Source organism: Rheinheimera nanhaiensis E407-8 (assembly GCF_000296695.1).
In the GTDB taxonomy this organism is placed as follows: Bacteria; Pseudomonadota; Gammaproteobacteria; order Enterobacterales; family Alteromonadaceae; genus Alishewanella; species Alishewanella nanhaiensis.
The window spans coordinates 1-115,343 of record NZ_BAFK01000009.1; the positions used below are offsets into that span (position 1 = coordinate 1).

General features: G+C 53.2%; 98 protein-coding genes and 1 tRNA gene (1 of these 99 running past the window's edge). 41 read left to right on the forward strand and 58 right to left on the reverse strand.

Annotation, left to right across the window (positions count from 1 at the left end):
• The 6 genes from RNAN_RS08965 to RNAN_RS08990 all read right to left on the reverse strand — a co-directional run.
• The coding region (locus tag RNAN_RS08965; protein ID WP_040551938.1) for a symmetrical bis(5'-nucleosyl)-tetraphosphatase at nucleotides 1–713 on the reverse strand (713 nt) is incomplete at its 3' end.
• On the reverse strand, nucleotides 713–1,090 hold the full coding sequence (apaG, locus tag RNAN_RS08970) for a Co2+/Mg2+ efflux facilitator ApaG/CorD (RefSeq protein WP_008220971.1): 378 nt from the start codon (nucleotides 1,088–1,090) through the stop codon (nucleotides 713–715). The genes RNAN_RS08965 and apaG, both read right to left, overlap by 1 nt.
• A complete protein-coding gene (rsmA, locus tag RNAN_RS08975; protein WP_008220974.1) occupies nucleotides 1,087–1,899 on the reverse strand; it encodes a 16S rRNA (adenine(1518)-N(6)/adenine(1519)-N(6))-dimethyltransferase RsmA in 813 nt (270 codons plus the stop codon). Before rsmA ends, apaG begins: the two co-directional genes overlap by 4 nt.
• Complete coding sequence (gene pdxA / locus RNAN_RS08980) at nucleotides 1,892–2,887, reverse strand: 4-hydroxythreonine-4-phosphate dehydrogenase PdxA (protein WP_008220975.1); 996 nt, start codon at nucleotides 2,885–2,887, stop codon at nucleotides 1,892–1,894. The genes rsmA and pdxA overlap by 8 nt, the downstream gene beginning before the upstream one ends.
• The gene (surA, locus tag RNAN_RS08985; protein ID WP_008220978.1) at nucleotides 2,888–4,177 is read right to left on the reverse strand and encodes a peptidylprolyl isomerase SurA; all 1,290 of its coding nucleotides are present in this window, start codon (nucleotides 4,175–4,177) and stop codon (nucleotides 2,888–2,890) included.
• An 11-nt stretch (nucleotides 4,178–4,188) separates the two neighbouring features.
• A complete protein-coding gene (locus tag RNAN_RS08990; RefSeq protein WP_008220979.1) occupies nucleotides 4,189–6,447 on the reverse strand; it encodes an LPS-assembly protein LptD in 2,259 nt (752 codons plus the stop codon).
• Between the two features lie 160 nt (nucleotides 6,448–6,607).
• On the opposite strand from RNAN_RS08990, the gene djlA reads away from it, so the two are divergent.
• Nucleotides 6,608–7,417 carry a co-chaperone DjlA gene (djlA, locus tag RNAN_RS08995; protein WP_008220982.1) on the forward strand — a complete coding sequence of 270 codons (810 nt, stop codon included), beginning with the start codon at nucleotides 6,608–6,610 and terminating at the stop codon, nucleotides 7,415–7,417.
• Here the strand turns inward: djlA and RNAN_RS09000 are convergent.
• From RNAN_RS09000 to rapA, 5 genes are all read right to left on the reverse strand, one after another.
• Nucleotides 7,412–8,200: a DUF3530 family protein gene (locus tag RNAN_RS09000; RefSeq protein WP_008220984.1), complete on the reverse strand. Its 789-nt coding sequence runs from the start codon at nucleotides 8,198–8,200 to the stop codon at nucleotides 7,412–7,414. The two genes, djlA and RNAN_RS09000, sit on opposite strands and share 6 nt — an antisense overlap.
• Nucleotides 8,201–8,252: 52 nt before the next feature.
• Nucleotides 8,253–8,591, reverse strand: coding sequence for a hypothetical protein (locus RNAN_RS09005; RefSeq protein WP_008220986.1), 339 nt, complete (start codon nucleotides 8,589–8,591; stop codon nucleotides 8,253–8,255).
• A 212-nt stretch (nucleotides 8,592–8,803) separates the two neighbouring features.
• A complete protein-coding gene (locus tag RNAN_RS09010; protein ID WP_008220989.1) occupies nucleotides 8,804–9,886 on the reverse strand; it encodes an OmpA family protein in 1,083 nt (360 codons plus the stop codon).
• A gap of 181 nt (nucleotides 9,887–10,067) precedes the next feature.
• Nucleotides 10,068–10,724: a pseudouridine synthase gene (locus RNAN_RS09015; protein ID WP_008220991.1), complete on the reverse strand. Its 657-nt coding sequence runs from the start codon at nucleotides 10,722–10,724 to the stop codon at nucleotides 10,068–10,070.
• Nucleotides 10,724–13,627 carry an RNA polymerase-associated protein RapA gene (rapA, locus tag RNAN_RS09020; protein WP_008220993.1) on the reverse strand — a complete coding sequence of 968 codons (2,904 nt, stop codon included), beginning with the start codon at nucleotides 13,625–13,627 and terminating at the stop codon, nucleotides 10,724–10,726. The genes RNAN_RS09015 and rapA overlap by 1 nt, the downstream gene beginning before the upstream one ends.
• A 235-nt stretch (nucleotides 13,628–13,862) precedes the next feature.
• Between rapA and RNAN_RS09025 the strand changes: the two genes are divergently transcribed.
• Both RNAN_RS09025 and RNAN_RS09030 read left to right on the forward strand, forming a co-directional pair.
• Entirely contained in the window at nucleotides 13,863–15,254 is a 1,392-nt protein-coding gene (locus RNAN_RS09025) for a PhoH family protein (RefSeq protein WP_008220997.1), read from the forward strand.
• Nucleotides 15,255–15,346: 92 nt separating this feature from the next.
• A complete protein-coding gene (locus RNAN_RS09030) occupies nucleotides 15,347–16,411 on the forward strand; it encodes a hypothetical protein (RefSeq protein WP_008221000.1) in 1,065 nt (354 codons plus the stop codon).
• 3 nt (nucleotides 16,412–16,414) lie between these two features.
• Here the strand turns inward: RNAN_RS09030 and RNAN_RS09035 are convergent, their stop codons facing one another.
• Nucleotides 16,415–17,335: a hypothetical protein gene (locus RNAN_RS09035; protein ID WP_008221002.1), complete on the reverse strand. Its 921-nt coding sequence runs from the start codon at nucleotides 17,333–17,335 to the stop codon at nucleotides 16,415–16,417.
• On the reverse strand, nucleotides 17,332–17,988 hold the full coding sequence (locus tag RNAN_RS09040; RefSeq protein WP_008221004.1) for a choice-of-anchor H family protein: 657 nt from the start codon (nucleotides 17,986–17,988) through the stop codon (nucleotides 17,332–17,334). The genes RNAN_RS09035 and RNAN_RS09040 overlap by 4 nt, the downstream gene beginning before the upstream one ends.
• An 85-nt stretch (nucleotides 17,989–18,073) precedes the next feature.
• Between RNAN_RS09040 and RNAN_RS09045 the strand changes: the two genes are divergently transcribed.
• A complete protein-coding gene (locus RNAN_RS09045) occupies nucleotides 18,074–18,916 on the forward strand; it encodes an RluA family pseudouridine synthase (protein WP_008221006.1) in 843 nt (280 codons plus the stop codon).
• On the opposite strand, the gene RNAN_RS09050 is transcribed toward RNAN_RS09045, so the two are convergent.
• Both RNAN_RS09050 and RNAN_RS09055 read right to left on the reverse strand, forming a co-directional pair.
• Nucleotides 18,913–20,946 carry a tetratricopeptide repeat protein gene (locus tag RNAN_RS09050; RefSeq protein WP_008221008.1) on the reverse strand — a complete coding sequence of 678 codons (2,034 nt, stop codon included), beginning with the start codon at nucleotides 20,944–20,946 and terminating at the stop codon, nucleotides 18,913–18,915. The two genes, RNAN_RS09045 and RNAN_RS09050, sit on opposite strands and share 4 nt — an antisense overlap.
• A 40-nt stretch (nucleotides 20,947–20,986) precedes the next feature.
• Nucleotides 20,987–21,949, reverse strand: a complete 963-nt coding sequence (locus tag RNAN_RS09055; RefSeq protein ID WP_008221011.1) for a D-2-hydroxyacid dehydrogenase — start codon at nucleotides 21,947–21,949, stop codon at nucleotides 20,987–20,989.
• A gap of 128 nt (nucleotides 21,950–22,077) precedes the next feature.
• Here RNAN_RS09055 and RNAN_RS09060 point away from each other — a divergent pair, with 128 nt between their 5' ends.
• Nucleotides 22,078–22,305 carry a DUF2798 domain-containing protein gene (locus RNAN_RS09060; protein ID WP_008221014.1) on the forward strand — a complete coding sequence of 76 codons (228 nt, stop codon included), beginning with the start codon at nucleotides 22,078–22,080 and terminating at the stop codon, nucleotides 22,303–22,305.
• Here the strand turns inward: RNAN_RS09060 and RNAN_RS09065 are convergent.
• From RNAN_RS09065 to RNAN_RS09080, 4 genes are read right to left on the reverse strand one after another with little or no spacing between them, the layout of a single operon-like run.
• A complete protein-coding gene (locus RNAN_RS09065; protein ID WP_008221016.1) occupies nucleotides 22,302–22,727 on the reverse strand; it encodes a group I truncated hemoglobin in 426 nt (141 codons plus the stop codon). The genes RNAN_RS09060 and RNAN_RS09065 overlap by 4 nt on opposite strands.
• Nucleotides 22,727–23,569, reverse strand: coding sequence for a DUF3034 family protein (locus RNAN_RS09070; protein WP_008221018.1), 843 nt, complete (start codon nucleotides 23,567–23,569; stop codon nucleotides 22,727–22,729). Before RNAN_RS09070 ends, RNAN_RS09065 begins: the two co-directional genes overlap by 1 nt.
• Entirely contained in the window at nucleotides 23,566–25,896 is a 2,331-nt protein-coding gene (locus tag RNAN_RS09075; protein ID WP_008221019.1) for a putative bifunctional diguanylate cyclase/phosphodiesterase, read from the reverse strand. The genes RNAN_RS09070 and RNAN_RS09075 overlap by 4 nt, the downstream gene beginning before the upstream one ends.
• A 3-nt stretch (nucleotides 25,897–25,899) precedes the next feature.
• Entirely contained in the window at nucleotides 25,900–26,538 is a 639-nt protein-coding gene (locus RNAN_RS09080; protein WP_008221021.1) for a methylamine utilization protein, read from the reverse strand.
• Between the two features lie 102 nt (nucleotides 26,539–26,640).
• Here RNAN_RS09080 and RNAN_RS09085 point away from each other — a divergent pair, with 102 nt between their 5' ends.
• The 3 genes from RNAN_RS09085 (at nucleotide 26,641) to RNAN_RS09095 (ending at nucleotide 31,122) form a co-directional block, all read left to right on the forward strand.
• Nucleotides 26,641–28,920 carry a patatin-like phospholipase family protein gene (locus tag RNAN_RS09085; RefSeq protein ID WP_008221023.1) on the forward strand — a complete coding sequence of 760 codons (2,280 nt, stop codon included), beginning with the start codon at nucleotides 26,641–26,643 and terminating at the stop codon, nucleotides 28,918–28,920.
• Nucleotides 28,921–29,005: 85 nt separating this feature from the next.
• Nucleotides 29,006–29,947: an ABC transporter ATP-binding protein gene (locus RNAN_RS09090; protein WP_008221025.1), complete on the forward strand. Its 942-nt coding sequence runs from the start codon at nucleotides 29,006–29,008 to the stop codon at nucleotides 29,945–29,947.
• The gene (locus RNAN_RS09095; protein ID WP_008221028.1) at nucleotides 29,944–31,122 is read left to right on the forward strand and encodes an ABC transporter permease; all 1,179 of its coding nucleotides are present in this window, start codon (nucleotides 29,944–29,946) and stop codon (nucleotides 31,120–31,122) included. Before RNAN_RS09090 ends, RNAN_RS09095 begins: the two co-directional genes overlap by 4 nt.
• Before the next feature lie 36 nt (nucleotides 31,123–31,158).
• Here the strand turns inward: RNAN_RS09095 and RNAN_RS09100 are convergent, their stop codons facing one another.
• Nucleotides 31,159–32,340, reverse strand: a complete 1,182-nt coding sequence (locus RNAN_RS09100) for a transporter substrate-binding domain-containing protein (RefSeq protein ID WP_008221029.1) — start codon at nucleotides 32,338–32,340, stop codon at nucleotides 31,159–31,161.
• Nucleotides 32,341–32,481: 141 nt separating this feature from the next.
• Between RNAN_RS09100 and RNAN_RS09105 the strand changes: the two genes are divergently transcribed.
• Nucleotides 32,482–32,784 (forward strand): hypothetical protein, encoded by a 303-nt coding sequence (locus RNAN_RS09105; RefSeq protein ID WP_008221033.1) that lies wholly within the window; start codon nucleotides 32,482–32,484, stop codon nucleotides 32,782–32,784.
• Here RNAN_RS09105 and RNAN_RS09110 read toward each other — a convergent pair.
• Complete coding sequence (locus tag RNAN_RS09110; protein ID WP_008221034.1) at nucleotides 32,781–33,242, reverse strand: tellurite resistance TerB family protein; 462 nt, start codon at nucleotides 33,240–33,242, stop codon at nucleotides 32,781–32,783. The genes RNAN_RS09105 and RNAN_RS09110 overlap by 4 nt on opposite strands.
• A gap of 148 nt (nucleotides 33,243–33,390) precedes the next feature.
• On the opposite strand from RNAN_RS09110, the gene RNAN_RS09115 reads away from it, so the two are divergent.
• From RNAN_RS09115 to RNAN_RS09125, 3 genes are all read left to right on the forward strand, one after another.
• Entirely contained in the window at nucleotides 33,391–34,212 is an 822-nt protein-coding gene (locus RNAN_RS09115) for a M90 family metallopeptidase (protein ID WP_040551954.1), read from the forward strand.
• A gap of 99 nt (nucleotides 34,213–34,311) precedes the next feature.
• The gene (locus tag RNAN_RS09120) at nucleotides 34,312–35,373 is read left to right on the forward strand and encodes an efflux RND transporter periplasmic adaptor subunit (protein ID WP_008221040.1); all 1,062 of its coding nucleotides are present in this window, start codon (nucleotides 34,312–34,314) and stop codon (nucleotides 35,371–35,373) included.
• A 3-nt stretch (nucleotides 35,374–35,376) separates the two neighbouring features.
• On the forward strand, nucleotides 35,377–38,511 hold the full coding sequence (locus RNAN_RS09125) for an efflux RND transporter permease subunit (protein WP_008221044.1): 3,135 nt from the start codon (nucleotides 35,377–35,379) through the stop codon (nucleotides 38,509–38,511).
• Here the strand turns inward: RNAN_RS09125 and RNAN_RS09130 are convergent.
• The gene (locus RNAN_RS09130) at nucleotides 38,508–38,690 is read right to left on the reverse strand and encodes a hypothetical protein (protein WP_008221046.1); all 183 of its coding nucleotides are present in this window, start codon (nucleotides 38,688–38,690) and stop codon (nucleotides 38,508–38,510) included. The two genes, RNAN_RS09125 and RNAN_RS09130, sit on opposite strands and share 4 nt — an antisense overlap.
• A gap of 152 nt (nucleotides 38,691–38,842) precedes the next feature.
• Between RNAN_RS09130 and RNAN_RS09135 the strand changes: the two genes are divergently transcribed.
• From RNAN_RS09135 to RNAN_RS09150, 4 genes are all read left to right on the forward strand, one after another.
• Complete coding sequence (locus RNAN_RS09135; protein ID WP_040551955.1) at nucleotides 38,843–39,814, forward strand: calcium/sodium antiporter; 972 nt, start codon at nucleotides 38,843–38,845, stop codon at nucleotides 39,812–39,814.
• Between the two features lie 3 nt (nucleotides 39,815–39,817).
• Complete coding sequence (locus tag RNAN_RS09140) at nucleotides 39,818–42,028, forward strand: exonuclease domain-containing protein (RefSeq protein WP_008221050.1); 2,211 nt, start codon at nucleotides 39,818–39,820, stop codon at nucleotides 42,026–42,028.
• A gap of 277 nt (nucleotides 42,029–42,305) precedes the next feature.
• Complete coding sequence (locus RNAN_RS09145; protein WP_040551940.1) at nucleotides 42,306–42,923, forward strand: hypothetical protein; 618 nt, start codon at nucleotides 42,306–42,308, stop codon at nucleotides 42,921–42,923.
• 81 nt (nucleotides 42,924–43,004) lie between these two features.
• Nucleotides 43,005–44,081 (forward strand): hypothetical protein, encoded by a 1,077-nt coding sequence (locus RNAN_RS09150; protein WP_008221052.1) that lies wholly within the window; start codon nucleotides 43,005–43,007, stop codon nucleotides 44,079–44,081.
• Between the two features lie 391 nt (nucleotides 44,082–44,472).
• On the opposite strand, the gene RNAN_RS09155 is transcribed toward RNAN_RS09150, so the two are convergent.
• From RNAN_RS09155 to bla, 5 genes are all read right to left on the reverse strand, one after another.
• Nucleotides 44,473–44,871, reverse strand: coding sequence for a hypothetical protein (locus RNAN_RS09155; RefSeq protein ID WP_148275696.1), 399 nt, complete (start codon nucleotides 44,869–44,871; stop codon nucleotides 44,473–44,475).
• 35 nt (nucleotides 44,872–44,906) lie between these two features.
• Nucleotides 44,907–45,404 carry a hypothetical protein gene (locus RNAN_RS09160; protein WP_040551942.1) on the reverse strand — a complete coding sequence of 166 codons (498 nt, stop codon included), beginning with the start codon at nucleotides 45,402–45,404 and terminating at the stop codon, nucleotides 44,907–44,909.
• 137 nt (nucleotides 45,405–45,541) lie between these two features.
• Entirely contained in the window at nucleotides 45,542–45,670 is a 129-nt protein-coding gene (locus RNAN_RS18925; RefSeq protein ID WP_008221056.1) for a HepT-like ribonuclease domain-containing protein, read from the reverse strand.
• Nucleotides 45,671–45,714: 44 nt separating this feature from the next.
• Complete coding sequence (gene mntA / locus RNAN_RS09165) at nucleotides 45,715–46,113, reverse strand: type VII toxin-antitoxin system MntA family adenylyltransferase antitoxin (protein ID WP_008221057.1); 399 nt, start codon at nucleotides 46,111–46,113, stop codon at nucleotides 45,715–45,717.
• Between the two features lie 126 nt (nucleotides 46,114–46,239).
• On the reverse strand, nucleotides 46,240–47,169 hold the full coding sequence (bla, locus tag RNAN_RS09170) for a subclass B3 metallo-beta-lactamase (protein ID WP_008221058.1): 930 nt from the start codon (nucleotides 47,167–47,169) through the stop codon (nucleotides 46,240–46,242).
• Nucleotides 47,170–47,512: 343 nt separating this feature from the next.
• Here bla and RNAN_RS18680 point away from each other — a divergent pair, with 343 nt between their 5' ends.
• Nucleotides 47,513–48,154: a hypothetical protein gene (locus RNAN_RS18680; RefSeq protein WP_008221060.1), complete on the forward strand. Its 642-nt coding sequence runs from the start codon at nucleotides 47,513–47,515 to the stop codon at nucleotides 48,152–48,154.
• Nucleotides 48,155–48,444: 290 nt separating this feature from the next.
• On the opposite strand, the gene RNAN_RS09180 is transcribed toward RNAN_RS18680, so the two are convergent.
• Complete coding sequence (locus RNAN_RS09180) at nucleotides 48,445–49,731, reverse strand: glycerophosphodiester phosphodiesterase family protein (RefSeq protein WP_008221061.1); 1,287 nt, start codon at nucleotides 49,729–49,731, stop codon at nucleotides 48,445–48,447.
• Between the two features lie 242 nt (nucleotides 49,732–49,973).
• Here RNAN_RS09180 and mtgA point away from each other — a divergent pair, with 242 nt between their 5' ends.
• From mtgA to RNAN_RS09195, 3 genes are all read left to right on the forward strand, one after another.
• Nucleotides 49,974–50,663 (forward strand): monofunctional biosynthetic peptidoglycan transglycosylase, encoded by a 690-nt coding sequence (mtgA, locus tag RNAN_RS09185; protein WP_008221062.1) that lies wholly within the window; start codon nucleotides 49,974–49,976, stop codon nucleotides 50,661–50,663.
• A 27-nt stretch (nucleotides 50,664–50,690) separates the two neighbouring features.
• A complete protein-coding gene (locus RNAN_RS09190; RefSeq protein ID WP_008221064.1) occupies nucleotides 50,691–51,908 on the forward strand; it encodes a serine hydrolase domain-containing protein in 1,218 nt (405 codons plus the stop codon).
• A 288-nt stretch (nucleotides 51,909–52,196) separates the two neighbouring features.
• A complete protein-coding gene (locus RNAN_RS09195; protein ID WP_008221066.1) occupies nucleotides 52,197–52,616 on the forward strand; it encodes a GFA family protein in 420 nt (139 codons plus the stop codon).
• Nucleotides 52,617–52,663: 47 nt separating this feature from the next.
• Here the strand turns inward: RNAN_RS09195 and RNAN_RS09200 are convergent, their stop codons facing one another.
• Nucleotides 52,664–53,566 carry a LysR family transcriptional regulator gene (locus tag RNAN_RS09200; RefSeq protein WP_008221068.1) on the reverse strand — a complete coding sequence of 301 codons (903 nt, stop codon included), beginning with the start codon at nucleotides 53,564–53,566 and terminating at the stop codon, nucleotides 52,664–52,666.
• A gap of 275 nt (nucleotides 53,567–53,841) precedes the next feature.
• Between RNAN_RS09200 and RNAN_RS09205 the strand changes: the two genes are divergently transcribed.
• Together RNAN_RS09205 and RNAN_RS09210 are read left to right on the forward strand one after the other, a co-directional pair.
• A complete protein-coding gene (locus RNAN_RS09205) occupies nucleotides 53,842–54,810 on the forward strand; it encodes a DUF1852 domain-containing protein (RefSeq protein WP_040551943.1) in 969 nt (322 codons plus the stop codon).
• Complete coding sequence (locus RNAN_RS09210; protein WP_008221072.1) at nucleotides 54,807–55,838, forward strand: methionine synthase; 1,032 nt, start codon at nucleotides 54,807–54,809, stop codon at nucleotides 55,836–55,838. Before RNAN_RS09205 ends, RNAN_RS09210 begins: the two co-directional genes overlap by 4 nt.
• An 8-nt stretch (nucleotides 55,839–55,846) precedes the next feature.
• On the opposite strand, the gene RNAN_RS09215 is transcribed toward RNAN_RS09210, so the two are convergent.
• On the reverse strand, nucleotides 55,847–56,632 hold the full coding sequence (locus tag RNAN_RS09215; protein ID WP_008221074.1) for a putative hydro-lyase: 786 nt from the start codon (nucleotides 56,630–56,632) through the stop codon (nucleotides 55,847–55,849).
• A 169-nt stretch (nucleotides 56,633–56,801) separates the two neighbouring features.
• Here RNAN_RS09215 and chrA point away from each other — a divergent pair, with 169 nt between their 5' ends.
• On the forward strand, nucleotides 56,802–58,151 hold the full coding sequence (chrA, locus tag RNAN_RS09220; protein ID WP_008221077.1) for a chromate efflux transporter: 1,350 nt from the start codon (nucleotides 56,802–56,804) through the stop codon (nucleotides 58,149–58,151).
• Between the two features lie 15 nt (nucleotides 58,152–58,166).
• Here the strand turns inward: chrA and recG are convergent, their stop codons facing one another.
• From recG to RNAN_RS09255, 7 genes are all read right to left on the reverse strand, one after another.
• Nucleotides 58,167–60,242 carry an ATP-dependent DNA helicase RecG gene (gene recG / locus RNAN_RS09225; protein WP_008221079.1) on the reverse strand — a complete coding sequence of 692 codons (2,076 nt, stop codon included), beginning with the start codon at nucleotides 60,240–60,242 and terminating at the stop codon, nucleotides 58,167–58,169.
• Nucleotides 60,242–61,069, reverse strand: coding sequence for a substrate-binding periplasmic protein (locus tag RNAN_RS09230; protein ID WP_008221081.1), 828 nt, complete (start codon nucleotides 61,067–61,069; stop codon nucleotides 60,242–60,244). Before RNAN_RS09230 ends, recG begins: the two co-directional genes overlap by 1 nt.
• A gap of 5 nt (nucleotides 61,070–61,074) precedes the next feature.
• Entirely contained in the window at nucleotides 61,075–61,467 is a 393-nt protein-coding gene (locus tag RNAN_RS09235) for a RidA family protein (protein WP_008221083.1), read from the reverse strand.
• A gap of 5 nt (nucleotides 61,468–61,472) precedes the next feature.
• The gene (gene spoT, locus RNAN_RS09240) at nucleotides 61,473–63,596 is read right to left on the reverse strand and encodes a bifunctional GTP diphosphokinase/guanosine-3',5'-bis pyrophosphate 3'-pyrophosphohydrolase (RefSeq protein ID WP_008221084.1); all 2,124 of its coding nucleotides are present in this window, start codon (nucleotides 63,594–63,596) and stop codon (nucleotides 61,473–61,475) included.
• 126 nt (nucleotides 63,597–63,722) lie between these two features.
• Entirely contained in the window at nucleotides 63,723–63,998 is a 276-nt protein-coding gene (gene rpoZ, locus RNAN_RS09245) for a DNA-directed RNA polymerase subunit omega (protein ID WP_008221086.1), read from the reverse strand.
• 46 nt (nucleotides 63,999–64,044) lie between these two features.
• Nucleotides 64,045–64,677 carry a guanylate kinase gene (gene gmk / locus RNAN_RS09250; RefSeq protein ID WP_008221088.1) on the reverse strand — a complete coding sequence of 211 codons (633 nt, stop codon included), beginning with the start codon at nucleotides 64,675–64,677 and terminating at the stop codon, nucleotides 64,045–64,047.
• A gap of 211 nt (nucleotides 64,678–64,888) precedes the next feature.
• Complete coding sequence (locus tag RNAN_RS09255; RefSeq protein WP_008221090.1) at nucleotides 64,889–65,374, reverse strand: PaaI family thioesterase; 486 nt, start codon at nucleotides 65,372–65,374, stop codon at nucleotides 64,889–64,891.
• A gap of 173 nt (nucleotides 65,375–65,547) precedes the next feature.
• Here RNAN_RS09255 and RNAN_RS09260 point away from each other — a divergent pair, with 173 nt between their 5' ends.
• The 5 genes from RNAN_RS09260 to RNAN_RS09280 all read left to right on the forward strand — a co-directional run bounded on the left by RNAN_RS09260 (nucleotide 65,548) and on the right by RNAN_RS09280 (nucleotide 72,883).
• A complete protein-coding gene (locus RNAN_RS09260; RefSeq protein WP_008221093.1) occupies nucleotides 65,548–68,484 on the forward strand; it encodes a ligand-binding sensor domain-containing diguanylate cyclase in 2,937 nt (978 codons plus the stop codon).
• Between the two features lie 112 nt (nucleotides 68,485–68,596).
• Nucleotides 68,597–70,642, forward strand: a complete 2,046-nt coding sequence (locus RNAN_RS09265; protein WP_008221096.1) for a site-specific recombinase — start codon at nucleotides 68,597–68,599, stop codon at nucleotides 70,640–70,642.
• Nucleotides 70,643–70,726: 84 nt separating this feature from the next.
• Nucleotides 70,727–72,193: an aminoacyl-histidine dipeptidase gene (locus RNAN_RS09270; protein WP_040551959.1), complete on the forward strand. Its 1,467-nt coding sequence runs from the start codon at nucleotides 70,727–70,729 to the stop codon at nucleotides 72,191–72,193.
• A gap of 179 nt (nucleotides 72,194–72,372) precedes the next feature.
• Nucleotides 72,373–72,627 (forward strand): type II toxin-antitoxin system Phd/YefM family antitoxin, encoded by a 255-nt coding sequence (locus RNAN_RS09275; protein ID WP_008221100.1) that lies wholly within the window; start codon nucleotides 72,373–72,375, stop codon nucleotides 72,625–72,627.
• Nucleotides 72,620–72,883 carry a Txe/YoeB family addiction module toxin gene (locus tag RNAN_RS09280; RefSeq protein WP_008221102.1) on the forward strand — a complete coding sequence of 88 codons (264 nt, stop codon included), beginning with the start codon at nucleotides 72,620–72,622 and terminating at the stop codon, nucleotides 72,881–72,883. The genes RNAN_RS09275 and RNAN_RS09280 overlap by 8 nt, the downstream gene beginning before the upstream one ends.
• Before the next feature lie 165 nt (nucleotides 72,884–73,048).
• On the opposite strand, the gene RNAN_RS09285 is transcribed toward RNAN_RS09280, so the two are convergent.
• The 4 genes from RNAN_RS09285 to RNAN_RS09300 form a co-directional block, all read right to left on the reverse strand.
• On the reverse strand, nucleotides 73,049–73,972 hold the full coding sequence (locus tag RNAN_RS09285; protein ID WP_008221105.1) for a M14 family metallopeptidase: 924 nt from the start codon (nucleotides 73,970–73,972) through the stop codon (nucleotides 73,049–73,051).
• Between the two features lie 208 nt (nucleotides 73,973–74,180).
• Nucleotides 74,181–75,272 (reverse strand): glycosyltransferase family protein, encoded by a 1,092-nt coding sequence (locus RNAN_RS09290; protein ID WP_008221109.1) that lies wholly within the window; start codon nucleotides 75,270–75,272, stop codon nucleotides 74,181–74,183.
• 113 nt (nucleotides 75,273–75,385) lie between these two features.
• Nucleotides 75,386–76,945 carry an ATP-binding cassette domain-containing protein gene (locus tag RNAN_RS09295; protein WP_008221111.1) on the reverse strand — a complete coding sequence of 520 codons (1,560 nt, stop codon included), beginning with the start codon at nucleotides 76,943–76,945 and terminating at the stop codon, nucleotides 75,386–75,388.
• A 200-nt stretch (nucleotides 76,946–77,145) separates the two neighbouring features.
• Entirely contained in the window at nucleotides 77,146–79,515 is a 2,370-nt protein-coding gene (locus RNAN_RS09300) for a fatty acid cis/trans isomerase (RefSeq protein WP_008221113.1), read from the reverse strand.
• Between the two features lie 149 nt (nucleotides 79,516–79,664).
• Between RNAN_RS09300 and recC the strand changes: the two genes are divergently transcribed.
• Genes recC through RNAN_RS09320 form a run of 4 tightly spaced genes read left to right on the forward strand, consistent with a single transcriptional unit; the run spans nucleotide 79,665 to nucleotide 90,137 of the window.
• A complete protein-coding gene (gene recC / locus RNAN_RS09305; protein ID WP_008221118.1) occupies nucleotides 79,665–83,060 on the forward strand; it encodes an exodeoxyribonuclease V subunit gamma in 3,396 nt (1,131 codons plus the stop codon).
• Nucleotides 83,057–86,722: an exodeoxyribonuclease V subunit beta gene (gene recB / locus RNAN_RS09310; protein WP_008221120.1), complete on the forward strand. Its 3,666-nt coding sequence runs from the start codon at nucleotides 83,057–83,059 to the stop codon at nucleotides 86,720–86,722. Before recC ends, recB begins: the two co-directional genes overlap by 4 nt.
• Nucleotides 86,709–88,661, forward strand: a complete 1,953-nt coding sequence (recD, locus tag RNAN_RS09315; protein WP_008221122.1) for an exodeoxyribonuclease V subunit alpha — start codon at nucleotides 86,709–86,711, stop codon at nucleotides 88,659–88,661. The genes recB and recD overlap by 14 nt, the downstream gene beginning before the upstream one ends.
• Nucleotides 88,662–88,685: 24 nt before the next feature.
• Nucleotides 88,686–90,137, forward strand: a complete 1,452-nt coding sequence (locus tag RNAN_RS09320; RefSeq protein WP_008221124.1) for an NAD-dependent succinate-semialdehyde dehydrogenase — start codon at nucleotides 88,686–88,688, stop codon at nucleotides 90,135–90,137.
• A 69-nt stretch (nucleotides 90,138–90,206) separates the two neighbouring features.
• On the opposite strand, the gene RNAN_RS09325 is transcribed toward RNAN_RS09320, so the two are convergent.
• Together RNAN_RS09325 and RNAN_RS09330 are read right to left on the reverse strand one after the other, a co-directional pair.
• Nucleotides 90,207–91,127, reverse strand: coding sequence for a DMT family transporter (locus RNAN_RS09325; protein WP_008221127.1), 921 nt, complete (start codon nucleotides 91,125–91,127; stop codon nucleotides 90,207–90,209).
• Between the two features lie 94 nt (nucleotides 91,128–91,221).
• Entirely contained in the window at nucleotides 91,222–91,830 is a 609-nt protein-coding gene (locus RNAN_RS09330; RefSeq protein WP_008221129.1) for a TetR/AcrR family transcriptional regulator, read from the reverse strand.
• A gap of 295 nt (nucleotides 91,831–92,125) precedes the next feature.
• Between RNAN_RS09330 and RNAN_RS09335 the strand changes: the two genes are divergently transcribed.
• Genes RNAN_RS09335 through RNAN_RS09345 form a run of 3 tightly spaced genes read left to right on the forward strand, consistent with a single transcriptional unit; the run spans nucleotide 92,126 to nucleotide 97,983 of the window.
• A complete protein-coding gene (locus RNAN_RS09335) occupies nucleotides 92,126–93,394 on the forward strand; it encodes an efflux RND transporter periplasmic adaptor subunit (protein WP_008221132.1) in 1,269 nt (422 codons plus the stop codon).
• A 7-nt stretch (nucleotides 93,395–93,401) separates the two neighbouring features.
• A complete protein-coding gene (locus RNAN_RS09340) occupies nucleotides 93,402–96,608 on the forward strand; it encodes an efflux RND transporter permease subunit (RefSeq protein WP_193385551.1) in 3,207 nt (1,068 codons plus the stop codon).
• Nucleotides 96,601–97,983 (forward strand): efflux transporter outer membrane subunit, encoded by a 1,383-nt coding sequence (locus RNAN_RS09345; protein ID WP_008221137.1) that lies wholly within the window; start codon nucleotides 96,601–96,603, stop codon nucleotides 97,981–97,983. Before RNAN_RS09340 ends, RNAN_RS09345 begins: the two co-directional genes overlap by 8 nt.
• Before the next feature lie 146 nt (nucleotides 97,984–98,129).
• Here RNAN_RS09345 and RNAN_RS09350 read toward each other — a convergent pair whose 3' ends face one another.
• The 8 genes from RNAN_RS09350 to RNAN_RS09385 all read right to left on the reverse strand — a co-directional run bounded on the left by RNAN_RS09350 (nucleotide 98,130) and on the right by RNAN_RS09385 (nucleotide 103,590).
• Nucleotides 98,130–99,125, reverse strand: coding sequence for a hypothetical protein (locus RNAN_RS09350; protein WP_008221138.1), 996 nt, complete (start codon nucleotides 99,123–99,125; stop codon nucleotides 98,130–98,132).
• Nucleotides 99,126–99,223: 98 nt separating this feature from the next.
• Nucleotides 99,224–100,345 carry a PIN domain-containing protein gene (locus tag RNAN_RS09355; RefSeq protein ID WP_008221141.1) on the reverse strand — a complete coding sequence of 374 codons (1,122 nt, stop codon included), beginning with the start codon at nucleotides 100,343–100,345 and terminating at the stop codon, nucleotides 99,224–99,226.
• Between the two features lie 82 nt (nucleotides 100,346–100,427).
• Nucleotides 100,428–100,715 carry a hypothetical protein gene (locus RNAN_RS09360; RefSeq protein WP_040551944.1) on the reverse strand — a complete coding sequence of 96 codons (288 nt, stop codon included), beginning with the start codon at nucleotides 100,713–100,715 and terminating at the stop codon, nucleotides 100,428–100,430.
• Between the two features lie 307 nt (nucleotides 100,716–101,022).
• On the reverse strand, nucleotides 101,023–101,436 hold the full coding sequence (locus tag RNAN_RS09365) for a hypothetical protein (RefSeq protein ID WP_040551945.1): 414 nt from the start codon (nucleotides 101,434–101,436) through the stop codon (nucleotides 101,023–101,025).
• A 230-nt stretch (nucleotides 101,437–101,666) separates the two neighbouring features.
• Nucleotides 101,667–102,212 (reverse strand): helix-turn-helix transcriptional regulator, encoded by a 546-nt coding sequence (locus tag RNAN_RS09370; RefSeq protein ID WP_008221143.1) that lies wholly within the window; start codon nucleotides 102,210–102,212, stop codon nucleotides 101,667–101,669.
• A gap of 189 nt (nucleotides 102,213–102,401) precedes the next feature.
• A complete protein-coding gene (locus tag RNAN_RS09375; protein WP_008221144.1) occupies nucleotides 102,402–102,677 on the reverse strand; it encodes a Txe/YoeB family addiction module toxin in 276 nt (91 codons plus the stop codon).
• Nucleotides 102,658–102,927, reverse strand: coding sequence for a type II toxin-antitoxin system Phd/YefM family antitoxin (locus RNAN_RS09380; RefSeq protein ID WP_040551946.1), 270 nt, complete (start codon nucleotides 102,925–102,927; stop codon nucleotides 102,658–102,660). The genes RNAN_RS09375 and RNAN_RS09380 overlap by 20 nt, the downstream gene beginning before the upstream one ends.
• 210 nt (nucleotides 102,928–103,137) lie before the next feature.
• Nucleotides 103,138–103,590: an SRPBCC family protein gene (locus tag RNAN_RS09385; protein ID WP_008221151.1), complete on the reverse strand. Its 453-nt coding sequence runs from the start codon at nucleotides 103,588–103,590 to the stop codon at nucleotides 103,138–103,140.
• A gap of 112 nt (nucleotides 103,591–103,702) precedes the next feature.
• Between RNAN_RS09385 and RNAN_RS18685 the strand changes: the two genes are divergently transcribed.
• From RNAN_RS18685 to RNAN_RS09405, 4 genes are all read left to right on the forward strand, one after another.
• The gene (locus RNAN_RS18685; protein WP_081502283.1) at nucleotides 103,703–104,464 is read left to right on the forward strand and encodes a tetratricopeptide repeat protein; all 762 of its coding nucleotides are present in this window, start codon (nucleotides 103,703–103,705) and stop codon (nucleotides 104,462–104,464) included.
• 14 nt (nucleotides 104,465–104,478) lie between these two features.
• Nucleotides 104,479–105,258, forward strand: coding sequence for a hypothetical protein (locus RNAN_RS18690; protein ID WP_008221153.1), 780 nt, complete (start codon nucleotides 104,479–104,481; stop codon nucleotides 105,256–105,258).
• Nucleotides 105,258–105,740, forward strand: a complete 483-nt coding sequence (locus RNAN_RS09400; RefSeq protein ID WP_040551947.1) for a hypothetical protein — start codon at nucleotides 105,258–105,260, stop codon at nucleotides 105,738–105,740. Before RNAN_RS18690 ends, RNAN_RS09400 begins: the two co-directional genes overlap by 1 nt.
• A 299-nt stretch (nucleotides 105,741–106,039) precedes the next feature.
• Complete coding sequence (locus RNAN_RS09405; RefSeq protein WP_040551948.1) at nucleotides 106,040–106,663, forward strand: LysE family translocator; 624 nt, start codon at nucleotides 106,040–106,042, stop codon at nucleotides 106,661–106,663.
• A gap of 7 nt (nucleotides 106,664–106,670) precedes the next feature.
• Here RNAN_RS09405 and RNAN_RS09410 read toward each other — a convergent pair whose 3' ends face one another.
• From RNAN_RS09410 to rpsU, 6 genes are all read right to left on the reverse strand, one after another.
• The gene (locus RNAN_RS09410) at nucleotides 106,671–107,285 is read right to left on the reverse strand and encodes a DUF502 domain-containing protein (RefSeq protein ID WP_008221157.1); all 615 of its coding nucleotides are present in this window, start codon (nucleotides 107,283–107,285) and stop codon (nucleotides 106,671–106,673) included.
• Between the two features lie 28 nt (nucleotides 107,286–107,313).
• Nucleotides 107,314–108,312 carry a PAS domain-containing protein gene (locus tag RNAN_RS09415; protein ID WP_008221158.1) on the reverse strand — a complete coding sequence of 333 codons (999 nt, stop codon included), beginning with the start codon at nucleotides 108,310–108,312 and terminating at the stop codon, nucleotides 107,314–107,316.
• A 752-nt stretch (nucleotides 108,313–109,064) separates the two neighbouring features.
• Nucleotides 109,065–109,141, reverse strand: a tRNA-Ile gene (locus RNAN_RS09420).
• Between the two features lie 152 nt (nucleotides 109,142–109,293).
• Nucleotides 109,294–111,138 (reverse strand): RNA polymerase sigma factor RpoD, encoded by a 1,845-nt coding sequence (rpoD, locus tag RNAN_RS09425; protein ID WP_008221161.1) that lies wholly within the window; start codon nucleotides 111,136–111,138, stop codon nucleotides 109,294–109,296.
• A gap of 85 nt (nucleotides 111,139–111,223) precedes the next feature.
• Complete coding sequence (gene dnaG, locus RNAN_RS09430; protein ID WP_008221163.1) at nucleotides 111,224–112,978, reverse strand: DNA primase; 1,755 nt, start codon at nucleotides 112,976–112,978, stop codon at nucleotides 111,224–111,226.
• A gap of 153 nt (nucleotides 112,979–113,131) precedes the next feature.
• Entirely contained in the window at nucleotides 113,132–113,347 is a 216-nt protein-coding gene (rpsU, locus tag RNAN_RS09435; RefSeq protein WP_027671378.1) for a 30S ribosomal protein S21, read from the reverse strand.
• Between the two features lie 180 nt (nucleotides 113,348–113,527).
• Between rpsU and tsaD the strand changes: the two genes are divergently transcribed.
• Entirely contained in the window at nucleotides 113,528–114,541 is a 1,014-nt protein-coding gene (gene tsaD / locus RNAN_RS09440; protein WP_008221164.1) for a tRNA (adenosine(37)-N6)-threonylcarbamoyltransferase complex transferase subunit TsaD, read from the forward strand.
• A 26-nt stretch (nucleotides 114,542–114,567) separates the two neighbouring features.
• Here the strand turns inward: tsaD and plsY are convergent, their stop codons facing one another.
• Entirely contained in the window at nucleotides 114,568–115,173 is a 606-nt protein-coding gene (gene plsY, locus RNAN_RS09445) for a glycerol-3-phosphate 1-O-acyltransferase PlsY (RefSeq protein ID WP_008221167.1), read from the reverse strand.
• 138 nt (nucleotides 115,174–115,311) lie between these two features.
• Between plsY and folB the strand changes: the two genes are divergently transcribed.
• Nucleotides 115,312–115,343: the 5' end (the start) of a dihydroneopterin aldolase gene (gene folB / locus RNAN_RS09450; RefSeq protein ID WP_008221169.1), read on the forward strand. It continues 322 nt past the right edge of the window; 32 of the gene's 354 nt are visible here — the first part of the coding sequence; the start codon lies at nucleotides 115,312–115,314; its stop codon lies beyond the right edge, outside the window.

Consider the following 115,343-nt stretch of genomic DNA (forward strand, 5'->3'; position numbering starts at 1 on the left):
GGAATATTCGCCACCGGACTATAACCGTTTAATGCCGCCCAATGGCCGAAAAATAGCTCGGTGGCCAGCCGGTTGCGCCAGAATTCATACCAGGGCACTAATACTGTCTGGTTGCGTGGATGGCCCTTTTCTTTTAGCTCTAATGAGCCGTCCTGGCGGCAAAACCGCATGCGGGTGCAGGCATTAATGGTAAAGCGCCAACGTTGTGCCTGGCTATGTGCCTCGCTAAAGCGCTCGGGTTTGTTGCCATACATCACTTCAAGCAAAGGCAGCGGCGCTGTTTGTAACTGTTGTTGTACTTCGGTCGTCAATAACAGTGCTTGCGCCAGGCTCCACTCAGGCGCCAAACCGGCATGTACCAGGGTATGGCGTTTATCGCCGCTTTGGTGCAATAAAGGTTGCTGGCATAACCAATGGATCAGCTCATCACGCTGCGGGCTGGCAAACAGGCTTTGCAGTTTATCCTGCTCTTTTGCCTGGCTGATACCGTAGTGACAGGCAATTAAATGTAAGTCATGGTTGCCCAGTACCGTGACTGCCGTCTGGCCTAAGCTTTTAACAAATGCAAGGCACTCAAGCGACTGCGGGCCGCGGGCGACTAAGTCACCGCAGAACCATAGCTGGTCAGTGCTGTCATCAAAGCCGATGTGCTCTAACAAGCGCTGCAGCGCATCATAGCAGCCCTGCAAATCGCCGATAACATAGGTTGCCATCAGTTAAGAATATTAGGCATAGCCAGACGAAATAACGGAATGGCCGTCACAAAAGGCTGCTGACTGGCGTCAACCATTTCATAATGGCCCTGCATGGTGCCTACTGGTGTCTCCAGCACGGCGCCGCTGGTATAACGGTAACTGCTGCCGGGGGCCAGCGTGGGTTGCTCTCCTACCACACCATCGCCGGCCACTTCGGTTTGTTTGCCGTTGGCATCAGTAATCAGCCAGTAACGGCGTAACAGTTGCACTGTACTATCGCTATGATTGCTGATGGTGATGGTATAAGCAAACACATAGCGTTGTGCCGCCGGATCAGACTGGGCCGCGATGTAAAAGGTTTCTACCGCCACCGGTACGTTGTAATGTGAGCTCATGACAGGCTCTCTTGCTGATGTAACCAGGTAGCGACGGTCACAAAATCCTCTACACTAAGCTGCTCAGGTCTTAATGACGGGTTAAGCCCCAACTGCTCAAGCTGTTCGGCACTGGCAAAATTGCTAAAACCATTGCGGATGGTTTTACGCCGCTGATTAAAGGCTTCCAGACACACCCGGTTAAGCACTTCGGCCGGCACCTTGGCGCGCTCAGCGACAGGTTTGGGCAGCAGGCGCACAACGGCGGAGTCTACTTTGGGCGCGGGTTTAAAGGCGCCCGGGCCTACTTCAACGACCGGCATCGCCTGGCAGTAATACTGCGTCATTACACTTAAGCGGCCGAAAGCTTTGCTGCCGTGGCTGGCGGTCATACGATCAACCACTTCTTTTTGCAGCATAAAATGCATATTTTCAATTAAATCAGCGTACTGAAACAGGTGAAACAATAAGGGCGTCGAGATGTTGTACGGCAGATTACCGAACACTTTGAGCTTTTTGCCTTCGCGCAGCAAGGTGGTGAAGTCAAACTTCATTGCATCGGCCTGATGAATTGTCAGTTTGCTGGCCAGTTGCGGATGCTGGGTTAACCGCTCGGCCAGATCCCGATCCAGCTCTATCACCGTAAGGTGGCCGGCCAGCTCGGCGACCGGCTCGGTCAGGGCACCTAAGCCCGGACCAATCTCAACCAGGATATCGTCGCTTTTGGGCGCTATGGCTTTAACGATGCGGCCTATTATCGCAGGGTCATGCAAAAAATTCTGGCCAAAGCGCTTACGGGCGCGGTGGCCCTGGTGTACGTTGTCAGTCATGGGTGTTTGTCGTTTTAGTTGCCAGGCTAATCGCCTGGTTTAGGGCATGGAATAAACTACCGGCATCGGCTTTACCGCTGCCAGCCAACTCCAGCGCGGTGCCGTGGTCAACTGAAGTGCGAATAAGCGGCAAGCCCAGGCTGATATTGACCGAGCGGCCAAAGCCCATATGCTTAAGCACAGGCAAGCCCTGATCGTGGTACATCGCCAGGACCGCATCGGCGTCCTGCAGATATTTCGGCTGAAACAGGGTATCAGCCGGCAGCGGCCCCACCAGATCCATACCGCTGTCGCGCAGCTGTTGTAGTGTCGGGCTGATAATATCCAGCTCTTCACGGCCTAAATGGCCATCTTCACCGGCATGGGGATTGAGGCCACAGACATAGATACGAGGTTGTGCGATAGCAAATTTTTGCTGCAAGTCCTGATGCAGAATGGTCAGCACCTTCGTCAGCCTGTCAGCGGTAATGGCTTTAGCAACATAGGCCAGCGGAATATGGGTAGTCGCCAGTGCTACGCGCAGACCCTCAGTGGCCAGCATCATCACCACATAAGGGGTGTTAGATTGCTGAGCGAAAAATTCGGTATGGCCGCTAAAGGGAATGCCGGCTTTATTAATAATGCCTTTGTGCACCGGCCCGGTCACAATGGCATCGAACTCACCACTGATACACTTTTCTCCGGCAAAGGTCAGTGTATCAATAACATAACGGCCGTTAGCCGCATTTAAACTGCCGGCGACGGCGGGCTCTGCCAGGCTGAAATCCGCCAGCGTCAGGCTGCCGGCGCGCTGCGGCCGCGGTAAGCTGTTGGCATCATAAGGCGTTAATTGCAGCGGCAGGCCCAGCTGTGCGGCCCGCTCGCTAAGCAGTTGGCCACTGGCACACACCACCAGCTCGGCCGGCCAGTCTTGCTGCGCCAGCTTAATCACCAGATCCGGGCCTATGCCGGCCGGCTCACCGGGCGTTATGCCGATACGCAATGTCATTTAGTTCTCCGCTAGCACTTCAATGTGCGCTTCAGCGCGCAGTTCACGCTGGAAGTTAGTAGCCTCTTCATTGTAGCGACGGTTGAAAATCATCCGGTAAACCTGCTCGCGCTTTTTATCAGCGGTGGCATCTACCGTGCGTTTGTCCAGCACCTGGGCAATGTGCCAGCCATGCTCGGTGCGAAACGGCTCGCTGATTTCATCAATGGCCAGCCGGTTTAACGTATCGCGAAAGGCGGGCACGAAAACACCTGGCTCACTCCAGCCCAGCTCACCACCGTTCAGCTTTGAACCCGGATCTTCTGAGTGTTGTTTTGCCAGTTCAGCAAAATCCGCCTCACCAGCACGTACTTTGGCGGCAAAGTCGGCCAGCATAGTGCGGGCCCGCTCTTCACTGAGAATAATCGACGGTTTAATCAGAATATGGCGCGATTTGACTTCATTGATGGCCGCCACATTTTCGCCACGAATGTCGAAAATGGTCAAAATATGAAAGCCGGCGCCTGAGCGCAGTGGGCCAATCAAGTCAGTTTTTTTGCGGCCGCGGATCGCTTCAGAGAACAGGGTTGGCATTTCATTGATATTCATCCAACCCAAATCACCGCCTTCCAGTGCATTAGCACCTGAAGATGAGGCAATAGCAATGCGTTTAAAGTCACTGCCATCGCGCAAAAGCTGCATCACTTTGTCGGCCCGCTCTTTGGCATCGTTGATATCTTCAGTGGTAGCCTGGCTTGGAATGGCAATTAAAATGTGGCCGATGTTATATTGCTCGTTGCTGGCGCCTTGCTCTTCCATCAGCTTTATCACGCTGTCAATTTCTTGCGGGCTGATATAAATGCGGCGCTGCACGTTAGCCCGCATCACTTCGCCGGTAATCATCTCTTCACGCAGCCGCTCTCGAAAACGCTCATAGTCACCTTCTTCTGCCACCACTTGTTGGCGAAACGCTTCCAGCGACAGATTCTCGCCCTGGGCGATATTACGGATAGTGTCGTCCAGCTGAGCATCGCTGATTTGCAGGCCCATCCGTTCGGCCATTTGCAGCTGCAGACTGTTCAGAATTAACCGCTCCATTGCCTGGGTGCGCAGCGCCGCGTCTGAAGGGAGGGTTTGACCCTGAGCTTTAGCGTTGCGCTTTACCCGCTCGACAATGTCGTTGACATCACTTTGCAATATCACACCGTTATCCACTATGGCGGCGACACTGTCGATTTCACGCTCAGCTGCCAGGCTGGCAAAGCTGGCACAACACAACAAGGTTGTGGCGACGAGTTGAGATAACTTCATAAATTCCTACATCAATTAGTTAATAAATAAGGCCGACGGTAGCTGAAAATACCATTAGACAGCATGTCGGTAACACCAAAACCAGCACGGTCGCCAAAGCCTTTTAACACAAACTGCACGCCGATACTGGTGTCCAGGCCGCTGGCCTGACTAAAATTGTCCAGTGGCAATTCAAGGTCGGTCAGGATCTGCCGTTTTGCTACCAGCCGCACAGCCCAACAGCATGACTCATACTGTAAGCCAATAGTGGCATCTATCATACGATGATTTGTTACATCACGATAGTAACTGCCAACCAGCTGCCAGTTGTCGGCAATGGCGGTGGTACCCAGTATACCCAACTGCTGAATTTCCAGTCCTGAGACTGCCCGGCTGTATCTATGGTTCAACTGGAATAAACTTTTGTCGCTGGCTCTGTAATCCAGCGCTGCACTGCTTTTCATCAGTTGGTCGTTGTCGATATCGTATTGCAGCGCGCTGCTAAAGTACCATTTTTCAAACCAGTGCCAGATAAGCTCAGACGCTAACATTGACTCGGCGGAGCTGATGTCATCTGCGCTTGCTGTGGCACTGTCCGGCGTCTGCAGAAAAAAGATCTGGCCCAGGCTAAAGCGGAACAGCTCATTGTCGGCACTGTCGTAAAAGCGGTTGGTCCAGCCAACGGTTAGCTGATTGGCTTCGTTAATACGGTCTATACCCGAGTAACGGTTAGTGCGGAACAAGCCATGAAAGTCGTCCTGCAAACGGGCACTGTCATACAGGCCTATGTCAGTTTGATCGCGATAAGGAATATACAGATACTGAATTTGTGGCTCAAAGGTTTGCAGTGCGTTCTCGCCAAACCAGTCGTACTCGCGCTCTAAATTCAGCCGCGAGTACAGCCGGACCTTGGGCACAGCGCGGCTGACTGAGCTGACAACGTCGGTCTGTTGCTCGGCTGCTGTTTGCTGATAATAGGTATACAGCATACTGGTTTCTGCCGTTAGCTCAAAGGCGGGCGTAATAAAGGGCAGTGTCAGCGTGGGCTCGAGGTGCAAACGGTCGGCATCGGTAATGGCAGCGGTACTGTTGCGAAAGTGGGCGTACTGTGCCTGCCAGGAAAAATCCAGCCAGGAGGTGAGCGCTATTGGGGTCGCTGAGGTCAGGCTTAATTCTGGCAAGGCACTGTACGCCTTGTTGTAATTACCTAAAATTTCAAAGCCTTGTAATCTTAACTGTGAATGGACCTGGTCGCCATAAAAACTGAGTGCGGCCTCACGCAGGAGTTGGGTATCGCTTTGGTTTGAATAATCTGAACCCAGCTCGGTCAGGTAGGCATCATCACTGACATCGGTGAAATCGACATAACCCCGCCACTGCGGCGTAAAGTCACTGACATGGCTGAGGTGGCCCAGATAACGGGCACCGAAATTATCGGCTTTTTCGTTATCGGCGTTCAGGTACTCCAGCTGCACATTACCCTGATGTTGCTCGGTTAAATAGCGAAACTCAGATTTAAACTGGGCGCCGCGTTTACTCATGTAGCGTGGGGTCAGGGTCAGATCGTAGTTTTCGGCCAGATTGAGGTAGTAGGGCAGCTCAAAATCGACACCTAATTTTTGTGAGCTGCCAAATTTAGGCAGTAATACGCCGCTGCGGCGCGCTTCGTTGACCGGAAACGTAACATAGGGCAGGTACAACACCGGCACATCTTTAATTTTAAATACGGCATTGCGGGCTTCGCCCCAGCCTTCATCGGCTTCAATATTGATCGAGCTGGCATGTAATGCCCAGCTGTTATCCTGCTCTGGACAGGTGGTAAATAAGGCCTCATTCAGCCGGATGGCATCTTCGCTGGCGATAAGTGCTGTGGCGTAACCGCGGCCGGCCTGGTCGACAAAACGATAACGGGCATCGTCCAGCCGGGCGCTGTTTTGTTGTAAATTGGCGCTGAACAGCCGGCCGCTAACCTGCAGTGTCTGGTTAAAGTACTCAATACCGCCATCGGCCTGCATCAGTTGACTAAGGCTGCTGTAACGGGCGCTTGGTGCAAGCAGCAGCGTGTCTTTGTAGCTTATTTCTACATTACCGTTAAAGCTGGCTTGCTGGTTGTCGCTTAAATCGACCTGATCAGAGGCTATGCGTACCGATGGATCGGCTGGGTTTACCTGCGCTAACGCCGCCGGACGCTGCAGTGGCTGATAACACATGGCTGGCGGGATCTCTGCATAAGCCAGTGTGCTGGTTGTGACAACCGGAAGAAAAAAAACCACAGCTAACCCATGCTTCATGCAGCTACTCTTGCCTTACTTTAGTTCTAACAGCGATATGCCTACAGCGGACTGGCTATGATAAATCAATTTTAGAAATCCTGCTAATCCGATATAGTAGCGCCTTCAATACTGCCCTCCGGCGTAGGGTGCATCTGGCGACAAGCATAAGGACAGTAAAGTGTGGGGCAAAATTCTTGGTGCCTTATTCGGTCTGGCATTACTTAAATTACCCGGGTTACTGCTGGGCCTGTTGATCGGCCATTGGTTTGACCGAACCTTTAAACAACAATTTGAGCGCCACGGCGGCTTTAACGGGCTGTTCAGTGACAATGCTGACGAACAGAGTTTGTTTCGTTATACCACCTTTGCCACTATGGGGCATATTGCTAAAGCGACGGGCGTGGTGACCAGTGCGCATATTCAGCAAGCCACGCAGTTTATGCAGCAGCTGGGCCTGACGCCACAACAACAAACCGAAGCGCAGGCCGCCTTTCGTGACGGTAAAGCGGTAAACTTCCCGCTACGCCAACAGTTGAGCCAGTTTTATCAAACCTACCGCCGGCGAAAAGACGTCTTACAGCTGTTTTTAGAAATTCAGCTCAGTACCGCTTGTGTCAATGGCCAGATGACAGAGACACAATACAGCTTATTGCAGCAGGTGGCCGGTTACCTTAATTTCAGTCAGCTGCAACTGGAGCTGTTACTGCGGGCCTATCAGGCACAAAACCGTTTCTCCTCCTCTGGCCAGACGAAACAGGCCGCAGGTGGCCGGTTAGAAGATGCTTATCAGCTGCTGGGGGTGACACCAGGCGTGAGTGATACAGTGCTGAAAAAAGCTTATCGCAAACTGATGGCGCAGCATCATCCGGACAAACTGATGGCACAAGGTGTGCCGGCTGAAATGCTGGACGTGGCTAAACGCCGCACGCAAGACATTCAGGCAGCTTATGAGCTGATTAAGCAGCAGCGCAGTAAAGCAGCGTTATAACCCCATACTGCCAAGCCAACCGACGATTTCTTTTAGCACCCACACTTGTACGTCTGCATGATAGGCAGAGCCGCTTAGCTGCCGCTGCCGGTACACCGCTTTTAGCGCTTTATTGGCCAGCTGCTGGCGGCGTAACAGTTGCTGCGCGACACGCGGGTTATCAAACTGGTGCGCCAGCTCTAAGGTTGCCACCTGTTGCTGTGCCAGCGCATCGGCAATGCGGCGGTTTAATTGCGGGTCGCTCAGATAGGCTCCCAACATCACAAAAGCGACCGGCTCGGCCAGCTGACCGTCGGCCAGCAGCCGGTTGACCACCGCGGCACTGTTGCCCTGGGCGATAATAATAATGCTGCCGGGCTGCTTTAGCGCCTGCTGTTGCACCGCCTGTAACCGGCTGAGCATCTGTTGGTGATAATCGGTCTGGTTCTGATCGACCAAGGGGGTATTCAGTTGCGGCGGGATCAGCGCCAGCGTATGCCAGCCATGCAGCGGCAGCTGTTGTCGCAAATGGTCGATATGTTTGGGGCTGGCCGGATGTTCGCTGCTGTCAGGTATTAAAATGGCGGTACCCTTAGTGTAGCTGGTCAGCGTATCGCGCTGCAGTACTAAAAAATTTTCTTGCTGGGCACTTAGCTGTAGCAGCTCTTCGGCAGGGAGCTGACGCTGTAAATCTGTCAGATGATTTTGCTCAATGGCCATGACCGGCCGCAAAACCAGAATCACAGCCAGCATGACAGCCTGCATTACACCTTGCATTAACAGCCAGGTTATCAAACGCATCATACACACTCAGTGGTATACCAATAACAGGGTGTCGGCGTTGCCGGCGAAAACTTTACCCTTTACTGGCCAGCGTGGTACCCGATACCACATATTGGCTAAAGGTAAACAGTACCTGGGATTTATAATCGAATTTAATGTAGCCCGGCTGCTGCTCCAGTAAGGTGACACTGGCGGCGTCGGGTAAAATAAAGCAGAACTTGGTGGGTTTAAACTCGACCAGCGCCCTGGCCATTTCACGCAGTTGCGGGTTCTGCGCCAGCCGGGCAGTTTCGGCTTCGGCGTTGCAAACATGGGCGTTAGCACTTAACGAGACGATGGCGGGCTGTTGTGCTACAGCACTGGCGGTAAAGCAACAGGCGGCAAGGGCCAGCAGACGATGATATTTAAGCATAATAAACTCCCACTCCCCATTGCCGGTATCTGCTCCCTGTGCCAGCGTTGCGGGTAAATTTAACAGACTTGCTGCGATATCATGGCGGCCATCTCAGCACACCAACACGGCATGCTAACACAGCTTTTTCGGCGGTGGCACTATAAAAATGCGCGCTTATTGACAGCATAAAAAAAGCCGCTGATTTTCAGCGGCTTGATACAGGTCCAACCTTAGCGCAGTACTGGCTCTTTTACTTTAGCCGTTACTTTAGCTTCAATGCGCTGGTTAGCAGCATGGGCTTCAGCAGTATTACCTTCTACCCGTGGCCGGGTTACACCAAAGCCGACAGCGGTGATACGAGAAGCGGCGATGTTAAACTCGTTCTTCAGCATATCAGCGACTGCATTAGCACGACGCTCAGATAAGCGCATGTTATAGGCCGGGTTACCGGTGTTAGAAGCATGACCTTCGATCAGCACGGTAGACTCAGGGAAGCGCTGCATAAAGGCCCCCAAGCTTTGCACGTCTGAACGCTGGCTTTGTGGTACGACGGCAGAGTCGAACGGGAAGCGTACTTCAATGTCGATATCGCCTACGGCGGCCATTTTCTCTTCGTAAATGGTACAGCCGGTCGCATCCACTTTGTGGTTAGCTGGGGTGTCTGCACAGCGGTCCATGGTATCTACCACGCCATCGCCGTCGCTATCGGCCGGTGCAGCCTGTACCGGAACCGGCGCTGGTGCAGGGGCCGGAGCCGGTGCTGGTTTAGCAGCGGCAGAGCCAAACGCATAAGTCAGACCCAGTTTAATGCCGGCATCGCCGTACGATTCATCAATACCCTGATAACGGTTGGCTTCAGCAAATACCCCAAAGTTTTGATTAAAGAAATGCTTGTAACCTACACCCAGGTTTACTGCCGTGGTAGTTTGTACCGCGTCCATCCGCTTTAAACCACCGACTAAATACACAGAAGACATAGACGGTAAATGATACATCGCATCAATACCAATACGATCGCCGTCAGAGTCTGAACCATCTAATTTTGATTTCAGATCCAGTTTGGCAAATTCAGCGCGCAGTGCCCAGTTTTCCGTCAGGTAATAACCTAACTCAATACCGTAACCCCAATCTTTTTCCATGTAATTCCAGGCTGCTGATTCGGTTTTATCAATATCGGGCATATAGTATTCGCCAAATACTGAACCAAACACCCGCTCTTTTAAATCAGCGGCGCTTACTGTGTCGGCAAAAGCGGCCGTGCTTAATAACGGAAGTGCGGTAGCAACAGCTAAAAACGTTTTATTAAGTTTCATCCATATCTCCTTAGATTTACCAGACACCTTAATTGCAGATTATTCAATATGCAGATTACTGTGGTTATACAAAAAATGGTTATATAAAAACGTAGTACAAATTATTTGTTTAACAACATTATGCACAATGGTATACGAGCTACATGAACGTTAGGTTAATATAAAACTGAGTTTTTTATGATTAAAATGGGCAGGGCGCAATAAAGCAGCATTTTTTGGCATTATGCGGGTGGAAAAAACACAGTTGCTCGGCGTGCAGCTGTAACCTGGCTGCCGCTGACAGCGCTTCGCTGCCGGCATAAAACTTATCGCCCAGAATAGGGTGGCCTAACCATTGTAAATGCACCCGTAGCTGATGCGAGCGGCCGGTTACCGGCATCAATTTAAGCCGGCTTTCGCTGTCTGAGCGGCTAAGCACCTGATAATGCGTCGTTGACGGTTTACCATGCTGATAACAAACATGTTGTTTTGGCCGGTTCGGCCAGTCACAAATCAGCGGCAGCTCAATAGTGCCGTAATCGGCCAGCACATGGCCGCTGACCCGGGCAATATAGTGTTTTTCGGTGTGGCGCAGCTGAAACTGGCGGTTTAAGCTACGCTGGGCGTCGGCAGTTAATGCCATCACCACAATACCGGATGTCGCCATATCCAGCCGGTGCACTACGCGAATGCCCGGCCATACCAGACGGGCGCGGTATTCCAGGCTGTCTTTGTGCTCGGCGGCTTTACCCGGTACCGTTAATAAGCCACTGGGCTTATTAAACACCACCAGCGCATTATCCTGATACAGAATATCCAGGTAAGGCGAGGTGGGCGGTGCATAGTGCAGCATACTCATCAGTCGTGGCTTACCACGATGAGGCGGATAGCGTCCAGCTTTAGCCTGGCTTTACTGATATAGTCAGTAAGCTGCTGTTGCTGCTTAGCAAGCGCGTCAATTTCATCCTGCCTGACGCTGGGGTTAAGCTGACGCAATGCGGTTAAGCGCTGCTGCTGGGCGCCCAGCGTCTGGCTAACACTCTGCTGTGCGCTGCTTATCACGTTGGCCATCTGGGTGGTGGCGATCTCAGTGGCTTTGGCCAGCAGCGGATGCACCAGCTGTTGCAAGGCACCGGCCAGTTTGCTGCCGGTTTGACGGCCGACCGGTTTCAGTTGCTTGTTAAGCTGCTCGAAGCTGACTTTAGCCGATAAATTATTAGCGTTTTTATCCAGCAGCAAGCGCAGTGGCGTCGCGGGCAGATAACGCGGTAACTGCAATGCCGGCGGGGCGCTGGCTTCAATAATAAAATTCAGCTCCAGCAAATAGCTGCCCACCGGCAGAGCTTTATTGGCCAGCAGCGCCACTGAGCTGCTGCCATGTGGCTCGGTGGTGAGTATATCCAGCGTGCCGCGCACCATCGGATGATCCCAGCTCAGCAACTGAATATCTTCCTCTGCCAGGGCAGTGGCGCGGTCAAAGGTCACGGTGACACCTTCATCGCCAAGCCAGGGGTAGCTGCCCTGCATCTGCTCTGACGGTGTCAGAATGATGCTGGTGTCACTGCGGTCGTCCTGATTAATGCCCAGCAGATCCCAGGCTTTAAACATCAGCAAGGGTAAGGCGGTATCATTATCCTGCGCGGCAATGGCCTGTGCCAGTTGTTTCGCCTGCTCACCGCCGGCCGAGTGAATTTCCAGCAGCTTATCGCGGCCTTGCTCCAGCCGGGTTTTTAGCTGCTGGTTTAATTGCTGGCTATCGCGAATTAACGTCGCCATTGCCGGCTGGTCGGCAACAGGTTGTGCCAGCAGTGGTATTAAGCGGTCGCAAACCTGCTCAAACACACTGCGACCGGTCTGGCAGGTGTGTGCAAACGCATCCAGCCCTTGCTGATACCAGTCAAGCAGCAGCTGTTGGGCCTGGTTAGCAAAATGCGGCAGGTGCAGCTGAATATCGGCACGCTGGCCAATACGGTCAAGCCGGCCGATACGCTGCTCCAGCAAATCCGGGTTTAGCGGCAGGTCAAACAACACTAAATGATGGGCGAACTGGAAATTGCGGCCTTCGCTGCCAATTTCTGAGCATAACAGCAGTTGAGCGCTGTATTCTTCCTGCGCGAAGTAAGCGGCGGCTTTATCACGCTCGACGATGCTCATGCCCTCATGAAACACGGCGGCGCGGATCCCTTCGCGCTGGCGCACGGCTTCCTCTAGTGCGATGGCGGTACGGGCATGGGCGCAAATAAGCAGGAATTTTTCCTGCTTATGCTGTTTCAGCAGGCTGATAAGCGTCTCGACTCTGGGGTCAAACTGCCACCAGCAGCTACTGTCATCCAGTTGTTGCAACACCTGCTCCGGAAACAGGTTGGCCTGCACCCGCTCAGCTTCTGAAAGGTCAGGGTTGAGGCTAAAGTGTACTTTCAGTGCTGTCTGATATTGCTCGGGCAGCGCCAAAGGATACAGATGGGCGCTGCGCTTGGGGAACCCCTTAATACTGGCACGGCTGTTACGGAATAAAATGCGGCCGGTGCCGTGGCGGTCCAGTAGCTGCGCCAGCAGTTTTTGCCGGGCCTGCTGTTGCTGCTGTGCATCGCCCTGTTGCAACAGGCTAAGCTCGGCGCTGATATCCGTTTCGGTCAGCATTTGCTGAAGCGCCGTTTGTTCGGCTGGCGTTAACGGGCTTTGTGCCAGCAGCGGCGTGGCAACAGCCGCCACCTGCTGGTATTGCTGCTCTTCCTGTAAAAAGGCGTCGTAGCTGTGAAAGCGCGCCGGATCCAGCAGTTTAAGCCTGGCAAAGTGGCTTTCGTGGCCCAGCTGATCCGGGGTGGCGGTAAGTAAGATTAACCCGGCTGTCTGCTGTGCCAGCGCATCAATGCGCTGATAGGCTTCGCTGGGCGCGTGCTCACTCCATTGCAGGTGATGCGCTTCGTCTACCACCAGCAAGTCCCATTGGCTGTCGCAGGCCAGTTGATGCCAGCGTGGCTGGTTTTGCAAAAAACTTAAGCTGCACAGTACCAGCTGCTCGGTATCAAAGGGGTTGGCAACATCCAGCGCGGATTGCTCGCAGCGCTCCTGATCAAACACGGAAAAACGCAAGTTAAAGCGGCGCAGCATCTCCACCAGCCACTGATGCTGCAGCGCTTCTGGCACCACGATAAGCACCCGGCTGGCCAGGCCGCTTATCAGCTGCTGATGAATAATCAGGCCGGCTTCTATGGTTTTACCCAGGCCGACTTCATCGGCCAGTAATACTCTGGGTGCGTGGCGTTTGGCCACCTCGTTGGCAATGTGCAGCTGATGCGCAATTAAACTGACGCGGGCGCCGGTTAGGCCCTGTAGCGGGTTCTGCTGTTGTTGATGCAGCTGCTGCCAGGCCTGATAACGCAGGGTAAACCAGTCAAAGCGGTCAATCTGGCCGGCGAACAGCCGGTCTTGCGGCTGGTTAAAGCTGATAAAGTGGTCTAAAAAAGTCTCGCGCAGCTCGACATAGCTGTCGTCATCCAGCCGTTTACCACAGTACACCAGGTTATCATGCTGCTGTTTAATCGCCGCAACCAGCAGTTTAAAGCCATCAGCACTGGCAATTTCGTCGCCGACATTAAACTTTACCCGGGTGAGTGGCGCATCGGCCTGGGCGTACAGGCGGGTTTCGCCGCTGGCCGGAAACAATAAAGTTAAATGGCGCCCTTCAATGGCCACCACAGTACCTAAACCTAAATCGGACTCGGTATCACTTATCCAGCGTTGTCCCAGTGCAAAACTCATCTTCTACCCTATCAGCTAAATTGGGGGCGCTATGGTACTAGGAATCCTGCCAGGCTGCATCATCAATTGCAGTAAATTCAGTATCTGGCGCTGTCATCTGATTGCCATCTGCCGGCGGCATGGTGGTAGCGGCGTGCTGCTTTTGCTGTTAAAAGCTCAGGCAAAACAGCGTTATTGCACTATGCTTAGTTTGTGGCACAGGTAACCGGCCTGGCCAGGCGAAGAGGAGAGCCGTATGGCGCGAAGGAAAACCAAAGAAAAAAAAATCTACGTTCTCGATACCAACATTCTGCTACACGAACCTTTTGCCTTTCTAAACTTCCAGGAACACGACGTGGTAATACCGATGACGGTATTGGAAGAGTTGGACCACATTAAAGACCGCAATAAAGATGTCAGCCGTGATGCCCGCGTGGCGATCCGGGCACTGGAAGATGTACTAAAAGACGCCTCGCCCGATCAGATGCTGCAAGGCGTGGCCTTGCCGCGCTCAGGCGAGCAAAAACCGGGCGGTCATTTATTTATTATTAATGATCATCACATCACCGATGAAATCCCCGGCTTGCCGGGCGGCGAAAACGACCATCTGATCATTAACACGGCGCTGTATCTGCAGCGCGAAAGAAGCCCGCTGAAAGTGATTTTGGTCACCAAAGACATCAACATGCGGCTGAAAGCCAAAGGCGCCGGCTTAAAACTGGTCGAAGATTACCGTACCGACCAGTTAATTGATGATGTGCGCTTTTTATACAAAGGCTATTACAAGTTTCCCGGTGATTTTTGGAGCCAGGTTGGCGAATGCCGCAGTGAAAACGAAGGCCGCGAAACCTTTCATTATGTTAACCGCAGTGTGCTGCCCAATGCCTATATTAACGAGTACCTGATAGACGAAGTGGAGGGCTTTGCCGGCAAAGTCACTGCCATTACTGACAAAGAGATCCGTATTCTGGATTTTGGCTACGAGCGCCTGATGCACCGCCATGCCTGGGGTATTCATCCGAAGAATATTTATCAGGCGATGGCGATGCAGGCACTGCTGGACCCACACATGGACCTGGTGATCCTGACCGGGCCGGCAGGCTGTGGTAAAACGCTGATCGCGCTGGCGGCCGCCTTAGAGCTGGTGATTGAAAAAGGCATGTACGACAAAGTGATCGTCACCCGTAATACGCCGGAAATTGCGGAGTCAATTGGCTTTTTACCCGGTACCGAAGAAGAAAAAATGGCGCCCTGGCTGGCGGCGATTACCGACTCGCTGGAAGTGCTGCATAAAACCGACGAGCACCCGCATGCCAGTGTCAATTACATTATGGAAAAAGCCAATATTCAGTTTAAATCAGTCAATTTTATGCGCGGGCGCAGCATTCAAAATGCCATTGTTATTCTGGACGAATGCCAAAACCTCAGCGCAGCACAGCTAAAAACCATTATTACCCGCTGTGGTGAAGGTACTAAGCTCATTTGCTCGGGCAATTTATCGCAAATCGACAGCAACTATCTGACGGCGGTAACCTCTGGGCTAACGTACATCGTCGAGCGGTTTAAAAACTTTGAGGGTAGCACCACCATTAACCTCAATGGCGTGGTACGCAGCCGGCTGGCCTCTTTTGCTGAGGCCAATTTGTAACCTGACGGAGGCAATGCCTGGTTGATTAATTTAACCAATCAGCTAGGCTTTGCCTGCAAAGCAGCAGGTTATGCTTACGCAAAAGGAGTTGCATGAAAAACCCTGTCTATTATGAATACCGCCGCAGCGGCCAACTTGGCATGCTAGCCATAGTGCTGCTGGCTACTCTGGGGGCTGCGTTACACTATTTTCGTAGCGTCGAGCAGCGTGTCAGCCAGACTACCGCGCATTTGCAGGCCCTTAGCCAGCAACTGGATGCCGAATTTGCCCCTGTGCTGGCATTTAGCCAGGCCATGCGCCGCGCCGCCCTGAGCAAGTTAACATTACCGCCGCTACCCACCGGCCCCGAGCCGGTACCGCTGCTGCAGCTGGCGGATGGCACTGTGCACGACAGCAGCACCTTTACTGATCCCCAAATACAAGCCGAGCTGCAGATGCTCGACCAGCTTAAGCCCTATTTTGAGCTGGCAGAGCAAACTCAGCCGCACCTGCTGGCAATTTATTATTTTTCCGAGCACGGTTTTGTCTACCACGGGCAGCCAAAATGGTCAGATTATGTCAGTGATCAGCTGGTTAGCTGGCAGCGCAGCCACGCCGCGGAGCCCTCGTATGAGCGGGAGCAGATTTTCTATGCTGAGTTTATCAGCGGCCAGGCCGCGCTGAGTCTGCCGCTGTATCAGTCAGATAAAAAGCTCGGGCGGCTGGTGTTTGCGCTCAAGTTGCAGCCGCTGCTGCAGCCACTCTATCAGCAATATGCTGATACCGAGTTTATGCTACTGGATCAGTCCGGTGAGCTGATCAGCAGCTCAGTGGCCAGCCGGTTGCAAAGTGTTAATCAGCATATGCTGCAAATTCAGCGGCTGCGCACTATGCCCTGGTCGTTAGGGGTGTTAGAGCATAAAACCAGCCTGTTTGCCGCCGGGCTGGCCGATTTTGTCTGGCATTGGCTAAGTTATGCTTTGCTACTGGGCTGTCTGTTGCTGGCACTACAGTACCGTTACCGGCGGCGCACCTTGTCAGCAATGAACCGCTTATTGGTGCACATAGACCGCTTAAGTAAAGGTCAGACACAAGGTGTGCGGCATGTACCTGATGGCTGGACAGAAGTGTTTGATAAAGTGGCCAGCCTGGCCGCGCCCGATAAGCCGGCAGAGTAACTGCTACAGCAAACGGTAGGCAAACTGCCCATTTTGCGTATAAATACGGTACTGCGGGCTTATTTCACCAGGTGGCAGTAAGGCCGGCCCGGTAGGGTCCAGCAGCAGGTAGTTGCGCCCGTCGATGGTAACCGCATCGTCGCTGCTTTGCACCGGCAGCTGCAGGGCCAACATCGCATGTTGCGGCAGGTAAATCATCGCCAGTTTTACATCGGGCAGCAGCATGCGCACCAATGCTGCCAGCAACACCGCTTTGCTGTCACAATCGCCACGGTTTTCCTGTAGCAGCTTTAGCGGCGGGCTAAAACTGCTGCCGGCAGACTGGGCGCGGTCGGATAAATCCTGGTAAGGGATTTGCTGCAGCCACTGGCTGATATAGCCCACCGACTGCCGGCTGGGCAGGTTTATCAGCTTCCGGTGCAACGCATTGGCGACTGGCAACAAGGCGCTGAGGCTGTCCTGCATTAAGCGCTGATGATCGGGAATGATCACCTGTTCACCCAGTGGCAGCGTTATCGCGTAGTAATAGTGTTGTTCCAGATAGCGTTGCTGTTGTTTTTGTAGCAGCTGCGCCAGCTCAGTTTCCAGTTTGGTGCTCAGCTCTGCCGGGGCCTGCAGGCGGTAGCGCAGGCTGTCGCTGCCGGGCAAACGCTGCAGGCGGGCGCCAGGGTATTGCGCCACGTGGGCTCTGGCATCACGCCATAAATACTGCTGTAACAGCGCCGGTTTTAACGCACGAAACTGACGAAAATGGTTATTCAGGCTCTGGTTGTCCAGGCTGAAGCTAAGCTGCTGTGGCTCGGCATTTACCTGAAACTGATAATGAAACTGCAACTGCTCGCCATCGCGCTTCAGTTGCAGTTTTAGTGGCGTGGCTGCCAGAGGCAGCGCGATACAGCATAACGTCAGTAACAGCTTGCTCATTCAGCCCCTAATACCCGGTAATAGCGCCAACCTGCCACTAAGCATACTGCCAGCAGGCTGAAGATGCCAGCACTGCCGCCAGACACCGCCACTGTGGTGCTGGTGTGCACCTGGCTGTCACGGTTAACATCTTCCAGTGCCAGCAGATCCAGGTTGGCATCATCAAAGCCTGACACTTCTGCCAGCAGGTAACCGGTGTTGGCGTCGAACAGCCTTACGGTAAGTAAGTATTCGTCGGCAGGAAACTGGCTTTGCAGTACGGTATCTATGGCCAGCCAGTCATCGGGGCTTTGCCGGTACAGCTCAAACACACTGCTGGTATAAAAAATGCGCTCGTCGCCGTAGCTGGGCAGCAGGCTGAATTCGGCAAATACCGCCTGATATGGCTCGCTGGTATCGGCGTCCAGCTCAACTTCCAGCCGGTGATAGTAGCCATTGGCATTGCGATCACCACTTAAATACAGGTCGACACTGTAAAACCAGACATGGCTCTGATAGCCCTGGCTGGTAACCGTAGCCGCTTTATTGTGCTTTAAGCTGATGGGGGTATCGCTGCGCCGCTCTGTGGTAAGGCTTGACAGTTCGCTGCCTGCCCCTTGGCCTGGCCAGCACAGCCAAAGAGCAGTTAACAGTAACAGGCTGAAGTTTTTCATAACGGTATCTCCGGTTGCTTTGATACCATTACAGACTGGCGCGATGAATTTTGGCTGAACTTTAACGTAAAGGAAGTGTAAAGCGATGAAACTGGTGCGAACCCTGCAAGCGGTGCAAAGCATTATGGCAATAGACTTGCTCAGTCAGGGCGTGCCAGAGCTGTCTAAAGGCCGGCTAAAAGACGCCATGACCAAGGGCGCAGTGTTGCTGGCCGGTAAAGCACAAAAGCGGCTGCGCCGGGCGCAAACCTTGTTGCAAAACGGCCAACAGCTTAGCCTGCACTATGATGATGAGCTGTTAAACCGCAGCTGCGCCCCGGCACAGCTTATCAGCGATCAGCAGCATTACAGCGTCTGGTTTAAACCGGCCGGGATGTTGTCACAGGGTAACGAATGGGGCGATCATTTGTCGTTGTTGCGCACCGCCGAGCAACATTTTGCCGCCAAACGGCCGGTGTTTTTACTGCACCGGTTGGACCGCGAAGCCAGTGGGCTGATGGTACTGGCGCACAGCAAAACGATGGCGGCGGCCTTTAGCAAACTGATTGCCAACCGGCAAATAGAAAAGCACTACCTGATCCGGGTAAAAGGCCAGCTGTCGGCCGCCTTACTGCAACAGGGCGAGCTGAGCCAGCCGCTTGACGACAAGCCCTGCCGCACTGAATTTAGCTTGCGCCGTTATGATGCGGCAGCAGCGCAAAGCTGGTTAGACATTAAACTGATCAGTGGCCGCAAGCATCAGATCCGCCGTCACTTTGCCCTGGCGGGGCACCCGGTAATGGGCGATCCGCAGTATGGCAGCGACAACAAAGACAGCCGCGGGCTGGCGCTGCAGGCGGTTAGCCTGGGCTTTCGTTGCCCGAAAACCGGTAACAGCATGCAGTTTAGCCTGCCCGCTGAGCTGTGGCTGGCTGGCGCTGACGGCTAATGCAGGTTATCGGCTAAGGCCGGCTCCAGGTTGTTGTCATTGCAATACAGCTGCAACTGCCCCAGCCTGAAGGCATTAAGCAAGTCTTGCCGCACCAGGCTACTGGCCCATTCGCAGGCTGGGGTCTGGCTGCTGCTTAAGCGTGCCAGCCAAAGCCCGTGGTTCGCCGGCTGCTGTTGACATAACGCTAACGTTAACCAGAAGGCTTCGGGTAGGTTTTGCAGCTGTGCCAGTGGCCAGGGGCCGCTCAGCAACTGCTGCAGCGGTAGCTGCAGGCTCAGCAGTATCGGGGCGGCTTCCGCACCGGGTAGCTGTTGCTGTAACTGGCGGGCGAGCTTCAGCTGTAGCGCCGTGACATCAGTGTGACGCTGATCCAGCGCCAGCCACAACACGTCCTGATCCAGACACCAGCCCAGCACGGCCGGCGCGCCTGGCGCCGGTAACAGCGTATGCAGCACCTGTGTGATGCGCTGTTGGCCAAAGCGCAGTTTTAACTGTTGGCTCTGCTGTGGGCTAAAGGCCAACAGATGGCTGATGCTGTGCTCTTTGTGCTGCAATTGCTGACAAAAGTTACGCCAATCCGGTAATGGGCTCTGTGCCGGCGGCATGGTCCTGGCGCTGCGCCGGCGCGCCCAGAATAACAGCAATATTAACGCCAGTGCTAACCCGGACACGGTTGCCAGCAGCAGGCTGATATTGCGCTGCTGCTTTGATAGCTGCAGCTGTTGCTGGCGCAGTTCTGCCTGCCACTGACTGGCAGCGGCCGCTTGTTCCAGCCCCTGATTAATTAAGTCCAGCTGAAAGATATTCTGCTCGTCCAGCTGCGCCAGGCGCAAACTGCCGGCTTGCTGCAAACTGGTATAAGCGCCTTGCCAGTCGCCCTGTAATGCCGCCAGACGGGCGGTCAGTTCAAAAAAGCGCAGCTGCAGATAGACCGCTGCTTTGGGCATATCGGCAGCCAGAAGCTGCAGCAGGTTAGCCGTTTGTGCATACTCGGCTGCCTGCAAGTGCAGCTCGGCCAGCGCCAGCAGGGTTTCTTGCAGATAAGTTTGCACATTTTGCTGGCTAAACAGCTGCTGGGCAGTGTCAAAGTGTTGCCGCGCCAGTTCAGGCCGTTGCTGCAGCACCGCCAGCCGGCCCAGCCCTAAGGTGGCAATACCCACCCGCAGCGGGTCATCCAGCTGTTTTGCCAGCGCTAATGCTTCGGTCAGATACTGTGCCGCTTCAGCGGCGGTGTCGGCTTGCTCCAGATAGGTTTCACCAATATAAATCAGCGTATACGCGTAGCTGGCGTCGCGTTGCAGCTGCTTATAGCGCTGTTTTGCCTGCTGTAGATGGTGCAATGCCCGGCTGTGATCTTCAATTTTGCGGTATGCCATGCCCAAACGCAGGTGAATAGAGGCCAGGGCATCGTCATCCTGTAAACTGCTGGCCAGCGTCAGCGCCTGGTGAAAGTGCTGATAGGCCTCACCAAAGGCGTTGTTTTGCAAGGTTAAACGGCCCAGTGTAATACGGGCTTTCAGCTGTGCCTGGGCATCCTGCTGCATGGCTAATTCCAGGCTACGCCGGGCATAAGGAATGGCTTTGGGAATATTACCCAGTTGGTTATACGCCTGGGCGAAGCTTTGCAGTACATCACTGTACAGTGACAGGCTGTCGGCATCTTCGCGCTGGTGTAATAACACCTCGGCTTGTTCCAGCATGGTAATGGCGATCACGGTATCGCGGTACAAAATGCCGTAAATTTGTGCCTTCAGTAAAAAGGCATGGGCTTTAAGGTAGGGGTCTGCTGCACTGTCCAGCGCTTTGTTCACCGCATCCATGGCACCGGCTTTATTACGCAGCCTAAGCTGCGCTTCGGCCAGTACCAGGTGGTCGCTGCTGTCAAGGGTGTTGGCAGGCAGTGCCTGCAACTGGGTGATCACCTGCTCCGGTTGGCTGCTGGCCTGTAGCAGCCGTTGCTGCAAGGTGTCACTGGCGTTACTGTAGCCGCTGCACAACAGCAAACTGATAAAAAAGAGTGGACGCATTATGTTGTTTATTATCATTTTTTGTCAGTGTAGCGCCAAATCAATGTTGCGGCCAGAGTGCATTACGCAGCTGACCGCCGGCAAAGGCCTGCACGTTAGCCGCCAGTTGCTGCACCATCCGCTGGCGCGCTTCGGCGCTGGCCCAGGCCATGTGCGGTGTAATAATCAGCTGGGGCAAGTCTGCCAACACGAGCGGATGCGCCGGCGGTGGTGGCTCCTCGGTCAGTACATCCAGTGCCGCTCCTGCCAAAGTGCCTTGCTGTAGCGCTTGCAGCAGGGCGGTCTCGTCGATAAGGCCGCCTCGGGCCGTATTGATCAGCAGCGCGCCGGGCTTCATTGCCGCAAAGGCGCGCGCGTTAAACAGCCGCTCAGTACCGGCCGTTAACGGGCAGTGCAAGGATACCACATCGGCCTGTGCCAAGGCGGTGAAAAACGGCAACCTGCCGGCACGGCAAATGCTGGCGTCCGGTTGCTCAGATAACAACACTTGCATGCCAAAGGCTTGCGCCAGCTTTGCCGTGGCCTGCCCCAGTGCGCCGTAACCAACAATCAGCATTGTTTTTCCGGCCAGTTCAGTCACCGGGTAGTCCAGCAGGCAAAAATGCGGGCTTTGGCTCCAGCGCCCGGCCCGTACCGCATTCTGGTATTGCTGTACCTTATTGGTCAGCTGCAGCAGCAGTGCAAACACCTGCTGAGGCACAGCCGTGTCGGCATAGCCACGTACATTACACACGGCGATGCCGTGCTGCTGTGCCCCCGCCAGATCAATATTGTTAGCGCCGGTGGCGGCCAGACAAATCAGCTTCAGCCGGGGCAGGGCGGCCAGCGTTGTCGCATCCAGCACCACTTTATTCACAATGGCAATATCAGCTTGTTGTAAACGGTTAAGTACCTGCGCCGGTGTGGTGGCATTAAAGCAGGTTAGGGCAATATTGTCCGCCTGTAGCGGGCTAAGATCGGCATCGCCCATAGAGGCCGCATCGAGAAAAACCGTCTGGTACATGGTAGGCCCTGCAATTACGTTGTGCCGCGTTATAGCAGCGCTTTGGCGCGGCGTAAAGCCATAAACGCCGCTATTATGCTAAAGTCGCAAGCCTGAACCTGACCACCGCATTGTACGGAGAGCCGCAAATGTTTGCGCCGCGTTTTCAGCCTGTTTTATTTGCTTTTATTATGTCCGGCTTTATGGCGTTTTTAATGTCAGGCATTTTAACCTTTATTAACCTGGGCTGGTTTGCTGAGTTTTTCAGCGCCTGGTTAAAGGCGTATCTGTACGCCCATGTCTGTGCTTTTCCGCTGGTGTTTATCTTCGCGCCGCTAAGCCGCAAACTGGCCGCCAAATTAACCGGGCAGGGCTAGCGATAGCTGATGTCTTTATACATCGGTGCCAACAGTGCCAGCAGCTGATTTTGCGCACTGATACTGATGTTCTGCCGCTGCATCACCTTGATTAGCCCGTCGACTAACGCATCGTAATCGGCCAGGCTAATGTTAAAACTGCTGTGGCTTTGCTGCATAGTGCCGCCGCTATACACGCAGGGGCCGCCGCTTAACTCACACAGTTGCTCGGCTAACAGCCGGCGAAAACGTTCAATGTCGGTGTCGGCGAAATGGTGCACTATGCGTTGGTCATGTTCAATTTCATACAGTAAGCCATCGGTAATAGCGGCAATACCCTCTGCACCGCCCAGCTGCTGATACAAACTCGGCTTGTTTGGCTGGCTGCAGCCGCCCAGCAGCAGGCTGCACAGCATGACTAAGGTAGCTATAAACTGGGTCATTACCAGGCTCCTTCAAGCGAAACATAATAACCTTGCTGGCGGTCAAAGCCGGCAATGCTGCCAAGATCGGCATAACCGGCCACCAGTGACAGGTGTTTATTAACAAACCAGGCGGCAAACAGGTCGCGCCAGTGTTGCTCGTGGGCAAAGGCCAGTTGGTTGGGCTTTTGTTTAAACTCCACACCTAATGCCAGGTTGTAATTTAGCAGCAGTACTGCCGAACCTTCGGCCACCAGCTGGTAGTTGTTGTCGGTGGCCGTGCCAAAGCCCAGTAAACCGGTTTGGTGGGCTTTGGTGGCGCGCAGGGTGGCGTTTAACAGCAGGTTGCGGCCGGCAACCTGATCAAACAGCACTTTAGTGGCAGCGACGTACAAGTCTATCCCGCTGTCATCGCGGGCACCAACAGCCTGTGGCAGGGCAAAGTCACGGTTTTTCTTGTACTGCAGGCCCAGGCTCAGTTGCGGCAGAGCGGTGTATAACAGCTCACCGGCAAAGTGATACTTCATGCCAAACACATCCTGGCGCAGCTCACCGCCCAGTGTATCCAGTTTGAAGCGTTGCCGGGCGAAAGACCACTCCCACTGGTTGTCGTAGCTGACACTGGCGCCCTGCACGTTTAGGGTGAAATCGTCCACCCCGACCACAGTGGCAAAGGCGGTGGCGGCCCATTCGCCACTGCTGGCATAGCCGTTAGTTACCGCCCAGGGCACTATGCCGCCGCCGGCACTGCCTTCAATCGATGTGGCACCGCCGGTGGCGATAATTTTACTGCCAGCCAGCACCGTAACCGGATAGCACAATAGCATCAGCAATACCAGTTGGCGTGTTAACGTGCATATCATAAGGTGGTCTCCCCGCTAAACCAGCGCGCCGGGCTCTGGCTAAAATCGCGCTGCCACTTAACAAAAGCGTCGCTGGTGAGTGGCTTGGCAAAATAGTAGCCCTGTACGGTATCGCAGCCGCACTGGCTGAGGGCACTAAGGCCACTGTGCTGCTCCAGCCCTTCGGCTGTCACTTTAAACCCCAGGCTGTGTGCCAGCTGAGTGGTGGCGCTGACAATCAGCGCATCATTGCTGTTGGTGGCGATATCTTTCACAAAGGCGCGATCAATTTTAACCTCGTGTACCGGCAGCTGTTTTAAGTAGGCCAGCGATGACTGACCGGTACCAAAATCGTCAATTGCCAGGCTGATCCCCTGCTGGCGCAGGGCGGTCAGTTGCCGCACTATGGTATCAGCATCTTGCATAATGGCGCTTTCGGTTACTTCCAGTGCCAGGCTGGCGGCGCTCAGCTGATATTGCGCCAGTAAGGCAGCGATTTGCTGACACAGCGCCGGCTCCAGTAAATCCTGTACCGACAAATTCACCGCCACCTGCATCTGCAGGCCTTGCTGTTGCCATAGCGCCAGTTGCCGGCACACCTGTTGCAGCATCCATTGGGTGACAAGGCCAATGCTGCCGGCGTGCTCCGCCAGGCTGATAAACTGATCAGGCGGCACAAAGCCCAAGCTGGGGTGTTGCCAGCGGATCAGCGCTTCGCAACTGCGGCATTGCTGCTGCTTCAGATCCACCTTGGGCTGGTACACCACATAAAACTGGCCATTTTGCAGCGCCTCGGGTAAGTCCCGGATCAGTTGCAGCTCGCGCTGATGACTTTCATCCTGCCCCTGTACATAAGTGGCAATGCGCTGGGGAGAGTGGCGTGCATGCTCCAGCGCAATGTCGGTGCGGCGCAGCGCATCACTTAAGCGCTCGCCACCGGCAAAAAAGTGGTATAACCCGGCGCACAACTTCAGGTTAATTAACGACTGCTGCAGCGGGTAATGCTCGGTCAGCAGCAGTAGCTTGGCTTGCACCTGCGCCGGGGTCAGCAGGCCGGCATACACCAGCAAAAATTCATCGCCCCCCAAGCGTGCCAGTAATAGTGGCTTGGGCAGTACCGTAGTTAAGCGCCGCGCCAGCTGTACCAGTAACTTATCGGCGTTGGCAAAGCCGAGTATATCGTTCAGGTGCTTAAAGTGGCGGATATTCAGCTGCAGCAGGCTGCCGTCGTGCTGTGCCAGAATGTCCGGCAACAGCCGGTCCACCGCTGCCCTGTTGTACAGGCCGGTGAGGGCGTCATGCTCGGCGTTAAACAGCAATTGCTGTTCGCGCTGCAAAATATTCTGTTGCATGGTGTGCAGGGTGCGGCCCAACAGGCCAATTTCATCATTGCCGGCCGTTGGCGCCGGCTCGATACTGCCCTGGCCAATACGGCGGGCAAACTGGCTGAGCGCATCCAGTGGCCGGGTAATGCTGCGGGCAAACACAAAGGCGACCAAGAGCGCCAATGACAGGGTGGCGCCAAAAATCAGTAGCAGCTGTTGGCGAAACGCCTGATAACTACTAAGCCAGCGCTGGTTAGATAAATGCTGTACCGCCCACAGTTGTTGTGGCTGATCCAGCGCGCTTGCCACGGACAAATAATCCTGATCACGCTCCTGCTGCAGGTTGCCGCCTTGCTGTAACAGCAGTGGCAATACTGGCGTCAGTGCTTGTTGCTGTGCGGCGGTCAGGGTGGAACTATGCCACCGTAGCGAGTCTGGCTGGCGGATCACAAAACTGATATCCAGATCGGTAATGGCTTTAATGTCATCTGCCAGCGGCTTATCCAGTAAAAAGCCCATGCCGGCCCAGGCGATCAGGTTAGGTGCACGCACTGGCGCCAATACTAACTGGTATGGCTGGCCGTGCAGGGCGAGAATATCAGCCACGCTGCTATTCGCGCTGCCGGTTTGCAAAAACAGCGGTTTAATATCGGCTTGTTGCAGCTGGGCGTCTGAGCTTACCAACAGCTCGCCGTCGGGTGATAACAGCAGCATCAGATCGGCATTAATACGGCCACCGTGGTTTTGCAGCACCGAGGCAATGGTGTCCTGTTCGGCGGTGGCCACAGCACGGCGAAAGGCAAAGTCGGTCGCCAGCAGCCCGACACTGTCGCTTAGCTGCGTGGCGCGGATCTGCAAGGCCTGGCGCAGTACTTTACTGGCAACGTTTAGCATATCGCGGGCCTGGCTCAGGCTGTCATGCTTCATACTGTTTAAGGTGGCCAGCGCAGTGGCCAGCGCGAACAGGCTTAACAGCAACACCAGAATGGCAATTAACTTGCTGCGCAGCGAGCGAAACAGCATAGGCTATTGACCAAAGCCGCGCTTGGGCGCAGCCGGTTTGGTTTTATGCTCTATCGCCAGTGTGAACTGCAGTTGCTGGCTGCCGGATAGCGTCAGGTGTTGCTCAGCAGCAGGCGCCAGTTGCCATGGGTGCCATAACCTTAGTTGATAGTCGCCCGGCGCCACAGCACTAAAGCTCAGTTCGCCCTGGCTATTACTGACAGCCAGCAGCGGGCTGTCACCGACATAAATATAGGCCTGCATGTAGTCGTGGATATTACAGCCCAGCGCCACTATGCCGGCTTTATCAAAGATCACCGGTTGCTCCGGTTTGCCAGAGTACAGTTCAATCTCAAAGGTTTTCGCCGGCGAAAATGAGTAAACATGGTGGCGGGTTTTATCCAGGTTAGGAAAATCGACCGCGCTGCCGCGCACCACGGCGCTGACAAAGGGGTGGAACATCAGCCCCTGCTGAGTCACGCTGGCCGGTTCGCCAGCGGGCAAGGCTGTGCCTGCGGGGGACACCAGTTCAACCACGGCATCAGCCAGCGGCTGGTTGTGCTGGGTAACCAGCTTGATATTCAGCGTGTCGGCCGCTAGCCGCGGGCTTAAGCCGCATAGTATGATCAGCAGCGAAAACAGTAAGGCGTAAAACTGTGTCATGTCCGGTATCACGCAAGTCAATTTGATTAACAATAGCAATAAGGCTGCGACGGCTCAAATGTTATCTGCCGCAGCGCCCGGCAAACCTGAAGGTGCAGCAATATGATGAAACAGGCAATACGCGTTACCCTGCAGTTAGGATTACTGCTGTGTGCCAGCCTGCCGCTGAACGCCCTGGCAGAGGATATTTGTCAGCAGGCCAGAGCGCAGCAGCGGCCCTGTGTTGCGCTGGTGCTGGGGGGCGGCGGTGCCCGTGGTGGCGCCCATCTGGGCGTGATAGAGCAGCTGGAGCGTCAGCAGATCCCGATTGATCTGGTGGTGGGCACCAGCATTGGCGCCTTTATTGGTGGCCTCTATGCCAGTGGCCACAGTGCGGCGGAAATTGCCCAGCGCCTGCAGCACACGCCCTGGGCGGCCGGCTTTCGCGACCGGGTATACCGCGATGAAATGCCGCTTAGGCAAAAAGAAAAAACTGATGATTTTCCGATTAACCTCGATGTTGGCGTGTCGGCCGACGGCGTGCGTTTGCCCAAAGGTATTTTAAGTGGCCAGTCGCTGGCTGAGATTCTGCACGGCACCTTTGGTGCCTACGCCAACCTCAGCCATTTTAACCAGCTGCCGGTGCCGTTTCGGGCGGTAGCGACTGACTTGTTAACGCAACAGGAAGTGGTGCTCTTCGATGGCAGCCTGGTGCAGGCGGTGCAGGCCTCGATGAGTATTCCCGGTGTGGTGCGGCCGCTGGAGCTCAACGGCAAGTTGCTGGTGGACGGTGGCGTGGTAAATAACCTGCCGATCAGTGTGGCCCGTCAGTTGGGGGTAGACCGCATTATTGCCGTCAGCATCGACTCACCGCTGCTGCGCCGTGAGCAGATTGAATCAGCCTTTAGCATTACCGAGCAGTTAACCAGCTTTTTAGTGCGCGCCGGTGTGCAGCAACAGCTGCAGTTGCTGACAGAGCAAGACTTATTGCTGCAACCTGATCTGGTCGACATCAGCACACTGGATTTTGCCAATATCGACAAAGCCATTGTCTCTGGCCGGCAAAGTGCCATCCGCTTTGTCCAGGCGCTGGCCGGTTTTAGCCAGAGCCAGAAAATTTATGCCGACTGGTTCAGCCGCTTTAGTCACAGCAGCACAGGCTCAATACGGCTGGATAAAGTGGCGCTGGACAACCGCTCAGCGCTGGACGACGCCCTGTTGCTGGAGCGGCTGCAGCTGACCGCCGGTGATGATTACACCGAGCGCAGTATCCGTCGCGGCTTGCGTCAGATGTATGGGTTGGACACCTTTGAGCGCATTACCCAGCAACTGAATATTGATGAGCAGGGCCAGGCCGTACTGCAGGTGACGGCGGAAGAGAAAAGCTGGGGGCCGGGCTACCTGAATTTCCGGCTGATGTTTGAAGATGACTTTCGCAGCACCAGCCAGTATCAGCTGGCTGCGGCGTATAGCCGCACTAACCTGTCGCCCTGGGGCGCCGAATGGCACTCTGAGCTGGCGCTGGGCAGCGATAAATATCTGGCCAGCGAGCTGTACTGGCCACTGGGCGGCACTGGCCTCTATGTGCAGGGGGATTATCGCCACCGCCGCGACAGCCAGCCGCTGCAGGATAATACCCAGCTCGCCGCTGGTGAGCTGAAAAACCTGGAACATGAACTGCAGTTTAGCAGCGGTTGGAATATTTCTGACCATGCCCGGCTGCAACTGGGTTGGGCCTGGCGCGATGGCCGTTATCTGTTGCCCAGCGTGTACGCCGCTCAGTTACAGCAAAGCGAGATAGATTACCTGCGCCGCGGCCCTATCGCTGAATTTATCTGGGATACGCTTAACAGCCGCAGTTTCCCCACCCGTGGCATTCGTCTGGCCAGCAGCTATGCCTGGCTGACCGATTCGGCGCTGGGCCAGCGGGTAGACAGCCGCAGCAGCCGCACTGAGCTGTTGGCCGCCAAAAGCTGGCACGATCATACGCTGCGCACCCGCTGGCGCTTTGACCGTTACAGCAGTGACAGTGACAGCGCTTTTGCGCTGGAGCAATTTAGCCTGGGCGGCTTATTAAACCTGTCTGGTTATCCGGCCGACTCGCTGTTTGGCAGCCAAATTCAGTTTGGCAGCCTGGCCTATTTGTACCGGCTGAACGAGCAGAAAATCTCCTTTATTAACGCGCCTTTATATCTGGGTACCTCACTGGAGCGGGGCCGGGTGCGTAAAGATGTGTTTGGCGCCTCGGGTGGCAACGACGCCACCGACTGGTTGTGGGCCGGCAGTGTGTTTCTCGGTTGGGATACGCCGCTGGGGCTCTTGTATTTTGGCCTTGGCATGGCCGAGCAGGATGACAGTGGCTACAGCGATGCAGTGTATTTGTCCTTTGGCAAAAATTACTGAGGATATATTTGCTCACACTTTGCTGTTGGCTGCCGGGCAAGCGCGAATGATAAGCTAACGAAAGGTTAATCAGCACGGAGCAGGTATGCAGTTAATTGTAACCGCTATCGGTAAAGCCTATGCCAGTGTGCAGGCAGTAGATAAAGTCAGTTTTCACATTAACAGCGGCGACATTTTTGCGCTGCTTGGGCCAAACGGCGCCGGTAAATCGTCCATTATCCGTATGCTGGTTGGCATGACCAGGCCCGACAGTGGCAGCATTCTGGTCAGTTATCAGAGCCAGCATTTTGATCATGTGCCGCGCCGGTTATTAGGCTATCTGCCGGAAGATCGCGGCCTGTATCCGGATAAAAGTATTGAGAAAAACCTGCTGTATCTGGCGCAGTTACATGGGTTAAGCAAAAGCCAGGCGCTAACTGAAATGGCAGTCTGGCTGGATGTGTTTGACCTGACGGAACGGCGGCACGACGAGCTAAAGCAACTCTCTAAAGGCAACCAGCAAAAAGTGCAGCTGATTGCGGCCGTACTGCATAAGCCGGCATTGGTCATTCTGGATGAACCCTTCTCCGGGCTGGATCCGATTAATCAGGAAAAGGTGGTGCAGTTTTTACGCGAACTTAAAGCCCGTGGCATGACGGTTATTCTTAGCGCACACCAGATGGCGATGGTAGAAAAGCTGGCCGACCATATGCTGCTGATGGCACGTGGTCGGGTGGTGCTGGCCGGCACGCTGGAGCAAATTCGTGCGCAAAGCCAAAGCCAGCGCCAGTTAAAAGTGGCCTTTAGCCAGCCGGTAAGCATGGCGCAGTTAGCGGCGTTAAGCAGCATCAGCCGTGCTGAGCAGGTATCGCAGCAGCACTGGTTGCTAAGCCTTAGCGAGCCGCACAGCGTCAGTCAGTGTCTGCAGCAATTACTGGCGCTTGGCGAGCTGACACAGGTGGAAATGCAAACGGCCGACTTACATCAACTGTATTTAACGGCGATGGCCAAACATCAACCACAACCTAAACCTGAGGTGACCGCATGATTTCACGGCAGAGTCTGATTGTCGCCCGCTGGGAGTTTTTACGCTTTTTTAAGTGGAAACAGCAGCTTATTTCTTACTTGTTAATGCTGGGCGTTATAGCCGCAGTGGCTTTATGGAGCTTTTTTACCGACGAAAGCCGCCAGCAGTACCGCATTGCGGTGCCGGCCGGCTTTGCTATCGACAACACTGAGCAGTTCCAGTTTCAGCGCCCCAGCATCAGTGTTGAGGCGCAACTGGCGCAGTTGCAAAGCGATGAGTCCTGGCATGCGGTGTTAACCACCAGCCAGGACGGCATTGTTATTCATACCCAAAGCGGCAAAAAATGGCTTAGCCAGTTGGAGCAGGTACTGCAGCAGCATTACCGTAAACAAGCTGCGCTTGGCATGGGTTTAACCGACAGCCAGCTGGCACAGCTGGAGCAACCAGTGGCGATTAACACCCAATATCTGGATCAGTCCTACAAGGGCAAAGACACGCCGGAGAAAATGATTGCAATAGGCGCCTTGCTACTGCTATTCATCGGTTTAACCACGGCGTTTGGCCAGGTATTAGTCAGCATTACCGGCGAAAAGCAGCAGCGGGTCACCGAGCAGCTGTACGCCATTTTAACGCCGCAACAGTGGATGGACGGCAAAGTGCTGGGCCACAGCTTTAGTGCACTAAAAGCCATGTTTACCTCGGCGCTGGTGATGCTGCTGACCTTTGCTGTGGTTAGCGTATTTGCCGAAAAAAGCCTTGATTTAGCCTGGCTGGATATCAGTGTGGTGCTGTGGCTTGTCCCCTTTGCGTTATTGGGCGTGGTGCTGTGCGCCAGCTTTATGGGGGCTATTGCCGCCTCGATTGACGATCCGAATAACAGCGGTAAAGGCGCGGTAATGATGATTACCTGGCTGCCAATGTTGTTTACTTATCTGGTCATCGACAGCCCCAATGGCTGGGGCATGACGCTGCTGAGCTATTTGCCGTTAACCTCTTTTGCTGCCATGCCGGTAAAGCTGGCGATGGTTGAGTTGGCCTGGTGGCAGCCGTTGTTATCACTGCTGTTGTTGCTGGCCACCGTCTGGTGGATGCGCCGGGTGGCCGGCCGGGTATTTTTGCGCGGCATGCAGCTGTACGGTAAAGAGCCAAGCTGGGGCGAAATAGTGCGCTGGGCGCTGAGTAATAAAGCCGATTAGCGATTCCAGGCCTTCTATTGATGTCAGGCCGACTACTTAGTCGGCCGCTAAGGCGCGCTCTACATCAATACCGATGCTGAGCGCGCCTATGTGATAGCCTTCGGCGTTTTTTACTGGCACGCTCAGTTTTACCTGAAAACGCTGAGCGCTTTGGTCATACTCTACGACATCAACAAAATAGTCTAACGTCTGGTTAAATACACTGAGAAAAGGCGTTTCATCGCCTTGCCAGTAATCGGTGGTCAGCTGGCTGATGGCGACATTCGCGCCCTGGTTATCCATTAAAATCACTTCGGTGACCAGGCCATCAAAGTCTTGCTGCCACTGGCGTAACTGCCCGGAGATCGTTAAAGCCAGCAACTGGCGGGCCAGCGCTGGTGCGGTATCGGGTTGTTGTATCGCTTGCTGCCATAAACGGTCTCGTTGTAGCACCGTATCCAGTGTCAGTTGCTGTTGGTTTTGCTGACCAACCGCATCCAGCAGCGAGCGCTGTCGCGCTAGGCTGCGCACACTGTCAAGCAGCAGCGCCAGCACGGTATCACGCTCTGAGGCGGCTAAGGCAAAGGGCGCGGTGGCACACAAATGTACCGCCGCATTAAAGTGGCGCAAAAAGCCCGGCCGCTGCTGCAGCCGCTCACGGGAAAAATAGCTGCCCAGCGGCACATAGCGGAAAAAACGCTGGTTAAAGTGCTCTGGGTTAAGTTTTAGCCGCGTCATGGCGTCTTTAACGTCGTCCAAATCGGCCAGCAGTATGTCAATGCGGCCAATAGCTAATAGTTGCAGCAACTGGCTGATATCACCCACTTCAACGTCGGCTTTAATCCCCTGACGCATAAACCAGTCAGCCTGATGGCTGCCTAAAATAGCGCCGTAGCGCAGCGCACTGTCGCTGCCGGGGCCGCGCCCGTCGGCCCGCCAAAACCAATACCAGTTTTCCAGAAACAGCGGTGCCGACAACCTGGCAAAGCTGTCGATCTCGTTATTCGGCATAGCGGTAAAATAGCCATCAATGCGGCCCATTTTCACTTCCTGTTTGGCGCGCCGCCAAGGCATCACCAGCAACTGATAGGGCTGTTGCGTGTGCTTCATTATGCAGTCAATTTGCGCCCGGCTGGCTGCACTTTGGCCGGAGGGAGCATGCGTTGCCAACAATAAGGTGTCACCGGGGCTGATATCAGCAGCCAGTAACAACGAGCTAAACCAGAGTTGCAGTATCATTGGCTGCTGTCCTTGCAACAAAATTGCAGCAAGTATAGCAGCCAATTTACCGTGCTGTGGTTGAACTTCGACGAGCGCGCCCACACTAACAGGCTATTGTGCCGTTATGCTAAACGGTAGCCCTAACCTGAGGACATCAACATGTATACCTTTAAACAGCAAAGCCAGCAGTGGCAGCAGCTTTTTGCCCGGGGCCGCAGTGGCGGGCCTTTGCAGCGCTTGCTGGCCTGGTTGCTGTTAGGGCTAATGTTATTTGTCGGCGTTGCCCTTTTGGTGTTTATGCTGCTGTTAAGCTGGATCCTGATCCCGATTATGCTGTGGCGCCATCGCGCCAGAATGAAAGCCTGGCAGCAACGTCAGCAGGGCGCGCAGCAAGAAACGTCAGGCCCTGCCGCAGGCCGGCAAACGATAGAGGGTGAAGTGTTGCAGCGGCGTGAGGATTAACCGCCACACACCGCCAATTTGGCCTGAATATAATCGCTGTGGCGGATAAAGAGTAAATCGGCAATCTTGCGCAGCATCGCCTCTTCATTCGGATCTAACACGCCATCGGCGTAAGCCTGCTGCCACAGGTTATCCAGCAGGCTTAACCGCTCGTTGTAGCTAAGCTGCTTTAAACCACGGGTAAACTGATGCAGCGAAGTGGCATCGGCGGCTTGTTTGTCGGCCAGCTGTACCACGGCCAGTGCCGCGCTGTCACTTAGCGCAAACTCGCGTTTTACATAGGCCAGTGCCAGCTGCTGCTCATCCTCGCTGCTGCTAAAGTCAGCATGCGCCACCATCAACATTAAGGCTACTGATGCCAGCTCAGCGTCGTTTAAGCCATAAGTATTGGGAGCAGCGGCCGGCATGCTCAGGCCATCGTTTACCTTATCCAGCAGGGTTTTAAATAACTGAAACATAGTACTCCTTTTTCGGGCTTACCGGCGTTAGAGGCCCGGCTGCCGGCAAAGTTCGCGCTGACTGCAGGCTTGAAAAACAAGCCTGCCAGCCGCATTACAGCTGCATCTGCCGGCACGCATGGCCGGTGCTGACTGCCTGAGGTTTGGCTTGGCTATACTGCTTACTCTGTTACTGGGGGCAGCGATCATCGCTGCCGTGCTATTGCCAGCTTACTGGCGTAAATATCAGCGGCGCAAGCTAATGGCGCAACCGTTTCCGGCCAGCTGGCGCGCTATCTTAAAACAGCGTTTGCCGTATTTTCGGGCGCTGCCGGCCGATTTACAACTGCAACTAAAAAAGCATATTCAGGTATTTATCGCGGAAAAGCACTTTATCGGCTGTGATGGCCTGACGGTAACCGATGATATGCGCGTGACTATCGCTGCTCAAGCCTGTTTATTGCTGCTAAACCGGCCCGACTATTATTACCCTAAGCTACACAGTATTTTGCTGTACCCGGCTGCCTTTATTGTACCGGGCCAGCAGGCCGATGCTGCCGGAGTGATGCATGAGCAGCGCCGGGTGCTGTCGGGCGAGTCCTGGGGCCAGGGCCGGGTAATTTTGAGCTGGGCCGATACGCTGGCCGGTGCGGCCAACCCCACGGATGGCCGCAATGTGGTGATCCATGAATTTGCTCATCAGTTGGATCAGGAAAAAGGCATTGCCAACGGCGCGCCTTTACTGGAGCGTAGCAGCGATTATCAGCAGTGGTCTGGCGTGATGGCCGCTGAGTTTGCCGCTTTACAGCGTCAGGCCGCGCTGGGTGAAAGTGGCCTGTTTGACCATTACGGCGCCACTAACCCGGCCGAATTTTTTGCCGTAATAAGCGAAGTGTTTTTTGAACAGCCCAAAGCGCTGGCCGAGCAGTACCCCAGGTTATATGACCAATTAAGCCGCTTTTACCGGCTACAGCCACTTAGCTGGCAGTAAAGCCAGCCAGGTGCCGGGCCGGCAAAAAGTGATCTAAGCACGGCTTTGCGCCATACTATAGCGCTTAACAAGAACCGTTCTTATCTGGTAGGGAACCTTATGCGCAAGCTTGTGCCACTGATATTCAGTAGCTTTTTTTCCGTTGGCGTGTTGGCGCAGGACGCCGCACCGGTGCAGGTGGTACAGGCAAAACAGCAGGCGCTGGCGCAGCAGCTGGTATTAAGTGGCAGCTTAACCGCGCAGCAGGACGCGGCCTTATCCAGCCGCACCGCCGGCCTGGTTGCCAGCCTGTTAGTCGATGCCGGCGCCGAGGTCAGGGCAGGCCAGCCACTGCTTAAACTTGACAGCACTCTGGCGCAGCACGAGCTGGCGCAGCAACAGGCTGCCTTTAATGCCGCTTTGGTGCGCGAAGCTGAAGCCGAGCGGCTGGTCACGGAAGCCGAGCAGTTAAGTGCCCGCCAGTTATTTCCGCAAACCGAACTGACTTTACGCCGGGCCGCGCTGGCGCAAGCCCGGGCCGACGCTACAAGGGCGAAGGCTGCGCTGGCACAGCAACAGGAAGTGGTCGCGCGCCATACACTGACGGCGCCTTTTGCCGGCGTTATCGCGCGGCGTTTTACCGATGTTGGCGAGTGGGTTGATTTAGGCACACCGGTGCTGCAACTGGTTAGCCTGAACCCGCTGCTGTTGGATCTGCAAGTCCCACAAGAATATTTTAGTGAGCTAAATAACCTGCGCCGGGTTGAGGTGGTGCCAGATTTGCAAAGCGGCCAGCGCCTGGCAGCGACGCTGAGCGCAGCGGTGCCGGTGGGCGATGCTGGCGCCCGCAGCTTTCTGGCCCGCTTTAGTGTAAACACCGGGCAGCAGCCTTTATTGCCGGGCAGCTCGGCCAGTGCGACGTTGTATTTTGAGCGTGACGACAGCACTGTGCTGGTGGTGCCGCCTGATGCACTGCTGCGTCACCCGGATGGTAATTTCAGCCTGTTTAGCATTAAGGATAATACAGCGCAGCGGCATCTGGTGCGGCTGGGCAAAACCAGCGAGCAGGGGGTGGAGATTTTATCCGGCCTGCCAGAGGGCCAGCCGGTGGTGGTGCGCGGTAATGAAACCCTGCGTGACGGCCAGCCGGTTAGCATCGTTAATAGCCCGGACAAGGAGTAAGCGATGCTGGATGCAGGTATTCGCCGGGGCACCATTTTAACCGTTGCTGTGCTGATTTGCTGTGTGCTGGGTATCGTCGCGGCGCTGCGTATACCGGTGCAGATGATCCCTGATCTGGATGTCCGCACCATCAGTGTGATCACCGGCTGGCCCGGTGCTACGCCGCAGGATGTGGAAAAAGAAATCCTGATAGAGCAGGAGCGCTATCTGCGTACCCTGCCGAACTTAAAACGTATGATCTCGCGTGCCGGCACCGGTTCGGCCCAGATAGAGCTGGAGTTTCCCTTTGGTGTCGATGTTAACGAAGCGCTTATTCGCGTCAGCAATGCGTTAAGCCAGGTGCCGTCGTACCCGGAAAATGTCGACCAGCCAAGGCTTTACAGCAGCTCGTTTTCGAATAATGCCTTTATGTACTTCCGCCTGATGCCACTTAGTGGTAACCCGCTGGCGCTGGATATGGATATGCTGCGCGACTACGCCGAAGACTATGTGCGGCCACAAATGGAGCGGGTGCCGGGCGTATCGGAAGTCGGGGTCAGTGGCGGTGCCGAGCGGCAAATTCAAATTCTGGTCGATCCGGCCAAGCTGGCGCAGCGTGGCCTGAGCCTGACCGATGTGCGCGATGCCATACGGGCCCGTAACCGCGACAGCTCGGCCGGTGATATCGACAGCGGCAAGCGGCGTTATTTGCTTAGAATGGTGGGCCGTTTCGACAGTTTGCCGCAGCTGGAAAACCTGATTTTGCTGCAGCAGGGTGATATGCAGGTGCGGCTAAAAGATGTGGCAACGCTGGTGCTGGATCATTTTGAAGTGCGCGAGCTGTCGTTTGCCGACGGTGAGCGCACGCTGGGCTTGTCGGTGCGCCGCGAGCCCGGCTCTAATGTGATTGATATCAAACAGCAGATGATGCAGGTGGTGACCCAGCTGAATCAGGATACGCTGGCCGGCAATGGCCTGCAGCTGATGCTGATAAGCGATGATGTGCGCTATGTCGAAGACTCTATCCGCAATGTCTGGACTAATCTGGCGCTGGGTGCCGTCCTGGCCACCTTAGTGCTGTATTTATTTTTACGCTCGGGCCGCGCCACCCTGGTGGGCGTGCTGGGGGTACCGGTATGTACCATAGCGGCGTTTTTGGGCCTGTTGGCGTTTGGCCGCACCATTAATGTTATTTCGCTGGCCGGTATTGCCTTTGCTATCGGCATGACGATGGACAACACCATAGTGGTGCTGGAAAGCATTGAGCAGGCGCGCCGGCGCGGGCTGGACCGTATTGAAGGCGCTATCGCCGGTGTGCGCGAGGTCTGGCCGGCGGTGCTGGCCTCTACCCTGACCACGGTGCTGGTGTTTGTGCCGGTGTTGTTTGTCGAGCAGGAGGCTGGCCAGCTGTATTCCGATATCGCCATTGCCATCGCTGCTGCCATTATCGCCTCTATGCTGGTAGCAGTATTTGTGGTGCCGGCCGCGGTGGCAAAGCTTGGTTTTGGTGGCACGGTTACTGAGCAGCAAGATGTTACCCCTACCGGCTTGTTAGCGCTGGTGCAGGCGATTATTGCCAGCTCACTGCGCCGGCGTATTACTGTTGCTGTTACCGTGCTGCTGACGCTGGGTGGTGCCTGGTATGTGCTACCACCGGCTGAATATTTGCCCGAAGGCGAAGAGCCGAAAGCTTTTTCATCGATGATAGCGCCGCCGGGGTATAACTTGTCGGAAATGGCGCTGATTGCCGAGGAAATTCGTGCCAGGCTGGATGTGGAAGTTAACCGCGCGCCAACAGCCTTTAACAACGGCGAAACCGCGATGCCGCCGCTAAAATACTATTCGCTCAGTGTGTCAGTAGGCCGTATCCGGGTACTGAGTGAGCCGGTGCGCCCGGCCGACATTGATGCCATGATGCAGGCGATCACCACGCTGTTTCGCCAGTACCCCGGTATGCGGGCGTTTTCGGCGCGCGGCTCTATTATCAGCAGTAATGACGGCGGCACCCGTGCGGTGGCGCTGGACATTTCCGGGCCCGATCTCGCCAGCCTGTATGCCACTGCTGATGCGGCCTATGTTGCTGCCGGCCAGTTGTTTGACCAACCACAGCTTAACTCTGAACCCTCGTCGTTATCACTGGATCAGCCGCTGGTGCAGATCCGCCCGCGCTGGCAGCGGCTGGCCGAGCTTAACTTTAGTGCCGCCGATTTTGGCTATGCGGTATCGGCGCTCAGTGACGGTGCTTATGTTGATGAGTTTTTTATCCGCGACGATAAAGTAGACATGTTTTTATTTAGCAGCGCCGGTAACCAGCAAAGCCTGGCGCAACTGGCGCAAACGCCGGTGTTAACACCCTCGGGCGCTGTGCTGCCGCTAAGTAGCCTGGCCGACTTAGTTGAAGTGGCCGACAGCGACACCCTGCGCCGCGTTGATGGCCGCCGCACGGTAACGCTGTATATTATTCCGCCGCGCTCGGTGGCGCTGGAAACCGCAGTGGCCACAGTGCAACAACAACTGGTGCCACAGCTGCGCCGCGATGGCGCCATTGGCAGTGATGTGACGCTGGATATCTCCGGCGCCTCTGATCAGCTGGATGAAACCAAGGCCGCGCTTAGCGGTAACTTTGCGGTGGCGGTGCTGCTGATTTATCTGCTGCTGGTAGCGATTTTCAGCCACTGGGGCTATCCGCTGTTTATTCTGGCTACGGTGCCGCTGGGGCTGGCCGGCGCGCTGGTCGGGCTGGTCAGCATTAATGGCGTCAGTAGTGCCTTGTCGCTGGTGGGGCTGGGCGGTTTTCATCAACCCTTTGATATGATCACCATGCTGGGCTTTTTAATTTTGCTGGGTACCGTAGTGAATAACCCGATCCTGATTGTTGATCAGAGCCGGCATAACCTGAAAAACGCTGGCATAGCGGTAACAGAGGCGGTCATGCAGGCGGTGGCGACCCGGCTTCGGCCGATTTTAATGTCAACCGCCACCACGGTATTTGGCCTGGCGCCGCTGGTGCTGATCCCCGGCGAGGGCACCGAGCTTTATCGTGGAGTGGGCATTATAGTGCTGTGTGGTTTGCTGTTTTCAACCCTGATTAGCCTGACGTTTTTACCGGCACTGTTGGTTAGTGTGCTGGGCAGAATACGGCGGCAAGTGCAGCCCTAGTCAGAGAAAAAGGCAAACTTAATCACCTGTGCCAAAATCAGCAATGCCACCAGCGGCATAATATAGCGGCTTAATTTGGCGGTTTGCTCGCTATCGCGGCTGCCGTATTTTTCCGCTAAGGTGACCAGAATAAACAGGGCAGCAAACAGCAGGGCTAAAATGGTGATAAGGGTTGTCATAACAGGCTCCACTTTTGACGGCTCTCATAGCCTCAGGCCGTGAGCTTAACCGCTTTTAAAAATAGTTTCAAAAGAGCGCTGTGGCCGCTTCATTGGCTTTAAGCCGACATGCTATGCTGCGCGCAGTTTTAACGCCGAAAAAGGACGACGTTATGTTATTGGCTATAGTTGCACTGATTGCCGGTTTGGCGCTGCTGGTTTGGAGCGCCGATAAGTTTGTCGATGGCGCTTCTGCCACCGCCCGTTACGCCGGTATGCCGCCGTTGTTAATCGGTATGATTATTGTCGGCTTTGGCACCTCGGCGCCGGAGATGGTGGTATCGGCGATGGCCGCCAGTGACGGCAACCCGGCGCTGGCACTGGGTAATGCCTATGGCTCGAACATTACCAATATCGCGCTGATTTTAGGTTTGGTGGCGCTGTTAAGCCCCATTGCCGTGCACTCGCAAGTGCTGAAAAAAGAGCTGCCAATCTTAATGCTGGTTACCCTGTTTGCCGGCTGGCAGCTGTTTGACCATCAGCTTAGCAGCCTTGATGCCTGGTGTTTGCTTGGCGTGTTTTTTGCGCTAATGGCCTGGTCGGTGTGGCAGGGTATGCGTAACCCGCAGGACGCCTTAGCGACAGAAATGGAAGAAGACTTAACCGGCCAGCCAAAAATGACGCTAAAGCAGTCGATTATCTGGCTATTGGTAGGCCTGGTACTGTTAATTATTGCCTCTCGCATGCTGGTATACGGTGCGGTATTTATTGCGCAAAGCCTGGGTGTCAGCGAGCTGGTAATTGGCTTAACGGTAGTGGCGGTCGGTACTTCGCTGCCAGAGCTGGCATCATCATTAATTGCCATTAAAAAAGGCGAGCACGATATCGCGCTGGGTAACGTTATAGGTTCTAACCTGTTTAATACGCTGGCGGTGGTGGGTATTGCCGCCATGATTGAGCCAATGGCTGTAGATGCAGTGGTGTTAAGCCGTGACTGGACGCTGATGGCGGTATTAACCGCAGCGCTGTTTATCATGGGGTATGGCTATAAAAAACAGGGCCGTATTAACCGGCTGGAAGGTGGCTTGCTACTGGCCGTGTTTGTTGGCTACACCGGCTATCTGGTTAGCACCGTTATTGCTTAACGCATGGCGCACCTTAAGCCGGAGCTCGACAGCGGTTACTACCTGCAGCACTTTAACGAGCTGCTGCAGTTTGTCAGTAAGCACTACGCGCCCTGCTTAACGGCCGATAGCCGCCGCTATATCAGTGACTTTGCCGCGCTCAGCGTGCCGGCGCAGCAGCTGCTGGTGCGCATGCTAAACCGCAAAGGCAATGTATTTGCCGACAGCGAGCTTAATTACACTGAAATAGGCCCGCCAGGGCCGGTGCTGGATGAGCTGGCCGCAGCCGGCTTTATCGGTAGCCTTAGCAGCGATAACTTAGCCGATTTTTGGCTGCGTTTAACCAAAGATACGCTCTGGCAGCTGTTACAGCTGGCCCAGCAGCAGTTGCCAGCACCTATTACAGTGAAAAAAAGCCAGACCAAGCCCGAATTACTGCGCAGCGCGCTGAAACTCGAGGTAAACTGGCTAGTGTTTATCAGCCAGCTACCGCAGCGCTATCTGGTGCTGCAACGCCAGCAGCCACTTAACTACCTGTATTTTCTCTATTTTGGCCGTATTGAAGCTAACTTATCGCTGTTTACCCTGCGTGATCTGGGTATCCGCCAAACCGGCCAGCTTAAGCAGCAGTTTAGCCCTCGTTTTACCGACTTAGCGCAGGCACAGCTGGCGTTTGCTCTGGCCAGCGCCAAGCAGCAGGTGTTTGAGTTAGCTAAACAGCTAAAACAGCAGCCTGAAGCCGCTGCTGCATTACTGACCCCCTGGCTGGCTACGCTAAGCCAATGGCCACAGACCGACGATAATGCATTGGCGCTCAAACGCAGCGAACGCTGTTATCAGTTAGGTAAGCTGGCCGAACAGTATCAGCTTAAAGAGCTGGCCATCCGCTTTTATCAGCAAAGTGCCGGTTTCCCGGCCAGTGAACGTCTGGTGCGGCTGTATTACAGCAGTGGCCAAACTGACCAGTGCCAGCAGTATCTGCAGCAGCTACTGGACGACCCCAGCTGTGATGAAGAGTGGCTGTTTGCCGATGATTTTTATCAGCGTAAGTTTGCCGGTAGCATCAAGCGCTCTGTGTTAACAGAGCTATTACGTAGCGCGCCGCAAACCGGCATCGACGAGCTGTACAGTGGTAAAGCCGAGCAGGGTTTAATGGCGTATTACACCAAGCATGGCTATCGCACGTTTCACAGCGAAAACAACCTCTGGCTGGCGCTGTTTGGCCTCTGGTTCTGGCACGAGCTGTTTGAACACAGCGACAGCGCACTGCATAACCCCTTTGAGCGCCGGCCACGCAATTTAGCCGGCGGCGGTTTTTATCAGCAGTTTGCCAGCGCCATAGAGCACAAGCTGGCACAACTGGCACAGCCCGGTGCCGACAAGCAGCTGCTTAGCGCCTTAACTGCGCATTATGGCAAAGCCAATAGCCTGTTTTACTGGCACAGCGACTTGGCCGAGCAGCTACTGCCACTGCTGCAATATGCTGCCAAAAATGATGGCGTAAGCAGCTTAGCGCCCATATTGCGCGCTATGGCGCAGGATTTTAACCGCCATAGCAGCGGCTACCCCGATTTACTGCTGATCAAAGCAAACCAGCTGGAATTTGTTGAGGTAAAAGCCCCGGGCGATAAAATTCAGCGCCATCAGCTGGCGCGCCTGCAGGCCCTGAACAAGGCTGGTTTTAACGCGCGGATAGAAAAACTGCAGTGGATAGTCGATCCCAACCGGCTATACGTGGTGCTCGATGTCGAAACCACCGGCGGCAAAGCGGGCACCGACAGAGTGATTGAAATTGGCGCAGTGAAACTGCAGGGCGGCGAAGTGATAGACAGCTATAGCACACTGCTAAATCCACAGCGGCCTATCCCATCCTTTATCAGCCGCTTAACCGGTATCAGTAACAGCATGGTCAGCGACGCGCCCAGCTTTGCTCAGATTGCTAATAAACTTGCCGACTTCCTGCAAGGCGCAGTCTTTGTCGCCCATAACGCCAAGTTCGATTACGGCTTTATCCGCGCCGAATTTGCCAGGTTAGAGCAGCCGTTTGATATGCCGCAGCTATGCACCGTAGTAAATATGCGCCGCTATTACCCGGGGCTGCAATCATACAGCTTGGGTAAGCTGTGCCAAGAGTTCGACATAAAGCTAACCAACCACCACCGAGCGCTGGATGATGCCACCGCCACCGCAGAGCTGTTAAAGCTGATTAATGCCAGGCGTGTTACAGCGCAATAATCTGTTGCCCGAAAATCTGCTTGTTCTCACTGTTTAAATGCATAGTTTCGCCTTTGAGTTTTTTATCTGCAACTTGCGGGTTTAAAACTCGTAGTTTACCAAGGCAAAATTGCTACAAGATAAAAATGCTTGATTTACATTCTACTAGCGAAATAGACTGGAACTAAATTTGAGACTTGCTTTGGAACTTGCGGTGTCATCAACGCGCAACTCGCGGGTTTTGATCCTTTGAATAGATTGTTAAGTGGTCAACCGTACAGCTGCGGAGTATTTCTAATTGGAAAAAAATAACGGCAAGACTAAAGACTTGGTTATTGAGGCTGGGATGCAGTTGATCCCGTATGTAGGAGGATCGCTTGCAACGATTTACTTCGGCTCGAAACAAGAAAGGCGGTTTGCTCGCTTAGAGTCATTCTATAGTGAGCTCGCCGACGAAATACGGAATGCCCCTAAGCAACTTTCTTTGAGCAGCCAAGATCCTGCCGCCCTAGAGGCTATAATCGAGCTAATCCATGAAAAAGTAGAGGCGGAGCCTTTAGAAGAAAAGCGAAAGTATCTACGTAACTACTACAAAAGTACATTGGAAAGCCCCATTGGGACGAATTTCGACGAGAGAAAACATTTTCTTGAGGCGATAGCGCAAATGTCATTGCTAGAATGCGAGCTGCTGGGATACGTAAAAGATAACCCTGATCTTCTCCTTGGGGAAATCCAGAGGCCTGGGATTGAGCAATATGCAATCGTCGGTGCTGTAGGCACCCTTAAATTGAGAGGGTTCGTGATAGGAAAGCAAGATGTTTTCAACAGTGGTGGAACTACCGACAATGCGCTTTTCGAGAAAATATCGATATCCGCATTTGGCTCCTCGTTTTACGAGTTCTGCCTGCGCACTTAATAAACGCAAGCAGCGGAGCAATTCTCCTCTGGCGCTACATATTGCCCGCTGTTGCGAGCGTTATGCCTTTGGGTGGTAAGCATGAGTAAATCGAAAATTCCTCAAGAAATGTTTCAGCATGTTGTTAATAATGCGCTCGACTTCTTGGGACAGTCGATTGCGGAACTACAACAGAAGCCGAAGTATTCCGTGATTCATTTTCATGCAGCCATTGAACTTGTATTGAAAGCAAGGCTGATGAGCGAGCATTGGACTTTAGTTATTTCACCTAAAAAGCAAGCAGACTGGCAGGAATTCACCCAAGGTAAATTTGTCTCTGTAACTTTAGAAGAGGCAGCGACAAGATTGGAAAAAGTTGCTCAATCAGGTCTTGGAGATAAGCAACTCAAGTCATTCCGAGCAGTAACTAAGCATAGAAACCAGATGGTGCACTTTTACCACGCGGCAGAAACAGAGCAAGCTGGAATTCAAAGAATTCAAGCCATTGTTAAAGAGCAGTTATCGGCTTGGTATTTTTTACATGATTTGATGCTTGGCCAGTGGAAAGATACATTTAAAGAGTGGAAACAAGAGATTTCGGAAATTGATGCGAAGTTACGTGAGCATCATGAGTTCTTAAAAGTGGTGTTTGAAGAGCTCAAGCCGAAAATTGAAGAACAAGTTTCTGAGGGGTATATCTTTCATACGTGCCCTTCCTGTGGATTTGAGTCTGATAGACATCCAGATGAAAGTGACAGTCTGTACGAATCGAAATGTTTAGTGTGTGGCCTAAACGAGCAATGTATTCTCATTGAGTGTACTGAATGTGAGGAAGGGGAAGCATTGTATCGAGGGATAGCTGAAGCAGAATGCTCTAGCTGTGGACATCACCACGATGGAAGCCAGTTACTTGAGAAGTTTGTAGATGATGGGGCAGCCCATATGGCCGTCAAAGACGGGGGAAACTATCCATTCCCTCTTAATTGTGGCGAATGTATGTGCTACGAAACCGTCGTTGAAGTAGCTGACTCTCAATATCTTTGTACGGAATGCTTCGCAGTTTCTGATACTTATGGAGTTTGCGGTTGGTGTAACGATGAGTCTACCAATTTGTCTGAAGACTCATATTGGAGAGGCTGCGAATTCTGTGATGGTCGAGCCGGTTGGGATAAAGATTGACGTGCAAGGGTATAACAATTTGCTGTACACGGATAAATTACTCGCTGCGCTCGCAATTTACCGGTGAGCAAAGCGTTGGCCCCCCCCGTTCTTGAAGCTACTAACATTGGTAGGCTCCTCCAACTTTTGAACACAGCCGGTTTGCAATGAGCCTAACACATATGAGCCTTCCCGGAGTCAATAGGTAAAACCTCTCTTCTGGCCGCGCTAGCGGCCAGGCTCTTGCCCATCAGTAAGATACACTGCTTCATCTGTCATCATGGTTGCCAGGCAATAGTCTGCAACATACACATATCGGGGCTCTCTTGTCCCACGCTCAATGAGTGTCTGCTGGTTTTAGCATCCTGCTGACAGTTTTTAGCGTTTTTGTCCCCGCTTCGTAGCTAATGCGCTATTTAGATAATACGATAATGGACGCCCAGTTGCTGTCGTTTCTGACTAAGTAAACTGTGCGATCTGCCAGGCAAAAACGTAGTGTTTTGCCGTTGCTGGCGACCTGCATATTTTTGTCGAACGGGGTTATTGCCACTACAGTGCCGTCAAATAATGCATCGGTAATGTCGTAATCGGTATAGCTGCCATCTGGCTGGTACTTACTAACAAACTGTTGCAAATCAGCAAAGCTGCGGCTGCTTTCAATCTTGCTGACGATAATGCCTTCAATGTCTTTGTTGCAATCGGAGTAGATAACAGAAGCACCACCAAACATGGCTTCGTTGCTTGTGCACAGGGCTGCCGGATCAGGAGCCATAAATGTGCTCTCAGTGATGTCAAAGGCAGTAGCAGTCATGCTATAAAGCATTGTTGCAAATAGTAAAAATATCTTCATAGACTACCCGCTTTTTTAAGTCTGGTAACCATATTGGCTTCCAAGGCGTTGCGCCACAAGTCAAAACTTACACTTTCCATCATGAACTGATCTATAACGGCAGCAACATCGGTCATAGTTTTTAGGGATAAATAATTTGAGTAGTGTTTGCTGATATGACCAAGTGGCTTGATAGCCTTGCCAGTATGTTCCAGAATATTGCCACCACCTTCAGCAGCAAAACCGGTAGGGTCACTTATCGCATTGGCAATTTTTGGCAAAGTATCGCCCAACATCAGCAGGCGTATGTCATCCAGTAAATGTGTTCTGGTAGTTATGGCAACTGCTTTATTGCGAAGGATCATATTTATCTGACCATTCGATATCCCGCCCTGAGCGAAAAGATCCATAAACATTGCTACTTCAACTCTCTCCATTACGGCAGAGCAATGATTCTGCATAAGCCTTTGCCTAACATTCATTAATTTAGCTTTTGCACGCTCTAAGTTTTTCACTATCGCTTCCTTTCTGTCGGATGAATTGGTGCGAATAATATCACAAAAGTTAATTTAATGGTTATTTTTGTTAAGTTCTGTGAGGGAAAGGGGGCGTAGCTAATTAATCTGATAGTGAATTAACAGGGACAGTGTCATTAGTTCTTGCCAAGCAGCAACTGGCAGTACTGGTTAAAATCATCTAACCGCTGGGTAATCACATACTCGGTAACCGCCAGTTGCAAGCGCTGATACTCATGTACCGCGATATTTCTGAAACCGACCATTTTTTCATCTTTTCTGCTAATTCAGCAGGTAAAAAGCCGGCATATCACTTACGGCCATAAACAGCACCTAGTTCTCTTATATCCTGAATTACACCGGCACGCGCTTCGTTAAGTGCAGTCATTTGCGATAACACCATAGCTTCATAAACGCCGACACTGCTGTCGATAGCAAACAAGCGCTGGCCTGTCATCAGGATCTGGTATTGCATCACCGTAGAGGCGGCGCGAAAGTCGAGTAAATCGACTTCGCAGTTGACCAGCTCGGCGATATCACTGCTAATGTCCCACAGCTCAATGACATCGGCGTAGCCTGCTACCAGCACAGCTAAATCGAGATCGCTGTTGTTATCGGCATTGCCACTTACCTGGCTGCCAAAAGCATAGACTGCCATTAAATTGGGTAAACGTTGTTGCAACAACTGCAGTATTGGCGAGAAATTCAACCCGGGCTCCGCTGTTCAGGCTGTATAGCTTATGCACAGCAGTGTAACTCTTGCTTTAGGGCAGGGCAAATAGCGCTAAGCCAGTAAGCTAGCGACGTAAACGAATATAGCGGCGGAGCTAATAATCTAACGCTCGCTACGCCCTTCCTTCACAGTTTCTTCTGTTAAACGCTTTTGCAGCCGCTGTTTTACGGCTTGTGAATAAAGCACACAACCATTGGCATCGGTTAAACCCGTGCTGCTTTGCAGCCGCGTGCGCATATCACTGGCCGATGGGTGGGGCGTAAGCAGAATTTGACACTCCAGCGCTGCCAGTTTATCCAACCCGGCGCGGTACGCTTGCAGGTAACTAAGGTGCTGGCTAAAACGATAACTGTCGCTGCTTACCGGCGATAAGCTGTCGGCATACACCAACACCTTGCACTGCTGCGCTTCGCAGCTGGTCCACTGCCAGCTTAAGGCTCCGGGGGTGTGGCCGGGCGTTGCCACCGGCAGCAGGCTTAGCTTGCCCAGGGTTACTTGCTGGCCTGCTGTAACCAGGCCATCCACCCTTGCCGCCGGGAACGGCTCGTGCATGCCAGCTTGCGGATCGGCCGCATTTACCACGCCGCTGCTTAACACCGGCGCTGCGACAGGCGATGCCAGCAGCTTTGCACCGCTTAGTTGCTGCAGCTGGGCTAAACCGGCGACATGATCAAAGTGCTCATGGCTTTGCAGCAGCAGCTTTACGTCCTGCAGTGAAAAGCCAAGCGTACGGATATTGGCGGCGATGACCTCTGCACCGGCGGCGGTGGCGCCATCGATCAGAATATGGCCGTCAGCACCGGTGATCAGAATAGCGCTGATGCCACAGGTGCCGACATAGTAACTGTTACCATAAATTTGATACGGCGGCCCGGCTTTGTCCCACTTATCCCAGTCGGTACAGCGGTTAACCCAGTCACTTGCCGGTGGGGCGGACGGCGTTAGCGGTGCTGTGCTGCAACCGGCCAGCACGGCAGCAAAACTTAATGTACCGAGCAGTGAAAAATAGCGAAAATGTTTAGCCAGGGTCATAACCGGCGCCTTACTATTTGGCGGTACACCGAAGATACGCCGTCGTGGTAAATTTAATGCGCCAAACATTAGCGGGCTTTAATCTGCTTTACAACCCCGAATATGGCGGCGGAGCTAACAATCTATGTCGTTTGCCCTTGCCAAGCCGCTGGCAGTAAAGATTAACATCATCTAACCGTTAGGTAAGCATATAGCTGGCTGCCAAAAGCATACAGCGCCATTACATTGGGTAAACCTTGTTGCAGCAATGGTAATTTGATGACATGGCAACTTACACTGGCTAAGCCGGCCAGCCTGATTTAGCATAGTTAGCAGTTTCAGTTAGCGTTGGGCGGATGCCACTGTGAAAACGTTATTGTCGATATTGCTGCTGTGCCTGTCTTTACTGCTGGCGGCGCAAACGCCGCACCAGCATGACTATACCGGTAGCCACGGCATGGTGCTGTTTGCTGCCAATGACAGCCTGTTGGTGTCACATTTGCCGCTGTACCGGCCGCCACACGACTACCAATTGGTGTATGAAGTGGCGCTGCCAGCCGGCATTCAGCATGCGGTGCTGGCACAGCTGCAGCACAATAGCTTGCTAACCTTGTTACCGGCCGACTTTGACTTGCGCCGGATGATTAACGCCAACGTATTTAGTGTCGACGCTGACATTTACCAGGGCCATTTTGAACGGGGCGGCGAGCGCTGGTTAAGCGGTATTGCGGTGACATTTCGCCGTCAGCTATATCAACGCCGGCTGCCCGATGTAAATAAGCTGGCCGAGAACGGCAGCTATACGGCATTTAGTCACCATGACCAGTTGTTTTTGCTGCATCAGATAGGCACAGCGCCCGGCTATGATCATCTTCTGAAGGTATCTGCGTTACCGCCGGTTCTGCAGTTTCACCACAGTACGCCACAGCAGGTACTGGGCTTGATACAGCAACAAGGTATACAGGTACAACAACTGTATCTGGAAACGCAGGACTTTCAGCCCTGAGTGATGGATGAGTTTGGTGCGGGCGCTTGTTCCTTGCCGCGCACACTGGTCGAATCGGTACAGAGCATTGTATTGCCGAAATAGCTGTTGCCCGGGTATCTGGGGTCGGCGCTGATACAAATAATCTACCCCTTGGCTCATTTCATACCCGGTAACGGCCAGCTGCAAGCGCTGATATTTGCGGCCATAAACGGCATCTTGTTGTCTGATATCCGGTAGTAAAGCGCCGCGAAAGCCGGGTAAACCGACTTCGCAGCGCTTAACTGCCTGTGTTGGCCGGCTACTTGCTGTTAGCGCAAACCCATACAGTTGGCATAATGGCTAACGCTGGCGGGCCAGTCGGAGAAGACGCCGATGACACCGACGTCTTGTGCCAGCACATGCAGTACCTGCATCATATCGCCGTCGTTATTAATTACCGGCTTAACAGTTTGGTAGTACCAACCGCCGCCGTTTTGTAGCGGGCCAGAGCGCTCGAATGACCAGGCAATAAGGTTAAGGCCGGCGTTTTTCGCCTGGCGGGCATAGTCAGACGGCACTATCTGGTTATTACTGTCCAGCTGCAGCAGGGCCCACATTGGCGGCGCAACAATGTTTATGCCTTCGGCTTTATAGCCCTGCAGCTCGGCAGCGCTTGGCAGTTGAGACGGGTCGTTAGCGTCATCCAGATAGACCGCCTGGCGGCCAAAGGCGGGCTCGTTGGCCAGCCAGTAACGCACATCAGCAATATTAAACGACTGTGGCCAGACATCTTTGGCTTTCACGCCGGCGGCGCGGTACTCATCGATCAGCTGCTGGGCGTAATCGGCCTGGCTGTAATCGCCTTGATACGGCATCGGCACTTCGGGGGCTTTTAGCTCAGGGGTAAACTTCACGCCTAGCTGCTTAAATAGCTCGATACTTTCGGCGTGCGTCAGCAAAGTGCCTTTGCCGGCGTATAAATCGGTGCGCCAGGTGGGTGTGGCCTGCATATACTCGGCCACGGTAGTCGCTTGTGGGTTAAAGGCATCCATTTTGCCGGTTAACTGCTTAAATTCGTCCAGCGTAATATCACTGGTACAGCAGCGGGCGCTGGCAGGTGTGCCGCTAAGCGGGTCGGCCGGGGTAAAAGGCTGGCTGCATTTGGCAGCCAGTTCGGGTATCGCCAGGATATTGGTGGTGGTGTGTAAGTCACACTGCGAATGGCGGCAAACCAGCTGTTTATCCTGGGTAAAGGTGACGTCGCATTCCATAATGCCAGCGCCCATTCTGGCCGCTGCTTCATAAGACTCTTTGGTATGCTCCGGAAACTGCAGTGGCGCACCGCGATGGCCAATCGAGAACAGTGTGCTTTTAAGTTTGCGGCCATTCGGGCAGCTTTGCAGCAGGGTTTTAACCGGGCCCGGGTCCATGTCATCAATAAGATAAAACGGCCTTGGCCCCAGCTGCACGGCATAAGGTTGTGGCGGTTTAAGCTGTACATTGTGCTTAGCCGCGGTATCGTTTGGGCTGGTGGCCAGTACCGTAACAGGGGCGCATAGCCAGGCCAGCGCTACAGCAGCCAGGGTAGGCCCACGTAACAGGGTGATTGAGCGCATAAGGTTCTCCTTCAAGGCAAGGGTAAAACATTAACGGACGGACAGACAGCTCAGACGTATCCCAGGTAACACCACATCAGGCTAGTGATTAAATGTGAATAAAACGTGTTTTTTTGATGACGATATGGTGATTTAAGGCTGCTGCTACATGGGTAGTGTGCTATAGCTGCGTAGGGTTTTGCTGGCGGATATTCTATACTGTCGGCCGTTAGCGCTAAGTAAAAGGTGATAAGTGAGGCGAAATGACACAGCATAAACGCGGCATTTTGGGCTGGTTATGGTTTATTAGCTGGCGTGCAGTGTTGGCACTGCTGTTGCTGTTATTGCTGCTACTAGTGACGCTGCGTTTTGTGCCGCCGCCCACCTCCGCTTTTATGCTGCAAAGCCCGTATCCGCCACGTTATCAATGGGTGAATATCGACAGCTTGCCGGCACACCTGCCGCTGGCACTGGTGGCGTCTGAGGATCAGCGTTTTGTGCAGCATTATGGCGTTGACTTTGCCGCCATCAGTAAGGCACTAGAGCAGTATGACGATGGTGGCGGCCTGCGCGGCGCCAGTACTATCAGCCAGCAAACCGCGAAAAACCTGCTGTTGTGGCCGGGACGCAGCCTGGTACGCAAAGGGCTTGAAGCCGGCCTGGCACTAAGCCTGGAACTGGTTTGGGGCAAAAAGCGCATCTTAGAGGTGTATTTAAATATTGCTGAATTTGGTAAAGGCATTTATGGCGTCGAAGCGGCCAGTCAGCACTATTTTGGCAAAGCTGCCCGCCATTTAACGGTGAACCAGGCGGCCCGGTTGGCGGTTGTGTTGCCAAGTCCGCGCAAGCGTGACCCAACACAATTAACGCCTTACCTGGAGCAACGCGTGCAATGGGTTGAGCGGCAAATGCGTCAATTGGGCTATGGTTATTTAGCGCCTATGCTTAAATAAACCGAACTGACATAGGAACCCTGGCCGATGCATCCTTTCCAGCGCTTAACCGCACCTGTTGTTATCTTGTTTCTTATCTGCAGCGCTGTGGTTACCGCGGCAGAACCTGTTTATCGGCATGCCGCTGAAGAGATCGGCACAGTGCGCCAGGTGTATGATGGCAAACTGTACCCGGATATTCAGGTAAACACCTTTCGTAACATTGACCGCTTGTTTCCAAGCCGCACGGTAAAGCGGGGCGACAGCATAAGCCCGCTGCAAGTCAGTAATAAGCCGTTAGCACAGTTCAGCTTTAGCCTGAACGGCCAGCAGTATGATTTATATGATGTGCTGTCGATGAACCGGGTTGGCGGCCTGCTGATTATCCACAACGGCCAGGTGCAGTTTGAGTCCTATCAGCTGGGTAATGATCAACACACGCGCTGGATGTCGATGTCGGTGGTTAAGTCGGTTACCGCAACCCTGGTGGGTGCGGCGATACAGGATGGCCTGATCAATAGCATTGATGATGCCATCGTCAACTACCTGCCACGCTTTAAAGGTACGGCTTATGCTGATGTAAGTGTAAAGCAGTTGCTGCAAATGAGCTCGGGTGTGGCCTGGAATGAAACCTACACTGATCCGGCATCTGACCGGCGCCGGATGCTAGAGGCGCAAATCAGCCAGCAGTCGGGCAGCATTTTGGATCTTATGGCGGCGCTGCCACGCGCGGCCAAGCCTGGTAGCGTATGGAATTACAGTACCGGTGAAACCCAGCTGGCCTCGGCATTAGTACAGGCGGCAAGCGGCAAAACCGTATCGCAGTATTTGTCTGATAAAATCTGGTCAAAACTGGGTATGCAGGCCAACGCCACCTGGTGGCTGGATGCCGCGCAGGGGCAGGAAATTGGCGGCAGTGGCTTATCGGCGACCTTACGTGATTATGGCCGTTTGGGCTTATTCTGGCTGAATGACGGTGTAATTACCGTTGACGGTAAAAAGCAACGGGTGTTACCCACCGGCTGGATGCGTGCTGCCAGTAGCCGGCAACAGATTGGCGGTAACACCGTTGATTACGGCTATATGCTGTGGCCGCTGCATGGCAACAGCTATGCCGCTGAAGGTATCTTTGGTCAGTACCTGTTTGTCGACCCCGACACTAAGCTGGTGGTGGTGATGTTAAGTGCGCAAGCCAAACCGCTGGGCCGGGCTGCCATTGATGAGCATGCCTTTTTACAGGCGCTGTCGGCGCATTATCGCCAGTAGCCGACGATAAAGCATGGCCTGATCGCCAACAGTGCAATATCTCGGCGCGGCAATTTCGGCTGCGATATGCCCTAGCGCAGGATATGCCGCAGACAAATTAAGCGTCGCTTACACGGTCGGCCGTGAGCACTAAGTTACCGATAATGCGTAAGTCGAGATTACAGCAGGTGCTGTATGAGTATGACGTTCTTAGGCAACTTTTTTACAACTTTACACAGTTAGGCAGATTAACGGGGTGTAAGGTAGGTAAAGTTTAACAACTTGTTACATTTAAGCGGGGAGATAACAATGTCAGTGCAACGTCATGGGCAGTGTATTTGCGGCCAAGTAAAAATAACCGCCAGTGCGGCAGATCATAAAGTGGGAGCCTGCCATTGCAGTATTTGCCGGCGTTGGGGCGGCGGCCCGCTGCTGGCGCTGGATTGTGGTACCAATGTCCGCTTTGACGGCGAACAACATATTCGCGCCTACCGCTCGTCAGAATGGGCCTCGCGCGGCTTCTGTGCCGAATGCGGCACGCATTTGTTTTACCGCCTGAGCAAGAATGGCCAGTATATTATGCCGGCCGGTTTATTTGATAACGCCGACGATCTGGTGTTCGACCATCAGGTGTGTATCGATAGCAAGCCGGGCTATTACAACTTTGCCGAAGCCACTCACAATATGACCTGCGATGAAATGTTTGCCGCCTTTGCGCCGCCGCAATAGCGCATTTTGTCGCTGGCTCCAGCTGAGTAAACCCTAGGACCTGTAGTTCATAGTGTTTCGCCTGCAGCTGAGTAACCTTTCGCCAAAGCAATAAAGCGCTGGATATGGTTGTTGTGCTTTTCCTGTTTACGGTAACCAATATAAATATGTTTATGGATACCGTGCTCACCCAGGCGCACCAACGCTATCGGCAGGATGTTGGCATATTCCTGTGCCAGCCATTTGGGCATAGCGGCTACGCCGCGGTTGGCGGCCACCATTTGCAGAATAATGTCGGTGGCTTCCAGGGTTTTATGGGCTTTAGGCATACATTGAGCCGGCAGTAAAAACTGCTGAAAAATATCCAGCCGTGCGGTTTCTACCGGATAGGTCAACAGAGTTTGCTCACTTAGTTGCTGTGGGCTGACGTTAGCTATGTCGGCCAGCGGGTTTTGTTGGCTGACCACCAGCACCAGTTCATAGCCAAACACCGGCTCAAATTCGATGCGGGCCTTGTTGATGGGGTCGGGTGTGATCAGTAAATCAATATCATAGTTAAACAGCGCAGCCATACCGCCGAACTGAAAACGTTGTTTCACGTCGATATCGACCCCCGGCGATTGGGCCAAAAACGGCTGAACTACCCTTAGTAGCCACTGATAGCAGGGGTGGCACTCCATGCCGATACGTAAACTGCCTTTTTCGTTGGCGGCAAACTGACGCAGTGTATCGTCGATACGCTCAAACTGCGGCAACAGCCGGTTCGCTTGCTCCAGCAGATATTCACCGGCTTGTGTCAGGCGGATCTGTCGGCCATCTTTTAACCACACATTGACACCAGCATGCTGTTCCAACTTTTTAATGCTGTGGCTCAGCGCGGACTGTGTCAGGTGCAGTTTAGCAGCGGCGGCGGTGACTGAGCCGCTGCGGCTGATCTCCCGCAGAATACTCAGGTGGATTTTTTCAATCATGCTTTATCTATGAACCCTAATCATTGGATTGTAAAAATACATCGTTTTGTGTCATGCGTACAGGGTTCAAGATTAGGATGGTTAAGCTAAGTGGTGAGTATGTAGTGATGATTTACATTCATTGATTGATGAGAAAGTATCATTTTTAATCATTAAAAATTGCGCCTATGCTTTATTGTATGTTTAGACGTCTGGAAGTCTTTATTTGTCAGCGTCAAACAACAACCGGCTGTTCAGGCCTGATGTTGGCAGTGAAGCAAAACAGGGTGGCAATTATGAGTAACGATTTTAGCTTTAGCATTACACGACAAGCCTTTGATGAGCATTATCAGCCGGCAGACAGTACACGGCTTACGACCAATTTTGCCAATTTAGCCCGGGGTGACAACCGGCAGCAAAATTTGCGCAACGCCCTTAGCATGATAAACAACAGGTTTAATGCCTTAGCACAATGGGACAATGCTACGGCAGATCGTTACGCGGTAGCGCTGGACATTATATCGGTTGATATCCAGATTAGCGGCAGCAGCCATAGCTTCCCGTCGATTGAAGTATTGCAAACCCACATCGTTGACCACCAAACCAAGGTGCGTCTGGCGGGCATCGTCGGCAATAACTTTTCTTCCTACCTGCGCGATTACGACTTTAGCGTACTGCTGCTTGAGCACAATAAGCAGCAAGCCCAATTCAGTATTCCGGCAAATTTTGGCGACCTGCATGGCAAACTGTTTCAGTGTTTCATTAACTCAGAGACATACAAGCAGCATTTTTCCAAGCCGCCGGTTATATGCCTGAGTGTGTCAGATAATAAAATCTATTACCGTACAGAGAATCAGCACCCGGTATTGGGCGTGGAATACCAGCCAAATGAGCCATCGTTAACCGAGCAGTATTTTCAGAAAATGGGGCTGCAGGTGCGCTATTTTATGCCGCCCAACAGCGCTGCGCCGCTGGCGTTTTACTTTATCGGTGACTTGCTGAATGACTACACTAACCTGGAACTGATTAGCACCATCAGCACCATGGAGACGTTTCAGAAAATCTACCGGCCGGAAATTTATAACGCTAATGCGGTGGCGGGTAAGTGTTATCAGCCAAGTCTGAAAAACGCCGACCACTCAATCACGCAAATAGTGTATGACCGTGAGGAGCGCAGCCGCTTGGCGCTTGAACAGGGTAAATTTGCGCAAGAGCACTTTATTAAACCACACCAGGCCAAATTACAGCAGTGGAGCTTAGCATGACGACATTACTCCCCACGTCAACGGCTGGCAGTTTGCCCAAGCCGTCCTGGCTGGCACAGCCAGAGACACTCTGGTCACCCTGGAAGCTGCAGGGGGATGAGCTGACGAGCGGTAAACGGGATGCGCTGGCGCTGGCGCTGCAACAACAGCAGCAGGCGGGTATTGATATTGTCAGCGATGGTGAGCAAAGCCGGCAACACTTTGTTACCAGCTTTATTGAGCACTTAAACGGCGTTGACTTTGTAAACCGCAAAACGGTGCGTATTCGTAACCGCTACGATGCCAGTGTGCCAACGGTGGTCGGGCCGGTATCCAGGCAGAAGCCGGTGTTTGTCGAAGATGCGACGTTTTTACGCCGGCAAACGACACAGCCAATAAAATGGGCCTTGCCGGGGCCAATGACGATGATCGACACCTTGTACGATGGCTATTATCAAAGCCGCGAAAAGCTGGCCTGGGAGTTTGCCAAAATACTCAATCAGGAAGCCAAAGAGTTGGTCGCGGCAGGGGTAGATATTATTCAGTTTGACGAGCCGGCCTTTAACGTGTTTTTTGATGAGGTTAACGACTGGGGCATCGCCTGTTTAGAGCGTGCCATCGAAGGCCTTAACTGCGAAACCGCCGTGCATATTTGCTATGGCTACGGCATTAAAGCCAATACCGACTGGAAACAAACGCTGGGCAGTGAGTGGCGCCAGTACGAGCAGATTTTCCCCAAACTGCAGCAATCGAATATCGATATTATCTCCCTGGAGTGTCATAACTCGCGGGTACCGCTGGAGCTGCTGGCGCTTATCCGCGGCAAAAAAGTGATGGTCGGTGCCATAGATGTGGCTACTGATACGATTGAAACGCCGGACGAGGTGGCCGCGACCCTGCGAAAAGCGCTGCAGTATGTCGATGCCGATAAACTTTACCCCTGCACTAACTGTGGCATGGCGCCATTAGCGCGCCATATCGCCAATGGCAAACTACAGGCGTTAACGGCTGGCGCAGCTATAGTGCGCCAGGAGCTGCAGCGGCGGTAACAGCTTAATCACAATACCGACAGTTTACTGTTTGGCACATCGGTAACCAACATATGGCCGGGGCTGTGGGTGATGCAAAACTCCACCCCGGCATTGGCAATTGCCACTTGCGGTGTTACGCCGCAGGCCCAGAACACCGGCACCTCGCCCGGCTTTATCGTTACCGCATCGCCAAAATCCGGCTTAGTAATATCAGTAATACCAATAGCCATTGGGTCACCAAAGTGCACCGGTGCACCGTGCACCTGCGGAAAGCGCGAGCAAATCTGAATCGCCCGTATTGCATCTGCAGGCAGCATCGGCCGCATACTGACCACCATACCACCGTGAAATACCCCGGCCGGGGTGCAGGCGATATTGGTACGGTACATCGGCACATTGACGTTTTCGCTGATATTACGAATTTCCAGGCCATCGGCCAGCAGTGACTCTTCAAACGAGAACGAGCAGCCGATTAAAAACGTGACTAAATCATCACGCCAGTAGTCGCGTACATCGGTGACCTCTTCAATCAACCGGCCCTGACGAAAAATACGGTAGCGTGGTAAATCGCTGCGGATATCCAGATCGTTGGCTAATGCCGGCATATCAATAGCACCGGGTGTGGCCGCCATCCCCAGCAGTGGGCAAGGTTTGGGGTTAAAGTGGCAAAACTGCAGAAAATCGGCGGCATACTGTTTGGGCAATATCGCCATATTAGCCTGCACAAAGCCGGGCGCTAAACCCGAGGTATTGCCGCTAAAGGCGCCACTGCGGCACTGCTGACGTAACTGATAAGGGGTTAATACAGACATTAGGGCTCCTGCACACCATAGCATTGTTAAGCAGTGTAATGCAGGCTGATGCAGAAGAACAACAGCTGTTGCCTGCTTTAAGTTTGGCGGTGCAGTTTATTTACCCTTTGATTGTCATACTGTTTTGCCATGATACACTGCGTTAGATGTAAAAACGGACATTGATCAGATGACCAAACAGACCGCTGCAGTTACCGCCACGTCAGCAAGCGTTAGCCTGCGCGAAGCGTTTTTATACTGGTTAAAGCTGGGCTTTATCAGCTTTGGCGGGCCGGCCGGGCAACTGGGCATGATGCATCAGGAGCTGGTGGATAAACGCCGCTGGATTTCTGAAGCACGCTTTTTGCATGCGCTGAATTATTGTATGTTACTGCCCGGGCCCGAGGCACAGCAATTGGCCACCTATATTGGCTGGCTATTACACGGTGCCAAAGGTGCCCTAATCGCCGGTTTATTATTTATTCTGCCGTCGTTTTTTATCTTAAGCTTGTTGGCCTGGCTGTATCTGGCGCATGGCGAGGTGCCGCTGGTACAAGGCCTGCTGTATGGCGTAAAGCCGGCGGTAACCGCCATAGTGCTGTTTGCTGCCTGGCGTATCGGTAAAAAAACCTTACACACCCGCGCCCTTAAACTGCTGGCGTTAGCGGCGCTTATTGGCATAGCCGTATTTAAGCTACCTTTTCCCTATATCGTACTGGCTGCGGCCTGTATTGGTTTGCTGTTAATGCGCTTTTGGCCGGCGCAGTTAACAGTACCGCCAGTGTCACATGGCAGTGGCACAGCGCATGCTGCAGCGGGCGATGCAGTGATAAACGACAACACGGCATTACCAAAATGGCAGTTATTTAGCTGGCGCCGGTTTGTGCTGGGTATCGCTCTGGGGCTGGGGATCTGGGCGGTTTCACTTGGTGTGCTGGTACTGTTATATGGCTGGCATAGCCCACAGGCGCAGTTAGGCTGGTTTTTTACCAAGGCGGCGCTGCTCACCTTTGGCGGCGCTTATGCGGTATTACCCTATGTGTATCAGGGCGCGGTAGAGCATTACAGCTGGCTGAGCGCGCTGCAAATGATCGATGCACTGGCGCTGGGTGAAAGCACGCCGGGCCCACTGATTATGGTAGTGGCCTTTGTCGGCTTTATTGCCGGCTGGACCACGCAATTGCTCGGGCCTGATATGCTGCCCCTGGCGGGTATGCTGGCGGCGGCTATTGTGACTTTTTTTACCTTTTTGCCGTCCTTCCTGTTTATTTTAGTCGGCGCGCCGCTGGTGGAAAGCAGCCGTAAACAAGCCGCTTTTACTGCACCGCTGACTGTTATTACCGCTGCCGTGGTGGGGGTGATTGTGAATCTGGCGCTGTTTTTTGGCTACCATGTGCTGTGGCCGCAAGGGGTAAGCGGTAGTTTCGATTGGTTTGCCTTACTGCTGGGTATCGCTGCAGCTATAGCATTATTTCGCTATCAGCAAAGCATTTTGCGGGTGCTGGCGGTGAGTGCACTGGCTGGCGTGATGATCTGGTAGCCGGCATAAACACGGCTAAGCATTACCATAAATTTCTTTATTTGCCAGCCAGCGTTTAATCAGCTGCTCGCAGGCCGCCGGGTTGCGCTGCCACAGTGTGGTGGCCAGCTGTTGGGCCTGGGGTAGTAACTCAGCATCACGGCTTAAGTCGGCTATTTTAAACTGCAGCACTCCGGTCTGGCGGGTGCCGAGCAGCTCGCCGGGGCCGCGAATTTCCAGGTCACGCTGGGCAATAACAAAGCCGTCGTTAGAATCACGCAGTACGCCAAGCCGGGCCTGGGCGGTTTTCGATAGCGGCGCATGATACAACAGCACACAATGCGAGGCGGTGCTGCCCCGGCCAACCCGGCCGCGTAACTGGTGCAGCTGCGCTAAACCGAGCCGCTCAGGGTTTTCAATAATCATTAAACTGGCATTGGGCACATCGACGCCGACTTCAATTACCGTGGTAGCCACCAGCAAGTCTAATTCGCCGCTGCTAAATTGCTGCATCACCGCTTGTTTGTCAGCGGCTTTCAGCCTGCCATGTACTAAGCCAATGCGTAAATCCGGCAGTGCTTGCTGCAGTAGCACTAAGGTGTCTTCGGCGGCCTGATTTTGCAGCGTTTCTGACTCTTCAATTAAGGTGCAGACCCAATAGGCTTGGCGCTGCTCGGTTTGTACCGCACTGCGCACCCGCTGAATAATATCGTCGCGGCGCGTATCCGGTATGGCAACGGTGGTGACCGGTGTGCGCCCTGGCGGCAGCTCGTCAATAACAGAGGTATCTAAATCAGCATAGGCCGTCATCGCCAGGGTGCGTGGTATCGGTGTGGCAGTCATCACCAGTTGATGCGGATAACAGCCTGCAATACCGCCTTTTTCCCGCAATGCCAGGCGCTGGTGTACGCCAAAGCGGTGCTGCTCGTCGATAATAATCAGTGCTAACTGCTTAAAGGCTACTTGTTGCTGAAACAACGCATGGGTGCCGACAATCATCTGGGCGCTGCCAGCGGCGATGGCATCCAGTGTGCTTTGCCGTGCTTTGCCTTTGGTTTTACCGCCCAGCCAGGCCACGTTAATGCCAAGCGGCATAAACCAACGGGCAAAATTAGCGGCGTGTTGCTCGGCCAACAGCTCTGTCGGCGCCATCAGGGCGACCTGATAACCATTACCAATAGCGGTAAGCGCAGCAAGAGCAGCGACGAGCGTTTTACCGGAGCCGACATCGCCCTGCACCAGGCGTAACATGGGTAAGGTTTTAGCTAAGTCGTGACGGATCTCGCTGGTTACCCGCTGTTGCGCCTGAGTGGGCGCAAAGGGCAGTGCGGCCAAAAAGCGTTGCTGCAGGTCGTTATCCATCTGCAGAGCTATGGCCTGTTGCTGCTGGCTTTGGCTGCGCAGTTTATACATGCTCAGCTGCTGTGCCACCAGCTCTTCCATAATCAGCCGCTGCTGCGCCGGATGTTTGCCAAGCTCTAACAATTGCAGGCTGGCATCCGGCGGTGGCCGGTGAATATACTGCAGTGCGTCGGCCAGTGACCAGTTTTGTGCCAGATAGTCAGCCAGATATTCATCCGGCGCACTGCTGCGCAGCTGCAACAAGGCGGCATCGGTAAGATTACGCCAGGTGGCCTGACGCAGGCCCTCGGTAGTGGGGTAAATCGGTGTTAAGGTTTCGCTGACTTCGGTAAGCAGCTCATCATTATGCACCCGGTATTCAGGGTGTAGCATTTCCAGACCGCGCGGCCCGCGTTTGGCCTCGCCAAAACAGCGTAGCAGCACGCCCGGTGTCACGGCATTTTTTTGCGCAGCACTAAAATGAAAAAACCGCAGCGTCAGATAGCCGCTGCCATCTTTAATTTTTACCAGCCAGCTACGCCTTTTACCCAGTTGGATCTCACTGCTGACCACTTCACCCAGCACAGTACCATGCATTAATGGCATAAGATCGGCAATAGCATAAATGCGGGTGCGATCCTCATAGCGTAGCGGTAAATGAAACAGGATGTCCTGCAGGCTGTAGATACCAAGCTTATCGAGCTTTTCAGCCACTTTTGCCCCAACGCCTTTAATAGCCGACACTGGCAGTTTGGCCAACGAGGTGCTCATCAGGGCTTGCTGGCGCCGGCAAGCGGGGCTTGCGTGGGTTCTGCATACAAGCGTGCAACGGTGCCGTCGGCAATCATAGCCGCCAGCTCATCACGCAATTTACCGGCCAGCGCCGCATGCGGGCTAAGGCGGGACAGGCCGATATGAATATAACTTGCCTGGCCGCGGCTTAAGTCGATGGCGGCGCGGCGAAAACGGTGGGCGTAGCCTGCGGTATTGTTGATGGCATCAGTGGTACTGACGGTAGGCGATACCAAACCATCTACCCGCTGGCGAAACACCATTTCCAGCCCGGATTCTATACTGTCCACTTCCACCACGTGGCGCTGCTTTTGCGCCAGCAGTGCCATCATGGCCGGTGAATACAGATAACCGCGGATACTGACCAGCGTCAGCTGCTGCAGCTGGGCTTCGCTGTCGATGCGCCTTTTATCATCGGCGCGCAGAAACAGGCTTTCCGGCACCGTCTGGTTATAAGGCAGCATGTGCATAATGGCATCGCGCTCGGCGCTGAATTTCAGGTTGGTCATTAAATCCACCTTACCTTCGGCCATCAGACGAAAACAGCGGGAAACTGCGGTACGGGGGGTAAACACCAGGCTAAAACCGGCACGCCTGGCCAACTCCTGCATTAAATCTACCGAAGGACCAAAGGGGGTGTTTACCTCTTCATAGTGATGAAAGCGTGGAAAATGATCCAAACACCACAGCAATTGCGGCTGGCTGGCCGAGCGTTGTGGCAGGGGTTCTTCCGCCGCCAGGGGTTGCGCCGCCAACAGGCTGCACAACAAGGCTGGGGTGAGGTAGTGCTGCCACAGGTTTGCCATAGTATTTAATGGGTTGACGGTACTTCCATCACGCCGTCAATTTCAATCTGGGCGCCGCGTGGCAAGGCTGACACCTGTACCGCCGCACGGGCCGGATAAGGCTCAGCAAAGTACTGGCTCATAATCTCATTTACCGTGGCAAACTGGCTTAAATCGGTAAGAAAAATATTCACCTTGACCATGTCGTTTAAGCCGCCGCCAGCTGCTTCACACACCGCCGCCAGGTTGTTAAACACCTGATGGGTTTGCTCGGCAAAGTCTTGTGACACCATTTGCATGCTGGCAGGCACCAGTGGAATTTGGCCGGATAAATACACCGTAGTACCAATTTTTACCGCCTGGCTGTAGGTGCCGATGGCCGCAGGCGCGTCGTTGGTACGGATAATCACTTTAGACATTACTGTTATTTCCTTCTGTAAACTTTCTGTACATCCGGCATCACGCGGATTTTGCGCATCACATTGGCCAAATGCACCCTGTCGCGTACCGACAAGGTAATTTTAATCACATATTCACCGGTGTCTCTGTCGTCGGTCGCTAGATCCTGAATATTGGAGTCCTGGCCGGCAATCAGGGTAGTGAGCTTGGCCAGCACCCCCTGACGGTTGACAATAAACACGCGGATATCGCACAAGAACTGTTTGTCACCGGTTTTATCCCAGCGTACCGGGAAAAACTTACCGGGCTCTTTATCCCAGCCTTTGATATTACGGCAATCGGCGCGGTGCACGTTTAAGCCTTTGCCCGGTGTGGCGCTGGCGACAATATCATCACCCGGTATCGGCCGGCAGCATTTGGCAAAGGTGAGCAGCATGCCCTCAGAGCCAATGATAAAGGCTTTGCTTTTCGGCATCGGGCCGGCATTGTCTTTGCTGCTGGACTCATCCGAGTCAAACTCGCCCAGTAAGCGGCGGGCAACAGCTATGGCCAGCTGGTTACCCAGGCCAATTTCACTGCACAGCTCATCAAGCGATTTTTGTTTAGTGTTTTGCAGCACCTGCTCAATGCGCTCGGGCGCGATATCTTCCAGCTTCACTTCGCCCAGCGCCGAGCCCAGCAATCGGCGGCCTAAACTGACCGACTCGTTTTGCTGCTGCTTTTTCAGGTAGTTGCGTATACCTAAAATCGCCCGGCTGGTTACCACATAGTTCAGCCAGTTAGCATTGGGTTTACCGCCCGGGCTGGTGACAATTTCTACCGTCTGGCCGGTTTCCAGTGGCTTATTTAACGGGTAAGGCCGGCGGTCTACCTTGGCGCCGACGCAGCGGTTACCAATGTCGGTATGTACGGCGTAGGCAAAATCGACAGCGGTGGCGCCAATCGGCAGCTCGACAATTTTGCCCTTGGGCGAGAACACATACAGCTCGTCGGGATATAGCTCCGATTTTACATTCTCGACAAACTCGGTGCTGTTGCCGGCATTTTGCTGCAGCTCCAGCAGGCTTTGCATCCAGCGCCTGGCGCGAATTTGTGCAGTGGTATCCTGATGCTGGCCATTGGCTTTATACAGCCAGTGTGCGGCGATACCCTTGTCGGCCATTTCGTCCATTTCGCGGGTACGCATTTGAATTTCGACCGGTATGCCGTGCGGCCCCACCAAAGAGGTATGCAGCGACTGATAACCATTTTGCTTGGGGATAGCAATATAGTCTTTAAAGCGGATCTCAATCGGTTTATACAGGTTATGCACCACACCCAGGGTGCGGTAGCAATTATCTATGCTGTCTACCACCACGCGAAAGGCATAGATGTCCATCACGTCATTGAACATCAGCTCTTTGTTTTTCATTTTGCGGTAGATGCTGTACAGGTGTTTTTCGCGGCCGCTCACTTCGGCGGCAATACCGGCCTGCTCGAGCCGGCCTAAAATTTCGTGGCGGATTTTTTCCAGCAGCTCATGGCGGTTGCCGCGCGCCTGTTTTACCGCTGTTGACAGCGCACGGTAGCGCATCGGGTACAGCGCCTGAAAGCCCCAGTCTTCCAGCTCGTTTTTAATATTGTGAATACCCAGGCGGTTGGCGATAGGGGCGTACAGCTCTAGGGTTTCTTTGGCAATGCGGCGGCGTTTTTCTGGCCTAAGGGCACCCAGGGTGCGCATATTGTGGGTGCGGTCGGCCAGCTTAATGAGAATAACGCGGATATCCTGCGTCATCGCCATAAACATTTTTTGCAGGTTGGTAACTTCAAATTCCTGATAGTCTTTGAACTTTACCTTATCAAGTTTACTCACACCCTGCACCAGCTCGGCGACGGTATCGCCAAACTGATTGGCTAAATCTTCTTTGCTGACCGGTGTGTCTTCTATCACGTCATGCAGCAGGGCGGCCATCAGGGTTTCATGGTCCAAGTGCATGTCAGCCAGTATGCTGCTTACTGCCACCGGGTGGGTAATATACGGCTCGCCACTGGAGCGGGTTTGCGGCGCGTGCGCGTCTCTCGCCACGATATAAGCCTGTTGCACTAAAGCAACCTGCTCGGGTGGCAAGTAAGCGCTAATCTGATTTTTCAGACCTTCAAATAAATACACCGGTGCTCCCAAACTGCGACAGCAAACAACACACGCCGTTAAGCGCGGGATTTATTATGAATATACGTCTATTTATTGCAGTTGCCAACGGCTAATACGCCGCTGGCCTGCAGATGGCGGGGCTTTTTAGTGGTCTGAACCGATAATCGCAGCAACAGCGGCCATTTCTGACGCTTCCTGTTGCATCTGGTCGCGGCGCTCTTGCTCGTCCAGTACCGAGTTGGTGATCAGGCCTTTTTCAATTTCACGCAGGGCCACCACCGTAGGTTTATCGTTTTCAATATCGACCAGTGGCTCTTTGCCTTCTACGGCTAACTGACGGGCACGGCGTGCAGCCACCAGAATTAAATCAAAACGGTTACCAATTTTATCTACTGCATCTTGAACAGTTACGCGTGCCATCTATTGCTCCGAATGTGCGGGTATTCACCAGACCGCATAGTTTACGCTAGTTTGCTGTTTTCGCCAACAGTTGCGTCAGTAGCGCCTGATGTTTGCTGGCCTGGCTGCCAAAGCTGTTGCGCTGTGCCAGTACGATGCGTTCAAATTCGTTTAGCGCGTTGTCAAAGTTATCGTTAATAATCAGATACTCGTACTCATCGGCATGGCTCATCTCGCTTTGTGCCTGCGCCATGCGCTTGGCGATTACGTCGTTTGAGTCCTGGCCGCGTTTGGTCAGGCGCTGCTCCAGCTCAGCTAAACTGGGCGGCAGGATAAAAATGCCTTTGGCCGAGCTTTCCTGCGTCTTTATTTGCCGGGCACCCTGCCAGTCGATATCTAAAAACACGTCAATGCCACGGCTTAAGCTATCGCGTATGGTACTTTTTGACGTGCCGTAGTAATTGCCAAACACTTCTGCCCATTCAAAAAACTCGTCTTTGGCAATTAAGGCTTTAAATTCAGCAACACTGATAAAGTGGTAATGCACGCCGTCCTGCTCGCCCGGGCGCGGTGCGCGCGTGGTGTGTGATACACTGACCTGCATATCGCTGTGGCGCTTCAGCAGGGCTTGGATCAGGCTGGATTTTCCCGCACCGCTGGGCGCAGAGACGATAAACAAATTGCCGGCTAAGTGTTGCATAAAAGTCAGGCTCGCTTGGGCGTAAGGCGTAAAGACTGCGGATTTTAGTCGTTGTTGGCTATAGCTGCAAATATGATACGAACTTAGTAAGGATTCGGTATACCCTAAGGCAACCGTTGCAGGCCAGGATGGCCGAATCGAGCCCCCATGGATGGGTTCACGGCGTGTTGATGTGGGTATGCCGTCTCCTGCGGTAATGCGACGAAATGAGCTAGCTTTTTTTCTTTTTGGCTTTAACCGACAAGGTTAGCGTAAAGGTAGCCATGGGCTCATCGCCATGCAGGCTGGGGCAGGTTACCACCACCGAAACCGGCTTGTTAATGCGCTCGCCCGTGGCCAGAGATGCATCAATCATCGCATCGATAATATCGCCATCATGGCTGGTAAAGTGCACTGTGGCTTCCGGCCGTTTTAAAAAGTGGCCTGTAACATCTTTAAAAGCAAAATTGGCATTTACGCCGCGGGCTTTGGCTTTGCTAAACACTAAAAACGCGCCGGCAAGGTCGGCACCGATGGCCAGGGCGCCAAAGTAAATACTGCCCAAATGATTTTTGGTGCGCCAGCTGTGCGGCATGGTGACTTCCAGCGTTTTGCTGTCCATCCGCACGATGTTCGGTGAGCAAAAACCAATTAGCGGAATATAGCGCCAGGCGAAAAGTTTTAAGCCCCAGTTAGCTTTACGCAGCGAAGTGGCCATTAAAAAAATCCTGCAATACAAGGTGTCCAGCAGCTTACACTGGTAAGACCATTGCCGCAAGCTGACCGCTCAGGCGGTTAAAAATACCACTCGTCCGGCTTCCGCTGTTGTTGGTAAAACAGGCTATAGTAAAGTCACATCATATTTACGTTTTTTGTAAAGGATGCTGCATTTTGCTCAGGCTTGGTACTTATATCATCACGCTGTGCTGGCTTTGCCTGGTGCCACTGCGAAGTGCCCAGGCCTTGGTGTTAAGCCAACAGGATTATTTGTACCGGGTGTGGTCGGTGGAAGCCGGTTTGCCACAAATTTCGGTGACGGCCATCGTGCAGGATCAGCAGGGGTTCCTCTGGCTGGGCAGCCAAAATGGCCTGGCCCGCTTTGATGGCCTGCAATTTGACGTGTTTAACACGGCGAATATGCCAGAAATGTCGTCTAATTTAATTACCGCCTTGCATTTTGACCAGCAAGGCCGGCTGTGGATTGGCAGTGTGAATGGTTTAATGCGTTACCAGGATGGTCAATTTAGCCGGCTGGACAAAGACGCGCCGCTACAAGGCGCTATTACAGGTTTTGCCGAACTGACCGACGGCACTATGTATATTGGTGGTAGCCGCTTATACCGCTGGCAACAACAGCAGTTGCAACAGGTGCCGGCGCATCAGGGCCCGGTTTTTCAGCTGTTTCAGCACCACGACATTCTTACATATATCGGTGCGCAGGACGGTTTTGCCTCGCTAGATCAGGGCCATTATCAATGGCATGGCAAACCCGATGCGTTGCCAACGATGCAAATCAGTGAGCTGGCATGGCAGGACGGCCAATTATATCTGGGCAGCACGGCCGGTTTATACCGCTGGGCTAATCAGAGCTGGCAGCCAGTCGCGCTGCCTGAGCAGGGCAGCGAAGCGCGCATAGAGCTGCTGTATACCGACACCCAGCAGCGGCTGTGGGTGAGTAATTACAGTAACACCTATTTAATTGAGCGTGGCCAGGTGCAGCGGACTGATTATGTGAAAGGCAAGCACCAGGACTTTGTCTGGGTAGAAAGCATGCTGCAGGATAAACACCAGAACCTGTGGTTTGGCAGTCGCTCGCACGGCTTAAAGCGTTTACGTCAGCCGCCAACCCAACGCTTTAGCAAAGCGCAGGGCATACCCGATCCTTATGTCTGGGCGCTGGAGGCCTGGCAACAGCATGTGCTGGTGGGCACCAGCGCGGGGTTGTCGCTGTTACAATATGGCAAGTTTCAGCCGCTTAGCGCCAATCAGTATCTGCCTAATCCGTTTATCTATAGTTTACTGACCGATGGCGATGATCTCTGGGTGGGTACCCGTGCCGGCCTAAGCCGGCTGGACCGGCAAACGCTGGCCTGGCAGCGCAATTATGACAGTATCAGCCATTTACTGGTGACCACTATGGCACGCCAGGGAGAGCGGTTATGGGTGGGCACCAATGGCGGCTTGTATTATCTGCAGCATGACGAGCTGCGCCAAGACGCCTTGCCGGCGCTACTGCAAACGGCCAAAGTGAGAATAGTGCTGCCAGATCAGCAAAACCGCTTGTGGATAGGCACAGAAAATGGCCTGTATCTGGGCGACAATAGCGGCTTTGCGCCGGTGCTGGATACGCCCTTGTCCGGCAGTTTTATCAGTGTGATTAAACAGTTTGCTGATGGCAACTTACTGATAGGCAGTTTTGATCAGGGTTTTATTTATGGCCAGCCCGGTGCCTGGCACTGGTTTAATCAGCGCAGCGGCCTGCCCGGCAATGGCGTAATGCATGTTGAAAAAATTGATAACCAACTGCTGATCAGTAACTTTCAGGGCTTTTACCGGCTAAGTTATCCGGCGCTGGCGCAGGGCAAAATAGACCAGCTATATATGCTGGTAGACGATCGCCGGCCCGAGGCTGAAACCGACTCACACCGCTGCTGCAATGGTGCCGGCAGTAGCAAGGGTTTAGTGCATCAGGGCCGGGTGTGGTACCCCACTTTAGATGGCGTGGTATCGCTGCCACTGCAGCAGCTTATTCATCACAGCGCAGTGCCAGAGCCTGTGGTTAGCGCTGTTATTGCTGGCGGCCAGCAATACCTGGAGTCGCAAATCAGCCTGCCACCTGAAGCGCGTGACTGGCGCATCCGTTTTACCGCGCCGTTTTTTCTGCAGGCTTCATCACTGGAATTTCGTTATCAGTTGCAAGGTTATGACGAGGACTGGATTTACGCCCTTAACCGGCGCGAAGCGTTTTATACCAACCTGCCGGCTGGCGCCTACCGCTTTTTGCTGCAGGTGCGGGTGGCCGGTGATTACCGCTGGAGCGACACTGTCGAGCTGTCGGTGCAGTTAACCCCCTACTGGTATCAAACCTGGCTGGCGCGTAGCCTGTTTATGCTGCTGGTGGTTCTGGCGCTGTGGGGGCTGTATCGCTGGCGCTTATCGGCCCTGGCCAATGCGCAGCTGCGGTTAGAGTGGCAAGTGGCAGAGCGCACTCAGGCGCTGCATGAGGCAAACCAGAAGTTACAGCAACTGAGTATGCAGGATGCGTTAACCGGCTTGTATAACCGGCACTATGTTGACAGCAATATCCGCCAAATTCTGGCACGGGCCGAGCGCGCTCATGAGCCGCTAACCCTGGCGCTGCTGGACCTGGACCATTTTAAACGTATTAACGATAAGCTGGGCCATCAGATCGGTGACGCAATACTGCGTCAGGTGGCCGACATAGTGCGGCAAAATTGTCGCAGTACCGATCATCTGGTGCGTTGGGGCGGCGAAGAGTTTTTACTGATCCTCGAGCACAGCGCCGATGTGCCGCAGTTGCTGCAGCGGCTGCTGGCCGCCATGCGCAGCCAGCCCTGGCCTTACAGCCAGGTGTTTAGCCGGTTAACCGGTTCGGTCGGCGCGGTAAGTTTTGCGCCGGCGGCCGACTGGCAGCAGCAACTGCAACTGGCGGATCAGGCACTGTACTGGGTCAAACAGCATGGCCGGGATGGCTATTTGCTGCTGGAACACGGCGAGCAGGCCCCTGTTGATGCCGACTTCAGCAGCCTGTTACAACAGCTGCCGGTACATAGCAACAAAACCGCTGAACTATCACCATACTGCTGAACTATCACCATACGGAAGCCACAATAACACATCGCTTAACCGAAAGCGTTTTGCGGCTACTGGCGGTTTTGGGTATAGTCCTGCCATATCTTAACAGCGCCGGAGGCAAAAGATGGATACACTGGGTGCCGTAACCCTGGTTAGAAGTGTGTCAGAGCAGCGCTGCGCCGTTAGTCTGCTTACCAGCCTGGTGAACTGGCTTAGCTACAACGGCCTGGGCGTAGACCACGCTCAGCGGCCACATAAACTATGCGATGCGCTGCAAACCAACCCGAAACATGCTGCAGCTATTAGCGAGGTGTTGTTTAACTGGCTGGGCGAGGTGAATATTTACCCGGCTCTGGTCAACTTAGGCCTGTTTTCCCGCCGCGGCTTTTTCCGTGAAACTGCCTCCCGCCTGTACGAGCGGCTTAACCCGGCACCGCGCGACCAAAACGATTTTAAAGACGTGCTGGTGCAAATGTTTAACGGCAAACCCGAAGCCTTGTGGCTGCAGCAGGGCGGCGCTGAGGCCATGCTAGGCTGCTTTGATGCCTTAGCGGCCCAGTGCAGCGAGGCCACCCTAGCTAAAATGCACGGCCATTTTCGTGAAGAGTGCCTGTACGCGCTGGAAATGCTGGCCATTTGGGTCGCGGCCGAAGAGATAGAACCTGATTTGATGCGCTTAGACCGGCGCCTGGCCAGTGTCGACTCGCCTTTTATTGCCCTTAGCCGTGAGATGAACCTGTTTGTCGAAAGCGGCAAGCAGCAACTGCTAAACCCTGAACTGCCATTATTAGATACCGCGCATTTAGACGTAATGATGGCCCAGTCACGCGAGCAGGTAGAGCGGCTGCGCCGCCGTGGTGCCGGTGTCGGCAGCTCGGTCGCTGTGGCGCATTTACTGGAGCGGTTAGAGCAAACGCTGGATCGGATAGCCTTACTGGTCGATTTACTCATCAGTGAGCCTGCGGTACAGCGGCAAAAACTGTTTAGTTTGTTCAGCACCTTAATTGAAGCCAGCACCGAGCAAAATAGTATCAGTGCGCTGTGGCGCTCCAGCACTCAGATGCTGTCAAAAAGTATCACGGTGAATAAAAGTGGCCATGGCGAGCACTACATTACCCGTGACCGCGCCGGCTTTTTTGCCCTGATGCGCTCGGCCGCCGGTGCCGGTGTGATTATTGCGCTGATGGCGCTGAGTAAAATTTTTATTGAAAGCCAGGGCTTTAGCCCGTTTAACAATGCGTTACTGGTAAGCCTGAATTACGGCCTGGGCTTTGTGCTTATACATATGCTGCACTTTACCATTGCCACCAAGCAGCCGGCGATGACAGCGGCCAGCTTTGCCCAGGAGGTAGAGCGCGGTGAAAACGGCCGCGCGGTAAACCGTAAACTGGCCAGCCTGCTGATTGACGTAAACCGCTCACAGTGGGCCGCCGTGTGGGGCAACGTCAGTGTGGCTATTGTGCTGGCCAGCAGCATAGCGCTGGCTACGGTGCTGCTGCGTGGTACACCACTGCTGGATGCGGCTCAGGTAAGTTATCAGTTGGGTGCTATTTCTCCAGTGACCAGCTTAGCGCTGTTATATGCCGCTATTGCCGGTGTCTGGTTGTTTTGTGCCGGTATTATTGCCGGCTTTTTTGATAACCGCGCCAATTGCCTGGAGCTGCGCCTGCGGCTGTTTCACCACCCGCTGTTAAAAAAGCTGCTGCGTGATGGCCCACGGCAGAAGCTGGCGGATTATCTGCATGATAATTACGGCGCCCTGGCCGGCAACTTTTTCTTTGGTGTACTGCTGGGCATGACCGGTTATCTGGGTTATGTCAGCGGCCTGCCGTTGGATATCCGCCACGTGGCGTTTTCGTCGGCCAATTTGGGCTACAGTGCGGTCAGTGGTGAAATTGGCCTGCTTAGCTTTTTGCTGCACTTGCTGTTTGTGCTGCTGATTGGTTTTGTTAACTTATGGGTCAGTTTTACCCTGGCGCTAACCGTGGCACTGCGCGCCCGTGGCACCCGTATCAGCCGTTTGCCCCTGCTGTTAAAGAGTATTTGGGAACAGGCGCGGCAGCAACCGCTGAATGTGTTCTTTCCGGTCAATGCCATTAAGCAAACGCTGGCAGAAAATGACGTAAAAGCGGAAACAAAAGCTGACAAGCCGCTGACGCAGGACAAGTAACGGCAGGCGGTAGGCTGCAAAGCGCCGGCTGTGTTAAAATGCCGGCCTTTGTTTTTGCCTTATATCAAGCCGCAGGAGCCTGTAGTGTCAGCATTAGCCACCCTTTACCCCCAGCCGTTATGGCAATGGTTCGGCCAAATTTGTGCCATTCCTCACCCGTCAAAATACGAGCAGGCATTAAGCCAGCATATTCAGGCCTGGGCGCGTGATAAAGGCTTAACCGTGCAGGAAGACAAGGTCGGCAACCTGATCATTAAAAAGCCGGCCACGGCGGGCTTTGAAAACCGCAAAACGGTGGTTATTCAGGCGCACCTGGATATGGTGCCGCAAAAAAATGCCGATAAAGTGCATGATTTTACCAAAGATCCTATCGAAGCCTATGTCGATGGCGACTGGGTAAAAGCCAACGGCACTACCTTAGGCGCCGACAACGGCATTGGTATGGCCTCAGCCCTGGCCATTTTAGGCAGCGATGACATTAAGCACGGCCCGCTGGAAGTGCTTTTAACCATCGACGAAGAAGCGGGCATGACCGGTGCCTTTGGCGTTGAGCCCGGTATGCTGGAAGCGGAAATCTTAATTAACACCGACTCCGAGCAGGAAGGTGAAATTTATATGGGCTGCGCCGGCGGTGTAGATGCCGAATTTACCGTGCCGGCACAGTGGCAGGCGCCGGCTGCGGGTGTCACGGCGCTGACCTTAAGCCTGACGGGGTTAAAAGGCGGCCACTCCGGCGTGAATATTCATTTAGGCCGCGGCAATGCCAATAAATTACTGGCGCGCTTTTTAGCCGATAATGCCAGCCGCCTTGAGCTTAGCGTTGCCGCGTTTAACGGCGGCTCGCTACGTAACGCCATTCCGCGTGAAGCCAGCGTAACCCTTACCGTGCCGGCCGCCAAACTGAGCCAGTTACAGCAGCAGGTAGCGGATTATCAGGCACTGTTACAACAAGAGTTAGCCGCCGTAGAGCCAGCGTTAAAGTTAAGCCTGGCAGAAACCACGCTGCCGGCGCAGGTATTAACCGCAGAGGTGCAGGCGCGGTTGGTTAATCTGTTAAACGTCTGCCCCAACGGCGTAATGCGCATGAGCGACGACATTGCCGGTGTGGTAGAAACCTCGCTGAATATGGGCGTCATTACCACCACAGAGGGCAGCGTGCAGCTGCTGTGTTTAATCCGCTCGTTAATTGACAGCGGCCGTGAGCAGGTTGAGGGCATGTTAAGCTCATTAGCGCAGCTGGCCGGTGTGCCGGTAAAGTTCAGTGGCGCTTATCCGGGCTGGAAGCCCGATCCGGCCTCGCCGGTGATGGCGATTGTGAAAGACACCTATCAGGCCATTTACAACAAAGCACCGGTGATTATGGTGATCCACGCCGGTTTAGAGTGCGGCCTGTTTAAAAAGCCGTACCCGGACATGGATATGGTGTCCATTGGCCCCACCATCCGTTTCCCACACGGGCCGGATGAAATGGTCAATATCACCACCGTTGGCCAGTACTGGGAATTGCTGTTAGCCGTGCTGGAGCGTATTCCTGAGCGGGAAGCCGCTTAAAACAAGTCAAAGCCGTAACCCTGATGTGCTCGCCGCAGCAACGCCCTCGCTGCTGGCGCGCTCAGTCAGACAATTGCTAAGTAAGCACTTGCCTAACGAGAATTTACTTGTGCTATTTTCTGTACAAGTCTCGCTGCTACACCTATACTTGTGCTGTTTAACGTACATGTTGAGGTGCTATGAAAGTTGTCTCTTTTACCGAAGCCAGAAATAGCTTAAAAGCGGTGCTGGACGCTGTGGTGAATGACGCTGACACCACCGTCATTACACGGCGTGACGCCGAAGATGCGGTAGTGATGTCACTGGACTATTACAACAGCCTTATGGAAACCGTGCATTTACTGCGCTCACCGGCCAATGCCGAGCATTTGCAGCGCTCTATCGGCCAGTACCACGCTGGCAAAGTCACAGCGCGAGAGTTGGTGGGTGACTAGTCGCTTACTGTGTTGGACCGATGAAGCCTGGCAAGATTATTTGTACTGGCAAAGCCAGGATAAAAAAACGCTAAAACGCATCAATAAACTGATTACAGAAACTAAGCGCAGCCCGTTTGACGGCATTGGCAAACCTGAGCCGTTAAAGGAGAATCTATCCGGCTTCTGGTCGCGCCGTATTGATGACACCAACCGGCTGGTATATGCGGTTGATGATGCTGCGCTAACTATTATTTCCTGCCGTTATCACTATTGAGCACATCAAAGTTCGTAACTCTGGATCAGCAAGAGGCGACCAGAACCCTTTTGCGCACAGCCACAGAGTGTCTGAGTCGGCACGACAGTGCCGGCGAGTTGCTGTGGCGAGCACAAAAGGTGTTGTGGTGAAAGCCTCTTGCGGTGTCGTTAACGCCGGCTCAAATCAGTTATTAGCCAGCAAATAATCCAACGCCCCGACCACTGCCGCGACTTGCGCCTGAATACACTGCTCTGGTGTCGCGCTTGGGCTGTCAGGGTATACCTCGGTGGTGCTCACCAGCGGCGCATCGGTTACGCTGCCGCATAACCCCAGGCTCGCTTTGGCGTAGTTAATCACACCAAACTGCGCAATTTTCTCGCCAATCAGCTCGCCGTTTTCATCGGCTTCAGCAATGTGCGTCACCTTGGCGACACTGTCGATAATGGCTTTTTGCAGCGCCGGGCAGGGGTGTTCGCTGTCATCTACGGTGTAAAAGCCATCCGGGATATTCCAGTTTTTATTCACCGTACCATCGCGCGCCGCTTTGGCCGGGCGAAACTCGCTGTTGTCCGAGTCAGTGGTTTCGTGCAGATCAATATGCAGTGCAAAGGAGGTGTTCAGGCTGGCCAGATACTGGCGCACTAACTGCGCCTCGGCGGCCTTACCGTCGGTAGCAAAGCTGCGGTTCGGATCTACCGCGTCGGGTGTCCAGCGGTTAATGGTTTCATAACCCCAGGGGCTAATGCAGGGCAACACCAGTATGTTCAATTTAGCGCTGTACGCTTTGGCCTGAGTTTGCAAAAAGCGCAGCGCGCCATGCACGCCACTGGTTTCATAACCGTGCACACCACCGGTCACTAAAACAGTGGGTTTATCGCTTTGCCAGTTGCGGCTTTTCACGGCAAACAGCGGATAGGTTTTGCCGCTGACATGGCGGTAATCCAGCTCGCCGTATTGTTCAAGGGTAAAATCGGTTGTTAACGCTTCTATTGCCGGTAAAACTTCCGCAAAAAAGCTACGCTTTACGGTTTGCTCGCTTAACCACTGCGCGGTTTCTGCTGCGCCCCATGCCTGGCCGACAGTGCCAATATGATAGATTTTATCCATGCTCACTCCGCTGATTAATCGCAAAATCTCAGCTGCCGGCGGCAGCCTTCTCAGTGGCGCGACTTTAGCATTTATTGGTCATGGCTGGCTATTGGCGCTGGGCGTGGTATAGGCGCAGGTCGGCGAATTGCGCTTTATCAGCCCGACAGGATAGCATTAGTTTTTGGCGTTTATTGATGTTCGGCTGCTGCCAGCTTGAAACTGCATGCTATTGAATATGTTTGGACACACTTTTACTCCACATGTAGTTCCTAGCCACAATTTCTGAGCCTCTTGTAACATTTTCTGAGTAACGCTCGTCATCGACACTTTTTATTAACGATTCAACTTTATCAATCTCGTCATAGAAAAGGATACCGCTTCCTGGTTTAAATTGCTCTTTGAGATAATCGTTTCCGGCCGCTAAGACCATGGTTCTGTGCAGAAGCGGGTATGTAATCCGCTCATGTAAGCCGAGGTTGAAACCTGGTGAGTGGTGCAGTACGAACCGGCTTCTGACCATCCTTTGAATCAACTCGTTAAAAGGTTCTGGCTCATAATAGCGATGTGTGTCTAATTTAGTCGAAGCACTCCATCCGCTGCCTATAATGTTTAGGCTTACGCCGCATTGCGCAAAGTCCTGTATTATCTGAAGTCTTCTGCGTGCTCTCAAATATAAATCGCATTGGATTAAAACACCGATAGAATTTTTGTTGAGCTGTATCATCGGGGTTCTGCGGTTGTCCATAAACCCAAGCTTTAGTAAAAAATCGTTTATATTTTCTACGATACCGTCATTGAGTAGCTCGAAACCCTGTGGAAAGAATTTGATGATTTTTTCCTTAATAGCATCAACGTTAAAAAAACTGGCTGGAAATAAAATGCCATCTTTACTCTCAAAGCTTTTATCGAGATAACTATTGCTTTTTACCCGTGCTGCATGTGGAAAGAATTCTGCGTTCATGCCAACGAGTCTCGCAAAATTTACATGGTCTTTATCTACACACAGCAGTCGCATATTTGTTCCATAGAAACGGGTCATCGAATGCAGTGGATGGTCAAGAAGCAAAGAAAAAAATGGGATCTTGTTCATCACCGGAAAATGCGGAATGAGATCGGAGCCTAATGCATTTACTGAGACAATAAACTTCACATTATCGAACAAACTAGCTGTCAAAATACTTGCCAAGTTACTTTTATCAGACAGATTTACTTGAACAATCTGGTATTTCTCACCTATACCATCAACTATCCCTTCTATGAAGTCATCAACGACCCCGTACTGGAAATTGCCACTGAAAATCAATACCTTGTAATCCATGATGCTTCCTGTTTAAGATAACCCGAGCTTCAAGAAAATGAGGCCTCATGAACTGCTGATAACGGCCGCAGGATCAATCGTCATTTCCTGTAGCATGTTCGACTTATCGCAGATTAGCCTTTGCAAGGCAAAAGATGCAACTGCGTATCTATACCTAACTCAGAGATAAAGTCCGGATCGTGGCTTACTACAACAAAACCCGCCGGATATTGCTGTAATGCTTGAGCCAGCAACTGCTTACTGGCCAAATCCAGATGGTTATCCGGCTCGTCCAACAGCAGCAGGCTGTCGCTGTGCTGGCTAACCATCAGCATGGCAAGTTTCATTCTTTCACCGCCGCTTAGCTGTCCGGCAGGGGTTAAGGCTTTATCACCACGCAAGCCAACGCTGGCAAGCAGTGTTCTGGCGTTGGTTTCACTCAGGGCTGAACAATAGTTTTGTAGGTTGTCGAGCGCATTGCCAGCGGGGTGTAGCAGACTAAAATGCTGATCCAGATACTGCACGGCACAGTTCAGCTGTAGCTCACCGCTAGCGGGTTGTAATGTGCCGGCCAGTGTTTTGAGCAAACTGGATTTACCGCAGCCATTGGCGCCCTGTAACTGGATACGCTGCTGGCTGCGCCAGCTAAAATTAAGTGCTGCGTTAGTGCCACGTGCCAGGCGTAAAGCAACGGCATTCACCAGCAGTTTATTACTGGCGCTGAGCGGTGTTCGCAGATAAAACTGCTGAGGCTTAATGACTTCCTGCTGTGCTTTTAGTCGCTGTAACTGTTGCTGAGTTTGCTGCAGTTGTTGCTGCTCCTGGCCCCGCCGTGCAGCTACCGCCTGTTGTGCGCGGTTTTTCTGGTAATCCAGCAGCACACTGGCCTGGCTGCCGCGCTGTTTTTCACCCTGTTGCCGGCGTTTGGCGGCGCGCTCTGTGGCATTCTGGGCCGCGCGTTGCTGCTGGGCAAGCTTGTGCTCAGCCTGTTGACGTTGTTGTTGCAGCGCACTTTGCTGAAACTGGTGTTGCTGCTGATAAAACGCATAATTACCACCATACCGGCGCAGCCCTAAACTGTTTAACTCATAGATCACGCTGACCTGCTGCAGTAGCTGACGGTCGTGGCTGATTAGCAGTATCGCAGTGTTGCGTCTGCTGAGAAAGCGACCAAGCTGCTGGCACAGCCATTGCCGCGCCGTACCATCAAGATGGTTGGACGGCTCGTCCAGTATCAGCAAACGCTTGGGCTGATAAAATGCCCACCATAGCCTGAGCTGGCTTAGCTGGCCACCACTTAACTGACTGCAGGGTTGCCAGATATCTGTGTCGGCGTTAAGCCGGGCTAACTCAGTGCGTAAATCATCTGCCAGAGTCCAGTGCTGGTCGATCAGCGCCAGGGTGGCATCGCTGTAATCGCCTTCAGCAATGTGCTGCAGCGCTGTAAGCGTGGTGCTAATACCCAATAACTCGGCAATAGTTTGCTGCTGCCAATGCGCGGGCGGAAGTTGTGTTAACAAATAGCCATCTGCCGGATACTGATTGGCCAGTTGCGCGGCCAGTACCGATTTACCGGCGCCATTGCGGCCAATCAAGGCAGTTAAACCGGCATCAAGTTGAAGCTGAATATTGCTGTACAGTTCATCACCGTTGGCCAGGCTGAAACTGCAGGAAGAGAAAGTAAATAGCGCCATAATGCCTCCCGATTGCTCAGGGACGGGCGGCAAAGTAAGGCAATGCTAACGACAGCCTAACTAAAACGAAGCCACTAACCCTGATAAGTCCAAGAAAAAACACGGATAATCAGGATTTAGTTGTTCATTTCAGTTATCAGCTCCAAAGCTAAGAAAGCGGCGAAATTATAACCACTTTCGCCGTGGTTGCAAGGGCTCTATTAGCGGTTTTCCAACCGGTTGTAATCCAGCCAGCCGCTGTCTACCGGGTGGTTATGCATAAACTGCCGGTTGAGTTTATCGCTAAAGGCCCAAAAGCTGGGGTTACTGCGCCTTACGCCAAAGTTATCCAGCAGTCTGGCGTAATCCTGCTCGCTGTTAATTTGCTGTGCCTGCGCTATCAGTTTGGCTAAATCGGCTTCTTTTACCCGCCAGAAGGCATTGGGGTAGCTGCCCAGCAGGCCATACACCAGCGTCATGTTATCTTCGGCCGGGTTGCGGTTATCCGCCTCGCTGAACAGGCTGTTGACATTATAATGCGCACTGTTGCGAATAAGGGTAAATAGCTGCACTTCGCCGTCATCTGCAGGTTCTACCATAATCATCGTTAGCTCGGGCAAAATCGACGCCGTGGTGCCGTGCAGTTTGCCCAGCTCTGCCAGTAAAGCGCGGCTATTGTCGCTTAAACTTGCCTGGCTTAGCTGATGGCGTGTCGGCTGTACCTTCGCTAAATGCGCAGCAAAACGCTGATACAACTCGGCTTTGGGTTTGTCGGTGCTAAAGCTTAAGCCACTGGGCTGGGCAAAAGAGTTAATGTCATCGCGGATAAAGGCGGTCAGCTCGACACCGGATTTTTGATACCAGTTGTTAAACTCGCGCCGGCGCTCTTCGGGCGGTAAAAACGTCAGAAAGTTCGACTCACCCTCCATGCGCAGAAAATCCATATACAGCCGCGTCATCAGCTGATGGCCGTAGTTACCGTACACATCAAAACCGGCGACCAGCAGGTAGTGAATGCGCTCCAGTAGCGCATAATCTATTACCCAGGCGGTTTTCGGCGGCTGCCCCAGCAGGCCTTTTACCACCGTAGCGTTATCAAAATGGCGGAACACCGTCAGGCTGGCGTTGTCGTTAGCGCCATCGCCATGCCACAGGCCTTGCTCGGTTAAGTGGCGGCCATCTTGTAATACCCGGTTTAAAAAGGCACTGCGCGCCCGCACATACTTGCCCTGGCGTTTAGCAAAGGCGACCCAGCTCAGCGCCAGGGTGCTGCTGTCTTTTTCGGCCGGTAAGCGCAGGTTGTCGCGCTGCGATAAATAGAATTCTTCTACATCTTTGCTGCTGGCCATCTCGGGCGCAACGAAATATACCCAGAAGTGATCGTTAATCACATTCAGCGCCACCTGGCCACGGCATACCGGGCCTTTGATATAACCCATAATGGTGTTTTCGGCCCGCTCCAGCATAAAGCGGTACCGCGCATTAACCGGCAACTGCACAAAGGCCGTCAGCGGGTTAGCGGCCACCTCGGGTTCATAGCCGGGCAGTTCGCTTACCTGGTAATCGGCATCAACAAACCACTGCTGCCACTTGGCCAGTAAATCGGCATTAATGTCATACGGCTGGTGGGTTTTATTGACAATAGTCGCACTTAGCGCAAGCAGCCGGTAATAAGGCCGCGTCACGCCCGGGTCGTCAAAGGGCCGGCGGGTACTAATGACGTCTATCGGCGTGCCGGGCGGCGTTTTTGAGCGTACCAGCTGATAAAACTGTGGTGTCTGGTGCTGGGTATGCAAGGCACTGAAATACAGCTGCGAGGTAAACAGGTGCTCGTAAATATAGCGCGCACTGAGCTGCCTATTCAGATCATCGGCATTTAGCCACTGCTCCAGCTTAGCCACTTCGGCCTGCTGCTGTGCACTAAGCGGCGCGCTGGCTGGCATGGCCGCGCCTTGCGCCAGCCAGCTGATCAAAAGCTGATGCTCGTCACGGCTTAGTGCCGGTAAGCCATAAGGCATACCCGCTAACGGCTCACGGCGGGCAAAGTGGTCAAACTCTTCAATGGTGGGGCAGCTTTGCTCGCGGTTCAGGCTAAAATCAAACGCCTTGGGCAAAATGGTGCTGTCGGGCAATGGCTGTTGCTGTTTAAGCTCAAGCATTCTGGCCAGTACCGAAGCCTGGGTGTTGGCAGTGGGGTTTTGGCTGCGCTCGTTAAGTACCGGAAAAAAGCCGCGTTCACGCCACTGCGTGATGCTGTGTGCATCCAGTGTCAGCCGGTTAGGGGTAGCGGCCAGTAAGCGGGTGCCGTCATACACTTTTTCTTTATGGGCACCGCGTGCTATGCCGTCGGTGGAGGCCATATTCAGCTGGCACGGCGAGTCGTAACAGGCGTGGCATACCACGCAGCGCGCATCGATAAGTGGCTTAATTTGTTGGTTAAAATGCTCATCTGCATCGCTGCTGATGGCGGCGCGGTTATCTGGTGTAGCGCGGCCGTACTGTTTGTCCAGCTCCAGGCCGGCCAGTGCAGCGCAGCCGGCGCAGACTACCACCGCTAACATTAACCAGATTTTCCATTTTCCTGCCCGCATAACGGCTCCTGCACTTAAGGTGATGCCTTATGCTAGCGTGTTTATTCCGGCTTGACCAATTTGCCACTGCGCTGGGTGCGGGGCCGCGCATTCTCAAACGCCAGTGGCTGTGCTAACCTGCCAGCATGTTGTTTTGCCAGAGAATTCGCATGCCAGAGCCCGGTTTTGTTGTTATCCACGCCAATCAGCTGGAAAGCCTGCGCGAGCTCTTGGTGCAATGGCTGAGTAAACAGCCGGTGCCGGTGCTGGGTACCGAGCAAATACTGGTGCAAAGCAATGGCATAGCGCAGTGGCTGAAAATGGCGCTGGCCGAAACCGCCAATGGCCACCCCGGCATTGCCGCCGGCTTAAAGGTCGAGCTGCCGAATCAGTTTGTCTGGCAGCTGTACCGCGCGGTGTTGGGCGATAGCATCCCGAAAAGCCTGCCGTATGACAAACTGAACCTCAGCTGGCGTCTGCTTGGCCTGTTGCCCAGGCTTACCGACAGCGTGTATCAGCCGCTTAAGCGTTATTTGCAGGATGACAGCGATGGCCGTAAAAGCTATCAGCTGGCACAACGCTTAGCTGACTTATTTGACCAGTATCAGGTGTACCGCGCCGACTGGCTGCAAAGCTGGCGTGATGGCGCCAATGCCCTGCCTGGCAGCACGCAACTGCAGGTGCCGGACGACCAGCTATGGCAGCCGGCGCTGTGGCGTTTGCTGCAAAGCCAGATGAGTAACGTGCTGGGTGACCTGGCCTTTTCCAGCCGGGCTGATGTGCACAACAAGGCGCTCTGTGCATTGCAGCAAGGCCAGCTGGCGCGGCCCGATTTACTGCCCGATCGCATCGTGGTGTTTGGTGTATCGTCCTTGCCGCAGCAAACGGTAGAACTGCTGGCGGCGCTGGGCGCTCAGCGTCAGGTACTGCTGACGGTGTTAAACCCGTGCCGGCATTTTTGGGGCGATATCACTAACGCTAAAGATGAAGTGCGCAGCGCACAAAAACGCCACGGCCGCAAACCCGGCCTGCCGCCGGTGCTGGATAGCGATGCGCTGTATTTACATGCGCCTGTGCTGCTGGCCAGTTTAGGCAAGCAGGGGCGTGACTATATCAGCCTGCTGGATGGTTTTGATCACAGCGAGCAATACCGGCACTGGTTTAATGGCCGCATTGATTTATTCGCCGAGCCGGTGGCCGATATCAGCACCTTGCCGCTATTGGCGCAGCTACAGCAGGATATGCTGGAGCTTAACCCCACACCCAATCCGCCGCGGATGCTGAGTGCAGATGACAACAGCATCAGCTTTCATCTGGCACACAGCCGTCAGCGCGAAGTGGAAATTTTGCAGGATAATCTGATCGCCGCCTTTGCCGCCGACCCTGAGTTAAAACCGCGCGATGTGATCATTATGACGCCGGATATCAGCCTGTACCAAAGCCATGTGCATGCGGTGTTTGGCCGGCTGGCGCAGGACGATGCCCGCTTTTTGCCCTATACCCTGGCAGATCAGAGCCTGCGCGGCAGCCAGCCACTGATGCTGGCGCTGGAATACCTGCTGGATTTACCGCAGCAGCGCTTTAGTTTAAGCGAAGTGTGTGATCTGCTGGACGTACCGGCCATTCAGCGCCGTTTTGGTATCAGCAGCGAGGCGCTGCCGCAGTTGCGGTTATGGTTGACTGAAGCCGGTGCCCGTTGGGGGCTGGATGCACAGCAGCGCGCCAGTTTAGATTTAGCCGCGCCCGGCAGTCAGTACAGCTGGATGTTTGCCATCGAACGTATGCTGCTCGGTTTTGCCATCGGCGAGGTCGACAGCTGGCAAGGCTGCGCGCCTTACACTGAGGTGGCCGGCTTAGCCGCGGCTGAGCTTGGGCCGGTGCTGCAGTTTGTACAGCAGTTAAAACGCTGGCAGCAGTGCTTTAGTGCCGATAACAGCCTGCGCAGTTTGCTGCAGTGGCAGCAATTATTAGTGGCCGAAGATGGCCTGCTGCCCAGCCTGTTTGATTTTAGCGAAGCGCAGGATCAGCAAATATACGCCCGCCTCAGCGATGGCATGACGACCTTGGTACAGGCTGCCCAAAGCGGTGATTTTAGCGGCGACATTAGCCTGGCGGTACTGCGTGAAGCCTGGCTGGCGCAAGCCGACAGCACGGGTTTAAGCCAGCGCTTTTTAGCCGGTAGCCTGACCTTTTCTACCTTAATGCCAATGCGCGCTATTCCGTTTAAACGCATTTACCTGTTGGGGCTTAATGACGGCGACTACCCGCGCGCACGCATGCGCGATGACTTTGACTTAATGGCGCATGACTACCGCGCCGGCGATCGCTCGCGGCGCGATGATGACCGCTACCTGTTTTTAGAGGCGCTGCTAAGTGCGCGCGATGCATTGTATTTAAGCTGGGTAGGGCGGGATATCCGCAACAACAGCGAGCTGCCGCCCAGTGTGCTGCTAAGCCAGTTAATGGATCTGCTCGACAGCGGCTGGCAGCACCCCTCAGGCCAGCCAGTGTCACAAGCCTTGTGTCACAGTTATCCGCTGCAGCCGTTTTCACCACAGTATTTTAACGGCACGCTGCCCACTTATGCCCATGAATGGCAGGCGGCGCATCAGTTGGCCCCCATGCCTGATGCACTCAGCCAACCCAGCGCTGAGCTGCCGCCGCTAAGCCTGCGCCTGCTGGATGATTTTTTGGCCAACCCGTGCCGGCATTACTTACAGCAGCGCTTTAAAACCCGCTTTTATCAGGCAGAGCTTACCAGTGCTGACAGCGAGCCCTTTGTGCTTAATACGCTGGAGCTGTATCAGCTGAAGCAGCAACTGCTGTTACAGCTGCTCGCCGAGCCAGCGTTAGATATCGACCAGGCCGTCGCCAGGCTGGCTGCTCAGGCCAAATTGCCGCTGGCGCTATTTGGCCTGTTAAGCGCGGCCGAGATTAGCCGCGAGGCCAAAGTGGTGTTCGCCCGCTACCAAAGCTGCGGTATTGCCTGGCAGCGGCGCAGCACACCCTTACCGCTGGCGCTGCAGCCAGCCGGCATAGCGCTTAATGACAGCCTGAGCAATCTGTTTGCAGCGCCCAGCGGCCAGCAGGCCTTGCTGCAGCTTAGGCCCAGCGCCATTCGCAATAAAGGCGAGCTGCGCTGGCATACGCTGCGCAGCAGTTATTTACAGCAGTTGGCCGCCAATGCGCAGGGCGAAGCCGTCAGTACCTATCAGTTTGGCCTGGACGATGCGGTGCATCTGTTACCCTTAACGCAACCCCATGCCAGCGCGCAGCTGGATAACCTGGTCAGCTATTGGCAGCAAGGGCTGATAAAGCCGCTGCCGGTAATGCCGAAAACCGCGCTCTGTTATCTGCAAAGCGGCGATCTGGCTAAATGCCGCGAGCAATACGAGGGCGGTTACAGCCTAAGCGGTGAGCTGGACGATGCGCCTGAGCTGGCGCGCTATTACCCGGATTTTGCCAGCCTGCTCGATGCCGGTTTTACCGACTGGGCCGATAAACTGTACGGCCCTATGCTGCAAGTGGCGGTGGCCGGGCTCACCCGGCAGGAGGCTGACGCATGAGCGATGTCACCTTACTTAACCCACTTAATTTTGCCCTGCACGGCAGCCGCTTAATTGAGGCCAGCGCCGGTACCGGCAAAACCTATACTCTGGCGGCGCTGTATTTACGTCTGGTGCTGGGCCATGGCGATGACAGCAGCCGTTTTAACCAGCCGCTGTTACCGCCGCAAATTCTGGTGGTGACCTTTACCCGCGCCGCCACCGCCGAGCTTAGAGATCGTATTCGTGCCCGGCTGGTACAGGCGGCCAATGCCTTTCGTCAGGGCGAGAGCGACGATGACTATTTAGCGGCCTTGTTAACGTCGTACCCACCAGCGCAGCATGCGGCCTGTGCCAGCCGGCTTAGCATAGCGGCAGAGTGGATGGACGAAGCCGCCATTTTCACTATTCACAGCTGGTGTCAGCGTATGCTGGCCGAGCATGCGTTCGACTCAGGCATGCGCTTTGGCGAAACACTCTCTGATGACAACCAGACACTGCTACATACCCTGGCCTGTGATTACTGGCGCCGTTTTCTTTATCCGCTGGATGAACCCGCGCTGTTAAAAGCACTGGGTAATGTGGCTAGCTCACCTGAAGCCCTGCTAAGCGATGTGCGGCCCTGGCTGCAAGCCGATGCGGCCAATATCTGTTTTAATGCCGGCGGTGTCGCGCTGCCGGCGCCGCTTAGTCCGGCAGAGGCCGCCGCGCCCTTGTTGCAGTGGCAAGATCAAATGGATGCGCATTGTCGCGATCTGCAACAGGCGCTAAGCCCGGACGCCCTGCAGCTGCTGGACGATGCTTACGCCAACGGCTGGCTAAACGGTAATAAATACCGCGCCGCCAGTTGGAGCAGCGAACGGCAGTGGTGGCAGCGTATGCTGGCTGAGCCTGAGCTGTTGCACAGCAGCGAGCCGGACTTTGCCGCCATGGTAGAAAAATTCAGTGCTGATAAGCTCAGCGCCGGGCAGAAAAAGGGCCAGCCATTGGTTAGCCACCCGTTGTTTGAGCTGTTTAACCAAAGCGTCGCGTTACTTAGCAGCAAGCCTGAGCTGGCGCTGGCAGTGCGCCACCATGCGGCGCTGTATTTACAGGGTGAATTTGAGCGGCAAAAGCGCGAGCGCGCCGAGCTGGACTTTAACGACTTACTGCTAAAGCTGCATGCGGCACTGAGCGCCGATGCCGGTGCCGTGCTGGCCGCCAGGATCAGGGCGCAGTATCCGCTGGCGATGGTAGACGAGTTTCAGGATACCGATCCGCTGCAATTTGCTATTTTTCGTGCCATTTACCCCGACGTTAACAGCCGTGATAGTGGCCTTATTATGGTCGGCGACCCCAAGCAGGCGATCTACAGCTTTCGCGGCGCCGACTTACATACCTATTTACAGGCGCGGCAGCTTACCCGCGGCCGCCATTACAGTCTGGCGACTAACTTTCGCTCTACTGCTGAATTGGTTGCAGGCGTAAACCAGCTGTTTAACGGCGCTGAGCAGCAGCGCGGCGCCTTTGGCTTTGGCAACGCCTCCGATACCGCTTTGCCGTTTTTGCCGGTTAAGGCCAGGGGCAAGGACGAGCAGCTTGAGCGTAACGGTAAGGCTGTCCCTGCGGTGAATTATTACCTGGCCCCTAATGAAGCTGCTGAGCTGAAAAAAGGCGCCTATCAGGCCCTGATGGCCCAGGCCTGCGCCGATGAAATTGCCGGCCTGCTGCAGCAGGCACAGCAAGGCGCTGCCGGTTTTAGCGGAGCTAACGGTTTAACGGCGCTGCAACCGGCCGATATTGCCATTTTGGTGCGCGATAAAAACGAAGCGGCGCTGGTTCGCCGTGAGCTGAGCGCGCGCAATGTGCGCTCGGTGTATATGTCTGACAACGAGTCGATTTTTCAAAGCGCCGAGGCGCAGGCGGTGCTTTACTGGCTACGCGCCTGTCAGCAGGTAGAAGATGAAAGCCTGCTGCGCGCCGCACTGGCGTTGCCACTTAGTAGCAACAGCGACACCCAACTAAGCCAGTGGTATAACGATGAACAGGCCTGGGAGCAACTTACCGAGCAAGTGCGGCAATTTCGCCATATTTGGCGCACTAAGGGCGTGCTGGCGATGCTCAGTAGCTGGCTGCATTATTTTCAGTTACCCAGCAAATGGCTGGCAGCCGAACAAGGCGAGCGGCGGCTGACTAATGTGCTGCACGTCGCCGAGCTGTTGCAAAGCGAAAGCCAGCAGCGCGATGGTGAAAGCGGCTTACTGCGCTGGTTTAGCGAGCAGCTGGCCAGCCCGAAAAGTGCTGATGAGCAGCAGCTGCGGCTGGAGAGCGATCAGCAGCTGGTGCAGGTGGTCACCATTCATAAAAGTAAGGGCCTGCAATATAACCTGGTGTTTTTACCCTTTATTTGCGGCGTTAAAAGTGTGAAAAAAGGCCAGCCGCAGCGCTACTTTAACGGCACTGAAATGGTGCTGGACTTAACCCCTGATGATAAAGCGCTGCAATTGGCCGAGCGCGAGCGCCTGCTGGAAGATATCCGTCTGCTGTATGTGGCACTGACCCGGCCGGTGTATGCCTGCTATCTTGGTCTGGGGCTGTTCAGTGAAGGCGCCGGCAAAAGCAGCAAACTCAGCCAGAGTGCGCTGGGCTATTTACTGGGTATATCAGACGAACCTACTCTGGCTGAATTAAACAGTTTACTGGCCACCTTGCCCTGGCAGGCGCAGCCGCTGCCGCCGTTTTGCCGTTACACACCCGCTAAGGTGCAGGCAGAACTGACACCAGCGCTTAGCCTACACCAGCCAGTGCAACGCGAACACTGGTGGATCGCCAGTTATTCGGCGTTAAAAACTGCTGAGCGGCAAACACAGTCTGAACCGTTGCTACAACCTGAGCAGAGCGCTGCCGATACGCCGCTATTGGCACTGCTGCAGGAAGAAGCGTTAGAGCAGAGTGCCTACAGCGAGCAGCAGGCATCTATTCACGATTTTCCGCGCGGCGCCCTGCCGGGCACTTTTTTACACCAACTGCTGGAAGATGCGCAGCAACACGGCTTTGCCCGCTGTGACGACAGCGCCATTGCCAGCTTGTTGGCGCCGCAGTTGGCGCGGCATAACTGGCAAAGCTGGCAAGGGGTATTAAGCCAGTGGCTACCGCAGATGTTGCACACGCCCCTTCAGGCGGTGGGCAGCAGCCTGGCCGGGCTTCAGCAGGTGCGCGCCGAGCTGGAGTTCTGGCTGCAAAGCCAGCAGGTAAATGTCGTTAAACTGGATAAACTGATTAGCCGGGCGATATTGCCAGCGGCGGCGCGCCCGGCGCTACTGCCCGATACGCTAAACGGTATGCTAAAAGGCTTTATCGATTTAACGCTGCAGGGCAGCGATGGCCGCTACTGGGTACTGGATTATAAATCGAACTGGCTGGGGCCGGATAACAGCCATTACAACGCTGAGCAGATGCAGCAGGCGCTGTTGGATAAACGCTACGATATACAGGCCGCGTTGTACTTACTGGCACTGCACCGGTTGTTAAAGCTGCGTCAACCCGGTTATGCCAGCGCCCCCGAGCGTTATCTTGGCGGCGCCCTGTACTGGTTTATCCGTGCGCCCGAGCAGGGCCAGTTAGCGCTTGCAGCCGATATGCCACTGTTGTGGCAGCTTGATGCCCTGTTTGCCGGCGAGGAGGTCGTTGATGTCACAGCGTGAACAGCTGGATTTATTTGCCAGCCAGACTGCAGTTAACAGCACAGCCGGCGCCAGTCCGCTTAACGATTTAAGCCAAATGCAAGCCTTGCTGCAACGCTGGGTAGAGCGGCGCTGGCTGCGCGCCTTAGATGCACAGCTGCCGCAAACGCTGCATCAGTTAAGCGACGAGCCTAACCCGCTGCTGTGGCTTTTGTGTGCGCTGCTGTGTCATCAATATGGCCGTGGCCACAGCTGTATTTTGCTCAGTGATTTAGTTGATGACCCCGACGGCCTGCTCAGCCTGCCGCCACAAAACCAGTTTTTACAGCGCTTTAGCGACAGGCCCTCGGCCATATTACACGGCCTGACATTGCAGCAGTATCAGCAGGCGCTGACGCAAAGCCGCTGGCTGACACAGGATGCCGGTAGTGCCGCCCCCTTAGTGCTCAGTGACAACCGGTTGTATTTGCACCGGCTGTATCAGGCTGAGCAATCAGTGAAACAGCAGCTCAGTGCACGGCTGTCGCAGCAGTTGCCGTTAGCCGCTGCTGTGGCGGCAAAGCTGGCAGAGCTGTTTGCGCCAGTGCCGACGCCCGCTACCGCCATCGACTGGCAAAAACTGGCCTGTGCTATGGCGCTGCAGCGGCGCTTTAGCATTATTACCGGCGGCCCCGGCACCGGTAAAACCACCACAGTCGTCAAGCTGTTAGCGCTGCTGCAATATGGCGCCCGCCTTAAACAGCAGGCGTTAACGATCAAATTGGCGGCACCGACCGGTAAAGCTGCAGTGCGCTTAACCGAGTCGATTAGCGGCGCTTTAAGCCGTTTACCGGCGGAGCTCAGCGCTGGCATTCCAACAGAAGTGACCACCTTGCACCGCTTATTGGGCGCACTGCCCAACCGGCGTAGCTTTAAACACAACGGGCAAAACCCGCTGCAGCTGGATGTGCTGGTGGTGGATGAAGCCTCGATGATCGATCTGGAAATGATGGCGGCGCTGTTAGACGCCTTACCGGCACAGGCACAACTGGTGCTGCTGGGCGATAAAGATCAGCTCTCGTCGGTAGAGGCCGGCTCAGTGCTGGGCGATCTCTGCCGCGGCGCCGAGCTGGGCGCTTACCGCGCTGATACGCTTAAGCTGTTAGCACCCTTTAGCGACGTAGCACTGACTGAGTTTGCCGGTGAGGGCAGTGCGCTGAATCAGGCCACGGTGATGCTGCGGCACAGCCACCGCTTTGATGCCAAATCCGGTATCGGTATGCTGGCCGCTGCGGTTAACCGCGGCGACAGCAGCGCGCCGGCGCTGTTTGGCCAATTTGCCGATATCAGCTTACTGCCGGGCCAAAGCCTCAGCGCATTAAAACCGCTGGTGCTGGCCGGTTTTAGCCAGTATCTGGCGCTGCTGCAGCAACATGACGCCGATGCCGATAGCTGGGCTCATCGCATACTGCAGCGCTACAGCCAGTTTCAGCTGCTGTGCGCGCTGCGCAGTGGCGACTGGGGTGTGGAGGGTATTAACACTCAGGTGGGCCAGTGGTTAACCGAGGCCGGTTTTATTGATGGCCGCCGGCAGTGGTATGCCGGGCGGCCAGTGATGATGCAGCGTAACAATTACAGCTTAGGCTTAATGAACGGCGATATTGGCATCACGCTACCCCAGCCACACAGTGGCCAGCTGAGGGTGGTATTTCAACTGGCCGATGGCAGCCTTAAATGGGTACTGCCCAGCCGCTTAACCGAAGTAGCAACGGCTTTTGCCATTACCGTGCATAAATCGCAGGGCTCGGAGTTTAACCACTGCTGTTTAGTGCTGCCGCCGGACAACAGCCCACTGTTAAGCCGTGAGCTGCTGTACACCGGCATTACCCGGGCGAAGCAGCAATTTAGCCTGTTATGTGCTAACCCGGCCTTATTACAGCAGGCGATAGCGCGGCGCGTAGCGCGCAGCAGCGGCTTATAGTATTAGCGTACGGAGGAAACCGCCATGTTGCAGCAAATAGCAGATGAACTGATTAAAACCAGCAGTTATATCAATGGCCGCTGGTGCGACATGCCAGCAAAGTTTGCCGTAGTCAACCCGGCGAACCAGCAGCTGTTGGCTCAGGTCAGCGATGCCGGTGCGGCTGAAGCCGAACAAGCGGTACAGGCTGCCAGTACCGCCTTTGCTGGTTGGGCGGCGTTGCCGGCAGCCAAACGTAGCGAGCTGCTACAGCGCTGGTATCAGTTGGTGCTACAACATCAGGATGAACTGGCCCGCTTGCTGACGCTGGAGCAGGGCAAACCGCTTTCCGAGGCCAAAGGTGAAATTGCCTATGGCGCGTCATATCTGCAGTGGTTTGCCGAAGAAGCTAAACGGCTGTATGGCGATACCATACCGGCGCCTGCCAACGATAAGCGCATCATTGTGCAGCGTCAGCCGGTCGGCGTGGTAACGGCGATAACGCCGTGGAATTTCCCCAATGCGATGATTGCGCGTAAAGCCGCTGCGGCACTGGCAGCCGGCTGCAGCTTTGTGGTCAAACCGGCGCAGCAAACGCCATTGTCGGCGCTGGCCCTGGCAGAACTTGCCGACCAGGCCGGCATTCCGCCTGGCGTATTTAATGTGGTGGTGGGCAGTGATGCCAAAGCCATCGGCGCGGTGCTGACCCAGCACCCTCTGGTGGCCAAATTCAGCTTTACCGGCTCTACGGCAGTGGGGAAGCAGCTGCTGAAGCAATGCGCCGACGGGGTCAAACGGGTCACGATGGAGCTGGGTGGCAATGCGCCCTTTATCGTGTTTGACGATGCCGATTTAGACGCTGCCATACAGGGGTTGCTGGCATCCAAGTTTCGTAATGCCGGCCAAACCTGTGTCTGTGCTAACCGCATTTTGGTGCAGCGCGGTGTGTATCAGGCCTTTGCCGATAAACTGGCGATTGCCATTACCCAGCTGAAAGTGGGCGATGGCTTAAACGGCGACAGCCAAATCGGGCCGCTAATTGATGCCAACGCGCTGGAAAAAGTCAGCAACTTAGTGCAAAGCGCGGTGGCGGATGGCGCCCGCTTATTGCTCGGCGGTAAAGCCGACAGCGCCGGTAAACAGTTTTACCAGCCTACTTTGCTGTGCGATGTGCGCGCTGATATGGCGATAAGCCGCGCGGAAATTTTTGGCCCGGTGGCACCACTGATGATGTTTGACACCGAGCAGGATGCCATTGCGCTGGCGAACAGCACTGAGTACGGCCTGGCCGCTTACTTTTACAGCCGCGATATTGGCCGGGTGTTTCGTGTGGCTCAACAACTCCAGTTTGGCATGGTAGGTATTAACGAGGGCATTATCTCCAATGCGGCCGCGCCCTTTGGCGGCGTGAAGCAATCTGGCTTTGGCCGCGAAGGCTCTCAATACGGCCTGGACGATTACACCGAGCTTAAATACCTGTGTTTAGGTGGGCTTTAAATAAACCAAAGTTCCTGCTGCAAAGAACGCCGGTAGTGCAGCGCGACTTTTCGCGCTGGAGGTTGGGCGTTAAAGTGACGACGGCAGCGCCCGGCGACGCTGTAACAGCGGTTTAATGCGCTCAAAGGGCGTTAACACCAGCACATTCCCCAGCAGTACCAGCGCAAAACCACTTAGGGTATACAGGCTCCAGACAAAGCCTTCAAATAAGGTGCTCAGCAGCACCGCCACCAACGGAAACAGTACTATGGTGTAACTGGCTTGCTGTGGGCCAATTTTTTTCAGCAGGGCAAAGTAGCTGGCAAAGGCGATAACCGAGCCAAACACCGCCAGATACAGCAACGACAGAATATAAGACGGCTGGGTACTGAAGGTAAAACTATCACCTTTTAGCCAGGCGGCCAGCCCCAGCACGATGCTGCCATATAGCATACCCCAGGCATTTACCTGCATAATCGGCATGTTTTCACGCGAGTTACGTACGCTGACCATATTGCCAAACGACGCCGACAAGGCACCGGCCAAAATCAATATCAGGCCGATTAAACTGGCGTTACTAAAATCGATGCCGTCCAGATCGGGCCAGAACAGCACTACTATGCCGGCGATACCAAACAGGGCACCAAAATAGATGCGCTTGGCCACTGGCGAGCCAAAAAACAGCCGGGTGTTAATAATGTTCATCAGCAGCATGGTGGTAAAGGCAATGGCGGTCATGGCCGAGGACAAATACTGCTGCGCCTGATAGATCAGCAGAAAATTCAGCGCAAAATTTAAACTGGCCAGCAGCAAAATAAAACCATGCTGCTTCAGGCTAAAGCGCATATCCAGCCGGCGCCACAGGCAAAACAGCCACATCAGTACGGCAGCGATAACAAAACGGTAAAACAGTGACACTTCGATGGCAACTTCACCCAGTTGGAACTCGATAGCAAACCAGGTAGAGCCCCAAATTAACACGGTAACCAGATACAACAGGACGTTTTGCATAACAGCGCCGCAGCAGGGTTGGCAGAGGCGCCGATCTTAAAGTGTTCTGCTGGTCAAAAACAGGGGCCTAAGCAGATATATTTGCCACCAAGGCTTAGCGTGGAAACGCGAGCAGAGTCATTTCAGCTACTTTTCGCAACTGCTCAGACGTGGCGCCGTTATTGGCTTGAATGGCCATGCCTTGCAGCACAGTGCCAAGGTACTGCGCCAGGGTCTCGGCATCCACTGAAGCGGGCAGATCGCCCTCAGTTTTGGCGCGTTCAAAACGCTCAAGTAGTTTTTGCTGGCCTTCCAGCCGGCGGTTAATCAAAGCTTCTTTTACCACGGCGGCGGCCTCCGAGCAGGACAGTGCGCCTTGCACCACCACGCAGCCTTGTGGATGAGCTTGATCTGCCATAGTCATCGCCGCGCCGTACAGCATATGTTCGGCTACCTGATAAGCGGTAGGCTTTTCCAGCGCCGGCAGAAAAAACGCGCAGGGGCGGCTTTCGTACAGCTCGATCGCTTTTAAAAATAATTGCTCTTTATTGCCAAAAGCGGCATACAAACTGGGTTTATTAATCCCCATCGCTTCAGTTAAATCCGACAACGAGGTACCGTCATAACCTTTACGCCAAAACACCTCTAACGCTTTTTCCAGCGCCGTGTCCATATCAAAAGCGCGTGGCCGGCCGACATGCGAAGAGCTACCTACTGCTGACATTGTCCAGCTCCTGTATTCAAAGATGCTCATATAGTAAACAGCAAAGTAGCCCTTGTCCAGCAAGGGTTACTTACCAATTAGTACATATTCGGCGTGCCAGCGGCCCATTCCCGGCCCTAAACAGCCAGTTAGAACAAAATCATCTTAGTTAGAAGTAAATTAATATACCACTCGGTACAAAAATAAATTGACTGTTACGGCGAGTGCTATATATTTACCGACCAGTACAAAACTAGCAAGTTCAATTTAAGTTTATTTTTCAGGCGTGCACCGCTTTCAGTGTGGAGAGAATGTCATGAACAAAACAAACACCGTAAGAAGTTTTATGTTAGCCAGCGTTGCGGCCGTGGTTTTGGCCGCTTGTGGCAACCCCGAGGCGGCCAGTCAGGCGCAGGCGCCTGCTGCACCGCAGGTCAGTGTGGCACAGGTGGTGGTTGAGCGCATAACCGAGTGGGACGAATTTAGCGGCCGCTTGCAGGCGCCGCAAACGGTAACGCTGATGCCACGTGTGTCCGGCTATGTGGAGCAGGTCCTGTTTGACGAAGGTGCGCTGGTGCAGGAGGGGGATGTGCTGCTGACCATTGATGCCAAACCGTTCGCGGCCGACGTGGCGCGGTTAAAGGCTGAGCTGTTAAGCGCACAAAGCGCGGCAGAGTTGGCGCTTGCCGAATACGAGCGCGCCCAGCGTTTGCTGGCGCAGCGGGCTATCTCGGTTGAAGTGCTGGATAATCGCCAGGCACGCAAAAAACAAACTGCCGCGACAGTGGCTGCCGTTAAGGCGGCGCTGGCGCGCGCCGAGCTGGATTTAAGCTATACCCGCGTAACCGCGCCCATCAGTGGCCGGGTGTCTAACGCCATGGTCACAGTAGGTAATTATGTTACTGCCGGCCAAACCCAGCTGACCAGCCTGGTGTCGACCGAAAAAATGTATGCCTACTTTGATGTTGATGAGCAAACCTATCTGAAGTACGCCCGCCTGGCGCAGGACGGTAAACGCGCTGATACGCGCGAAGCCCGGGCCAACCCGGTGTATCTGGCACTGGCCGACGATAAGGATTTTAGCCATATCGGCCATATCGACTTTGTTGATAACCGCATTGATGCGCAAACCGGCACTATCCGTTTGCGTGCCAGCTTCGCCAATAACGACAACCAGTTAATACCGGGCTTGTATGCCAAACTGCGGCTGGCTGGCAGCGCCTCCTATGACGGCGTGCTGATTGACGAAAAAGCCATAGGTACCGACTTAAACAACAAGTTTGTGCTGCTGGTGAATGACAGTAATCAGCTGGAGTACCGCGCCATTGAACTGGGCCAGAAGCTTGACGGCCTGCGCATTGTCAACAAAGGCCTAAGCGGCGCTGACCGCATAGTGGTAAACGGCCTGCAGCGGGTACGGCCCAGCATGCAAATTGAACCCAAACTGGTTGATATGGCGTCCAGCGCACAGTTGGCGGCGCTAAAAGATGCGCAGCAGCTGCTGGATCAGGCCGCCGCGTCGTTCGCAGCAACGTCTGATATCGCAGCAACAGCTAATGCCGGCAAAACACCTGGACGGGGTTAAGGAACACATTATGTTTTCGCAATTTTTTATTAACAGGCCAATTTTTGCTGCGGTCATCTCCTTGTTGTTTTTTATCACCGGCGCTATCGCGGTGTGGCAGCTGCCCATTACCGAATACCCGGAAGTGGTGCCACCAACCGTAGTAGTCACTGCCAACTACCCGGGCGCCAACCCGAAAGTGATTGCACAAACGGTGGCCTCGCCACTGGAGCAGGAAATTAACGGCGTGGAAAACATGCTGTATATGTCATCGCAGGCCACCTCCGATGGCCGCATGACGTTAACCGTGACTTTTGCCATTGGTACCGATGTCGATTTAGCCCAAACCCAGGTGCAAAGCCGGGTAGAGCGCGCCAAACCGCGTCTGCCGCAGGAAGTGCAGCGCTTAGGTGTGGTGACCGAGAAATCCTCACCGGATTTAACCATGGTGGTGCATTTAACCTCACCGGACGAGCGTTACGACATGCTGTACCTGTCAAACTACGCCGCGCTTAATGTAAAAGATGAGCTGGCGCGCATTGAAGGTGTAGGCTCAGTGCAGCTGTTTGGCGCTGGTGACTACAGCATGCGTATCTGGCTGGACCCGAACAAAGTGGCGGCGCTGGGCTTGTCGCCGGCGCAAATCACACAGGCGATTCGTGAGCAAAACCAGCAGGCCGCCGCCGGGAGTTTAGGCGCGCAGCCAAGTGGTGAGGCCGAGTTTCAGCTGCTGATTAACGTTAAAGGCCGCTTAGCGGCGGTGGAAGAGTTTGAAAATATCATTATTAACGTCGGCGCCAACGGTGAAATCAGCCGCTTAAAAGATGTGGCCCGGGTTGAACTGGGTGCCTCAACCTATGCGCTGCGCTCCTTGTTAAATAACAAAGAAGCGGTAGCGATCCCGATCTTTCAGGCGTCAGGTTCAAACGCCATTCAAATCTCCGATGATGTGCGCGCCAAAATGGCCGAGCTGGCAAAAAGCTTCCCGGATGGCTTAACCTACGACATCGTATACGACCCAACGGTATTCGTGCGCGGTTCTATCGAAGCGGTAGTCAAAACCCTGCTTGAAGCGGTGTTGCTGGTGGTGCTGGTGGTGGTGCTGTTTTTACAAACCTGGCGCGCCTCTATTATCCCGCTGGTGGCGGTGCCGGTATCCTTAGTCGGTACCTTTGCCTTTATGCAGCTGATGGGCTTTTCGCTAAATGCGTTATCCTTATTTGGCCTGGTACTGGCCATCGGTATCGTGGTCGATGACGCCATCGTGGTGGTAGAAAACGTCGAGCGCAATATCAGCGACGGTTTATCACCGGTGGCCGCAACGCAAAAAGCGATGAAAGAAGTCACCGGCCCTATCGTTGCAACTACTTTAGTACTGGCAGCGGTATTTATTCCTACCGCCTTTATGTCGGGCTTAACCGGGCAGTTTTATAAGCAGTTTGCCTTAACCATTACTATTTCTACCTTTATCTCGGCCATTAACTCGTTAACGCTAAGCCCGGCATTGTCGGCCCTGCTGTTAAAAGGCCATGGTGAGAAAAAAGACAGCTTAACCCGTGTTATGGATAAACTGTTAGGCGGCTGGTTATTTACCCCGTTTAACCGCTTTTTCGGCAAATTATCCCAGGGGTACGGCTATCTGGTGCGTAAGGTGATCCGCTTTGGCGCCATTGTCGGTGTGCTTTATATCGCTTTGGTCGGCTTAACCGGCCTGCAGTTTGCCAGCACGCCCACCGGTTATGTACCGGGGCAGGATAAACAGTACCTGGTGGCCTTTGCCCAGCTGCCGGATGCCTCGTCACTGGAGCGCACCGATGCGGTGGTAAAGCGGATGTCTGATATTGCCCTTAAGCACCCCGGCGTGGCCAATGCCATTGCCTTCCCGGGCCTGAGCATTAACGGCTTTACCAATAGCCCGAACAGCGCGGTATTGTTTGTCGGTTTGGACAGCTTTGAGGCACGCGACAGCGCCGCCTTATCGGCCAATGCCATTGCCGGTGCGCTAAACCAGCAGTTTGCCGGTATTGAAGATGCCTTTATTGCTATCTTCCCGCCGCCGCCGGTGCAGGGGCTGGGCACCATTGGTGGCTTTAGGCTGCAAATTCAGGACCGCGGCAACCACGGCTACGAAGAGCTGTATAACGTCACCATGCAGGTGATGATGAAGGCCTGGCAAACGCCAGAGCTGGCCGGTGTGTTCTCCAGCTATCAGGTCAATGTGCCGCAGCTGGATCTGGATATCGACCGCACTAAAGCCAAACAGCAGGGCGTGGCACTGGATGAAGTGTTCCAAACGCTGCAGGCCTATATGGGCTCGGTGTATGTGAATGACTTTAACCAGTTTGGCCGCACCTATCAGGTGAATATGCAGGCCGATGAACAGTTCCGCCAAACGCCAGAGCAAATTGGCCAGTTAAAGGTGCGCAACAACCAGGGCGAGATGATCCCGCTGGCGTCCTTTATTAACGTGACCAATAGTGCCGGCCCAGACCGCGTTATGCACTACAACGGCTTTACCACCGCTGAAATTAACGGTGGCCCGGCGCCGGGTTACAGCAGTGGCGAAGCGCAGGCGGCGATTGAGAAAATCCTGGCGGAAACCCTGCCCAACGGCATGACGTACGAATGGACCGAGCTAACCTACCAGCAAATTCTGGCCGGTAACGCCGGTATCTTTATCTACCCGCTGGTGATCCTGCTGGTGTTTATGGTGCTGGCGGCGCAGTACGAAAGCTTGCGCTTACCGCTGGCGATTATTCTGATCATCCCGATGACGCTGTTATCGGCATTAAGCGGCGTACTGATCTACGGTGGTGACAACAATATCTTCACCCAGATTGGCTTAATAGTACTGGTCGGCCTGGCCACCAAGAACGCTATCTTAATTGTCGAGTTTGCCAAAGAGCTGCAAGACTATGGCATGACCGCAATGGAAGCGATTCTGGAAGCCGGCCGCTTACGCTTACGGCCAATTTTAATGACCTCTATCGCCTTTATTATGGGCGTGGTGCCGATGGTGTTTTCCTCAGGTGCCGGCGCCGAAATGCGCCAGGCCATGGGGGTGGCGGTATTCGCTGGCATGATAGGCGTAACCATTTTCGGCCTGATTTTAACGCCGCTGTTCTATTACATGCTGGCCAAACGTAGTGATGCGAAAAGTCGTGGTGACAACAAAGCCAAACAGCCTGCAGAGCAGCAAGCAACAACAGATACTGCGGAGGTGACTCATGCGTAATACGATCAAACTGTCGGCCATCGCTGTACTGGTGGCGTCACTTAGTGCCTGTGCCGTCGGGCCGGATTATCAGGCACCGGTAAAGGTGGCTGATATCCGTATCGACGCGCCTTATCAGCGGGCAGCACAGCTGCAAAACTGGTGGCAGGCGTTTGACGACGCCGCGCTAAACCAGCTGATCAGCCGGGCCCTGGTTGAAAACCGCAACCTGGCCGCGGCCAGAGCCAATGTCGAGCGGGCCTATGCGGTGTTTCGCGATGCCAATAACGACTTACTGCCCAAAGGCAGCTTAAACACCGGCTATCAGGCCAGTGAAAACGGCACTGTAGCCGCTGTGGATGACGGCGTGATCAGCCGAGGTTACAGCAGCGGCGCAAACCTGAGCTGGGATTTAGATCTGTTCGGTAAAATCCGCCGCGCTACTGAAGCGTTTGATGCACAGGCGCAGCAGGCCGATATTTTATGGCATGACGCCCAGGTGCAGTTAATCAGCCAGGTGGCTACCAGTTATGGTGAATACCGCGGTGCCCAGCTGCGGCTGCTGGTGGCAGAGCAAAACCTGCAAAACCTAGAGCAAAGCCGCGCCATCGTACTGGCGCGGTTAGAGGCCGGCATGGCCTCTGAGCTGGAGCTGTCGCAAATAGAGGTGCAGCTGCATCAGGTGCAATCGATGGTGCCGGCGTACCGGGTGGCGTTGTTAACGGCCGATGCCACCTTGTCAGCCTTGCTGGCACAAAAGCCCGGTACATTAAACCTCGGTGCGGTACCGCACTTGCCGGAGCTGAAACAGCCGGTGGCGGTGGTTGAAGGGGAGAACTACCTGCGTTACCGCGCTGATGTGGCAAGTTCTGAGCGCTTATTAGCCGCCCGCACCGCCGAAATTGGTATCGCCACGGCCGATTTATACCCCAACCTGTCGGTGCGCGGCTTTTTAGGCTTTATCTCCGGCCCCGGCCTGGCGCTTAATGGCGATACGCAAAGCTGGTCAGTGGCACCAACGCTTAGCTGGCAAGCCGCCGATTTAGGCTCGGTAAAAGCCCGTATCCGCCAGGCGCAGGCCAGCAGCCAAATCGCACTGGCGCAGTTTGAGCAGCAGGTGTTTAATGCTATCAACGAGATGCAGTTAGCGCTTAACAGCTATAACTTAAGCCGTGAGCAGCAACTTAGCACCGAGCAGCAATGGCAGGCCAGTAACAAAGCGGTGCAAATTGCCCGCAATCGCTATAACGCTGGCAGCGGTGATTTCTTGTCCTTGCTCGACGCCGAGCGCGAACTACTACGCAGCCGCGATCAACTGGCAGTAGTGCAACAGCAAAGCTTTAACCGCTTAGTTGGCATCTACCGCAGTTTTGGTGGTGGGATACAGTTGATTTAGTGTTTGTTTTGAATAATAAGCCGGGTTTGTCCCGGCTTTTTCATGGTCTGCTAAGAGCGAAAACCGGACGTTAACGTGGCTAAAACGCGCAGCTTTGTAGTGGAGGCGAAGCCGCAACGAAAAAACTGTCGCAGTGCTAGGCTGTGTTATAAGCCATAAACTACTTTGCTCTTACAATAAACATTTTCATAAGACTGATAGACTACATTTTTATTGTATCGGGACAAAATTTCTAGATTGTTTTCACAAAAATGAATTTTTAATTCAGAAGGTTTCTTTGATTGCATCCTCAAGATGCTCTTCATAACGTCTTCACCTAGCTGATTGACACCTGCCTTTTTTATGTCTGTAAAAATGTAACTTATGAAAGCATTGCAAGTTAAATTAAACTCATACGCAAGATGTGCTTCCAGATCAGTTAAAAGCGTGAAACCCCGATCAGACAATAGTGAGTGCTTTCCCTCTTCAACACCTGAATAGATGTGAACATACACATTTATAAATTGATCTGTATTTTCGAAGAATTCCTTTATCATCATGTCAACGAGGTTTATACCTTGCGTATCTTTAGGCACCAATAGCATAAAGAGCGATTTCATCCACTTTCTGTATTGCTCTTCCGTTACCGAGAAGTTGTTGGCAAATTCCTTTATTGAAGCTTGATTGCCGCTGTCTATTTTTTTGTAAATATCTTTAAGTTTTTCGTCCGAAGGAGAGTAGTTAGCCAGATTACCAATTGTATTTAGTGTCTTTTCAATACAAAATGGGTTCCTAAAACTGTTGATAAGCTTCATTGCGAAAATATTCAGTATTTCTGTTTTAAGATCCTGATTGCCAGACTTGAGTTTGAGCAAAAGGGATTGAGTTAAAATGCTCACATCTTGTTCATAACTGCTGAAAAAGTCCTCTAAATTAACTCTTAGGCGGTCATCTAGAATATCAATTGTAAACAAATCATCGAAACTCAACGTTTCTTTAATTTTTGTTCCAGTTGGTGTTTCTAGGGAAATCTGATAGTTTTCTCTATCCGTGATCGAAAACGCATATATTCTCTGATTCTTTTTAGAGACCGAAGAATCGATGGCATTAAGCCGCTGCTCAGCCTGAGACACAAAATGATGATTTCGTTTTTCATTAATCATGGCTATTGACCTGCTCGGGCTTATAACGCTGCACTTTGCAGAAATTTGCTAGCGATAGCGAGTATATTTTCCGTAGCAGTGCTTTGTAATGTACCACTCTAGTAATCTTCACCATAATCTGGCTCAATAGTTCCGAAGTTAATTGAGCGGATCGGACTCACTACTTCAACATCCTCAACCTTCAATTCGTCGATTGGTCCGTTTAAGTCGCCTGATACTGTAATTAAGATTTCTGATTCAAAATCTTCAATGGTGGTTGCAGTGATACCCCCCATATACACATGATCTCTGTCGATTGAGTCATAAACCGAAAGAGAGAACTCTCCTTCCGCTTCAATAGTAATTTTTGCCATAGCCTCTAAGACAATCCTATCATCATCTTTATCAACTAATCTGAATTCATTCTCCAGTAGCTCAAATTCTTTGAACCAAGCATGACAACCTTCTGGCTCCCAATAGAGATGTGAATCAGCATCTTGATCTGGCGTTATTCCATTTAATGCAGATTCTAACCCTGCTCCAACTTCTGAAAGAAAATCTTCCGCATTGTTTTCATGCAACGCTTTTTCCAAGTTAACCAGTAATGCATACGGCGCATTAGCTCTATTAAAGACAGCAAGTCCCTTTGAGAGATCTTCTTGGTAGTCAATGCGTTTAGATTTTGCGCAATAATTTTCCCAATCCCCATCTTTTGCGATGGCTAGCACATTTAAATTATTTTGCTCAGCCCAAGTCTCGACGGCCATTAAAACAATTGCGTCTGGAAACTCACTCTTTTTCTTTCCAGTTTCTGCAAATGGAGGGTTGCTAGAAAAGTATCCTGCAAGAAGCTCAGATACAGACACGTAATCACCGCAATCTAGAACCAGAGCGCCGGTTACCTCTATAAAATTATTTACTCTACTATCAGCTAAACCATCAACCTCTTTGCTAGCTATTAATGTCTGTTTGGCATCATTTAACTCACTGCTTTCAAAAAATAGATGGTCTCCGGCATCGTTAAGCGCTTTCTCTAACGCAGCTCTTGAAACTTTGATTTTGCTTTCTAAATGACTTAAGACCTCGTTTTTAATCACATCAGGAAAGATGTACACGATTGGGCTTTGTTTGAACTGCGACAGTTTACCAAGTAACCCTTTTTCAAGCCGGAGACCATTGCCATCAAAAATTGATGTGTCTATTAAGATTGCTCCGTATCCCTTTTCTTCTTCATCTGTCATTGATAGCTCCATGGCAAATAACGCCTCAAACAGTGGCGCTCGTTAGCGCGTCCCGGTCGCAGACCCTTGCTGCTTTGACTTGTTAGGCATTGCGTAACCTACCCGTTGCTTTAGCAAAGCTAACCAAATCATCGAAGAGTTGACCGTAGTATGTAGATTCTTCAATGAGTTCCTGTTGATCACCGTATGAGGCATATTTACGCATTATATCGTCTCGGAGCTCTTCACCTGATACATGCCTGCGACCATAACGAATAAATGTATCCACAAATTCAAAAAAACGTTTTTTGTCAAAATGGTGATGGCTTAACCAAGAATGCTGATTAATCCAGCATTCGTATGCTTTCAATGGTTTCTTTGATAAACGCATGAGTGATGCCTAACAGTAATTATGTAGACTTCTCAGTAACTCCTGATACGTTAACTGAGAAATAACTACACATCGTACCTAATTTCAACAAATTACCGTGTGTACACGCCTTTTACAATAGGATGTTACTGAAAACTCTCAGTAACTCTGTTGATGCTCCTAAAGTTCGGGAAGTAGCGATAGAACTGATATGCAATTTCTTGCTGCAACGACCGCTTATGGCACAAAGCGGCCAGCTCGTTATAACCCTAATGGCAGCAATGAGTAAATAAAGATCGTTGACACCCAAAACAATAGTCTTTGTATGTCAGGCCCGTAAAAAACCGAATAATCCAGCAGCGGTCACGCCTAATGCAAAGCTAAAGACTAGAATAGTGATGAGCCGGCCTCTCCAGATCTTTGCGGATTCGCGAGCCTTCCAAGATGATCCTGGTTTATTACGTAGCACATCAGCCCAGCGCTTATAAAATATGGCGTCCATTGCCCAAGCGAGAAGCCCTGCCCAAACTGCAATCACCATAAAGACAATTGTGATCCAAAGAACAAGTTTTTCCGCTTCATCGAAATGTTGTGAATCCCTTGTCATCATGGCAAAGAACACGCCAACTCCTCCACTAGCCAAGCTTACCGTTGTCTTTAGTAGATCGAACCCGGCGGCACGACTTCTGTTTCTGATATCCGCTGGATTCACATTGTCTTTTTTACCATCGGGTGTGGACATGAGTGCGTCCTTTCACTTTAATAAACGGGTGGCAGATCAAAATTAACAAATTCTGCTGTCGCAAAGTGGCATCCCTTTCTTGTTATTTTGGCCAACAAAGAACTATTTTCAAAAGTAATTGAAGTTCTTAATATTTATCAGGTTGTACCGAATACCCAATCTAGAACATAACAAGTCGAAGTGCAAACTTTAGGGAAAGTCCAGAGAGTTAGGGCAATGCCTGATACTCATCAGCGATACTGCGCCAACTCTTCCTGAATTTGCATAAACTCCTGGCGGGTGTCGGGTTGTAGCTCGCTTAGTGCTCTGGCGATATTGACTTGCATGGTTACCTGCGCCACTTCCGCAACTTCAGGCGCAACTGCTTTATTTTGTTGTTGGCTAAACCAGTTAAGCACCTTGGCCAAATGCCAGATACTGCTGCCACCGCTGTGCAGCGGGGCGGGGAAGCTTTGCGTGTGGTTTAACATAAGTTTGCGCATATTCTGCCGGCTAAAGCCGAGTAAATCAGCGATATCGCTTAAACCCACCAAGTCAGGTGTGGCTTCAGTAAGTTTGGCTTGTGGAATGGCAGTTTTAACGTCTTTAATGGCAGAGGTGATTGCTGCAAAAGCGCTGTTGGCGTCGCGGCTGAACTGCAGTGCTATGCGGCCTGGCTGGCCGATACCAATAAGGGCGTCATCACAGCCTGCCTGCGCCAGGGCGGCAATGTACGCTTCGGCGTTTTGCTTCGCATCTGGCAAAGTAAACTTTAAGGTAAACTCGTATAGTGTCATCAGGTTAACCCTCAAAGTTATGGTTTCGTAATGCCGTGCAATTGTCTACAACCCGTTTGATCTGCCTGGCATGTGCAGTCCTTATCGATCCTAGTTGGACAAACAAAGGTTGTCAAATGACAACCTTTGTTTGTGGAAAATGGAGTCGCACTTTTTGGCTAAAGTTAGCCCAGACCCGTTTCCCGTTTTTTAATAGTGAAACCGACACTGCGCTATTACCAGATAACCGTCGATGTAGGTGTAAACCAGGCGGTGCTCGCGGTCTATCCGGCGTGAGTAAAAGCCGGCGAAGTCGCCGACTAACCGTTCTGGTTTGCCTTTACCTTCCAGCGGTGAGCGCATGGCTTCTTTGATCAGCTCATCAATACGGACACTGAGCTTTTTGTTGTACTGCTTAAAATATTGATAGTCATCCCATGCATTGGCGTCAAAGGCCACGCCGGGTTTAGTTAGTTTCTTGCTCATCTAAAAAGGGTTCCTTCACCTCGAAGGTGCCGGCTTTAATGCGAGCTACCGATTCCCGTAAACGGTTTGCATTATTCGGTGTACTGAGTAAGTACAGCGTTTCCTGCATGGCGTTGTAATCTTCCTGAGAAATCATCACAACATTACCAGACCGTTGGTTTGTCACTAACGTAGGTTCGTGAGTATCCAGTACAGTATCGATAACCGCCTTAAAGTTAGCCCGTGCTTCGCTAACAGTAAGAATGTTCATATTCGCTTTAGCTCCTATTTTTCAACATACCGCTCTTTAACTGTTACATCTAAAACGGAATAAATGGATAGTACCAATGTTTGTACTATCAGGCAATGAAAACGTACAAACTTGAGTACTAAGTTCTGTAATATGGTCAAGGCGGATGCAGGGGAGCTACCGGCCAAACATCTGGCCGGCTAAGGTGTGGCTGGCTTATACAGACGCGCGTTACGCTTGATCCGGAATCTCCGGCTCAGTCAAAAGCGCCAGCAGTTGCAAGGACTCTTGCCAGCCGGCATAACAAAACTCCAGTGGTATCGCCTCGGGTATACCGCTTTGTTCTATCGTCAGCTCAGTGCCGCATAACACTGGTTTTAGCTTAATGGTTACCAGCATCTGGCCCGGCAGGTTAGGGTCATCAAACTGGTCGTTATAGCGGATTAGCTCGTTCGGTTTTAGCTCCAGATAAGTGCCACCAAAGCTGTGGCTCTGGCCGGTATTAAAATTGGTAAACGACATTTTATAGCCACCACCGACACGGGCGTCCATGCTGTGTACTTTGCCGGTAAATCCATGCGGCGGGCACCATTTGGCTAAGGCATCGGCATCTAAAAAAGCGCGGTATAACCGCTCTGGTGTGGCTTTTATTACCCGGTGCAGGGTTACGGTATTGCCTGACATTTTGATTCTCCTGTGTAAAACGCATTAGTTTGACGTATCACAGCTTAGTCGAAGTAGCGGGGCTGGATTCGACAGCTCGGTAGAAATTTACTTTTCTCATGGCGATTAATGAATGAATTGTTTACTATTGGTTAAATATTTTTCTGGAAAAATGCCTGTCGGGCAAAGAACAATGATCAAATCTGTGTTTCTTATCTTTAGTTTATTTACAGCCAGCTTGGCCGTAGCTGAGAACAGCGAAGCTGTTAACGCTGCGCAGCATGCTTTTTATAATGGTGATTATACAAAAGCTAAAGCCGGTTTTTTGCTGGCGGCAGAGCAGGGCTCTGTTGAAGCGGAATATTATCTTGGCTTAATTGCTAAAAATGAGCCCAAAAATGCAGACTATCAGGCGGCACTGTCTCATTTCACAAACGCAGCCGCGCTTAATCATGCTCAGGCTATGTGGGAGCTGGGTGTGTTGTATGAAAACGGGGAAGGTGTAAACCAAAACCAGTTTACTGCGCTGGACTGGTTTCGAAAATCTGAATTCGCGTCAGCTATTGAAGCGCCAGACAGCTTTTACGTTACCGGCAACAATGGTGAACTGAACGAAGTTTCAGTATCGCAATATATTCAACACCTGACTCAGCAAGCACAAAGCGGACTTACCGATGCTAAATTTGCGTTGGCCAAAATTTATGATGCCGGAGTGATTGTTAAAGCGGATTTACCACAAGCTTTCAATTGGTATCTCAGCGCGGCAACAGACGGGCATACTAAAGCCGCACAGCTGGTCAGTTATTTTTATTGCCGTGGAATTAGTGTTCCGCGTAGCCCTGAAAAAGCCAATGCTTGGCTGGAAATCAGCGGATATTCGACAGAGTGTGACTAAAAAGGACGACTGAGATGACAAACAGACAACAGGATCTTGTACGTGAATTGCAGCACAATGAACACATACTGCATGTAGTGCCTGCTGAAGATCTGCAAAAAGAACACCTTGAGTTAAAAAGTAATACCAAGCTGGTAGCTCAACAGGTTATCCCAGTGTTAGACGCCGTAAAAGCGGCAAAGCTGATACATGAAGTGGGTGGCTTTAAACCAGGTCAGGTAGTGCTTAAAAAATATGGCAATAAGCAGTATGTTATTTTTAAAGGCAAAGCCGGTGAGCGACGTGTACTGAAAGGAACTAAATATTTGGCGGACAATCCGACCGTTGTCAGAATGGCTGTTGGGCCAAAGGGAATTGTGAAATCTGCCAAAGGAGGCTTTGTAGTTACTGCTGTTTTATCTGTCGGTATAGAGATTTTTGATTACGTAATTAGAGATACCGCATTGTTGTCTGAGATGTTGGGCGTTATCACCACTGACTTGGTTAAAATTGGTTTAAGCACGCTTGCTGGCGCAGCAGCCGGATTAGCTGTTGGCTCAGCAGCTGTGATCGGAAGTGTTGCAGCGGCGCCTTTTGTCGTTGCAATTGCGGTTGGCGTGTTAGCAGGTTTTGTTCTCGATAAAATAGATCAGCGTCTGGGTGCGACGCAGGCTCTGATTAAAGCTTATGCCCGGATGGGTATAATGCTGGACGAAATTAAGTATGAAACAAGCCGTAATTTGAGATACCTTGAGGACAATCCTCAGTTGATTCCGTGTTTATTTGGCCCCTGTCATGGGATCAGAGGTTATTAATGTCTCCGAAAGTTGCACAGAGGGTTTTTCTGCTATTTAACCTGGTTGCAGTTTTGGTGGTAGCCTATGTTGTGCGTGATATTGTGAATGTTACATCTGAGCTTGCTGGTAAGCAGCCCGTGATCCCCTTGGATACCGGCATCGGCTATTTGCTGCTGATGTCGGTGTTCTGGCTATTGAGTTTGGTACAGTTTGTCGGGCGCAGAAACAAACAACATTTTGTTATCAGGTGGAGCAACCAACTGGTTATTGGTTGGTTTATGGCGACCTTGCTACTGGCGTATTTTATTCCTGCGTTATTACAAGAGCGTTTACAGCAAGCTGGTTATATACCCTGTGACGACCCGCAGGTCGTTTCAAGAATATCCAGAGGAGCAAGTCTGATTTTTTTACATGGCCAAGCTTTCTCCGCGTCTGACTCTCAACCCAGTACGCATTCAGCAGTATGCGAGCTTTTTGCGTCAAGCCTATCAACGCAATAGCCGCTGTCGCGGCCGATCTTTGTTGAGTTAGCCTCGCTATTAGGTGCAACTATATTGGGGGGCTGGTCGGCGCTATAGCCTCGGTGAGTAACATCGGGGCTTTTCGCCTTTCTGACGTTTGGTAAACTTTGATAAAACCTCTTCAAATGGCGTTCCTACTTTTCTTGCTTACCATCGCAATAAAACCGCTTTGTAAATAATGTTGCCACTGCGCCTGGTTGACTAAAAACCCCGCTTAAAGCCCTTGCTGGCGCTGCTGCAACCGGCCAAAATAGCGCCAGTTTGCTGCTGAGGTGGTTATGGTTAATCTGGCGTTGCTGGGCGCGTTTATTCCAACGTTTTTGTTTGTCTCGGTGACACCGGGCATGTGCATGACACTGGCGATGACGCTGGGCATGAGCCAGGGCGTGCGCCGCACCTTGTGGATGATGTGGGGCGAAATGCTGGGCGTGGCGCTGGTAGCGATACTGGCGGTGTGCGGTGTGGCGGCGATAATGCTGCAGTTTCCGACGTTGTTTCAGTGGTTTAAGTTAGTAGGTGCCGCCTATTTAGCCTGGATTGGCTGGCAAATGTGGCGTGCTAAGGGCAAGCTGGCCCTGCCACAGCCGGGTGCACTGCCCGCCAGGCTGGCGCGGCGTACCTTGTTTAGCCAGGGTTTTATTACCGCGGTGTCTAACCCTAAAGGCTGGGCCTTTCATATGGCGCTGTTGCCGCCTTTTATTGATAGCCAGCTGGCGTTCTGGCCGCAGCTGTTGGTGTTAGTGACAGTTATTTTGCTGCTGGAATTTGGTTCTATGTTGCTGTATGCCAGTGGCGGCAAAGCCTTAGCGTTGTTTTTTAGTAAAACCAACCGGGTGCAGTATTTAAACCGCATCGGCGCCAGCCTGATGTTTGGCGTGGCGCTGTGGATGTTGCTCGGCTAGCCGTAACTTACTGCTGGTGGCGATGGCCCGGGGCTTTGTTGCTGCCTAAGCCACCACTTAATACCAGTTGCAGCGCTTCGGCAGGCTTCATATCAATATTGCGGGTGCAGCTGCGCGGCACTATCACGGTATAACCGCCAACGTTGTAAGCCATTGGAATAAACACCGCGATTTGGTCGTCCTGCATTAGCGCTGACATCCGATCATCACTCTGGCCGCCTTGTTTGGTAATAATGCCAATCAGCTCAATATCTGAGGGTGGCAGTTTTACCATCACCACTGAGCCATCGGCGAAGTTTTTGCCGGCCATTAAATCAATAATATCCTGCAGCATGCCGTAAATTTGTTTGGTACCGGGCAGTTTTAGTAATACCTGGCCTGGCAGTTGCCACAACCAATTAAACCCCCGCCAGCGCGAACTGTAACCAATAGCAACACACAGCAGCATAAAGCTGAGGATCGCCATGCCCGGCAGATACCAGTGGCTGGGCAGTACCCACTGCAGCGCCGGGGCCAGGCTGCTTTCTACCAGGTTCAGCAGCCAGCGTGCTAATTCAATGGTGATAATCAGTGGCAGCACTATGGCCAGGCCGGTGAGTAAGCTTCGTACAACAATTTTCATGCAGGTTCCTACAACAAAAGTGCGCCTGTTAACGGCTATTCAGGTGACTAATATCCAAGCCGGCATTGCGGCACACGCGCTGCAATAAGCTGAACGCTTCGGTAATGGCTTCTTCATTGGCTTTACGCTCGGTAATGTCCTGATGGGTGCCGGCCATAATGCGTGGCGCGCCATGCTCGGTGCGGCTGATGACTTTGCCCTGGGTTAAAATCCATACCCAATGTCCGGCCTTGTGCTGCATACGGCATTCCAGTTCGTAAAATGGCAGCTCTCCATCAAAATGGCGCTGCAGTAGCCGCTCAGAGCGGGCTTTATCTGCCGGGTGGACCAGTTTTAGCCAGGTTTCAACGCTAAGCGGCATCAATTCGTGCAGCTCATAACCAATAATTTCGGCCCAACGCCCGTTAAACATGGCGTCACCGGTTTGCACATTCCACTCCCAGGTAGCCAGCCGTGAGCCTTCAATAAAAGCAGATAACCGCTGGCGTTGATGCTCCAACACCTCTTTATCCTGCGCCAGCTGCTGTGCTTGTTTTTGTAAACTGCTGCGGGCAATTTCTGCCTCGGCCAGCGCTGCGAGATCTTGCAGTAGCGTAAGTTGTAACTGATTCAACTCGCGCGGTATGTCATCAATAATACACAGCGTACCCAGCGGCAGCCCTTCGACCGAATGCAGCGGCACGCCGGCATACAAGCGGATTGCCGGTTGGCCGGTCACCAGTGGGTTATCGGCAAAACGTGCATCCGCTCTGGCGTCAGGCACATACAACACCTTGTCATCAAACACGGCGTGGGCGCAGAACGACACATCACGTGGCGTTTCCTTTAACGCGATACCCTGGCGTGACATAAACCATTGCCGGTTTTCATCAACCAGGGTAAACAGCGAAATTTTACAACCAAACAGCGCCTGCGCCAGACGGGTAAAACGATCAAATTCAGCACTGTCCGGGCTATCCAGCAGCCCGGTGGCATACAGCGCTTGCAAGCGCTCAGCTTCGTTTAACGGCAGTTCAGGTGACAGCATAATAAACGGTAATCACAACTAAGACAGGACGTGTTCCAGTGTAAGCCAAAGCATAGGGCAGTGCTAACAGCGTTTTAGAAAATTTTTCAAAAGACAGGATGGTTGGTAAGTATGAAATGGTGGCCCCAGCTGGGTGAAGCGAGCACAGTGGCAAAACATCGTTTTGCGCGAGTTGAACGCGCAGCAGCTTTAGCTGCAAGAGGGAATAGTCCGCTGAGGGAGAGCATGAAAGCGAAGCTTGAAATGGTGGCCCCAGCTGGGTGAAACGAGCGCTGTGGCAAAACATCGTTTTGCGCGAGTTGAACGCGCAGCAGCTTTAGCTGCAAGAGGGAATAGTCCGCTGAGGGAGAGCATGAAAGCGAAGCTTGAAATGGTGGCCCCAGCTGGGTGAAACGAGCGCTGTGGCAAAACATCGTTTTGCGCGAGTTGAACGCGCAGCAGCTTTAGCTGCAAGAGGGAATAGTCCGCTGAGGGAGAGCATGAAAGCGAAGCTTGAAATGGTGGCCCCAGCTGGGTGAAACGAGCGCTGTGGCAAAACATCGTTTTGCGCGAGTTGAACGCGCAGCAGCTTTAGCTGCAAGAGGGAATAGTCCGCTGAGGGAGAGCATGAAAGCGAAGCTTGAAATGGTGGCCCCAGCTGGGTGAAACGAGCGCTGTGGCAAAACATCGTTTTGCGCGAGTTGAACGCGCAGCAGCTTTAGCTGCAAGAGGGAATAGTCCGCTGAGGGAGAGCATGAAAGCGAAGCTTGAAATGGTGGCCCCAGCTGGACTCGAACCAGCGACCGATCGATTATGAGTCGAGCGCTCTAACCAACTGAGCTATGGGGCCATTCGCTTGAAAGCGGCAGGCAGTATAAAAACTTTTACCGGCTTTGTCATCCGGCTTCTTGAGCTTATGCCGCTTAACTGCTGTTTTTTTAAACTTATCCGCACAGAAATAATAAAGGCGCCACAAAGGCGCCTTTATACTGCCGGTGTACTTTACTCGTCGAGGAAGCTTTTTAACACTTCTGAACGTGACGGGTGGCGCAGCTTACGCAGGGCTTTGGCTTCAATTTGACGGATACGCTCACGCGTTACGTCAAACTGTTTACCGACCTCTTCCAGCGTGTGGTCGGTATTCATATCAATACCAAAACGCATGCGCAGTACTTTAGCTTCGCGGGCAGTTAAGCCTGCCAGCACTTCGTTGGTGGCGTTTTTCAGGCTTTCCATGGTGGCTGAGTCCAGCGGTGACTCACCACTGCTGTCTTCGATAAAGTCGCCCAGATGCGAGTCTTCATCATCACCAATCGGCGTCTCCATTGAGATTGGCTCTTTGGCGATTTTCAGCACCTTGCGAATTTTATCTTCTGGCATTTGCATGCGTTCTGATAACTCTTCCGGTGACGGCTCACGGCCCATTTCTTGTAGCATCTGCCGTGAAATACGGTTTAGCTTGTTAATGGTTTCAATCATATGCACCGGAATACGGATGGTGCGGGCCTGGTCGGCGATTGAGCGGGTAATGGCCTGCCGGATCCACCAGGTGGCATAGGTTGAAAACTTATAACCACGGCGGTATTCAAATTTATCTACCGCTTTCATCAGGCCGATGTTACCTTCCTGAATTAAATCGAGGAACTGTAAGCCACGGTTGGTGTACTTTTTCGCAATAGAGATAACCAGACGTAAGTTGGCTTCCACCATCTCTTTTTTCGCCCGGCGGGCTTTGGCCTCACCAATCGACATACGACGGTTAATATCTTTAATTTTAAAGATGCTTAAACCGGTTTCTTCTTCAATTTTCTTCAGCTTTTCAATGCTGCGTACCAGCTCGTCTTTATGCTCGTCCAGTTTTTCCGAATACGGCTTTTTCGCCGCAATTTCGGCATCTAACCAGGCGGTGGAGGTTTCGAAGCCAGTGAAAGCTTTAACGAAGTTTTTCTTCGGCATTTTGGCGTATTCAACGCAATGCTTCATCACGATGCGTTCCTGCACCCGTACCCGATCCATCATTTCGCGCATGTTTTTAACCAGGCGGTCGAACTGCTTGGGTACCAGACGGAAACAGCGGAACACTTCGCTTAATTTTTCAATTTCCGTTTTCGTGGTGGCATGCTCACGGCCGTTTTGCACAATAGAGTTGCGGGTAATGTCGTACTGGGTGCGCAGCTCAGCAAACTTTTGCCGCGCCATTTCCGGATCCGGGCCGCTGTCGCCGTCGTCAGAATCACCGTCGCTGTCGTCATCATCATCGCTGTCGTCATCATCGTCCAGCTGATCTTCCGGCACGTCTGAACCGATGTGGCTGCCGGCAATAGGCGCTTCGTCAATGTCGTTCGGGTCGATAAAGGCCGTAACAATGTCGCTTAAGCGAATTTCTTCCGCTTCGTATTTGTCCCACTGTTCTAATAAGTAGGTAATGGCTTCCGGGTATTCGGCCACTGAGCTTTGTACGGTGTTAATACCGTCTTCAATGCGTTTGGCAATGTCAATTTCGCCTTCGCGGGTCAGAAGCTCAACGGTACCCATTTCACGCATGTACATCCGCACCGGATCGGTGGTGCGGCCCAGCTCTTTATCTACGCTGACCAAGGCTTGGGCGGCTTCTTCAACCGCGTCTTCGTCGGTGGTGGCATCAGACATAATCAGGTCATCGGCATCAGGGGCGCTTTCAAACACCTGGATACCCATATCATTGATCATGCGGATAATGTCTTCTATCTGATCTGAATCGATAATGTCTTGCGGCAGGTGGTCATTCACCTCGGCAAAAGTCAGATAACCTTGCTCTTTACCTTTCAGGATCAGGAGTTTTAACTGCGACTGAGGATTTTGCTCCATAGAGACTTATCTTCCACCAATGTTGATTAATGTAAAATTGCGAACTAGCGATTATAACAAAGCGCGGCTTTTCTAGCCAGCCGCATTAGGTCGCAAGCTTTGGTTTTTTGCTTTTCAGCGCCTGCAGTAGCAGGTTGTATTTGTGCCATTCGGCTTTGCTCAGCTGATTCAGTTTTGCCCGTATTGCCAGCTCGTCCAGTTGCTTTTGCAGGTACTGATCTTCAATAAAATGGAAGGTATCAATAAATTCCTGCGACAGTTGCTCCGGCTCTATCTGATGCTCCCAGCTGGCCAGTGTCATTAAAAAACTGTGCTCGGGTAAATCGCGCCACTGTTCAATCAGCTGGGCGGTCGTCAGCTGCGGGTTGTGCTGCAGTCGCTGCTGTAAACTCAGTAGTAATGCCATACCCGGAATGTCGGCATCGGCTAACTCGGGCGCGTCGGGCATAACATTGACTAAGTTGGGGTTTTGCAGCAATAAACCAATAGCCCGGCGCATCGGCGTTATTTTAATCGCTGCCGGCTTAACCCGGTTGGGTGCCCGCGTAGCCGCTGTTTTAGTACGTTCGCGGCTTTTACCCAGCAGGTTAGCCAGTTTATCGCTTAAGCTGTCGCGGTAATATTCACTGGGAATTTGTTTAATCAGCTCGGCCGCTTTCACCGATAAGGCCGACTTACCGGCATCGGTGGCCGGATCATGTTCTTGCAGCAGGTGCTCGAAAAAATATTGGTTCAGCGGCATCGCCTTGGCTATGCGCTGCAAAAAGGCGTCTTTGCCTTCTTGTTGTACTAACGAGTCCGGGTCTTCACCGTCGGGTAAAAACACAAAGTTCAGCTCTACGCCGTCTTTTAACTGCGGCAGGGCGCTTTGCAGCGCGCGCCAGGCCGCATCGCGCCCGGCGCGGTCACCGTCATAACAGCACACCACTTTGGGCGTGTAGCGAAACAGCGTATGCATATGGTCTGAAGTGGTAGCGGTGCCCAAACAGGCCACGGCAAAGCGGATGTCATGCTCGGCCAGTGCCACTACGTCCATATAGCCTTCGACTACCAGTATTTGTTCAACATGGCCCGGCTGCTGGCGCACTTCATACAAGCCGTACAGCTCACGGCCTTTATGAAACAGGCGGCTTTCCGGCGAGTTTAAATATTTGGGTGTGCCATCGCCCAGCACCCGGCCACCAAACGCGATGACCCGGCCGCGTTTGTCGCGAATAGGGAACATTAAGCGGTCACGGAAAAAATCATACTCGCGGCCATTATCGTTGCGGTTAATCAGCCGAAGTTCTACCAATTGGTCGCGCAGCGCACGCTGGTTTACCGGGCTTAATTGCTTTAGCAGGCCATCCCAACTCTCTGGCGCATAGCCTAAGGCAAAGTCGGCTACGGTTTTGTCGCTTAGGCCGCGTTTGGCAATGTAATCGCGCACTTTCGGGCTGTCGGGGTGTTGTTGTAATTGCTGCTGGTAGTAGCTGGCTGCCTGTTGCATTAACTGGTAATCATCAGCCTGCGCGGCAGGGCGGGCACGGCCGCTGCCTTTTTCGCGCGGTACTTCAAGGTGATGCAGCTGGGCCAGCTCTTCAATGGCTTCGACAAATTCCAGCTGCTCAAACTCCATCATAAAACTGATGGCGTTGCCATGGGCGCCACAGCCGAAGCAATGGTAGAACTGCTTATCCGGGCTGACGGTAAAAGACGGTGATTTTTCACTATGAAACGGGCAGCAGGCGGCGTAATTTCTACCGGCTTTTTTCAGCGGTACGCGTTGGTCAATCAGTTCGACGATGTCGGTGCGGGCCAGCAACTCGTCGATAAACTGTTTTGGAATTTGTCCTGCCACCTTTTTCCTTCGGCGTAATTCAGAAAAAGACAAACCGTGCCTTGCGGGCACGGTATGCAGATATCAACTTTATAATATCAGTACGGCTTTTAGCTGCTGGCAGACCAGCGGGCAGTGCCGTAGTCGTAAAGCGGGTACGCTAAGCGGTATAGCTTAGTACAGCTTGATACGACGTGCGTTTTCGCGAGACAGCTTCTTAGCGTGGCGCTTAACAGCTGCTGCTTTTTTACGCTTACGGATCCAGGTTGGCTTCTCGTAGAATTCTTTCGCGCGAACGTCAGCTAATACACCCGCTTTCTCGCATGAGCGCTTGAAACGACGTAAAGCTACGTCAAAGGGTTCGTTTTCTTTTACTTTAACAACAGGCATTAAATTCTCACCTCAGGGCCAAATTGGTTATCTCGAAACCAATACGATTAAAAATGGTGCGGCATTTTACGCAAAAAGCCGGGGCGATGTAAAGCAATTCTGCGATCTAAATCCGATCCTCTGGCTCTGCAGGTACAGAGCCGCTACAATGGCCGCCATTTTAGCGGACTTGAGGCCCAGATGCGAGTTTTAGGTATAGAAACCTCCTGCGATGAAACCGGTATTGCCATCTATGACGACCAGCAGGGTTTACTTAGCCATGTGCTGTATAGCCAAATCCCGCTGCATGCCGACTATGGCGGTGTGGTGCCGGAGCTGGCCTCGCGTGATCATATCCGTAAAACTATCCCGCTGATTAAACAAGCGCTGCGTGAAGCCAATTGCGACGCGGCCAGTATTGATGGCGTGGCCTATACTGCCGGCCCGGGTTTGGCCGGTGCCCTGCTAGTGGGGGCGGCCATCGGCCGCTCACTGGCGCTGGCCTGGGGTAAACCGGCGCTGGCGGTGCACCATATGGAAGGCCATTTACTGGCCCCGATGCTGGAAGACAACCCGCCGCCGTTTCCGTTTTTGGCGCTGCTGGTGTCCGGTGGCCACACGCAGTTAGTCGGCGTAGAAGGTATTGGCCGTTATACGCTGCTGGGCGAGTCTATCGACGATGCGGCCGGCGAAGCCTTTGATAAGACCGCGAAATTAATGGGGCTGGATTATCCGGGCGGGCCACTGCTGGCCAAACTGGCCACGCAGGGCGACAGCAAAAAGTACAAGTTTCCGCGGCCGATGACCGACCGGCCCGGGCTGGATTTTAGCTTTAGTGGCTTAAAAACCGCGGCAGCGAATGTGATTGCCAAAGAGGGCAACAGTAGCCAGGTGCAGGCGGACATTGCTGCTTCATTTCAGCAGGCGGTGGTAGACACCCTGGTCATTAAATGTGAGCGGGCGCTGGCGCAAACCGGTTATAACCGGCTGGTGATTGCCGGTGGCGTCAGTGCCAATACCTCGCTACGTGAGCAATTAGCCAAGCTGCTTAAGCGTCATGGTGGCGAGGTGTTTTACCCACGCAAAGAGTTTTGCACCGATAACGGCGCCATGATCGCACTGGCGGGCTACTACCGCTTAGCGGCCGGTCAGCAGCAGGATTTAACCATTGGGGTTACGCCGCGCTGGCCAATGCAGGAATTGCCGGCGGTTTAAACCGAAAGCTCATACTGAGCTGACGTTTACTCCCGAATGCGCTTGGTTTTATCCCAGACTTTGCTCTCTTTGCCTTGATATAGCCGCACGATATTTTCGCGGTGGCGTAAAATAATCAGCACGCTAAGCATTAACACCGGCAGGGTGTACAGCGGTTTAATAAACCAGGTAAATAGCGGCGCCAGGCTGACGGTTAAAATAGCGGCCAGTGATGAGTAGCCACTTAGCGCCACGATAATCAGCCAGCTGCCAATGAGTAAACCGGCTAAATCCAGCCCAATCGGCATCATGGCGCCAAAGGCGGTGGCAACGGCTTTGCCGCCTTTAAAACCAAAAAATAGCGGGAAGATATGGCCCAGGCAAGCGCAAATGGCAATCAGGCCCAGATACAGCGGTTCTATCTGTAAAAAGTACGAGCCCCACACCGGGATAGTGCCCTTTAAAATATCAAACACCAGCACCAGCACGGCAGGTAATTTACCGCCTAAACGCAGTACGTTGGTAGCACCGGGGTTGCCCGAGCCATGTAAGCGGGGGTCGGGTAAGCGAAACAGCTTGCTGACCAGCACTGCCGACGAAATGGAGCCACAAAGATAGGCTGCCAGCATCATAATTCCAATCAGCGGGGTCATTAAGGCGGTTCCTCAGCACCAGTTTTTACGTTAAGATTGCATCCCGGCGAAACGCCAGCAGAATATAGGGTTTTCACGGTTTTGCCTATCCGACCAGCCTACCTGAAACGAGAAATAACGCAATGCGGATGTAACTGAATGGACATAGTTTTTATAAAACAGCTACAAGT

Coding starts and splice junctions, on each gene's coding strand:
- RNAN_RS09385 (WP_008221151.1), bottom strand. CDS start 103,590: ATGTCAGGCAATACCGTAACCCTGCACCGGGTAATAAAAGCCACACCA.
- RNAN_RS09265 (WP_008221096.1), top strand. CDS start 68,597: ATGGATACACTGGGTGCCGTAACCCTGGTTAGAAGTGTGTCAGAGCAG.
- recC (WP_008221118.1), top strand. CDS start 79,665: ATGCCAGAGCCCGGTTTTGTTGTTATCCACGCCAATCAGCTGGAAAGC.
- RNAN_RS09050 (WP_008221008.1), bottom strand. CDS start 20,946: ATGCGTCCACTCTTTTTTATCAGTTTGCTGTTGTGCAGCGGCTACAGT.
- RNAN_RS09105 (WP_008221033.1), top strand. CDS start 32,482: ATGTATACCTTTAAACAGCAAAGCCAGCAGTGGCAGCAGCTTTTTGCC.
- RNAN_RS09275 (WP_008221100.1), top strand. CDS start 72,373: ATGAAAGTTGTCTCTTTTACCGAAGCCAGAAATAGCTTAAAAGCGGTG.
- RNAN_RS09045 (WP_008221006.1), top strand. CDS start 18,074: ATGAAACTGGTGCGAACCCTGCAAGCGGTGCAAAGCATTATGGCAATA.
- RNAN_RS09210 (WP_008221072.1), top strand. CDS start 54,807: ATGACGACATTACTCCCCACGTCAACGGCTGGCAGTTTGCCCAAGCCG.
- RNAN_RS09370 (WP_008221143.1), bottom strand. CDS start 102,212: ATGACACTATACGAGTTTACCTTAAAGTTTACTTTGCCAGATGCGAAG.
- gmk (WP_008221088.1), bottom strand. CDS start 64,677: ATGCAACACTTAGCCGGCAATTTGTTTATCGTCTCTGCGCCCAGCGGT.
- RNAN_RS09095 (WP_008221028.1), top strand. CDS start 29,944: ATGATTTCACGGCAGAGTCTGATTGTCGCCCGCTGGGAGTTTTTACGC.
- RNAN_RS09230 (WP_008221081.1), bottom strand. CDS start 61,069: ATGGCAAACCTGTGGCAGCACTACCTCACCCCAGCCTTGTTGTGCAGC.
- recG (WP_008221079.1), bottom strand. CDS start 60,242: ATGAGCACCTCGTTGGCCAAACTGCCAGTGTCGGCTATTAAAGGCGTT.
- recB (WP_008221120.1), top strand. CDS start 83,057: ATGAGCGATGTCACCTTACTTAACCCACTTAATTTTGCCCTGCACGGC.
- RNAN_RS09120 (WP_008221040.1), top strand. CDS start 34,312: ATGCGCAAGCTTGTGCCACTGATATTCAGTAGCTTTTTTTCCGTTGGC.
- RNAN_RS09200 (WP_008221068.1), bottom strand. CDS start 53,566: ATGATTGAAAAAATCCACCTGAGTATTCTGCGGGAGATCAGCCGCAGC.
- RNAN_RS09070 (WP_008221018.1), bottom strand. CDS start 23,569: ATGATATGCACGTTAACACGCCAACTGGTATTGCTGATGCTATTGTGC.
- RNAN_RS09300 (WP_008221113.1), bottom strand. CDS start 79,515: ATGCGGGCAGGAAAATGGAAAATCTGGTTAATGTTAGCGGTGGTAGTC.
- recD (WP_008221122.1), top strand. CDS start 86,709: ATGTCACAGCGTGAACAGCTGGATTTATTTGCCAGCCAGACTGCAGTT.
- RNAN_RS09080 (WP_008221021.1), bottom strand. CDS start 26,538: ATGACACAGTTTTACGCCTTACTGTTTTCGCTGCTGATCATACTATGC.
- surA (WP_008220978.1), bottom strand. CDS start 4,177: ATGAAGTTATCTCAACTCGTCGCCACAACCTTGTTGTGTTGTGCCAGC.
- RNAN_RS09320 (WP_008221124.1), top strand. CDS start 88,686: ATGTTGCAGCAAATAGCAGATGAACTGATTAAAACCAGCAGTTATATC.
- RNAN_RS09135 (WP_040551955.1), top strand. CDS start 38,843: ATGTTATTGGCTATAGTTGCACTGATTGCCGGTTTGGCGCTGCTGGTT.
- RNAN_RS09075 (WP_008221019.1), bottom strand. CDS start 25,896: ATGCTGTTTCGCTCGCTGCGCAGCAAGTTAATTGCCATTCTGGTGTTG.
- RNAN_RS09065 (WP_008221016.1), bottom strand. CDS start 22,727: ATGACCCAGTTTATAGCTACCTTAGTCATGCTGTGCAGCCTGCTGCTG.
- tsaD (WP_008221164.1), top strand. CDS start 113,528: ATGCGAGTTTTAGGTATAGAAACCTCCTGCGATGAAACCGGTATTGCC.
- RNAN_RS09355 (WP_008221141.1), bottom strand. CDS start 100,345: ATGACAGATGAAGAAGAAAAGGGATACGGAGCAATCTTAATAGACACA.
- RNAN_RS09140 (WP_008221050.1), top strand. CDS start 39,818: ATGGCGCACCTTAAGCCGGAGCTCGACAGCGGTTACTACCTGCAGCAC.
- RNAN_RS09015 (WP_008220991.1), bottom strand. CDS start 10,724: ATGAGTATGCTGCACTATGCACCGCCCACCTCGCCTTACCTGGATATT.
- RNAN_RS09130 (WP_008221046.1), bottom strand. CDS start 38,690: ATGACAACCCTTATCACCATTTTAGCCCTGCTGTTTGCTGCCCTGTTT.
- RNAN_RS09290 (WP_008221109.1), bottom strand. CDS start 75,272: ATGGATTACAAGGTATTGATTTTCAGTGGCAATTTCCAGTACGGGGTC.
- RNAN_RS08990 (WP_008220979.1), bottom strand. CDS start 6,447: ATGAAGCATGGGTTAGCTGTGGTTTTTTTTCTTCCGGTTGTCACAACC.
- RNAN_RS09330 (WP_008221129.1), bottom strand. CDS start 91,830: ATGTCAGCAGTAGGTAGCTCTTCGCATGTCGGCCGGCCACGCGCTTTT.
- rpoD (WP_008221161.1), bottom strand. CDS start 111,138: ATGGAGCAAAATCCTCAGTCGCAGTTAAAACTCCTGATCCTGAAAGGT.
- rpoZ (WP_008221086.1), bottom strand. CDS start 63,998: ATGGCACGCGTAACTGTTCAAGATGCAGTAGATAAAATTGGTAACCGT.
- RNAN_RS18690 (WP_008221153.1), top strand. CDS start 104,479: ATGACAAACAGACAACAGGATCTTGTACGTGAATTGCAGCACAATGAA.
- RNAN_RS09180 (WP_008221061.1), bottom strand. CDS start 49,731: ATGCGCTCAATCACCCTGTTACGTGGGCCTACCCTGGCTGCTGTAGCG.
- RNAN_RS09190 (WP_008221064.1), top strand. CDS start 50,691: ATGCATCCTTTCCAGCGCTTAACCGCACCTGTTGTTATCTTGTTTCTT.
- rapA (WP_008220993.1), bottom strand. CDS start 13,627: ATGAGTTTTGCACTGGGACAACGCTGGATAAGTGATACCGAGTCCGAT.
- RNAN_RS09060 (WP_008221014.1), top strand. CDS start 22,078: ATGTTTGCGCCGCGTTTTCAGCCTGTTTTATTTGCTTTTATTATGTCC.
- RNAN_RS09090 (WP_008221025.1), top strand. CDS start 29,006: ATGCAGTTAATTGTAACCGCTATCGGTAAAGCCTATGCCAGTGTGCAG.
- RNAN_RS09150 (WP_008221052.1), top strand. CDS start 43,005: ATGAGTAAATCGAAAATTCCTCAAGAAATGTTTCAGCATGTTGTTAAT.
- RNAN_RS09415 (WP_008221158.1), bottom strand. CDS start 108,312: ATGCTGTCACCTGAACTGCCGTTAAACGAAGCTGAGCGCTTGCAAGCG.
- RNAN_RS09005 (WP_008220986.1), bottom strand. CDS start 8,591: ATGCTTAAATATCATCGTCTGCTGGCCCTTGCCGCCTGTTGCTTTACC.
- RNAN_RS09100 (WP_008221029.1), bottom strand. CDS start 32,340: ATGATACTGCAACTCTGGTTTAGCTCGTTGTTACTGGCTGCTGATATC.
- RNAN_RS09405 (WP_040551948.1), top strand. CDS start 106,040: ATGGTTAATCTGGCGTTGCTGGGCGCGTTTATTCCAACGTTTTTGTTT.
- RNAN_RS09400 (WP_040551947.1), top strand. CDS start 105,258: ATGTCTCCGAAAGTTGCACAGAGGGTTTTTCTGCTATTTAACCTGGTT.
- chrA (WP_008221077.1), top strand. CDS start 56,802: ATGACCAAACAGACCGCTGCAGTTACCGCCACGTCAGCAAGCGTTAGC.
- RNAN_RS09255 (WP_008221090.1), bottom strand. CDS start 65,374: ATGGCCACTTCGCTGCGTAAAGCTAACTGGGGCTTAAAACTTTTCGCC.
- pdxA (WP_008220975.1), bottom strand. CDS start 2,887: ATGACATTGCGTATCGGCATAACGCCCGGTGAGCCGGCCGGCATAGGC.
- RNAN_RS09345 (WP_008221137.1), top strand. CDS start 96,601: ATGCGTAATACGATCAAACTGTCGGCCATCGCTGTACTGGTGGCGTCA.
- RNAN_RS09375 (WP_008221144.1), bottom strand. CDS start 102,677: ATGAGCAAGAAACTAACTAAACCCGGCGTGGCCTTTGACGCCAATGCA.
- RNAN_RS09055 (WP_008221011.1), bottom strand. CDS start 21,949: ATGTACCAGACGGTTTTTCTCGATGCGGCCTCTATGGGCGATGCCGAT.
- rsmA (WP_008220974.1), bottom strand. CDS start 1,899: ATGACTGACAACGTACACCAGGGCCACCGCGCCCGTAAGCGCTTTGGC.
- RNAN_RS09350 (WP_008221138.1), bottom strand. CDS start 99,125: ATGATTAATGAAAAACGAAATCATCATTTTGTGTCTCAGGCTGAGCAG.
- RNAN_RS09000 (WP_008220984.1), bottom strand. CDS start 8,200: ATGATGCGTTTGATAACCTGGCTGTTAATGCAAGGTGTAATGCAGGCT.
- apaG (WP_008220971.1), bottom strand. CDS start 1,090: ATGAGCTCACATTACAACGTACCGGTGGCGGTAGAAACCTTTTACATC.
- RNAN_RS09010 (WP_008220989.1), bottom strand. CDS start 9,886: ATGAAACTTAATAAAACGTTTTTAGCTGTTGCTACCGCACTTCCGTTA.
- RNAN_RS18925 (WP_008221056.1), bottom strand. CDS start 45,670: ATGGTCGGTTTCAGAAATATCGCGGTACATGAGTATCAGCGCTTGCAA.
- RNAN_RS09035 (WP_008221002.1), bottom strand. CDS start 17,335: ATGAGCAAGCTGTTACTGACGTTATGCTGTATCGCGCTGCCTCTGGCA.
- RNAN_RS09360 (WP_040551944.1), bottom strand. CDS start 100,715: ATGCGTTTATCAAAGAAACCATTGAAAGCATACGAATGCTGGATTAAT.
- bla (WP_008221058.1), bottom strand. CDS start 47,169: ATGACCCTGGCTAAACATTTTCGCTATTTTTCACTGCTCGGTACATTA.
- rpsU (WP_027671378.1), bottom strand. CDS start 113,347: ATGCCTGTTGTTAAAGTAAAAGAAAACGAACCCTTTGACGTAGCTTTA.
- RNAN_RS09235 (WP_008221083.1), bottom strand. CDS start 61,467: ATGTCTAAAGTGATTATCCGTACCAACGACGCGCCTGCGGCCATCGGC.
- RNAN_RS09285 (WP_008221105.1), bottom strand. CDS start 73,972: ATGGATAAAATCTATCATATTGGCACTGTCGGCCAGGCATGGGGCGCA.
- RNAN_RS09205 (WP_040551943.1), top strand. CDS start 53,842: ATGAGTAACGATTTTAGCTTTAGCATTACACGACAAGCCTTTGATGAG.
- plsY (WP_008221167.1), bottom strand. CDS start 115,173: ATGACCCCGCTGATTGGAATTATGATGCTGGCAGCCTATCTTTGTGGC.
- RNAN_RS09335 (WP_008221132.1), top strand. CDS start 92,126: ATGAACAAAACAAACACCGTAAGAAGTTTTATGTTAGCCAGCGTTGCG.
- RNAN_RS09110 (WP_008221034.1), bottom strand. CDS start 33,242: ATGTTTCAGTTATTTAAAACCCTGCTGGATAAGGTAAACGATGGCCTG.
- RNAN_RS18685 (WP_081502283.1), top strand. CDS start 103,703: ATGAATTGTTTACTATTGGTTAAATATTTTTCTGGAAAAATGCCTGTC.
- mtgA (WP_008221062.1), top strand. CDS start 49,974: ATGACACAGCATAAACGCGGCATTTTGGGCTGGTTATGGTTTATTAGC.
- RNAN_RS09295 (WP_008221111.1), bottom strand. CDS start 76,945: ATGGCGCTATTTACTTTCTCTTCCTGCAGTTTCAGCCTGGCCAACGGT.
- RNAN_RS09030 (WP_008221000.1), top strand. CDS start 15,347: ATGAAAAACCCTGTCTATTATGAATACCGCCGCAGCGGCCAACTTGGC.
- RNAN_RS09085 (WP_008221023.1), top strand. CDS start 26,641: ATGATGAAACAGGCAATACGCGTTACCCTGCAGTTAGGATTACTGCTG.
- RNAN_RS09040 (WP_008221004.1), bottom strand. CDS start 17,988: ATGAAAAACTTCAGCCTGTTACTGTTAACTGCTCTTTGGCTGTGCTGG.
- RNAN_RS09195 (WP_008221066.1), top strand. CDS start 52,197: ATGTCAGTGCAACGTCATGGGCAGTGTATTTGCGGCCAAGTAAAAATA.
- RNAN_RS09325 (WP_008221127.1), bottom strand. CDS start 91,127: ATGCAAAACGTCCTGTTGTATCTGGTTACCGTGTTAATTTGGGGCTCT.
- RNAN_RS09410 (WP_008221157.1), bottom strand. CDS start 107,285: ATGAAAATTGTTGTACGAAGCTTACTCACCGGCCTGGCCATAGTGCTG.
- RNAN_RS09365 (WP_040551945.1), bottom strand. CDS start 101,436: ATGTCCACACCCGATGGTAAAAAAGACAATGTGAATCCAGCGGATATC.
- RNAN_RS09155 (WP_148275696.1), bottom strand. CDS start 44,871: ATGACTGCTACTGCCTTTGACATCACTGAGAGCACATTTATGGCTCCT.
- RNAN_RS09025 (WP_008220997.1), top strand. CDS start 13,863: ATGGCGCGAAGGAAAACCAAAGAAAAAAAAATCTACGTTCTCGATACC.
- RNAN_RS09215 (WP_008221074.1), bottom strand. CDS start 56,632: ATGTCTGTATTAACCCCTTATCAGTTACGTCAGCAGTGCCGCAGTGGC.
- RNAN_RS09125 (WP_008221044.1), top strand. CDS start 35,377: ATGCTGGATGCAGGTATTCGCCGGGGCACCATTTTAACCGTTGCTGTG.
- RNAN_RS09380 (WP_040551946.1), bottom strand. CDS start 102,927: ATGAACATTCTTACTGTTAGCGAAGCACGGGCTAACTTTAAGGCGGTT.